The sequence below is a fragment of the Trabulsiella guamensis ATCC 49490 genome (assembly GCF_000734965.1).
GTDB classification, from domain to species: Bacteria; Pseudomonadota; Gammaproteobacteria; order Enterobacterales; family Enterobacteriaceae; genus Trabulsiella; species Trabulsiella guamensis.
Map to the genome: position 1 here is coordinate 1 of NZ_JMTB01000078.1, position 115,343 is coordinate 115,343.

At 55.6% G+C, this 115,343-nt stretch carries 103 protein-coding genes and 1 other RNA gene (1 of these 104 running past the window's edge); 43 read left to right on the top strand and 61 right to left on the bottom strand.

Annotated features, from left to right (window positions below; translation table 11 throughout):
* Positions 1-27: 27 nt before the first annotated feature.
* From GTGU_RS24610 to GTGU_RS11340, 3 genes are all read left to right on the top strand, one after another.
* A non-coding RNA gene (locus GTGU_RS24610) (RtT sRNA) lies at positions 28-153 on the top strand.
* 114 nt (positions 154-267) lie between these two features.
* A complete protein-coding gene (locus GTGU_RS11335) occupies positions 268-603 on the top strand; it encodes a FlxA-like family protein (RefSeq protein WP_038156890.1) in 336 nt (111 codons plus the stop codon).
* A 150-nt stretch (positions 604-753) separates the two neighbouring features.
* The gene (locus tag GTGU_RS11340) at positions 754-1,740 is read left to right on the top strand and encodes a bile acid:sodium symporter family protein (protein WP_038156892.1); all 987 of its coding nucleotides are present in this window, start codon (positions 754-756) and stop codon (positions 1,738-1,740) included.
* Here GTGU_RS11340 and GTGU_RS11345 read toward each other — a convergent pair.
* From GTGU_RS11345 to zipA, 3 genes are all read right to left on the bottom strand, one after another.
* Positions 1,737-1,955 carry a DUF3820 family protein gene (locus tag GTGU_RS11345; RefSeq protein WP_038156894.1) on the bottom strand — a complete coding sequence of 73 codons (219 nt, stop codon included), beginning with the start codon at positions 1,953-1,955 and terminating at the stop codon, positions 1,737-1,739. The two genes, GTGU_RS11340 and GTGU_RS11345, sit on opposite strands and share 4 nt — an antisense overlap.
* Before the next feature lies 1 nt (position 1,956).
* Positions 1,957-3,972: an NAD-dependent DNA ligase LigA gene (gene ligA, locus GTGU_RS11350; protein WP_038156896.1), complete on the bottom strand. Its 2,016-nt coding sequence runs from the start codon at positions 3,970-3,972 to the stop codon at positions 1,957-1,959.
* Between the two features lie 68 nt (positions 3,973-4,040).
* Positions 4,041-5,036 carry a cell division protein ZipA gene (gene zipA, locus GTGU_RS11355; protein WP_038156898.1) on the bottom strand — a complete coding sequence of 332 codons (996 nt, stop codon included), beginning with the start codon at positions 5,034-5,036 and terminating at the stop codon, positions 4,041-4,043.
* Between the two features lie 230 nt (positions 5,037-5,266).
* Here zipA and cysZ point away from each other — a divergent pair, with 230 nt between their 5' ends.
* The 5 genes from cysZ (at position 5,267) to crr (ending at position 10,111) form a co-directional block, all read left to right on the top strand.
* Entirely contained in the window at positions 5,267-6,028 is a 762-nt protein-coding gene (cysZ, locus tag GTGU_RS11360; RefSeq protein WP_038156901.1) for a sulfate transporter CysZ, read from the top strand.
* Between the two features lie 153 nt (positions 6,029-6,181).
* Positions 6,182-7,153 carry a cysteine synthase A gene (gene cysK / locus GTGU_RS11365; protein WP_038156904.1) on the top strand — a complete coding sequence of 324 codons (972 nt, stop codon included), beginning with the start codon at positions 6,182-6,184 and terminating at the stop codon, positions 7,151-7,153.
* A 377-nt stretch (positions 7,154-7,530) separates the two neighbouring features.
* Positions 7,531-7,788 carry a phosphocarrier protein Hpr gene (gene ptsH / locus GTGU_RS11370; protein WP_038156906.1) on the top strand — a complete coding sequence of 86 codons (258 nt, stop codon included), beginning with the start codon at positions 7,531-7,533 and terminating at the stop codon, positions 7,786-7,788.
* Positions 7,789-7,833: 45 nt separating this feature from the next.
* Positions 7,834-9,561, top strand: coding sequence for a phosphoenolpyruvate-protein phosphotransferase PtsI (ptsI, locus tag GTGU_RS11375; protein WP_038156909.1), 1,728 nt, complete (start codon positions 7,834-7,836; stop codon positions 9,559-9,561).
* 40 nt (positions 9,562-9,601) lie between these two features.
* Positions 9,602-10,111 carry a PTS glucose transporter subunit IIA gene (crr, locus tag GTGU_RS11380; protein ID WP_000522253.1) on the top strand — a complete coding sequence of 170 codons (510 nt, stop codon included), beginning with the start codon at positions 9,602-9,604 and terminating at the stop codon, positions 10,109-10,111.
* Positions 10,112-10,166: 55 nt separating this feature from the next.
* Here the strand turns inward: crr and pdxK are convergent, their stop codons facing one another.
* From pdxK to GTGU_RS11415, 7 genes are all read right to left on the bottom strand, one after another.
* Positions 10,167-11,006: a pyridoxine/pyridoxal/pyridoxamine kinase gene (gene pdxK / locus GTGU_RS11385; RefSeq protein ID WP_038156914.1), complete on the bottom strand. Its 840-nt coding sequence runs from the start codon at positions 11,004-11,006 to the stop codon at positions 10,167-10,169.
* A 4-nt stretch (positions 11,007-11,010) separates the two neighbouring features.
* Entirely contained in the window at positions 11,011-11,922 is a 912-nt protein-coding gene (gene cysM, locus GTGU_RS11390) for a cysteine synthase CysM (RefSeq protein WP_038156917.1), read from the bottom strand.
* Between the two features lie 113 nt (positions 11,923-12,035).
* A complete protein-coding gene (cysA, locus tag GTGU_RS11395) occupies positions 12,036-13,130 on the bottom strand; it encodes a sulfate/thiosulfate ABC transporter ATP-binding protein CysA (protein ID WP_038156919.1) in 1,095 nt (364 codons plus the stop codon).
* On the bottom strand, positions 13,120-13,995 hold the full coding sequence (cysW, locus tag GTGU_RS11400; protein ID WP_038156921.1) for a sulfate/thiosulfate ABC transporter permease CysW: 876 nt from the start codon (positions 13,993-13,995) through the stop codon (positions 13,120-13,122). Before cysW ends, cysA begins: the two co-directional genes overlap by 11 nt.
* On the bottom strand, positions 13,995-14,828 hold the full coding sequence (gene cysT / locus GTGU_RS11405; protein ID WP_038156924.1) for a sulfate/thiosulfate ABC transporter permease CysT: 834 nt from the start codon (positions 14,826-14,828) through the stop codon (positions 13,995-13,997). The genes cysW and cysT overlap by 1 nt, the downstream gene beginning before the upstream one ends.
* The gene (locus GTGU_RS11410; protein WP_038156927.1) at positions 14,828-15,847 is read right to left on the bottom strand and encodes a sulfate ABC transporter substrate-binding protein; all 1,020 of its coding nucleotides are present in this window, start codon (positions 15,845-15,847) and stop codon (positions 14,828-14,830) included. The genes cysT and GTGU_RS11410 overlap by 1 nt, the downstream gene beginning before the upstream one ends.
* A 125-nt stretch (positions 15,848-15,972) precedes the next feature.
* A complete protein-coding gene (locus GTGU_RS11415) occupies positions 15,973-16,512 on the bottom strand; it encodes an alpha/beta fold hydrolase (protein WP_038156929.1) in 540 nt (179 codons plus the stop codon).
* 63 nt (positions 16,513-16,575) lie between these two features.
* On the opposite strand from GTGU_RS11415, the gene nudI reads away from it, so the two are divergent.
* The gene (gene nudI / locus GTGU_RS11420) at positions 16,576-17,001 is read left to right on the top strand and encodes a nucleoside triphosphatase NudI (RefSeq protein WP_038156931.1); all 426 of its coding nucleotides are present in this window, start codon (positions 16,576-16,578) and stop codon (positions 16,999-17,001) included.
* A gap of 36 nt (positions 17,002-17,037) precedes the next feature.
* Here nudI and GTGU_RS11425 read toward each other — a convergent pair whose 3' ends face one another.
* The 4 genes from GTGU_RS11425 to GTGU_RS11440 form a co-directional block, all read right to left on the bottom strand.
* The gene (locus GTGU_RS11425; protein ID WP_038156933.1) at positions 17,038-17,937 is read right to left on the bottom strand and encodes a Dyp-type peroxidase; all 900 of its coding nucleotides are present in this window, start codon (positions 17,935-17,937) and stop codon (positions 17,038-17,040) included.
* A gap of 93 nt (positions 17,938-18,030) precedes the next feature.
* A complete protein-coding gene (locus GTGU_RS11430) occupies positions 18,031-18,606 on the bottom strand; it encodes an RpoE-regulated lipoprotein (RefSeq protein ID WP_038156934.1) in 576 nt (191 codons plus the stop codon).
* A 48-nt stretch (positions 18,607-18,654) separates the two neighbouring features.
* A complete protein-coding gene (locus GTGU_RS11435) occupies positions 18,655-19,107 on the bottom strand; it encodes a DUF2919 domain-containing protein (protein ID WP_038156936.1) in 453 nt (150 codons plus the stop codon).
* Positions 19,094-19,519, bottom strand: a complete 426-nt coding sequence (locus GTGU_RS11440; protein ID WP_038156938.1) for a GNAT family acetyltransferase — start codon at positions 19,517-19,519, stop codon at positions 19,094-19,096. The genes GTGU_RS11435 and GTGU_RS11440 overlap by 14 nt, the downstream gene beginning before the upstream one ends.
* Before the next feature lie 214 nt (positions 19,520-19,733).
* Here GTGU_RS11440 and amiA point away from each other — a divergent pair, with 214 nt between their 5' ends.
* Positions 19,734-20,606 carry an N-acetylmuramoyl-L-alanine amidase AmiA gene (gene amiA, locus GTGU_RS11445; protein ID WP_038156940.1) on the top strand — a complete coding sequence of 291 codons (873 nt, stop codon included), beginning with the start codon at positions 19,734-19,736 and terminating at the stop codon, positions 20,604-20,606.
* The gene (gene hemF, locus GTGU_RS11450) at positions 20,606-21,505 is read left to right on the top strand and encodes an oxygen-dependent coproporphyrinogen oxidase (RefSeq protein WP_038156942.1); all 900 of its coding nucleotides are present in this window, start codon (positions 20,606-20,608) and stop codon (positions 21,503-21,505) included. The genes amiA and hemF overlap by 1 nt, the downstream gene beginning before the upstream one ends.
* Before the next feature lie 9 nt (positions 21,506-21,514).
* On the opposite strand, the gene maeB is transcribed toward hemF, so the two are convergent.
* Entirely contained in the window at positions 21,515-23,794 is a 2,280-nt protein-coding gene (maeB, locus tag GTGU_RS11455) for an NADP-dependent oxaloacetate-decarboxylating malate dehydrogenase (RefSeq protein WP_038156944.1), read from the bottom strand.
* 247 nt (positions 23,795-24,041) lie between these two features.
* Here maeB and tkt point away from each other — a divergent pair, with 247 nt between their 5' ends.
* On the top strand, positions 24,042-26,036 hold the full coding sequence (gene tkt / locus GTGU_RS11460) for a transketolase (protein WP_038156946.1): 1,995 nt from the start codon (positions 24,042-24,044) through the stop codon (positions 26,034-26,036).
* Here the strand turns inward: tkt and GTGU_RS11465 are convergent.
* The 3 genes from GTGU_RS11465 to aegA form a co-directional block, all read right to left on the bottom strand.
* A complete protein-coding gene (locus GTGU_RS11465) occupies positions 26,026-27,069 on the bottom strand; it encodes a DUF1176 domain-containing protein (protein ID WP_038156948.1) in 1,044 nt (347 codons plus the stop codon). The genes tkt and GTGU_RS11465 overlap by 11 nt on opposite strands.
* A gap of 129 nt (positions 27,070-27,198) precedes the next feature.
* Positions 27,199-27,774, bottom strand: coding sequence for a GDP-mannose pyrophosphatase NudK (gene nudK / locus GTGU_RS11470; RefSeq protein ID WP_038156951.1), 576 nt, complete (start codon positions 27,772-27,774; stop codon positions 27,199-27,201).
* 57 nt (positions 27,775-27,831) lie between these two features.
* Positions 27,832-29,814 carry a formate-dependent uric acid utilization protein AegA gene (gene aegA / locus GTGU_RS11475; RefSeq protein WP_038156952.1) on the bottom strand — a complete coding sequence of 661 codons (1,983 nt, stop codon included), beginning with the start codon at positions 29,812-29,814 and terminating at the stop codon, positions 27,832-27,834.
* 330 nt (positions 29,815-30,144) lie between these two features.
* On the opposite strand from aegA, the gene acrD reads away from it, so the two are divergent.
* Positions 30,145-33,258 carry a multidrug efflux RND transporter permease AcrD gene (gene acrD / locus GTGU_RS11480; RefSeq protein WP_038156955.1) on the top strand — a complete coding sequence of 1,038 codons (3,114 nt, stop codon included), beginning with the start codon at positions 30,145-30,147 and terminating at the stop codon, positions 33,256-33,258.
* Positions 33,259-33,407: 149 nt separating this feature from the next.
* Here the strand turns inward: acrD and ypfM are convergent, their stop codons facing one another.
* Positions 33,408-33,467: a protein YpfM gene (ypfM, locus tag GTGU_RS25730; RefSeq protein WP_001386977.1), complete on the bottom strand. Its 60-nt coding sequence runs from the start codon at positions 33,465-33,467 to the stop codon at positions 33,408-33,410.
* 349 nt (positions 33,468-33,816) lie between these two features.
* On the opposite strand from ypfM, the gene GTGU_RS11485 reads away from it, so the two are divergent.
* The 3 genes from GTGU_RS11485 to GTGU_RS11495 are packed head-to-tail and all read left to right on the top strand — an operon-like array spanning position 33,817 to position 35,563.
* Positions 33,817-34,176: an ArsC family reductase gene (locus GTGU_RS11485; RefSeq protein WP_038156957.1), complete on the top strand. Its 360-nt coding sequence runs from the start codon at positions 33,817-33,819 to the stop codon at positions 34,174-34,176.
* Between the two features lie 32 nt (positions 34,177-34,208).
* Positions 34,209-35,336, top strand: coding sequence for a succinyl-diaminopimelate desuccinylase (gene dapE, locus GTGU_RS11490; RefSeq protein WP_038156959.1), 1,128 nt, complete (start codon positions 34,209-34,211; stop codon positions 35,334-35,336).
* 26 nt (positions 35,337-35,362) lie between these two features.
* Entirely contained in the window at positions 35,363-35,563 is a 201-nt protein-coding gene (locus tag GTGU_RS11495) for a YpfN family protein (RefSeq protein WP_038156962.1), read from the top strand.
* 38 nt (positions 35,564-35,601) lie between these two features.
* On the opposite strand, the gene ypfH is transcribed toward GTGU_RS11495, so the two are convergent.
* The 6 genes from ypfH to dapA form a co-directional block, all read right to left on the bottom strand.
* Complete coding sequence (gene ypfH, locus GTGU_RS11500; protein ID WP_038156966.1) at positions 35,602-36,300, bottom strand: esterase; 699 nt, start codon at positions 36,298-36,300, stop codon at positions 35,602-35,604.
* Between the two features lie 73 nt (positions 36,301-36,373).
* A complete protein-coding gene (locus GTGU_RS11505) occupies positions 36,374-38,389 on the bottom strand; it encodes a tRNA(Met) cytidine acetyltransferase TmcA (RefSeq protein ID WP_038156969.1) in 2,016 nt (671 codons plus the stop codon).
* 8 nt (positions 38,390-38,397) lie between these two features.
* Positions 38,398-39,261, bottom strand: a complete 864-nt coding sequence (ypfJ, locus tag GTGU_RS11510; protein ID WP_038156971.1) for a KPN_02809 family neutral zinc metallopeptidase — start codon at positions 39,259-39,261, stop codon at positions 38,398-38,400.
* 127 nt (positions 39,262-39,388) lie between these two features.
* Positions 39,389-40,102: a phosphoribosylaminoimidazolesuccinocarboxamide synthase gene (gene purC / locus GTGU_RS11515; protein WP_038156974.1), complete on the bottom strand. Its 714-nt coding sequence runs from the start codon at positions 40,100-40,102 to the stop codon at positions 39,389-39,391.
* Between the two features lie 109 nt (positions 40,103-40,211).
* Complete coding sequence (gene bamC / locus GTGU_RS11520) at positions 40,212-41,246, bottom strand: outer membrane protein assembly factor BamC (protein WP_038156976.1); 1,035 nt, start codon at positions 41,244-41,246, stop codon at positions 40,212-40,214.
* A 16-nt stretch (positions 41,247-41,262) separates the two neighbouring features.
* Positions 41,263-42,141 (bottom strand): 4-hydroxy-tetrahydrodipicolinate synthase, encoded by an 879-nt coding sequence (dapA, locus tag GTGU_RS11525; protein ID WP_038156978.1) that lies wholly within the window; start codon positions 42,139-42,141, stop codon positions 41,263-41,265.
* A gap of 153 nt (positions 42,142-42,294) precedes the next feature.
* Here dapA and GTGU_RS11530 point away from each other — a divergent pair, with 153 nt between their 5' ends.
* Both GTGU_RS11530 and bcp read left to right on the top strand, forming a co-directional pair.
* Positions 42,295-42,867 carry a glycine cleavage system transcriptional repressor gene (locus GTGU_RS11530; RefSeq protein ID WP_038156980.1) on the top strand — a complete coding sequence of 191 codons (573 nt, stop codon included), beginning with the start codon at positions 42,295-42,297 and terminating at the stop codon, positions 42,865-42,867.
* Entirely contained in the window at positions 42,867-43,337 is a 471-nt protein-coding gene (gene bcp / locus GTGU_RS11535; protein WP_038156982.1) for a thioredoxin-dependent thiol peroxidase, read from the top strand. Before GTGU_RS11530 ends, bcp begins: the two co-directional genes overlap by 1 nt.
* A 34-nt stretch (positions 43,338-43,371) precedes the next feature.
* Here the strand turns inward: bcp and GTGU_RS11540 are convergent, their stop codons facing one another.
* Positions 43,372-44,433, bottom strand: a complete 1,062-nt coding sequence (locus GTGU_RS11540; protein ID WP_038156984.1) for an AI-2E family transporter — start codon at positions 44,431-44,433, stop codon at positions 43,372-43,374.
* Between the two features lie 224 nt (positions 44,434-44,657).
* Here GTGU_RS11540 and bepA point away from each other — a divergent pair, with 224 nt between their 5' ends.
* Positions 44,658-46,121: a beta-barrel assembly-enhancing protease gene (gene bepA, locus GTGU_RS11545; protein WP_038156987.1), complete on the top strand. Its 1,464-nt coding sequence runs from the start codon at positions 44,658-44,660 to the stop codon at positions 46,119-46,121.
* 9 nt (positions 46,122-46,130) lie between these two features.
* The gene (gene arsC, locus GTGU_RS11550) at positions 46,131-46,490 is read left to right on the top strand and encodes an arsenate reductase (glutaredoxin) (RefSeq protein WP_038156990.1); all 360 of its coding nucleotides are present in this window, start codon (positions 46,131-46,133) and stop codon (positions 46,488-46,490) included.
* Here arsC and GTGU_RS11555 read toward each other — a convergent pair.
* Positions 46,487-47,311, bottom strand: coding sequence for a helix-turn-helix domain-containing protein (locus GTGU_RS11555; RefSeq protein WP_038156993.1), 825 nt, complete (start codon positions 47,309-47,311; stop codon positions 46,487-46,489). The two genes, arsC and GTGU_RS11555, sit on opposite strands and share 4 nt — an antisense overlap.
* Positions 47,312-47,465: 154 nt before the next feature.
* On the opposite strand from GTGU_RS11555, the gene GTGU_RS11560 reads away from it, so the two are divergent.
* The 3 genes from GTGU_RS11560 to GTGU_RS11570 are packed head-to-tail and all read left to right on the top strand — an operon-like array spanning position 47,466 to position 51,187.
* Positions 47,466-48,785, top strand: coding sequence for a PTS sugar transporter subunit IIC (locus tag GTGU_RS11560; RefSeq protein WP_038156994.1), 1,320 nt, complete (start codon positions 47,466-47,468; stop codon positions 48,783-48,785).
* Between the two features lie 3 nt (positions 48,786-48,788).
* Entirely contained in the window at positions 48,789-49,742 is a 954-nt protein-coding gene (locus GTGU_RS11565) for a glycosylasparaginase (protein ID WP_038156997.1), read from the top strand.
* Positions 49,743-49,744: 2 nt separating this feature from the next.
* Positions 49,745-51,187: a leucyl aminopeptidase family protein gene (locus GTGU_RS11570; RefSeq protein WP_038156999.1), complete on the top strand. Its 1,443-nt coding sequence runs from the start codon at positions 49,745-49,747 to the stop codon at positions 51,185-51,187.
* Positions 51,188-51,198: 11 nt separating this feature from the next.
* Here the strand turns inward: GTGU_RS11570 and GTGU_RS11575 are convergent, their stop codons facing one another.
* From GTGU_RS11575 to GTGU_RS11590, 4 genes are all read right to left on the bottom strand, one after another.
* Positions 51,199-51,900, bottom strand: a complete 702-nt coding sequence (locus tag GTGU_RS11575) for a DnaA inactivator Hda (protein ID WP_072011962.1) — start codon at positions 51,898-51,900, stop codon at positions 51,199-51,201.
* A gap of 95 nt (positions 51,901-51,995) precedes the next feature.
* A complete protein-coding gene (gene uraA / locus GTGU_RS11580) occupies positions 51,996-53,285 on the bottom strand; it encodes a uracil permease (protein WP_038157004.1) in 1,290 nt (429 codons plus the stop codon).
* Between the two features lie 90 nt (positions 53,286-53,375).
* On the bottom strand, positions 53,376-54,002 hold the full coding sequence (gene upp, locus GTGU_RS11585) for a uracil phosphoribosyltransferase (protein ID WP_038157007.1): 627 nt from the start codon (positions 54,000-54,002) through the stop codon (positions 53,376-53,378).
* A 185-nt stretch (positions 54,003-54,187) separates the two neighbouring features.
* Positions 54,188-55,618, bottom strand: a complete 1,431-nt coding sequence (locus GTGU_RS11590) for a 6-phospho-beta-glucosidase (protein ID WP_038157010.1) — start codon at positions 55,616-55,618, stop codon at positions 54,188-54,190.
* Between the two features lie 250 nt (positions 55,619-55,868).
* Between GTGU_RS11590 and purM the strand changes: the two genes are divergently transcribed.
* From purM to ppx, 4 genes are all read left to right on the top strand, one after another.
* Positions 55,869-56,906 carry a phosphoribosylformylglycinamidine cyclo-ligase gene (gene purM / locus GTGU_RS11595; protein WP_038157244.1) on the top strand — a complete coding sequence of 346 codons (1,038 nt, stop codon included), beginning with the start codon at positions 55,869-55,871 and terminating at the stop codon, positions 56,904-56,906.
* Positions 56,906-57,547 carry a phosphoribosylglycinamide formyltransferase gene (purN, locus tag GTGU_RS11600; protein ID WP_038157013.1) on the top strand — a complete coding sequence of 214 codons (642 nt, stop codon included), beginning with the start codon at positions 56,906-56,908 and terminating at the stop codon, positions 57,545-57,547. The genes purM and purN overlap by 1 nt, the downstream gene beginning before the upstream one ends.
* A gap of 209 nt (positions 57,548-57,756) precedes the next feature.
* Positions 57,757-59,817 carry a polyphosphate kinase 1 gene (gene ppk1, locus GTGU_RS11605; RefSeq protein WP_038157016.1) on the top strand — a complete coding sequence of 687 codons (2,061 nt, stop codon included), beginning with the start codon at positions 57,757-57,759 and terminating at the stop codon, positions 59,815-59,817.
* A 3-nt stretch (positions 59,818-59,820) separates the two neighbouring features.
* Positions 59,821-61,362, top strand: a complete 1,542-nt coding sequence (ppx, locus tag GTGU_RS11610; protein WP_038157018.1) for an exopolyphosphatase — start codon at positions 59,821-59,823, stop codon at positions 61,360-61,362.
* On the opposite strand, the gene GTGU_RS11615 is transcribed toward ppx, so the two are convergent.
* Positions 61,359-63,602, bottom strand: a complete 2,244-nt coding sequence (locus tag GTGU_RS11615) for a bifunctional diguanylate cyclase/phosphodiesterase (protein ID WP_038157021.1) — start codon at positions 63,600-63,602, stop codon at positions 61,359-61,361. The genes ppx and GTGU_RS11615 overlap by 4 nt on opposite strands.
* Positions 63,603-63,954: 352 nt before the next feature.
* On the opposite strand from GTGU_RS11615, the gene GTGU_RS11620 reads away from it, so the two are divergent.
* On the top strand, positions 63,955-64,152 hold the full coding sequence (locus GTGU_RS11620; RefSeq protein WP_038157023.1) for a YfgG family protein: 198 nt from the start codon (positions 63,955-63,957) through the stop codon (positions 64,150-64,152).
* Between the two features lie 76 nt (positions 64,153-64,228).
* Complete coding sequence (locus GTGU_RS11625; protein ID WP_038157026.1) at positions 64,229-64,582, top strand: VOC family protein; 354 nt, start codon at positions 64,229-64,231, stop codon at positions 64,580-64,582.
* A gap of 55 nt (positions 64,583-64,637) precedes the next feature.
* Here the strand turns inward: GTGU_RS11625 and guaA are convergent, their stop codons facing one another.
* Together guaA and guaB are read right to left on the bottom strand one after the other, a co-directional pair.
* A complete protein-coding gene (guaA, locus tag GTGU_RS11630; RefSeq protein WP_038157246.1) occupies positions 64,638-66,215 on the bottom strand; it encodes a glutamine-hydrolyzing GMP synthase in 1,578 nt (525 codons plus the stop codon).
* A 71-nt stretch (positions 66,216-66,286) separates the two neighbouring features.
* Positions 66,287-67,753, bottom strand: a complete 1,467-nt coding sequence (gene guaB, locus GTGU_RS11635) for an IMP dehydrogenase (protein WP_038157029.1) — start codon at positions 67,751-67,753, stop codon at positions 66,287-66,289.
* A gap of 160 nt (positions 67,754-67,913) precedes the next feature.
* Between guaB and xseA the strand changes: the two genes are divergently transcribed.
* The 3 genes from xseA (at position 67,914) to GTGU_RS11650 (ending at position 70,728) form a co-directional block, all read left to right on the top strand.
* Complete coding sequence (gene xseA, locus GTGU_RS11640; RefSeq protein ID WP_038157032.1) at positions 67,914-69,287, top strand: exodeoxyribonuclease VII large subunit; 1,374 nt, start codon at positions 67,914-67,916, stop codon at positions 69,285-69,287.
* Between the two features lie 64 nt (positions 69,288-69,351).
* Positions 69,352-70,377 carry a M4 family metallopeptidase gene (locus GTGU_RS11645; RefSeq protein WP_038157035.1) on the top strand — a complete coding sequence of 342 codons (1,026 nt, stop codon included), beginning with the start codon at positions 69,352-69,354 and terminating at the stop codon, positions 70,375-70,377.
* Complete coding sequence (locus GTGU_RS11650; protein WP_038157037.1) at positions 70,378-70,728, top strand: protealysin inhibitor emfourin; 351 nt, start codon at positions 70,378-70,380, stop codon at positions 70,726-70,728.
* Here the strand turns inward: GTGU_RS11650 and GTGU_RS11655 are convergent.
* From GTGU_RS11655 to GTGU_RS11705, 11 genes are all read right to left on the bottom strand, one after another.
* Complete coding sequence (locus tag GTGU_RS11655; protein WP_038157039.1) at positions 70,725-70,946, bottom strand: zinc ribbon domain-containing protein; 222 nt, start codon at positions 70,944-70,946, stop codon at positions 70,725-70,727. The two genes, GTGU_RS11650 and GTGU_RS11655, sit on opposite strands and share 4 nt — an antisense overlap.
* Positions 70,947-71,010: 64 nt before the next feature.
* A complete protein-coding gene (gene der / locus GTGU_RS11660; protein ID WP_038157041.1) occupies positions 71,011-72,489 on the bottom strand; it encodes a ribosome biogenesis GTPase Der in 1,479 nt (492 codons plus the stop codon).
* A gap of 83 nt (positions 72,490-72,572) precedes the next feature.
* Entirely contained in the window at positions 72,573-73,751 is a 1,179-nt protein-coding gene (gene bamB, locus GTGU_RS11665; protein WP_038157043.1) for an outer membrane protein assembly factor BamB, read from the bottom strand.
* Positions 73,752-73,761: 10 nt separating this feature from the next.
* Positions 73,762-74,382 carry a YfgM family protein gene (locus GTGU_RS11670; RefSeq protein ID WP_038157045.1) on the bottom strand — a complete coding sequence of 207 codons (621 nt, stop codon included), beginning with the start codon at positions 74,380-74,382 and terminating at the stop codon, positions 73,762-73,764.
* A 34-nt stretch (positions 74,383-74,416) separates the two neighbouring features.
* Positions 74,417-75,691 carry a histidine--tRNA ligase gene (gene hisS / locus GTGU_RS11675; RefSeq protein ID WP_038157048.1) on the bottom strand — a complete coding sequence of 425 codons (1,275 nt, stop codon included), beginning with the start codon at positions 75,689-75,691 and terminating at the stop codon, positions 74,417-74,419.
* Between the two features lie 96 nt (positions 75,692-75,787).
* Positions 75,788-76,909, bottom strand: a complete 1,122-nt coding sequence (gene ispG / locus GTGU_RS11680; RefSeq protein WP_038157051.1) for a flavodoxin-dependent (E)-4-hydroxy-3-methylbut-2-enyl-diphosphate synthase — start codon at positions 76,907-76,909, stop codon at positions 75,788-75,790.
* Positions 76,910-76,935: 26 nt separating this feature from the next.
* On the bottom strand, positions 76,936-77,943 hold the full coding sequence (rodZ, locus tag GTGU_RS11685; protein ID WP_038157053.1) for a cytoskeleton protein RodZ: 1,008 nt from the start codon (positions 77,941-77,943) through the stop codon (positions 76,936-76,938).
* A gap of 228 nt (positions 77,944-78,171) precedes the next feature.
* Positions 78,172-79,338, bottom strand: a complete 1,167-nt coding sequence (rlmN, locus tag GTGU_RS11690; RefSeq protein WP_038157055.1) for a dual-specificity RNA methyltransferase RlmN — start codon at positions 79,336-79,338, stop codon at positions 78,172-78,174.
* A 137-nt stretch (positions 79,339-79,475) separates the two neighbouring features.
* A complete protein-coding gene (ndk, locus tag GTGU_RS11695; protein ID WP_038157060.1) occupies positions 79,476-79,907 on the bottom strand; it encodes a nucleoside-diphosphate kinase in 432 nt (143 codons plus the stop codon).
* A 161-nt stretch (positions 79,908-80,068) separates the two neighbouring features.
* A complete protein-coding gene (gene pbpC, locus GTGU_RS11700) occupies positions 80,069-82,393 on the bottom strand; it encodes a peptidoglycan glycosyltransferase PbpC (RefSeq protein WP_038157062.1) in 2,325 nt (774 codons plus the stop codon).
* Position 82,394: 1 nt separating this feature from the next.
* A complete protein-coding gene (locus GTGU_RS11705; protein ID WP_038157065.1) occupies positions 82,395-87,374 on the bottom strand; it encodes an alpha-2-macroglobulin family protein in 4,980 nt (1,659 codons plus the stop codon).
* Between the two features lie 215 nt (positions 87,375-87,589).
* On the opposite strand from GTGU_RS11705, the gene sseA reads away from it, so the two are divergent.
* A complete protein-coding gene (sseA, locus tag GTGU_RS11710; protein WP_038157068.1) occupies positions 87,590-88,435 on the top strand; it encodes a 3-mercaptopyruvate sulfurtransferase in 846 nt (281 codons plus the stop codon).
* A 76-nt stretch (positions 88,436-88,511) separates the two neighbouring features.
* Here the strand turns inward: sseA and sseB are convergent, their stop codons facing one another.
* The 11 genes from sseB to trmJ form a co-directional block, all read right to left on the bottom strand.
* Entirely contained in the window at positions 88,512-89,288 is a 777-nt protein-coding gene (gene sseB / locus GTGU_RS11715) for an enhanced serine sensitivity protein SseB (protein WP_038157070.1), read from the bottom strand.
* An 8-nt stretch (positions 89,289-89,296) separates the two neighbouring features.
* Positions 89,297-90,583, bottom strand: coding sequence for an aminopeptidase PepB (pepB, locus tag GTGU_RS11720; RefSeq protein WP_038157072.1), 1,287 nt, complete (start codon positions 90,581-90,583; stop codon positions 89,297-89,299).
* 51 nt (positions 90,584-90,634) lie between these two features.
* Positions 90,635-90,835 (bottom strand): Fe-S cluster assembly protein IscX, encoded by a 201-nt coding sequence (gene iscX, locus GTGU_RS11725; RefSeq protein ID WP_003860650.1) that lies wholly within the window; start codon positions 90,833-90,835, stop codon positions 90,635-90,637.
* A gap of 1 nt (position 90,836) precedes the next feature.
* Positions 90,837-91,172 (bottom strand): ISC system 2Fe-2S type ferredoxin, encoded by a 336-nt coding sequence (fdx, locus tag GTGU_RS11730; RefSeq protein ID WP_038157075.1) that lies wholly within the window; start codon positions 91,170-91,172, stop codon positions 90,837-90,839.
* Position 91,173: 1 nt separating this feature from the next.
* Positions 91,174-93,024 (bottom strand): Fe-S protein assembly chaperone HscA, encoded by a 1,851-nt coding sequence (gene hscA, locus GTGU_RS11735; protein ID WP_038157077.1) that lies wholly within the window; start codon positions 93,022-93,024, stop codon positions 91,174-91,176.
* A 14-nt stretch (positions 93,025-93,038) separates the two neighbouring features.
* Complete coding sequence (gene hscB / locus GTGU_RS11740) at positions 93,039-93,554, bottom strand: co-chaperone HscB (RefSeq protein ID WP_038157080.1); 516 nt, start codon at positions 93,552-93,554, stop codon at positions 93,039-93,041.
* 72 nt (positions 93,555-93,626) lie between these two features.
* Positions 93,627-93,950: an iron-sulfur cluster assembly protein IscA gene (gene iscA / locus GTGU_RS11745; RefSeq protein ID WP_038157083.1), complete on the bottom strand. Its 324-nt coding sequence runs from the start codon at positions 93,948-93,950 to the stop codon at positions 93,627-93,629.
* 17 nt (positions 93,951-93,967) lie between these two features.
* Positions 93,968-94,354, bottom strand: a complete 387-nt coding sequence (gene iscU / locus GTGU_RS11750; protein WP_002913991.1) for a Fe-S cluster assembly scaffold IscU — start codon at positions 94,352-94,354, stop codon at positions 93,968-93,970.
* 26 nt (positions 94,355-94,380) lie between these two features.
* The gene (gene iscS / locus GTGU_RS11755) at positions 94,381-95,595 is read right to left on the bottom strand and encodes a cysteine desulfurase (RefSeq protein ID WP_038157086.1); all 1,215 of its coding nucleotides are present in this window, start codon (positions 95,593-95,595) and stop codon (positions 94,381-94,383) included.
* 118 nt (positions 95,596-95,713) lie between these two features.
* Positions 95,714-96,205 carry a Fe-S cluster assembly transcriptional regulator IscR gene (gene iscR / locus GTGU_RS11760; RefSeq protein ID WP_038157088.1) on the bottom strand — a complete coding sequence of 164 codons (492 nt, stop codon included), beginning with the start codon at positions 96,203-96,205 and terminating at the stop codon, positions 95,714-95,716.
* A gap of 128 nt (positions 96,206-96,333) precedes the next feature.
* Entirely contained in the window at positions 96,334-97,077 is a 744-nt protein-coding gene (gene trmJ / locus GTGU_RS11765; RefSeq protein ID WP_038157091.1) for a tRNA (cytosine(32)/uridine(32)-2'-O)-methyltransferase TrmJ, read from the bottom strand.
* A 118-nt stretch (positions 97,078-97,195) separates the two neighbouring features.
* On the opposite strand from trmJ, the gene suhB reads away from it, so the two are divergent.
* Positions 97,196-97,999, top strand: coding sequence for an inositol-1-monophosphatase (suhB, locus tag GTGU_RS11770; protein WP_038157094.1), 804 nt, complete (start codon positions 97,196-97,198; stop codon positions 97,997-97,999).
* 161 nt (positions 98,000-98,160) lie between these two features.
* Entirely contained in the window at positions 98,161-99,438 is a 1,278-nt protein-coding gene (gene csiE, locus GTGU_RS11775; protein ID WP_038157096.1) for a stationary phase inducible protein CsiE, read from the top strand.
* Here the strand turns inward: csiE and GTGU_RS11780 are convergent.
* From GTGU_RS11780 to GTGU_RS11795, 4 genes are read right to left on the bottom strand one after another with little or no spacing between them, the layout of a single operon-like run.
* The gene (locus GTGU_RS11780; RefSeq protein WP_038157099.1) at positions 99,435-100,568 is read right to left on the bottom strand and encodes a 3-phenylpropionate MFS transporter; all 1,134 of its coding nucleotides are present in this window, start codon (positions 100,566-100,568) and stop codon (positions 99,435-99,437) included. The two genes, csiE and GTGU_RS11780, sit on opposite strands and share 4 nt — an antisense overlap.
* A gap of 54 nt (positions 100,569-100,622) precedes the next feature.
* Positions 100,623-101,489 (bottom strand): aldose 1-epimerase, encoded by an 867-nt coding sequence (locus GTGU_RS11785; RefSeq protein WP_038157102.1) that lies wholly within the window; start codon positions 101,487-101,489, stop codon positions 100,623-100,625.
* Positions 101,489-102,928: a sugar porter family MFS transporter gene (locus GTGU_RS11790; protein ID WP_038157104.1), complete on the bottom strand. Its 1,440-nt coding sequence runs from the start codon at positions 102,926-102,928 to the stop codon at positions 101,489-101,491. The genes GTGU_RS11785 and GTGU_RS11790 overlap by 1 nt, the downstream gene beginning before the upstream one ends.
* Complete coding sequence (locus GTGU_RS11795) at positions 102,925-106,224, bottom strand: DUF5107 domain-containing protein (protein ID WP_038157106.1); 3,300 nt, start codon at positions 106,222-106,224, stop codon at positions 102,925-102,927. Before GTGU_RS11795 ends, GTGU_RS11790 begins: the two co-directional genes overlap by 4 nt.
* 104 nt (positions 106,225-106,328) lie before the next feature.
* On the opposite strand from GTGU_RS11795, the gene GTGU_RS11800 reads away from it, so the two are divergent.
* The 8 genes from GTGU_RS11800 to GTGU_RS11835 all read left to right on the top strand — a co-directional run bounded on the left by GTGU_RS11800 (position 106,329) and on the right by GTGU_RS11835 (position 115,130).
* The gene (locus GTGU_RS11800; protein ID WP_038157109.1) at positions 106,329-107,528 is read left to right on the top strand and encodes an ROK family transcriptional regulator; all 1,200 of its coding nucleotides are present in this window, start codon (positions 106,329-106,331) and stop codon (positions 107,526-107,528) included.
* A 327-nt stretch (positions 107,529-107,855) separates the two neighbouring features.
* Positions 107,856-108,839, top strand: coding sequence for an autoinducer 2 ABC transporter substrate-binding protein (locus GTGU_RS11805; protein ID WP_038157112.1), 984 nt, complete (start codon positions 107,856-107,858; stop codon positions 108,837-108,839).
* A gap of 103 nt (positions 108,840-108,942) precedes the next feature.
* Positions 108,943-110,442: a sugar ABC transporter ATP-binding protein gene (locus GTGU_RS11810; protein WP_038157114.1), complete on the top strand. Its 1,500-nt coding sequence runs from the start codon at positions 108,943-108,945 to the stop codon at positions 110,440-110,442.
* Positions 110,435-111,424: an ABC transporter permease gene (locus tag GTGU_RS11815; protein WP_038157116.1), complete on the top strand. Its 990-nt coding sequence runs from the start codon at positions 110,435-110,437 to the stop codon at positions 111,422-111,424. The genes GTGU_RS11810 and GTGU_RS11815 overlap by 8 nt, the downstream gene beginning before the upstream one ends.
* Before the next feature lies 1 nt (position 111,425).
* Positions 111,426-112,379, top strand: coding sequence for an ABC transporter permease (locus tag GTGU_RS11820; protein ID WP_038157119.1), 954 nt, complete (start codon positions 111,426-111,428; stop codon positions 112,377-112,379).
* 16 nt (positions 112,380-112,395) lie between these two features.
* Positions 112,396-114,033, top strand: coding sequence for an FGGY-family carbohydrate kinase (locus tag GTGU_RS11825; RefSeq protein WP_038157122.1), 1,638 nt, complete (start codon positions 112,396-112,398; stop codon positions 114,031-114,033).
* Positions 114,030-114,629, top strand: coding sequence for a KpsF/GutQ family sugar-phosphate isomerase (locus GTGU_RS11830; RefSeq protein WP_038157124.1), 600 nt, complete (start codon positions 114,030-114,032; stop codon positions 114,627-114,629). Before GTGU_RS11825 ends, GTGU_RS11830 begins: the two co-directional genes overlap by 4 nt.
* Positions 114,630-114,707: 78 nt before the next feature.
* Positions 114,708-115,130 (top strand): DoxX family protein, encoded by a 423-nt coding sequence (locus GTGU_RS11835; protein ID WP_038157127.1) that lies wholly within the window; start codon positions 114,708-114,710, stop codon positions 115,128-115,130.
* A 44-nt stretch (positions 115,131-115,174) separates the two neighbouring features.
* Here GTGU_RS11835 and glyA read toward each other — a convergent pair whose 3' ends face one another.
* Positions 115,175-115,343, bottom strand: the end of a protein-coding gene (gene glyA / locus GTGU_RS11840; protein ID WP_038157130.1) for a serine hydroxymethyltransferase. The gene runs 1,085 nt beyond the window's last position; only the last 169 of its 1,254 coding nucleotides appear in the window; its start codon lies off the right edge, out of view; it ends in the stop codon at positions 115,175-115,177.

A 115,343-nucleotide genomic window follows, 5' to 3' on the forward strand; every position in this document is an offset into this window, starting at 1 on the left:
GTAAAAAGGCGCCCTAAAGGCGCCTTTTTGCTGTCTGCAATCTCAACGATTCGAACCTGCCGCAGGTTCGGGTCGAACGTAGTGAGACAACGGAGCCGCCAGCGGCGACGATCCGAAGGGCGAGCGAAGCGAGTCATCCTGCACGACCCACCAATGTAAAAAGGCGCCCTAAAGGCGCCTTTTTGCTATCTCCAATAACAACAAATCCTTCAAGTTCCTGAACAAACTGCCGATATTGCCATTTTAGGGCGAGAAAAGGAGTTTGCTATGACGACCATTCTGACTTCAACACCATCAATACAAAGCAGTACGCCGAGCGCGCCGCAGGGTGACGATACGGCAGCGCAAATCTCGCGCATCATGAAAAAGATTAGCGAGCTGACACAGCAGCTGAAAGATATCCCTAACTCCAGTGCCAGTGTCGAAGAGAAGAAAAAACAGCAGGAGCTGATTCAGGCGCAAATCAAAGTGCTGCAGGCGCAGCTTGCCCAGTTACAACGTAAGCAGGCCGAGGAAGCGCAGCAAAAACAGCAGTCTCAAGAGGTCAAAGCCACTGGCGGTACTAGCGCAGCCAGTCAGTATCAGATCGATATTTACATCTGATACCGCCGCTATCAATGCGAGCAGTCGACACCCTTTTTACCTGCTCGCCCTCTGCCTCCCCTGCTCTCCTGGCATGAAGAAGACAAGAATACCGTTTTATTTCTCAAACCAGACAACGCACAATAGTGTTATCGAATTTGAGGAGTGTTTATGAAACTGTTTCGTATTCTGGATCCCTTTACGCTCACATTGATTGTCACCGTCCTGCTGGCTTCATTTTTCCCCGCTCAGGGCAGTTTTGTTCCCTTTTTCGAAGGTCTGACGACGGCGGCTATCGCCCTGTTGTTCTTTATGCACGGGGCAAAGCTGTCACGGGCTGCCATTATTGCCGGGGGAAGTCACTGGCGGCTGCATCTGTGGGTAATGTGCAGCACGTTTGTGCTGTTTCCTGTCTTAGGGGTGCTGTTTGCGAAATGGGCGCCGGTGGATGTCGATCCGGCGTTGTATACCGGGTTTTTGTATCTGTGTATCCTGCCCGCGACGGTGCAGTCTGCGATTGCTTTTACCTCGCTGGCAGGGGGTAACGTCGCGGCGGCCGTTTGTTCCGCGTCCGCGTCTAGCCTGTTAGGGATATTCCTGTCGCCATTGCTGGTTGGGCTGGTGATGAACATTCATGGCGCGGAAGGCAGCCTGGAGCAGGTCGGTAAAATCATGCTGCAACTGCTGCTGCCCTTCGTACTCGGTCACCTGTCTCGCCCGTGGATTGGCGAGTGGGTCAACCGGAATAAAAAGTGGATTGCCAAAACCGATCAAACGTCGATTCTGTTTGTCGTTTACTCCGCCTTTAGCGAAGCGGTGGTGAATGGTATCTGGCATAAAGTCGGTATGGGTTCGCTGCTGTTTATCGTGGTCGTCAGCCTGGTATTGCTGGCGCTGGTTATTGTGGTCAACGTGGTGGTGGCGCGCAAATTCGGCTTCAGCAAAGCAGACGAAATCACGATTGTTTTTTGCGGTTCGAAAAAGAGCCTGGCCAACGGCATCCCGATGGCCAATATTCTCTTCCCGACATCGATGATTGGGATGATGGTGCTGCCGCTGATGATCTTCCATCAGATCCAGTTGATGGTCTGCGCTGTGCTGGCGCGTCGTTACAAACGCACCACCGAAAAACTACAGCAGAAACAGGCCAGCGCTTAACGCGGCTTTTTCAGGGGCTGAACCAGATGTGTCAGCCCTTCAGTTTTGATAAGCAGTGTAAACTCCATCAACTGACCAAGATGCCCGGCCGGAAACTCATCCTTACGGGCAAACCACAGCAGATATTCTTCCGGCAAATCAATCAATCTGCGGCCTTTGTATTTGCCGAACGGCATTTCTGTGTTGGCTATCTCGACAAGTTGTTCGCGGTCCACATTACGCCCCCAGCAGCCGCAGCATTTCGGCTTCGTCGATGACCTCAATCCCCAGTTCCTGCGCTTTGGCAAGTTTAGAACCCGCTGCTTCACCGGCAATTACCAGATCGGTTTTCTTCGACACGCTGCCCGCCACTTTTGCGCCCAGCTCAGTGAGTCGCGCTTTCGCCTCATCACGAGAGAGCTGGCTCAGGCTGCCGGTCAGCACGATGGTTTTCCCGGCAAACGGGCTGTCTATCTCTTCGGCGTTAATAACCACCGGCGCAGGCCAGTGCACGCCCTGATCGCGAAGCTGCTGAATGACGTCGCGGTTGCTCTCTTCGGCAAAGAAGTTGAAAACATGCGTGGCAACCACAATGCCGACATCCTGCACTTTTTGCAGTTCTTCAATCGATGCCGCCGCCAGTGCCTCAATAGTGCCGAAATGCGCGGCTAACCCGGCTGCTGTCGCCTCACCCACTTCGCGGATGCCAAGCGCATACAGGAAACGGGCAAAGGTGGTTTCTTTCGCCTTTTCCAGCGCATCCACCACGTTTTGTGCCGACTTCGGCCCCATGCGATCCAGACCTGTCAGCACACCCGCCGTCAGTTTGAACAAATCTGCCGGCGTATGGACATACTCTTTTTCCACCAGTTGGTCGATGATTTTATCGCCCATGCCATCGACATCCATCGCCCGGCGTGAAACAAAATGCTTCAACGACTCTTTGCGCTGAGCGCCGCAGATCAATCCACCAGTGCAACGCGTTACCGCTTCACCTTCAACGCGCTCCACATCAGAACCACACACCGGACAGTGGGTCGGGAATTCTACAGGACGAGTATCCTCAGGGCGCTCTGAAAGGATAACGTTGACCACCTGCGGGATAACATCACCGGCGCGACGGATCACTACCCGATCGCCAATCCGCAGCCCCAGACGCTCGATTTCATCCGCATTATGCAGGGTCGCGTTGCTGACCAGCACGCCCGCCACCTGCACCGGCTCAAGGCGCGCCACGGGGGTAATGGCGCCAGTGCGCCCGACCTGAAATTCGACATCCCGCACGACAGTCATCTGCTCCTGCGCCGGGAATTTAAAGGCCACCGCCCAGCGTGGCGCGCGCGCCACAAAGCCCAGCTGTTCCTGCAGCGCCAGCGAGTTGACTTTAATCACCACACCGTCGATATCAAACCCAAGCGTGGGCCTGTCCGCTTCCACTTTATGGTAAAACGCCAGCACAGCCTCGGGGGAATCACACAACGTTACCCGGTCGCTGACCGGCAATCCCCATTCTTTAAACTGCAGCAAACGGCCCAGATGGGTATCCGGCAATTCGCCCCCTTCCAGGATGCCAATGCCGTAGCAAAAGAAAGTGAGCGGTCGCTTCGCTGTAATGCGCGGGTCGAGCTGGCGCAGAGAGCCTGCCGCAGCATTACGCGGGTTAGCAAATACCTTGCCGCCAGTACGGCGGGCCTCTTCGTTGATCTTCTCGAACCCGGCCTGCGGCAGAAATACTTCGCCGCGCACTTCAAGGCGTGAGGGGATATTATCGCCGCGAAGCTTAAGCGGAATAGCGCGGATAGTCCGCACATTAGTGGTGATGTCCTCACCGGTTGTGCCATCGCCACGCGTTGCCGCCTGCATCAGCACGCCGTTTTCATACAAAATGCTTACTGCCAGCCCGTCCAGTTTCAGTTCACAGCAGTAGGTCAATGCGTCAGTGCTTTTCAGGCGATCCTGTACGCGTTTGTTGAAGGCGAGAAAGCTCTCTTCATCAAATACGTTATCCAGCGACAGCATGGGAATTTCATGGCGGATCTGGCTGAAGGACGTTAGTGGCGCGGCACCAACACGCTGCGTGGGGGAATCGGGGGTGATTAGCTCAGGATGCTGAGCTTCCAGTTCGCGCAATTCGCGCATCAGGCGGTCATATTCTGCATCCGGGATTTCCGGGGCATCCATCACGTGATAGAGATATTCATGATGGCGAAGCGTGGTTCGCAGTTCTGTTAGTTGTTGTTCAATAGAGTCCATATCACACCATCAATGATAAAAAACCCCCGACAGGCGGGGGTTCAGGAGATATTGCGACACACCAGCGATCAGGCGTTGGCGTCTCTGACTTCGCGAATGCGATCCTGATACTCGCGCAGTTTTTGCGGGGTCATCATCCGGCGCTGATCATCCAGCACCACACCACCGACTTCGTCCGCAATGTACTGTGCGGATTGCAGCATCAATTTAAAGTTTTGCAGTTCGTCGCCATAAGACGGCACCTGCATAAATATGGTGATCCCCGGCGTTGCCATATCGACCATGCTTTCCGGATCAAATGTCCCCGGTTTGACCATGTTCGCCAGGCTGAAGAGTGCCGGGCCGCTACCATCCGGGCTGAGATGACGATGGAAAATATTCATGTCGCCAAATTTAAAGCCGGCCTGTTGAATACTGTTAAGTAGCAATTCGCCGTTGATCTGCGAGCCCTGATGCGCCGCGACGTTCATCACGATCACAGCTTCTTTGCGCTCTTTTTTCTCAGGCGCAGGCGCGGCTTCCGCTACCTGAGGTTCAGGCGCAGGCGCTGGCTGCTCGGGTTCAACCGGCGCTGGTTCTGGTTGCTGCTGTGCGGGCTGTGGCGGCGGTGGAGCAACAGGCTCAAACTGCAGTTGCTGCTGCGCAGGCTGATGCGGTTGTTGCACATGCGGCTGCTGAACAGACTGCGGTTGAGAACGCGCGGCAGAGGGTGATTGCGTTGGCTGATGCGCCGGAGGCTCCTGGCGAATCGGCTGCTGAACCTGACGCTCATAAGGCGGCTGGTACTGGTGTTGCGGTGACTGGCGAGAGGCATCTTGCTCCCCGCGAGGTGCATTCTGGGCAGGGGTCACCCGGTGAACACGTACTTCACCCACACCTTCGTCATCAAAGCCGTCATCGTCAGACTCATCGTCGTCATCACGCTGCGACTTCATGCGCTTCAGCGGGCGATCGCGGAACATGGAAGAACGTTCTTTGCGACTGGTCCAGAAACCGTGAACCAGCAGTGCAAGTATGGCGATCGCGCCAACTATGATTAATATCAGACGCAAATCCTGCATCATTATATTCTCTGTTGTTCTAACACCTTGCCACCACGGCAAACATTTACTCACTAAGAGTATTTGCCGTTGACCTCAAGTGCAAGTGTGTGGGTGGATTTCACCCCATAAAGATGAACTAAATCGTGCTTTTTGCTGCTTTTTCGAACATTTCTGAACTGGTTATTCACAGACAACCCGATAAGATAGATGGGCATTTCATCAGGCTGTTATAAAAGGAGCATCACCTGATCATGGTTTCATCTTCTGCAACTGCCCCGCGTAGCGGTGTCTATTACTTTTCCCAGGGCTGGAAACTGATCCGTTTACCGGGTATTCGCCGTTTCGTGATCCTGCCGTTGCTGGTCAATATTGTGCTGATGGGAAGCGCATTCTGGTGGCTGTTTACGCAACTCGACAACTGGATCCCCTCGCTGATGAGCCGTGTCCCTGACTGGCTGCAGTGGCTGAGCTATCTGCTGTGGCCTGTCGCCATCATTTCCGTGTTGCTGGTGTTCGGCTATTTCTTCTCGACGCTTGCCAACTGGATTGCCGCCCCTTTCAGCGGCCTGCTGGCCGAACAGCTTGAAGCAAGACTGACCGGCGCGACGCCGCCCGATGTCGGCATCTTCGGCATCATGAAAGATATTCCGCGCATTCTGAAACGCGAATGGCAGAAGCTGGCGTGGTATCTGCCGCGTGCTGTGGTGCTGCTGATCCTCTACTTCATTCCTGGTATCGGTCAGACCGTGGCGCCAGTGCTGTGGTTCCTGTTCAGCGCCTGGATGATGGCAATTCAGTATTGCGACTATCCGTTCGATAACCATAAAGTGCCTTTCGCCACCATGCGCGAATCGCTGCGCACCCGCAAATCCATCAACATGCAGTTTGGCGCGCTGACCAGCCTGTTCACCATGATCCCGGTGCTTAATCTGGTGATCCTGCCGGTCGCAATCTGCGGCGCCACTGCCATGTGGGTCGACTGCTACCGCGACAAACACGCGACGTGGAAATAATCTGAAAAAACGGGTGGCTTATGCCACCCTTATTCCATACCGATCATCTTTATTTCACATCAGCATATAGATATGCGAAATCCGTACTTCCGCATATTCCCTGAGCAGGTATGCTGAGGGCGGTTCCCAATTTCAAACAGTTAAGGACGGGCTATGAGCAAGATTTTTGAAGATAATTCGCTGACAATCGGTCATACGCCGCTGGTTCGACTGAACCGAATCGGTAACGGACGCATTCTCGCAAAGGTAGAATCCCGTAACCCAAGCTTCAGCGTCAAATGCCGTATCGGTGCCAATATGATTTGGGATGCCGAAAAGCGTGGCGTACTTAAGCCTGGCGTTGAGCTGGTTGAGCCGACAAGCGGTAACACCGGGATTGCGCTGGCCTATGTTGCCGCCGCTCGTGGTTACAAGCTGACGCTGACCATGCCGGAAACCATGAGTATTGAACGCCGCAAGCTGCTGAAAGCGCTGGGTGCCAATCTGGTGTTGACGGAGGGCGCGAAAGGGATGAAAGGCGCTATTCAGAAAGCAGAGGAAATTGTTGCCAGCGATCCGGAAAAATACCTGCTGCTGCAGCAGTTCAGCAACCCGGCTAACCCGGAAATTCACGAGAAAACCACCGGCCCGGAAATCTGGGAAGACACTGACGGCCAGGTTGATGTGTTTATCTCGGGCGTGGGTACCGGTGGTACGCTGACCGGCGTCACCCGCTACATCAAAGGCACCAAAGGCAAAACTGACCTCATCACCGTGGCGGTTGAACCGGCTGACTCACCAGTCATCGCGCAGGCGCTGGCGGGTGAAGAAATCAAACCCGGCCCGCATAAAATCCAGGGTATTGGCGCAGGCTTCATACCGGGCAACCTTGATCTGAAGCTTATCGACAAAGTGGTTCCCATCACCAACGAAGAGGCTATTTCTACGGCGCGTCTTCTGATGGAAGAAGAAGGAATTCTGGCGGGGATCTCCTCCGGAGCAGCCGTTGCTGCGGCGCTGAAGCTTCAGGAAGATGAAACCTTTACCAACAAGAATATTGTGGTTATCCTACCGTCGTCGGGTGAGCGCTATCTGAGCACCGCACTGTTCGCCGATCTCTTCACTGAGAAAGAACTGCAACAGTGATGCCAGGTTGAGGATATTGCGTAAAAAAGCACCCAACCGGGTGCTTTTTTGTGGTGTACTTCAAATTTTCACCCCCCCTGCCATTGCTTCACCTCGTCGGGTCTGGTATTTAACCATCACATTTATTTTGAAGCGCGAAATTATTCATTACACCTTTTCCGCATGCTGAATCGATTTTATGATTTGGTTCAAGTCTTGCTTTCGCGGCATAATGTTTAATGACGAGCTAAACGTCAGTGGCCAGAAGTGCCCGTCAGGATTGCGTATAATGTCTGAGTCGCGATCATAAACGCCGGCGCTAACTATACAGGCTAAAGTCCAGCCGCCAGGCTAGACTTTAGTTCCACAACACTAAACCTATAAGTTGGGGAAATATAATGTTCCAGCAAGAAGTTACTATTACCGCTCCGAACGGTCTGCACACCCGCCCTGCTGCTCAGTTTGTTAAAGAAGCGAAAGGCTTCACCTCTGAGATCACTGTGACCTCCAACGGCAAAAGCGCCAGCGCAAAAAGCCTGTTCAAACTACAAACTCTGGGTCTGACCCAGGGCACTGTTGTTACTATCGCCGCAGAAGGTGATGATGAGCAAAAAGCTGTACAGCATCTGGTAAAACTGATGGCGGAACTCGAGTAAGTTCTGGAGTTCTTTTAAATATCAGTCACAAGTAAAGGTAGGGTTATGATTTCAGGCATTTTAGCATCCCCGGGTATCGCTTTCGGCAAAGCACTTCTGCTGAAAGAAGACGAAATCGTCATTGACCGGAAAAAGATTTCTGCCGATAAGGCTGACCAGGAAGTTGAGCGTTTTCTTAACGGGCGTGCTAAGGCATCTGCGCAACTGGAAGCGATCAAGACAAAAGCTGGTGAGACTTTCGGTGAAGAAAAAGAAGCCATCTTCGAAGGGCATATCATGCTGCTCGAAGATGAGGAGCTGGAGCAGGAAATCATAGCCCTGATTAAAGATAAACACATGACTGCTGACGCAGCGGCTCATGAAGTTATTGAAGGTCAGGCCACTGCGCTGGAAGAACTTGATGACGAATACCTTAAAGAACGTGCGGCTGACGTACGTGATATCGGTAAACGTCTGCTGCGCAATATTCTCGGTCTGGCTATCATCGACCTGAGCGCGATTCAGGATGAAGTCATCCTGGTTGCTGCTGACCTGACCCCATCTGAAACCGCACAGCTTAACCTGAAAAAGGTGCTGGGTTTCATCACTGACGCCGGTGGTCGCACCTCTCATACCTCTATCATGGCGCGTTCTCTGGAACTGCCTGCCATCGTAGGTACTGGCAGCGTCACCGCTCAGGTGAAAAACGACGATTATCTGATTCTGGATGCCGTAAACAACAAGGTTTACGTCAACCCAACCAACGACGAAATCGAAAAACTGCGTGCCGTTCAGGAACAGGTTGCGACTGAAAAAGCCGAACTGGCGAAACTGAAAGATCTGCCGGCCATTACGCTGGACGGTCACCAGGTGGAAGTCTGCGCCAACATCGGTACTGTGCGTGACGTCGAAGGTGCAGAGCGCAACGGCGCAGAAGGTGTTGGTCTGTATCGTACTGAATTCCTGTTCATGGACCGTGACGCGCTGCCGACGGAAGAAGAGCAGTTTGCGGCCTACAAAGCGGTAGCTGAAGCCTGTGGCTCTCAGGCCGTGATCGTCCGCACCATGGACATCGGCGGTGATAAAGAACTGCCGTACATGAATTTCCCGAAAGAAGAGAACCCCTTCCTGGGCTGGCGCGCTGTGCGTATCGCCATGGATCGTAAAGAGATCCTGCGTGACCAGGTTCGCGCTATTCTTCGCGCGTCCGCTTTCGGAAAACTGCGCATTATGTTCCCGATGATCATCTCTGTTGAAGAAGTGCGCGCACTGAAGAAAGAGATTGAGATTTACAAGCAGGAACTGCGCGATGAAGGCAAAGCCTTTGACGAAAGCATTGAGATCGGCGTAATGGTGGAAACACCGGCTGCGGCGACCATTGCGCGCCATCTGGCCAAAGAAGTTGACTTCTTTAGTATTGGTACCAATGATTTAACACAGTACACTCTGGCAGTTGACCGTGGTAATGATATGATTTCACATCTCTACCAGCCGATGTCACCGTCCGTACTGAACTTGATCAAGCAAGTTATTGATGCTTCTCATGCAGAAGGTAAGTGGACCGGCATGTGTGGTGAGCTTGCAGGCGACGAACGTGCTACACTTCTGTTGCTGGGTATGGGTCTGGACGAATTCTCTATGAGCGCCATTTCCATCCCGCGCATTAAGAAGATTATTCGGAACACGAACTTCGAAGATGCGAAGGTGTTAGCAGAGCAGGCTCTTGCTCAACCGACAACGGACGAGTTAATGACGCTGGTTAACAAGTTCATTGAAGAAAAAACAATCTGCTAATCCACGAGATGCGGCCCAATTTACTGCTTAGGAGAAGATCATGGGTTTGTTCGATAAACTGAAATCTCTGGTTTCTGATGACAAGAAAGACACCGGAACCATTGAGATTGTTGCACCGCTCTCTGGCGAAATCGTCAACATCGAAGATGTGCCGGATGTTGTTTTTGCTGAGAAAATCGTTGGTGATGGCATTGCTATCAAACCAACTGGCAACAAGATGGTTGCGCCTGTAGACGGCACCATCGGCAAAATTTTTGAAACCAACCATGCGTTTTCTATTGAATCTGATAGCGGCATTGAGCTGTTCGTCCACTTCGGTATCGACACCGTTGAACTGAAAGGCGAAGGCTTTAAACGTATTGCTGAAGAAGGTCAGCGCGTGAAAGTTGGTGATCCGGTTATCGAATTCGATCTGCCGTTACTGGAAGAAAAAGCCAAATCAACCCTGACGCCGGTTGTGATCTCTAACATGGACGAGATCAAAGAACTGATCAAACTGTCCGGTAGCGTAACCGTGGGCGAAACGCCGGTTATCCGCATCAAGAAATAAGTTATTCTCTTGCTGCACAGCAATAAAAATGGCGCCTCCGGGCGCCATTTTCGTTTCAGAGAGCCGGTAAAATCAACTCGTCGTAGCCTTTTTCGAGCGTGTAGCGCATCACATCCACCACTCTGTCGCCCGCGGCCTGTACGGCTTCTGCCAGCGGTTTGCCCTGTACGATGTTACTCACCAGTTCCGAACAAAATAGATCGCCCGTACCTTTCAGTTCAGCTGCCACGCGCGGGTAATGACTCATCGCAACGCCACTGGCTGATACCATCACCACATGGACGCGATCACTGCCATCATTGACTGGCGCACTGGTGATGGCAACCCATTTCAGCGTGTCAGACAACAGCCCTTTGGCTGCCGCAATCGCGGAATCGAGATCCCGGCACGACTTACCGGTTAACACTTCCAGTTCAAACACGTTTGGCGTAATGCCTTGCGCCAGTGGCAATAGCAACTGGCGATAGGCGTCCGGCAATTCAGGTTTAACGTAAATCCCGCTGTCGGTATCGCCAATCACCGGGTCGACCATAATCAACAGATGCGGGTGTTTCTCCCGCTGCGCTGCCAGCCACTTCGCCAGAATCGCTATCTGGCTGGCGGTGCCCATATAACCGGTCGTGACCGCCTGCAGATGACGTAACGCATCGCGCTCGTCCAGCGCCGCCAGATAGCCACTGAACCACTCATCCGGGATCACGCCGCCATAAAACGTATCGTAATGCGGCGTATTGCTGAACAGCACCGTCGGCACCGCCAGCACATTCAACTGATGCAACTTAATGTTCGGTACGGCGACGCTGTTACCGACACTGCCATAAACCACCTGAGACTGCACGGCGACGATATCTGCCTGCTGTGCGCGGGTCTTGTCGCGAAATAAAATCATTTCCATGAGTCTAAATACCTGCCCCCTGGCTGTAGCTTTCTTCTCCGAATACGCCGGTGGAAAGGTAGCGATCGCCACGATCGCAAATAATCGCTACTACCACCGCACCGGGATGTGCTGTCGCTACTCTCAGCCCCCCGGCGACCGCGCCGCCTGAACTGACGCCGCAGAAGATCCCTTCGCGTACCGCCAGCTCGCGCATGGTATTTTCTGCTTCCTGCTGGTGAATATCCAGTACCTGGTCCACAAGTGCGGCATTGAAAATGCCTGGCATGTAAGCTTGTGGCCAGCGACGGATACCCGGAATGCTGCTCCCCTCTTCCGGTTGCAGGCCAACGATCGTGACCGGTTTTTCTTGCTCGCGCAGAAAACGTGAGACGCCGGTAATGGTGCCGGTGGTGCCCATGCTGGAAACAAAATGGCTGATCCGCCCCTGCGTCTGCTGCCAGATTTCCGGCCCGGTGGTGGTGTAATGCGCGTAAGGATTATCAGGGTTGTTGAACTGATCGAGCAGCCTGCCTTCACCGCGTTCGGCCATCGCCTGCGCCAGATCGCGGGCGCCTTCCATGCCCTGCTCTTTAGATACCAGAATCAGCTCGGCGCCGTAGGCGCGCATTGCGGCACGACGTTCCTGACTCATGTTGTCCGGCATCAGCAGCTTCATGCGGTAGCCTTTCAGGGCGGCAATCATAGCCAGCGCAATGCCAGTATTCCCGCTGGTCGCTTCGATCAGCACGTCGCCGGGCTTAATCTCGCCGCGTTTTTCCGCTTCAACGATCATCGACAACGCAGCGCGGTCCTTTACTGATCCGGCCGGATTGTTGCCCTCCAGTTTGACCCAAATTTCGCTGCCGTTGTCCGGCCCCATTCGCTGCAATCTGACCAGCGGAGTATTGCCGATGGTGTGTTCTAATGTATTCAAAAGTGCTATCCAATAAAAAGCCCGGTAGCGCTTCGCTTACCGGGCCTACAGAGATCATATTGCAGGCCGGGTAAGCGCAGCGCCACCCGGCAAAACCACGTAGACCTAACCTATCAGGCAGATTCAGCCAGAGCAAGATCCGCGCGATTTTCGATACGTTCATTGCCGTTATACAAACGGGCATTTTGCAGACCGACGAACAGGCGATCACCGCGCTGCGGGACCTCATCGTCCTGCATCACCACCGTCAACGGATCCGGATACCAGCCGAGCGGCTGCACCACCAGCTGGATGTAATGCCCTTTTGGACTGGCTTCCAGCACATGAACCGGCAGCGGCGAATCGAGATTCGTTCGGCGGCTGATGTCGATCTCCCAGGGACGCAGGAACAGATCCACCGGCCCCTGATACGCGGGCGTATAACCCAGCGGCCAGCGGTGCGCGCCGACGTGGAACTGCCCGCCGCGCACGATGCCTTTCAGGCGATTGACCTCACCCATAAACTCCAGTACAAAACGGGTCGCCGGTTCGCGCCAGACCTGATCCGGCACGTCAACCTGTTCGATATTCCCCTGGCTCATTACCACAACCTGGTTAGCCACTTCCAGCGCCTCTTCCTGATCGTGGGTTACGAATACACTCGTGAATTTCAGCTCTTCGTGCAACTGACGCAGCCAGCGCCGCAACTCTTTACGTACCTGTGCATCCAGCGCGCCAAAAGGCTCGTCGAGCAGCAGGATTTGTGGCTCCACTGCCAGCGCGCGGGCCAGCGCCACACGCTGCTTTTGCCCGCCGGAAAGCTGGGCCGGATAACGATCTGCCAGATGTGACAGTTGCACCATTTCCAGCAGTTTGCTCACTTTGGCTTTGATCGTCGCCGCATTCGGGCGTTCGCGACGCGGCAGTACCGTCAGACCGAATGCGATATTGTCGAATACCGTCATGTGACGGAACAGTGCGTAATGCTGGAAAACAAACCCCACTTTACGATCACGGGCATGCAGGCGGCTCACATCCGTGCCATGAAAACGGATATGCCCGCTGGTCTGGTGTTCCAGACCGGCAATAATGCGCAGCAGTGTTGTTTTGCCGGAACCAGATGGCCCGAGCAGCGCCACCATCTGACCCGACGGAATATCGAGGGAGATATCATTCAGCACCTGGGTGCGACCAAACGATTTTTTAATGCTGGCAATCTCAATGCTCATGATGTTTCTCCTGTTGCGCGCGCTTTTCCTGATTTTCCAGGCGCCACTGCAACATACTCTTCAAAAACAGGGTCAAAATAGCCATCAATGTCAGCAGGGCCGCGGCGGTAAACGAGCCAACGGTATTGTAGTCCTGCTCAAGAAGCTCAATCTGTAGTGGCAGCGACAGCGTTTCACCGCGAATCGAGCCGGAAACCACCGACACCGCACCAAACTCGCCGATGGCGCGCGCATTGGTCAGCACCACGCCATACAGCAGCGCCCAGCGGATGTTCGGCAGCGTCACGCGGCGGAACATTTGCCAGCCGGACGCGCCCAGCAACACAGCCGCTTCGTCTTCATTACTGCCCTGGCTCAGCATTACCGGCACCAGCTCGCGTACCACAAACGGACAAGTGACGAAAATGGTCGCCAGCGCCATGCCCGGCCAGGCAAACATGATTTGCAGATTATGTTCGTCGAGCCAGCCGCCCAGCGGGCCATTGGAGCCGTAAAACAGCAGGTAGATCAGCCCCGCCACCACTGGCGACACAGCAAACGGAATATCCAGCAGTGTCAGCAGCAACTGGCGGCCCGGAAAGTTAAAGCGTGTTACCAGCCAGGCGAGCAGCGTGCCAAACACCAGGTTGACCGGTACGGTAATCAGTGCGATCAGCACTGTCAGCCAGATGGCATGCAGCATGTCCGGATCAGCCAGATTCTGCAGCACCGGCATCAGCCCTTTGCTGAACGCCTGCACGAAGATATAGATCATCGGCACCAGCAGAATGAAGGCCGAAACCAGCACGCCGGTACCAATCAGGAACCATTTTCCCCAGTTGATGCGGGGAGTGTCATAGCGTTTCAATTGCGTAACTTCCGCCATTAGTGACCTACCACGCGTTGACCAAAACGACTTTGCAGGGTGTTGATGGAAAACAGCAGCAGCAGCGAGGCACCGAGGATCACCGACGCAATCGCGCTCGCCGCCGGATAGTCAAACTCCTGTAAACGGACAAAAATCATCAGCGAGGTGACTTCTGTCTTCCATGCGATATTCCCGGCAATAAAAATCACCGCACCAAACTCGCCGAGGCTGCGGGTAAATGACAGCGCCACACCCGCCAGCAACGCCGGTGAAAGCTCCGGCAACACCACTTTGCGAAAACTCTGCAGACGCGTGGCGCCCAGCGTTTCTGCCGCTTCTTCGTATTCTGGGCCCAGCTCTTCCAGCACCGGCTGGACGGTACGCACCACAAAGGGAATGCTGGTAAAGGCCATCGCTACCGCAATACCGAGCCAGGTGTAGGTCACTTTGATATCAAATTTCGCCAGCCATTCGCCGTAAAAACCGTTAACAGAGAACAGCGAGGCCAGCGTCAGACCCGCCACAGCTGTCGGAAGTGCAAACGGCAGATCCATCAGCGCATCCAGCAGCGTACGCCCCGGGAAGCGATAACGGGTTAAAATCCATGCCATCAGCAGACCAAACACACCATTAAACAGCGAAGCGACAAACGCCGACAGCAACGTGACCTTATAGGCCGCGACCACCTGCGGGTTGCTGATGACCTCCCAGTACTGCGCCCAGCTCATCTGCGCCAGTTGCATCGCCAGTGCGCTCAGCGGCAACAGCAGGATCAGGCAGACATACAGCAGACTGGTGCCGAGGCTTAAGGTAAAGCCCGGCAACACACGCCGGGAAGAGACTGCAAACATTACTTACGCCCCGCCGCCAGCAGCTTGTCCAGCTCGCCGCCGCTGGCAAAATGGGTTTTCATCACCTCAGGCCAGGCACCAAACTGGTCTTCCACGCGGAACAACTCGGTCTGCGGGAATTTATCTTTCAGTTTGCTCATTACCTCCGGGTTGTTCACGCGGTAGTAATAGTCGGTGATGATAGTCTGCGCCTGCGGACTGTAGAGCCAGTTCAGATACGCTTTCGCCGCTTTCTCAGTACCGTTGGCTTTGACGTTTTTATCCACCCATGCCACCGGGAACTCGGCCAGAATATTCACTTTCGGCACCACGACCTCGAAGCCCTGCGCTTCATACTGCTTACGGATGTTGTTCACTTCTGACTCGAAAGTGATCAGCACATCGCCCAGCCCACGCTCAACGAACGTAGTGGTCGCGCCACGTCCGCCGGTATCAAACACTTCTACGTTTTTCAGAAACTGGGTCATGAACTGTTCGGTTTTGGCGTTATCGCCGCCGTCCGCTTTATTCGCCGCGCCCCACGCGGCCAGATACGTATAACGCGCATTCCCGGAGGTTTTCGGGTTCGGGAAAATCAGCTTCACGTCCGGGCGGACCAGATCGTTCCAGTCATGGATGTTCTTCGGGTTGCCTTTGCGGACCAGGAACGCCATGGTGGAGTAAAACGGCGAGCTGTTGTTCGGCAAACGGGTCTGCCAGTCAGCCGGGATCAGCTTGCCTTTATCGTGCAGGATCTGCACATCGGTAACCTGGTTATAAGTTACAACGTCTGCTTTTAAGCCCTGCAGAATCGCCAGCGCCTGCTTCGAAGAACCGGCATGGGATTGTTTGATAGTCAGCTTGTCGCCACCATTGTCTTTCGCCCATTGCTGTTCAAACGGCGGGTTGAGGGCCGCAAACAGCTCGCGTGAAACATCGTAGGAGCTGTTGAGCAACTCCGTCGCCTGCGCCTGTGCTGCCATCAGCACCAACGCGCCCAGCGCCAGATATCCTTTTTTCAGTGATTTAACAACGACCATTGCGCACCCTTATCGAAATGTGACGACTCTATGATCATCATATTTATAACCAGGGTTAAAGCTGTAACGGTTTTATATACCGTTTGGTGATTTAGAAGTTGAAAAGAGAATAAGGACCTTAAATTTTAATTACAAAACGCAGTCAGCGCCGCTGCAAGCGCTGTCGGGTTTTCCCATGACATCAAATGCCCGCAGCCCGGCAATACCACCGTGGGGATGCCGAGTGCGTCAAGGCGCGAAAAATCATCATCCGGAAGAGAATGTTCGCCGAAAATCAGCTGTTTTGGTTTTGGCAAATCGACAAAGCGGGTGAACCAGTCGTTGCCCGCTACGAGGCTCGCCGCACCGCGCCATACCGCCCAGGGAGCATCGACCGCCAGACTTCCGGCCCAGGGGCTGTCATCCTGCGCCACCAGTTCAGCCACCACGATGGCCTGCTCAGAAATTGAATAACTGTAATCCCGCGGTTTTTCACTGTACCCGCACCCCGGCAAATCAAGCAGGATAGCCCGTTTGCCGCCAAATGCCTTGTCCACCACCACACGAGGGTATTCGCATGACGAGGCACAACCCAGACCATGAACAAAAATCAGCGGAACGCCGCTACCGGGGAGATCCTGCCAGCGAACACGACATTTTGCGGTCGGAGAAAAGAAAGAATCCATTATTTGTATCCTGCCTGGTGGTATAACAAGAGATAACTCAACAAGATGACATACGAGGAAAGTATGCGCCAACGAATTATTGTTTGTCCGATTATCGAAAATAACGGTGAGTATTTGCTGTGCCAGATGGCGGCTAATCGCGGTGTGTTTCCCGGTCAGTGGGCGCTGTCAGGCGGAGGGACGGAACCGGGCGAGACAATAGAAGAAGCGCTGCGCCGCGAGATCCGCGAAGAGCTGGGCGACGCGCTGGAGATTACCCACATCACACCGTGGACTTTCCGTGATGACGTGCGAATCAAAACTTACGCCGACGGCACGAAAGAAGAAGTCTACATGGTGTATCTGATGTTTGACTGCGTCAGCAGCAATCGAGAGGTGACATTCAATGAAGAATTTCAGGCGATTGCGTGGGTGAAACCGGAAGCGCTGGGTCACTACGATCTTAATGTCGCCACACGACAGACGTTTCAGGATAAAGGATGGCTATGACAAAAAGGGCTGCCAGACCGGCAACCCTTTACTGATTTACAACGCCAGCAGCCGGTCTAACGACGGAGCGAAATAGTAGCCGCCCGTCACCGGTCTGGTGAAACGCAGCATCGCATCGCGCTTGCCGTCGGTGTCGCCAAACATGCTCAACAGTTGCTGTTCGATGTTATACAGGCGCGCGCAGTAGGCGCAGAAGTACAGGCCATGCGTACCGCTGGCGGTGCCATATGGCAGGCTCTGACGAACAATTTTCAGCCCTTTGCCATCTTCTTTGAGATCCACACGGGTCAGGTGCGACGTCACCGGGCGGTCATCGCCGTCAATCTCTTCATTGGCTTCTTTAGTACGGCCAATCATCATTTCCTGATCATGAAGACTCATGCGATTGAGCTGGTTGAGGTTATGCTCCCAGCGCTGAACAAACACGTAGCTGCCACCCGCATCAATGCCATCTTTTATGACGGCCACGTCACGGCGCGTCTCTTCGCCTGCCGGGTTTTCCGTTCCGTCGACAAAACCGCTCAGATCACGCTCTTCCACCCAACGGAAACCGTGGATTTCTTCTTTTACGTCGATGGCGTCGCCAAACGCCGCGACAGCGGCCTGCGCAACGGAGAAGTTCACATCATGACGCAGGGAAAGGATGTGGATCAGCAGGTCATATTGCGTCGCCGGTGCCAGCCCTTTGCCGTAAGGGATGAAATCTTTCAGCTCTTCTGCACCAACGCCGCCACTGAGCGTACGCCAGGTATCATGACCAAACGCGACAACCGCGCCGAGATGTGCATCTGGAAATTTGGCCTGAAAGGTCGCCAGTTGATCTGCAAACCGTTTGCTGCTTTCGCGCAGGGCGTTGACATCCCCTTTTACGTTGGCTTCAATCCAAATCGCCGCGCGGCAATGTTCCGGCAAAATGCCGCTCTGAACCTGAGACATCGCTCCTCCTGAAATAAAGATGCCACGACAGAGTGGCATTGTTGGCGGCTATTGTACCCGTTTTTACCGGTTAAGCGGATCGATCAGATCAATTTAGCGACGCCAGATTATTTTACTGACTTTCCAGTTTTTCAGCGTGTCGTCAGGCGGCATTAATTCTTCCGGGCCGCTCCACTCGCCATTAAAGAGGTAGCTGATATGCAGACTACCTTTGGCTTTACATTCGACGCCCGCGCTGTCGTCGCCGGTCGCTTTTTGGCAGTTGCCGTAGGCTTTATCAAATACATCGCCAAATGAGGTGCCGACCATGACGCCTTCTGCCGACGCGATGTTGCTGTCAAGGACGTCGATGCGGCTGACAGTGCCGGAGTCGCCATTGATCACCAGCGCCAGCTTGTCATCATTCAGCGCTTCGAAATAACGCACGATGCCGCCGTTGGCGGTTTTCATGCCGCTACGTACGCGGTAATCGCCATCCAGCGCCTCGCTGACGGCGTTTTCATCCAGCGGCGTCGCCGCCGTCAGTTTCCCAACGCCCTGCTCCGTCACGACCGTTGAAGAACCGAACCAGTTCCACGGGTAAGCTGCCGACCAGTTCACGGAACCAAGCGTGGAACAACCGGTCAGCGCCAGGGGAAATACACAGAGCAGTAAACGTAATGATTTCATTCACAAATCCTTTCTTGTCAGTTCAACGTCTGTTGGAGTCCGTAAACGTTAAAAAGTGCCGTTAGCCGCAAAACAGGCGCGTAAACGATGACTGGAAAGCAGCCACCACAGCGCAAAACCATCGAGGATCACCAGTGTCAGGCCAATGCCGGACAACGCGTCACCCTGCCACCACAGCAGCGGTTGCCAGAGCAGCAGCGCCAGTTGCGCGATAATCAACAGCCAGCGAATCCCCTGCCATACTCGTGGAAACTGATGGCGGCGACCGCTAAGCAGAAAGGCGATCACCGCAGGAATGCCGGGCAGAAGCCCCAGCCAGAAATTGTTATGGTCAGGATAGAACAGGTTCAGCAGGGTATCGCCCTGCTGGCGCGACGCCCCGGCCATCACGAACAGCACCCAGGTGCGCGCCTGGAGAAGCAGAATGCCCAAGAACAACACCGGCAGCCGCAGACGACCGTGGCTGTCGTAATCGGAGGGCAGAAAATCAATACTCTTCATCTTCAATCAGGCGCTTGCCCAGAACCTCCACGTCGCCGTGTTCGTACCCGAGACGTTCATACATTCCCAGCACCATGTCGTTATCGTCGCGGACCATGATCTGAATTTTCGGGCAACCGCGGGCAATGAGTTTTTTCTCAAGGCGATTCAGCAACGCGTTGGCGATACCGCGACCACGGTATTCCGGGTGCACGCCGAGATAGTAGGCCGAACCACGATGACCGTCATAGCCGCCCATAATACTGCCCACCACTTCGCCGTTTACCTCGGCGACCAGAAACAGGCTGACGTCGTGATTCACTTTACGTTCGATATCCATTTCAGGATCGTTCCACGGACGCAGGAGATCGCAGCGCTCCCACAGGGTGATGACCTCTTCGAAATCTTCCTGGCGAAAAACCCGTATCTCCATGGTTTTACCTGCCCTTTTATGGTCTAAAAACTGTGATTATGGCGCGAACAGCTTAAACAGCCAATATCCAGCGCCAGCCGCGTAAAAAAATGGCATAATAGGCCGTTTGTCACGTATTGAAATGAAAAGTAAAACAATTCTTATTATGAACAGTCGTAACGGAAAACGCGATACGATATAACATCAGGACTGTAATTTTCACAACTCAGGCAGCATGAGCACTTTTAAACCTTTAAAAACACTCGCTTCGCGCCGCCAGGTGCTGAAAGCCGGGCTGGCCGCATTAACGTTATCAGGGATCGCCAACGCCGTCGCCGCAAAAGAAGCGCCACTGAAAACCAGCAACAGTCACAGTAAACCCGCCACCAAAAAAGCCGGTGCAAAGCGCGTTGTCATGCTTGATCCCGGTCACGGCGGCATTGATACCGGCGCTATCGGGCATAATGGATCAAAAGAGAAGCATGTCGTACTGGCGATTGCCAAAAACGTGCGTTCCATCCTGCTCAAAAATGGCATTGACGCCCGCTTAACGCGTACCGGCGACACGTTCATCCCGCTCTACGATCGCGTTGAGATCGCGCATAAGCACGGCGCGGATCTGTTTATGTCGATTCATGCCGATGGCTTCACCAACCCCAGCGCCGCCGGAGCGTCGGTTTTCGCCCTTTCCAACCGTGGCGCCAGTAGCGCAATGGCGAAATACCTTTCCGAGCGTGAGAACGCCGTTGACCAGCTGGCGGGCAAAAAAGCGCTTGATAAGGATCACCTGTTGCAGCAAGTGCTGTTCGATCTGGTGCAAACCGATACGATTAAAAACAGCCTGACGCTCGGCTCGCATATACTGAAGAAGATTAAGCCAGTACACCGGTTGCACAGCCGCAACACGGAGCAGGCGGCCTTTGTGGTGCTGAAATCCCCCTCTGTGCCGTCAGTGCTGGTAGAAACCTCGTTCATCACCAATCCGAATGAAGAAAAGTTACTGGGCACCACGGCGTTTCGCCAGAAAATTGCCAATGCCATCGCGTCAGGCATCATCAGCTATTTTCACTGGTTTGATAACCAGAAAGCCCATGTGAAGAGACGATAATGAAACCAGACGCCCAACAGGTTAAAACCGTTCTGCTGACGTTGCAGGACACGCTCTGTCAGCAGCTTTCAGCCACAGACGGCAGCGGATTTACAGAAGACCTCTGGCAGCGCGCGGCAGGCGGCGGCGGGCGTAGCCGCGTGTTGCGTAACGGCGGCGTGTTCGAACAGGCTGGCGTTAATTTCTCTCATGTTCACGGCGACGCGATGCCCGCTTCCGCCACCGCGCATCGTCCTGAGCTTGTGGGGCGCAGCTTTGAAGCGATGGGCGTGTCGCTGGTTATACATCCGCATAATCCGTACGTCCCCACCAGCCACGCCAACGTGCGCTTTTTTATCGCCGAGAAACCGGGTGCCGATCCGGTCTGGTGGTTCGGCGGCGGGTTCGATCTGACCCCGTTTTACGGTTTCAACGAAGACGCCGTTCACTGGCACACTACCGCCCGCGATCTGTGCCTGCCGTTTGGCGATGAGGTCTATCCGCGCTACAAAAAATGGTGTGATGACTATTTCTGGCTGAAGCATCGCAATGAACAACGTGGTATCGGCGGGCTGTTTTTTGACGATCTCAACACGCCGGATTTCGATCACTGCTTCGCATTTATGCAGGCGGTGGGTAACGGATTTACTGACGCCTATCTACCCATCGTTGAACGGCGCAAAATGATGCCTTTTGGCGAGCGTGAGCGCGAGTTTCAGCTCTACCGCCGTGGGCGCTATGTTGAATTTAATCTGGTGTGGGACCGTGGCACATTGTTCGGACTACAGACCGGTGGCCGCACGGAATCGATTTTAATGTCGATGCCGCCGCTGGTGCGCTGGGAGTATAACTATGAGCCGGAAAAAGGCAGCCCGGAGGCTGCCTTAAGCGAGTTTCTGCAAGTTCGCGACTGGATCTGACGCCGCGAATTACAGCGGCTGGGTCTGCGCTTCAACCACCGCCAGCGCCACCATATTCACGATACGGCGAACCGAGGCAATCGGCGTCAGCACATGCACCGGTTTCGACACGCCCATGAGTACCGGCCCGACGGTCACCCCTTCTGAACTGGAGACGCGTAACAGGTTATAACTGATACGCGCCGCTTCCATGTTTGGCATCACCAGAATATTGGCTGAGCCTTTCAGGGGACTGTCCGGCATACGTTCGTTGCGGATGCTCTCCACCAGCGCCGCATCGCCATGCATTTCACCGTCGATCATCAGATCCGGCGCGCGTTCACGAACCAGCGCCAGCGTTTTACGCATTTTCAGCGATGCCGGGCAATCTGAGGTACCGAAATTCGAGTGCGACAACAGCGCCACACGCGGCTCAATACCAAAGCGACGTACGGTTTCCGCTGCCATCAGCGCGATTTCCGCCAGTTGTTCCGGCGTCGGATCGTCGTTGACGTAGGTATCCGCAATGAAGGTGTTACCGCTTGGCAGCAGCAGCGCGTTCATCGCACCTGCGGTATGGATACCATCACGATAGCCAAACAGCTGTTGGATCACGCTGAAATGCTCGTGATACTCCCCGATGGTTCCGCAGATCAGCGCATCAGCTTCGCCACGCAGGACCATTAACGCGCCGATCACCGTGGTGTTGCTGATAACCACTCGCTGCGCCTGTTCCTGCGAAACGCCGCGGCGCTTCATGAGCTGGTAATACTCGCTCCAGTACTCTTTGAAGCGCGGATCAGACTCGTTGTTAACAATCTCAAAATCAACGCCCGGTTTGATCTGCAAACCGAGTTTCTGGATGCGCATCTCGATGACACTCGGACGGCCGATCAGAATCGGTTTCGCCAGACCAAGGGTAATCAGTTCCTGCGTGGCATGCAGCACGCGACTGTCTTCCCCTTCTGCCAGCACCACACGCTTCGGATCTTTACGCGCCAGCGAGAAAATCGGCTTCATGAACAGGTTAGTTTTGTAGACGAACTCACTGAGCTTATCGATATAAACGTCGAAGTCCTCAATCGGACGTGTTGCCACGCCGGAATCCATCGCCGCTTTCGCCACCGCCGGTGCGATTTTGACAATCAGGCGCGGGTCGAACGGTTTCGGGATCAGATATTCCGGGCCGAAGCTCAGATCCTGATCGGCATACGCTGACGCCACGACTTCGCTCTGCTCAGCATGAGCCAGATCGGCGATAGCATGTACCGCCGCCAGCTTCATCTCTTCGTTGATCGCCGTTGCGCCAACGTCCAGCGCGCCGCGGAAGATGAACGGGAAGCACAGCACGTTGTTGACCTGGTTCGGATAGTCAGAACGACCGGTGCAGATAATGGCGTCAGGACGGACTTCTTTCGCCAGATGCGGCAGGATTTCCGGCTCCGGGTTTGCCAGCGCCAGAATCAGCGGCGCACGGGCCATCTTCTTGACCATTTCCGGTGTCAGCACGCGCGGGCCTGAGCAGCCGAGGAAAATATCGGCGTTTTCGATAACGTCGTCCAGCGTACGCTTGCCGTTATCTTCCACCGCGTAAGCCGCTTTGGTTTCAGCCATATTCGGTTCGCGGTTTTTGTAGATCACGCCTTTGGAGTCGCAGACCACAATGTTGTGTTTCTGCATGCCGAGCGCTACCAGCAGGTTCATACAGGCGATCGCCGCCGCGCCTGCGCCGGACACGACCATACGAACGTCGGAGATTTTTTTCTCAATCACGCGCAGGCCATTAAGAATGGCGGCGGTGCTGATGATCGCGGTCCCGTGCTGATCGTCATGGAACACCGGAATATTCATGCGCTCGCGCAGCTTCTGCTCGATGTAAAAACATTCTGGCGCTTTGATATCTTCGAGGTTAATCCCGCCGAAGGTCGGTTCGAGGGCGGCAACAACGTTAATAAACTTGTCAGGATCCAGCTCATCAACTTCGATATCGAAGACGTCGATACCGGCAAATTTCTTGAACAGGACACCCTTTCCTTCCATGACCGGCTTGCCCGCGAGCGCACCGATGTTACCGAGTCCCAGGACGGCCGTGCCGTTGGACACGACCGCAACAAGATTGCCGCGCGCTGTATATTTGTAGGCCTTCAGCGGATCTTTTTCGATTTCCAGACACGGTGCCGCCACACCCGGCGAATAAGCCAGCGCCAGATCGCGCTGCGTGGCGAGGGGTTTGGTCGGCGAGACCTGAATTTTCCCCGGAACCGGAAACTCGTGGAAATCAAGGGCACTTTGTTTCAACTGGTCATCCATTAGATTTTCCTTTCACGTATCGTTTTCTTGGTTAGAAATGCGCTGTTTCGTCTCCTCAACTGACGCCCGAGTATCTCTCCTGCCGGATTCGTAAACTTTGATGGCCGCCATACTTGTTGAAAGAAACGTTTGCTTGTTATTAATTTTGATTATCTATGTTACCGGGTCTTCGCCGCATTGCCAGCCCCGTCTGCTATGCTTTTTGTCTGGTTTACCGCCAATTTAAACCAAAGCGACGGAGTGAATTATGTCCCGAAGAGAGCTTGCAAACGCGATTCGCGCCTTAAGTATGGATGCTGTCCAGAAGGCCAATTCCGGCCATCCGGGCGCACCGATGGGCATGGCGGATATCGCCGAAGTGCTGTGGAATGACTTTCTCAAACACAATCCCACGGATCCTCACTGGTACGACCGTGACCGCTTTATTCTTTCCAACGGCCACGCCTCGATGCTGCTGTACAGCCTGCTGCATCTGACCGGTTACGACCTGCCGATGGAAGAGCTGAAAAATTTCCGCCAGTTGCATTCAAAAACGCCGGGTCACCCGGAACTGGGCTATACACCAGGTGTGGAAACCACCACCGGCCCGCTCGGACAAGGGCTGGCGAATGCTGTCGGGCTGGCTATCGCCGAACGCACGCTGGCGGCGCAGTTTAACCGTCCGGGTCATGACATTGTCGATCACTACACCTGGGTCTTTATGGGCGATGGTTGCCTGATGGAAGGCATTTCCCATGAAGTCAGTTCCCTCGCCGGTACGCTGGAGTTGGGTAAGCTCATCGGCTTTTATGACAGTAATGGCATTTCGATCGATGGCGAAACTAAAGGCTGGTTTACCGACGACACAGCCAAACGTTTTGAGGCCTATCACTGGCATGTGGTCAACGACGTCGATGGTCACGATCCGGAGGCCGTGAAGAAAGCGATTCTGGAAGCGCAGAGCGTGAAAGATAAGCCTTCGCTGATCATCTGCCGTACCGTCATCGGATTTGGCGCGCCGAATAAAGCCGGTAAGGAAGAAGCGCACGGCGCGGCGCTCGGTGAGGAAGAGGTCGCACTGGCGCGGCAGAAACTGGGCTGGAAATACCCGGCGTTTGAAATTCCAAAAGAGATTTATCAGGGCTGGAACGCGCAGGAAAAAGGCGAAAAAGCCCAGCAGGCGTGGAAAGATAAACTGGCGGCCTACGAAAAAGCGCATCCGGAACTGGCTGCGGAATTTACACGTCGCATGAGCGGCGGCCTGCCTGATAACTGGTCGCAAACGGTGCAGGCGTATATTGAGAAGATGCAATCGGAACCGGCGAAAATCGCCAGCCGTAAAGCATCGCAAAACGCCCTCAATACTTATGGTCCGCTGTTGCCGGAACTGCTTGGCGGTTCGGCGGATCTGGCGCCCAGCAACCTGACCATCTGGAAAAATTCCGTCTCGCTGAAAGACGATCCCGCGGGTAACTATATTCACTACGGCGTGCGAGAATTCGGGATGACCGCTATCGCCAACGGCATCGCCCATCATGGCGGTTTTGTCCCTTATACCGCGACGTTTCTGATGTTTGTGGAATATGCCCGTAACGCTGCCCGCATGGCGGCACTGATGAAAGCGCGGCAGATCATGGTCTATACCCATGACTCCATTGGACTCGGTGAAGATGGCCCGACACACCAGGCCGTTGAACAGCTCGCCAGCCTGCGCCTGACACCGAATTTCAGCACCTGGCGTCCCTGCGATCAGGTTGAAACGGCAGTGGCGTGGAAAGCAGCAGTGGAACGGCACGACGGCCCCACGGCGCTGATCCTGTCGCGTCAGAACCTCACCCAAATGGAACGCACGCCGGAACAGGTGCAGGAGATTGCCCGGGGCGGCTATGTGCTGAAAGACGCCGGCGGCAAGCCAGACATCATTTTGATTGCCACCGGTTCGGAAGTGGAGATCACCGTACTGGCAGCCGAAAAACTGCGTGCTGAAGGGGTGAACGTGCGCGTGGTGTCACTCCCCTCAACCGACGTTTTCGATGCACAGGACGAGGCGTACCGTGAATCGGTGCTGCCATCAAACGTCACGGCACGCGTTGCGGTTGAGGCGGGTATTGTCGATTACTGGTACAAATATGTCGGTCTGAAAGGCGCGATTGTCGGTATGACGGGTTACGGCGAATCGGCACCAGCCGATAAGCTCTTCCCCTTCTTCGGCTTTACCGTTGAAAACGTAGTCGCGAAAGCGAAAAAAGTGCTTAACGGGTGATCCACAGCGTGGGCCAGGCATCTGGCCCCTGCCACTCATCACACTCGGGCTGTCCGGCATAGCGGACCAGACGAAAACGCTGACCATCATAACGCCAGCGTGTCGTTACGCCGCAGTCGCCCAGCCCGCGTGCTTTATCCAGCGTCACCAGCTCACGGCTTTTGATATCAAACGAGGCGTTGACCAGTTCAACGTCGCGCGTCTCACTGGCAGGCTGGAACGGCAGTCGCAGCCGGACCGGTTGTGCCGCAAAGGGTTTCTGGCGGGAGACGAACCACGCGCGGTAGATGGTGTTATAAGCGCCGGATTCGCAGCTAAGCATCATCAGCGCTTTGTCATCCGTCAGCGCCGTCACCCACACTTCGCGTCGCATCGGATCAAGCGAACACTGGCTGTTGTTCATCCGCCAGCTACCGTAATCCATCAGATCGTTACTCTCTTCGCGAGTGAGCGGCGTCGGCGTGGGGTTGACTATCGCCACGCTTTTCAGCGCGGGCGCAGGAGGGACGCTGAGCGGCGGATCATCACCTTTGCGGATCCAGGCGGTTTTGCTGCCCACGCGTTTTTGTTGACTGTCGATAAACAGCAGCGCGGCTTTCAGCCCCTGCAGGGAAATGGCCTGCAGGCCTTTGTCTAACGTGATCGCCTGCCCGTCCTGCACATGCTGCAGAAAGGCGTTAATGGTGGCGCTATCACTGGTGGTGAGCTGCCAGGGCACCATTTTCCAGTGTTCACCGCCCGGTTTGAGTGGCTGACCGTCCAGCATGAGTCGGGAGGCAATGGCTGAAACGCTGGCGGTCGGTTCGTCAAGCCCGCCCATTTCGATGCGCAACATGGCGTCCGTACGCGCCCCTGCGCTGCGGCTCAGGGACATAACCAGCCCGTGGTGTAAACCGACATTGCGCGCCACGCAGAAATTCTGGTTATTGCAGGTCACCAGCCAGTCAGTAAATACCTGCTGTGCTGGCGCCGCCCACGTCAATGACGTCGGCAGCAAACCGAAAAACAAAAAGAGGATAACGCGATAGCGCATGGACGGTACTACCCCAGGAGAAAAAAGCATCAACATACTGAGACGGTATCTTCACTGGCGAAGCGGTAGCACTCAATCAGATTTATCGGATAGATCCATGCAACAAAAAGGTTGTTTTATGTATAAAAATCAAAGCATTAAAGATGAATTTTGCAAATATTGCAGCAAGATCACCGCCTTACCATCGCGGATCTCGCCGCTCCTGACCATCTGTAATGCCTGGACAAACGGGATTTCCAGCACCTCAATAGCTTCGTCTTCAACACCGCCACCTGCATTCGCCCGCTGGCCTTCGTGATATTCTGCAATATAGAAATGGATGAGCTCCGTCACACCGCCGGGCGACATATATAATTCAAACAGTTTCTGTACTTCGCCCACTGCAAAACCGGTCTCTTCGATGGCCTCTTTGCGAATACACACCTCCGGCTCGTCATCATCAAGCAGACCCGCGCAGGTCTCAATCAGCATGCCGTCTTCGTTGCCGTTTACCCAGGTGGCGACACGAAACTGACGCACCAGTACCACAGTTTGCTTTTCACGGTTATAAAGCAGGATGGTCGCACCGTTGCCGCGATCATACACCTCACGCTTATGGCGTACGGTTTCACCATGTGTCGGGGTCAGGTCGTAAGTGATATTGCGTAAAATGAAGTAGTTTTCGGAAAGGATTTTATCTTTGATGACGTTAATCGTGAGCGACATGACGGTTCCACAGCAGTAACAGGTATCACCATACTACGCCGTGGAACCCCGTTGTCGTCAATGCACCTGAGAGAATTTCACCTCCAGCCAGTCGAGGATGCCGCGTGCCGCATGTCGCCCTTCCGCCATGGCTGTCACGACCAGATCAGCGCCGCGAACCGCATCGCCACCAGCGAAGATTTTCGGATTAGTCGTTTGATAGGGATAACGACTTTCGACGTTTGCCGCAATGCGCCCCCAGTCATCAACCTGTACGCCCTGCCGTTCCAGCCACGGCATACCGTGAGGATGAAAACCAAACGCCATGATCACCGCATCAGCGGGCATCACAAACTCACTGCCTTCGACAGGCACCGGTCGACGACGCCCTTTGGCATCCGGCTCGCCCATGCGGGTACGCAGCAGTTTAACGCCGCATACCTGTCCGTCATCACCCAATTCAAGCGTCACTGGCTGTACGTTGAATTCAAATTCCGCTCCCTCTTCGCGGGCGTTTTTCACCTCTTTTTTCGAGCCAGGCATATTGGCTTCGTCACGGCGGTAGGCGCAGGTCACTTTACTGGCGCCATGACGCAATGCGGTGCGCACGCAGTCCATCGCCGTGTCGCCCCCGCCGAGCACCACCACGTTTAACCCGGCAGTGTTGATATACGGTTCGTCCGGCAGCGCCTCAAGCCCCATCACCCGTTTGGTGTTGGCGATGAGGAACGGCAGCGCGTCATACACGCCTGGCGCGTCTTCGTTCGGCAGATCCGCTTTCATTGAGCGATACGTGCCGGCACCGACGAATACCGCGTCGTAGTCATCCAGCAGCGTCTGTAGCGGGATGTCACGACCGATTTCACAGTTCAGCTCAAAGCGCACGCCCATCTGGCTGAAAATCTCGCGGCGGCGTGCAAGCAGGGATTTATCCAGTTTGAACGCCGGAATACCAAAGGTCAGCAGCCCGCCAATTTCCGGGTGGCGGTCGAACACTACCGGCTCAACGCCGTGGCGAACCAGCAAATCGGCACAGGCCAGCCCCGCCGGTCCAGCGCCGATAATCGCCACCCGCTTGCCAGTCGCGGTCACGTGCGAAAGATCGGGCCGCCAGCCTTTCGCCAGTGCCTGATCGGAAATGTAACGCTCGATGTTGCCGACCGATACCGCGCCATGCGTATCGCGCAGCGTACAGGCTCCTTCACAGAGCCGATCCTGCGGGCAGACGCGCCCGGTAATCTCCGGCAGACAGTTGGTCTGGTGAGAGAGCGCTACCGCACCATCGATGTCGCCCGCCTTTACACGTTCAACCCACTGGGGAATATGGTTATGCAACGGGCAGGTCCATTCACAAACGCTGTGCTCGCCGCATTTCAGGCAGCGCTGCGCCGCCTGCCGGGCCTGTTCCGCGCGAAACGGCAGGAAGATTTCGGAAAAACCGGTTTTACGTGACGCGAGGTCGAGCTTGTCCGGTTCAAAACGGGTGACGGTTTTCGCCATTTTTTCAGCGAGGGTGACGTAAGCAACTGCGGGCGTTACGGGAGCATCGGCATGCCAGGCCTGCGTTTCCTGACGCGCCGTGCGCAAACGACGCTGACGGGAGAGCGTGGTCAGTGCGTCTTCGCTGAATACCTGCAGGGCATTCGCCGGGCAATTCTCGACGCAGGCAGGACCCTTTTCGCGATCAAGACAAAGATCGCACTTGTGCGCGCTGGCTTTCACTTTGCCGGTAGAAACCGGCGTCACCACCATTTGCATCGTGCCGAACGGGCAGGCCACCACGCAGGATTTGCAACCAATGCACTTTTCCTGATTCACCTGAACGCTGTCATTTCGCAGGCTGATAGCGCCGTTCGGGCAGCTTCGTGCACAGGGCGCGTCTTCACAATGATGACAGGTCACCGCACTGCGCTGCGTTTCATTTTTTACCACAGTGATCCGCGGCCGGAAGCGCGCGGGTGTCAATACATGCGCTTCACCGTTATGCGCCATGACGCAGGCCACTTCACATGCACGGCATCCAATGCATTTTTGGCTGTCCGCCACAATAAATCGGTTCATAGTATCCCTGACATTTACCCTTCACCTGATAAGGCTATTGTATTAACCGACGATGGCAGGACCGACAATGTTCATTTGCCCATAAAAGGGCATTAATTCCCGGTTACCTGTGGCAGATCAAAAAATTCACGCTGCAATGAAACTACGTTTCATTCACCATGCTACAAGGGGTAGCCATGGAGAAGATCAGTTTTGTATGGACACGGGGTAAAGACGCATGATTATTTACACTATCTCCTTTTTTTCTCCACGATTGCTTCAGCCCTTGCGGCTACAGTGTGACGACTAACGTGATAACTATAAAACACGCATTATGAGGTCCTGATTGCAATGGCGAATTTCTTTATTGATCGCCCCATTTTTGCCTGGGTACTGGCCATCCTGTTGTGCTTAACCGGCACGCTGGCCATTTTGTCGTTACCGGTGGAACAATATCCCGACCTTGCGCCACCAAACGTACGCATTAACGCCAACTACCCGGGCGCTTCCGCACAGACACTGGAAAACACCGTTACGCAGGTGATCGAGCAGAACATGACCGGTCTCGATAACCTGATGTATATGTCGTCACAGAGCAGCTCAACGGGTCAGGCGAGCATTACGCTGAACTTCGCCGCAGGGACCGATCCGGATGAGGCCGTACAGCAGGTGCAAAACCAGTTGCAGTCGGCGATGCGTAAGCTGCCTCAGGCGGTACAGACGCAAGGGGTGACGGTGCGTAAAACCGGTGACACCAACATCCTGACCATCGCCTTCGTGTCAACGGACGGCAGCATGGATAAGCAGGATATCGCTGACTATGTCGCCAGTAATATTCAGGATCCGCTGAGCCGCGTTAACGGCGTCGGCGACATCGACGCTTACGGCTCGCAATACTCCATGCGCATCTGGCTCGATCCGACCAAACTCAACAGTGTGCAGATGACGACAAAGGACGTCACCGACGCTATCTCTTCTCAGAATGCGCAGATCGCCGTCGGTCAGTTAGGTGGTACGCCGTCGGTTGACAAACAAGCGCTAAACGCGACGATCAACTCGCAGTCACTGTTGCAGACGCCACAACAGTTCCGGGACATTACCCTGCGCGTGAATCAGGACGGCTCTGTCGTAACACTCGGCGATGTTGCTACCGTCGAGATGGGGGCGGAGAAATATGACTACCTGAGCCGCTATAACCGCAACGCGGCGTCCGGTCTGGGGGTCAAGCTCGCTTCCGGCGCCAACGAAATGGCGACGGCGGAACGCGTTATCTCGCGGCTTAACGAACTGTCAGAGTATTTTCCCCACGGTCTGGAATACAAAATCGCCTATGAAACCACCTCGTTCGTCAAAGCGTCGATTACCGATGTGGTGAAAACCCTGCTGGAAGCGATTTTGCTGGTCTTCCTGGTGATGTACCTGTTCCTGCAAAATTTCCGCGCCACGCTTATCCCGACAATTGCGGTGCCAGTGGTGTTGTTGGGGACGTTTGCCATCCTCTATGCCTTCGGTTACAGCATCAACACCCTCACTATGTTTGCGACGGTGCTCGCCATCGGTCTGCTGGTGGACGATGCGATCGTGGTGGTGGAAAACGTGGAGCGTATTATGAGTGAGGAAGGCCTGTCGCCACGCGATGCCACGCGCAAATCGATGGGCCAGATCCAGGGCGCGCTGGTGGGGATTGCGATGGTGCTGTCGGCAGTCTTTATTCCGATGGCCTTCTTTGGCGGCACCACCGGGGCCATTTACCGTCAGTTCTCGGTCACTATTGTTTCCGCGATGGTACTGTCGGTACTGGTGGCGATGATCCTGACGCCCGCGCTCTGCGCCACACTACTCAAACCGCTTCACAAAGGCGAGCATCACGGTCAACGCGGTTTCTTCGGCTGGTTCAACCGCCATTTCAATGCTAACGCGCGCCGCTACGAAACGTATGTCGGCAAAATTCTGCACCGCAGCCTGCGGTGGATGCTGATTTACGTCCTGTTGCTGGTCGCCATGGTGGTGCTGTTCCTGCGCCTGCCGACCTCCTTCCTGCCGCAGGAAGACCGCGGCATGTTCCTCACCTCTGTCCAGTTACCAAGCGGTTCGACGCAGCAGCAGACGCTGAAAGTGGTTGAAAAGGTCGAAGACTATTTCTTTAGCCATGAAAAAGACAATGTGACCTCGATTTTCGCCACCGTCGGTTCCGGGCCTGGCGGCAACGGGCAGAACGTCGCACGTATGTTTATCCGCCTGAAAGACTGGGACGAGCGTGACAGCAAAACCGGCACCTCATTTGCCATTATCGAGCGGGCGACGAAAGCCTTCGCGAAAATTAACGAAGCGCGGGTCTTTGCCAATAACCCACCGGCGATCAGCGGTCTTGGCAGCTCTGCGGGCTTTGATATGGAACTTCAGGATCACGCCGGCGCCGGGCATGATGCGTTGATGGCGGCGCGTGACCAGCTTCTGGAACTGGCGGCGAAAGATGATCGCCTGACACGTGTGCGTCACAACGGTCTGGATGACAGCCCGCAATTACAGATCGATATCGATCAGCGCAAAGCGCAGGCGCTCGGCGTATCCATTGATGATATCAACGACACGCTGCAAACCGCGTGGGGTTCTAGCTACGTGAACGACTTTATGGATCGCGGTCGCGTGAAGAAAGTCTACGTGCAGTCTGCCGCCAAATACCGCATGCTGCCTGACGACATTGGTCGCTGGTATGTACGTAACACCAGCGGCACCATGGTGCCCTTCTCTGCCTTCGCCTCGTCACACTGGGAAACCGGCTCACCCCGGCTTGAGCGTTACAACGGGTATTCAGCAGTAGAAGTGGTGGGTGAAGCGGCAACAGGCGTCAGTACCGGCACCGCGATGGATATCATGGAAAACCTGGTTCGTCAGCTTCCGGGCGGTTTCGGTCTCGAATGGACGGCGATGTCCTACCAGGAACGTTTGTCAGGCGCGCAGGCGCCGGCACTGTATGCCGTTTCGCTGCTGGTGGTGTTCCTCTGTCTGGCGGCGTTGTATGAGAGCTGGTCAGTACCGTTCTCCGTGATGCTGGTGGTACCGCTGGGGGTTATCGGCGCGCTACTGGCAACCTGGATGCGCGGGCTGGAAAACGACGTCTATTTCCAGGTCGGGTTATTGACAGTTATCGGCCTGTCGGCGAAGAACGCCATTCTGATTGTGGAATTCGCCAATGAAAGGAATGAAAAAGGGGAAGATCTGTTGACCGCGACGCTGGAGGCCTGTCGTCAGCGTCTGCGTCCAATTCTGATGACCTCGCTGGCCTTTATCTTCGGCGTATTGCCGATGGCCACCAGTTCCGGTGCTGGTTCCGGCAGCCAGCATGCGGTGGGTACCGGCGTCATGGGTGGGATGATTTCCGCGACTATTCTGGCGATCTTCTTCGTGCCTCTGTTTTTCGTGCTGGTACGGCGACGTTTCCCGCTACGTGAACGGCAAAAATAAATATAAGGCGACTTTCGGGTCGCCTTTTTAGTTTGCTCAGAATATATATCGAAAAAGGCGACCGTTAGCGGGTCGCCTTTTATCTGATTCGATTTAAGTCAGAATTTTTTACATATTCTGTACTTTTAGTTTTCTTTTTGTTTCCGGAATCACTTACGAAGCATAACTTCAATAAAGTCTTTCCAGTTCCCCAGTTCACGTTCAATCATAACGACCTCTCTTATAATTCTCAGTAGTCTACGTAAATTGATTGTGAATGTGAAGATCATTGAACCAATCACTGTGATTACCGAAGCCAGCGGACGGGTGCTGGCGTGAGTTAAATATGAACCGACCGGGTTAAATTTATTGTGACTTACAGCAATATTTTGAAATACCGCCACGGCGGATTATCCGAGTTTTTTTCAGCGTACACTTGTACCTATTTTAAATGCTGCATTATCATGCATTGCACAATGAGAAATTATGCCCCGATAATACTTTCGTGTATTATTCTTCGCCTCCTTACTATTCGAATAATCTGACAAATTCGCCTGCTTAAAAACAAAAGGATTAACCATGATCGTTATGTATGGCATTAAAAACTGCGACACTATAAAAAAAGCCCGCTGCTGGCTGGAAGCGCATCAGATAGACTATCGCTTCCACGACTACCGCGTTGACGGGCTGGATGATGCATTATTACGCAGTTTTATTGCAGAATCAGGCTGGAAAGCCCTGCTCAACACCCGCGGTACGACCTGGCGAAAACTGGACGAGTCCGTGCGTGCCGGGATTGACAACGCCGATGCGGCCGTCGCGTTAATGCTCGAAATGCCAGCGATTATCAAACGCCCATTGCTCTGCGCGCCCGGTCAGCCTATGCTGCTGGGTTTCAGTGATGCCAGTTACCAGACCTGTTTTCAGAATCATTCCTGAGGGATGATGACTTTTTATGTGAGGTGTAGTCTATGTCGTGCCCGGTCATCGAGCTGGCCCAACAGCTTATTCGCCGCCCCTCTCTGAGCCCCGATGATGCGGGGTGTCAGGCGCTAATGATTGAACGCCTGCGAAATATTGGCTTTACCGTCGAGCATCTCGACTTTGGCGATACCCAGAACTTCTGGGCCTGGCGTGGAAAAGGCGAAACGCTGGCGTTTGCCGGCCATACCGATGTGGTCCCGGCGGGTGATGCCGACCGTTGGATCAACCCGCCATTTGAACCGACGATCCGCGACGGTATGCTGTTTGGCCGTGGCGCTGCCGATATGAAAGGCTCCCTTGCCGCGATGGTGGTTGCCGCCGAACGTTTCGTCGCACAGCATCCGAACCATAACGGTCGTCTGGCGTTTCTCATCACCTCTGATGAAGAAGCCTCGGCGAAAAACGGTACGGTGAAAGTAGTTGAAGCGCTGATGGAGCGTCGTGAGCGTCTTGACTATTGCCTGGTGGGTGAACCGTCGAGTACCGCAGTCGTCGGCGATGTGGTCAAAAATGGCCGTCGCGGCTCCCTGACCTGCAACCTGACCATTCATGGCGTACAGGGTCATGTGGCCTATCCGCATCTCGCCGATAACCCGGTACACCGCGCTGCGCCGTGGCTGAACGAGCTGGTGAGCATCGAATGGGATCACGGCAATGAATTTTTCCCGCCGACCAGTATGCAGATTGCCAACGTTCAGGCCGGGACCGGCAGCAACAACGTGATCCCGGGCGATCTGTTCGTCCAGTTTAACTTCCGTTTCAGCACCGAGTTGACCGATGAGATGATCAAAGCGCAGGTCGTTGCGCTGCTGGAAAAATATCAGTTGCGTTACACCGTAGACTGGTGGCTTTCCGGTCAGCCGTTCCTGACTGAACGCGGGAAACTGGTGGATGCAGTCGTTAATGCCATCGAGCACTATAATGAAATTAAGCCACAGTTGCTGACCACGGGCGGAACATCCGACGGACGTTTCATCGCACGGATGGGCGCACAGGTGGTTGAGCTTGGGCCAGTGAACGCGACCATTCATAAAATCAATGAATGCGTTAATGCGGCTGATCTTCAGCTCCTTGCCCGCATGTATCAGCGCATCATGGAACAGCTCGTCGCTTAATAATTTTGACTTAAGAGGTAACGCGCATGGAATGGCTGGCAAAATACTGGTGGATACTGGTGCTGGTGTTTTTGGTAGGGGTCATCATTAACGTGATTAAGGATCTCAGCCGGGTCGACCACAAGAAGTTTCTTGCCAACAAACCGGAACTTCCCCCGCATCGCGACTTTAACGATAAGTGGGATGATGAAGACGACTGGCCGAACAAAGACCAGCCGAAGAAGTGAATATTGCCCGGCAGGCAAAACGCCGCCGGGCAAAACGATCATAACAGTTCAATGATATCGTCATCGTTGGGCTTACCGCCACTCAGCGCTTCATCGAAATAGTGCTTTGGTACGGTATAACGCAAATGATCAAGCGCCAGTTGCATACTGCGCTCGTCAATGGCGTGACCGAGGTTGTCCACTATATCCAGCGTGACGTCGCCGCCGGCGCTCAACAGCGCATCCTGAGCAGCAACCGCATGCGCCAGTTCTATGACCCGATCTTCGCCGCCATGGATCAAATGCACCGTCGTGGCGGTGGTAGCCGTCGTCGGCAAAGTCGCAAACCGGCCATTAAAAGCAATGACCCGCGAGGCCAGATTCGGCTCGGCTTTCACCCCTTCCAGCGACATGATCGCCCCTTGCGAGAAGCCAATCAGCGCCGTCGCCAGCGGCCCGACGCCGCTCTGCGTCTGCCAGTAACGGACGATGTCGATAAAGGTTGGCATGATGGCGTCGACGCGCGCCTGACGGCTCTCTTCCGTCACGCCCTGCACTGAAAACCACTGACGTCCCGGCGCTACGCCGCTCGACTCCGCGCCACCGATACTGACGATCAGCGCATCCGGGAATAGCGGTGCAAACCAGCTGCCAATCTCGCCCATAGCCACCGGGTTGTCACCCACGCCATGAAACAACAGCAGCAGTTGTTGCGCGGGTTTAGCAGGACTCTGGACGACAAAATGTTCGTGTTTCATGACGGTCTCCTTAGTGCCTGCCATTGTAGAACTCAGCCAAAAAATGACCATGTCATTTAACTGAAGGAGTTCGTTAAAAAAATTGCAGTTGCTCCATCTGACGTCGTAACTGCGCGGCCCGCTGCGCATCGAGCACGACCAGCGCCTGCGCCGTTTCATGACGCAACTGCACTAACAGCGCTTTACGCCCCCTCAGTCCGGCAACAGAACACAGTTGCTCTTCGCTCTGCTGTCGCACCCGCCCCCTCAACAGCGGAAGCGTTAAATCGACGGTCAGCAACAGACGATTCAGACTGCCGACGGCAGAGATGAAGGGCCGGTGCGCCCAGGCAAAACTCGCCAGCTCATCCCAGTCATTATCAGTAAGCGCATTATTACTAAGCATAGTGTCGGATGATGCAGGCAGTGGCAGCTTTTCATCGATCCACGGGGCAAGCCATTGCTCGTCGCGGCACAAACGCTGATGTTCATGCGCGGTGAGCCGTTCGCCTGCCCCGGTCAATGGCAGGAGCGCCATTGCCGTGTAACAACCGCTGCTCGCCTCACGGTATGCGCCCATGCGGACCAGCGTAAAACCACAGCGCTGCCAGAACCGCCACAACTCCGCCGTGTAACCAAAGCTGACGGAGAGATAATCGCAGCCCTGCGCTGCCGCTCTGGCGCGAGTAATCAGCGACTGACCGATACCTTCACGCTGGCGGGACGGATGCACCGCGATACGTGTAATGCGTCGTCCGATGAGCGTCGCAGCCAACGGGCTTCCGCCATGCGCCGCCAGCGACTGTGCCACCAGATTACCGCGCGGGCGACGATACCCGGCCCAGACAGCACGACTGAGATCATCGCTCAGCCCACCTTCATCAACCAGCCACAATGCGCCCGCCAGCCCCGCGTCACTACGGGCGCAGGCAAAATGTTGCCCTGGGGCGTCCATCATGCGGCGTAAATCCAGCGGTGAGGTCCGGTAATGAGCGCTGGAAAGCAGTTGATACATAGCGATGGGAAGCGCCGGTTGCGTCTGCCAGGTATCGGACTCCACGCTTTCATAACGAAGCTTACCCGCCGGAAGAGGCGTGATACTGTCATCAATGAACAACAGCGCATTGCTGATGATCTCCTCCAGCGGACAGCCCGGCGCCCAGCGAATCGGTCGGGAGAGCGTCAACTGGCGAAGGTCGGGAAAGCGCGCGCAGAATTTCAGCAGAAAACCCCGGCCGGTGCCCTCGTACCCCTGCACCGTCGTTGTCAGCAGTGTGCGAGGGAAACGCGCTACCAGCTTTTGCAGTACCGGGGAAGGGATAGCCGCCGCTTCATCGACGATCAGCCAGTCAGCGTGCTCCTGTGACGCCAGCAGCGCATCTGGCGCGACAAAGCGAAAGCGCTCACCGGCGAAAGCGGCCATGACATCGGTCGCACCACGCGCCGGAGCGGTGACGATGGCTGTCCCCGTGAGCTGGCGAATGTGCATCCCCGCCAGCGCCGATTTTCCCCGCCCACGTTCTGCGGTCACTGCCACGACCCCCGGCGGGCAGTCTGCCAGTTGTGCCAGGATCGCCGCTTGTTCGGCTTCCGGCTCACCGTTTGCCGGGTGCCACGTTGCTCTCGCCGGGTATTCCGCAACGGGTAACGGCTGCGGCTGACGCCAGATAAGCGTCTGCGGATCGCGCGACAGGGTACGGCAGAAATGGTGAACAAAGTGGGGAGCAGGAAGCGGCTGCGGGGATTCGCTCCAGCGACGCGCGTCTTCATCGGGCTGTTGCGGCCAGGTGTCGAGCGGCGGCGTTAACAGCACCAGCCAGCTTCCCGCCTGCAGCGTCCCGGCGAGCGCGGCAAAGGCCGCGACGTCAAAGCCGCGGCGGGCATCAAAGATGGCATGGTGGAATTCGCGCCCGAGCAGTTTCGCCAGCGCGTCTGGTGGACACCAGGGCTCAGGCAGCACCTGCGGCCCGACCTTCAGCCAGTCACCGGGCAGTTGCTGTTGCAGCGCCGTCGCCTGTTGCAGACTCCACGCCGCCTCGCCGCTGATGACTAACAGGCGACGGATACCTTCCCGTTTCATGCGCGCGGTCAGTGCGCAAAATGCCTCCATCAGCAGGATCAGAACCCTTTGCCGAAGGTATTACATTGCGCCGGGTCGCCGCCATCATAGCCGCGTTTAAACCAGGTGTAGCGTTGTTGCGAGGTTCCGTGAGTAAAGCTGTCCGGCACAACACGCCCCTGGCTCTGCTGTTGCAGTCGGTCATCGCCGATGGCTTCAGCCGCGTTCAGCGCCTCTTCCAGATCACCCGCTTCCAGCACACCCTGCTGCTGCATGGTGTGGCCCCAGACGCCAGCGAAGCAGTCCGCCTGCAGTTCCATTCTCACCGACAACTGGTTTACCTGCGCCTGCGAGGCGCCCTGTTGCATCTGCCGTACTTTCGGCTCAATGCCGAGCAGTTTCTGCACGTGGTGCCCCACTTCATGGGCAATGACATAGCCCTGAGCGAAATCACCATCGGCGCCCAGTTTCTTTTTCATGTCATCGTAGAAGGAAAGATCGATATAAACGGTGCTGTCCGCAGGGCAATAAAACGGCCCCATGACCGATTGACCTGTACCACAACCGGTACGGGTCGCGCCGCGATACATGACCAGACGCGGCTGCTGATACTGTTTGCCAGACTGCTCGAAGATCTGACCCCAGGTATCTTCCGTGGTTGCCAGGATCACCGAGGTAAATTTAGCCGCTTCATCGTCATTCGGGCTGATAGAGGGTTGCGTTGACTGCTGTGAAATCGGTTGCCCGGTCAGCAGTCCGGTGAGATCCACGCCGTAATAACCGGCGACGAGTACCACCACCAGCAGGATAATCCCGCCCTTACCGGTGGGCACGCGAAACCCGCGCCCGCCCATCATTGATGGACCAGAATCGCTTCTTCTGTCTTCAACATTGTCGCTTTCGCGACGACCTTGCCAGCGCATAACAACCTCAAACTCTTTATTGATAATAGATAAGATCGTAGGCGGTTCGGCGGCGGATTACCATAGGAAACGAAGCGACAAAACTCAGAGGACGGATTAATCTCCTCTGAGTTTCGGGCAGGAACAGTTAGTCCAGCTTCACACCAAGACGATGTGCTACCTCTTCATAGGCTTCAATCAGCCCACCGAGGCTCTGGCGGAAACGGTCCTTGTCCATTTTATCCAGCGTTTCTTTGTCCCACAGACGGCTGCCATCCGGTGAGAATTCGTCGCCCAGCACCACTTTCCCTTTAAACAGGCCAAACTCCAGTTTGAAGTCGACCAGGATAAGACCCGCGTCATCGAACAATTTTTTCAGCACATCGTTGGCTTTATAAGTCAGCGCTTTCATCTGTGCCAGATTCTCTTTGCTGACCCAACCGAAGGTCTCGCAGTAGGACTCGTTGACCATCGGGTCATGCATGGCGTCATTCTTCAGGAACATATCGAACAACGGCGGGTTCAGTTCGATGCCCTCTTCAATGCCCAGACGCTTCACCAGCGAGCCTGCGGCGCGGTTACGCACCACGCACTCCACCGGAACCATCTCGAGTTTTTTCACCAGACATTCGGTATCAGACAGCAGCGCTTCCATCTGAGTCGGGATGCCCGCCTCTTCGAGTTTAGTCATAATGAAATGGTTGAACTTGTTATTCACCATCCCTTTGCGATCAAACTGCTCAATGCGCGCGCCATCCCCTGCTGACGTATCGTTACGGAATTCGAGCACCAACAGATCCGGATTTTCCGTGCTGTAAACGGTTTTCGCTTTGCCGCGATACAACTCAGCTTTCTTTTGCATCTTTTGTTACTCCACTCAAATTAAGTGATAAAAATGGCGTTTTTCTGCCGACGCACACGTTTGCGTCACTATACAGAAAAAAGGGCCGGATTACTCCAGCCCTGTTGTTTTACTTGCTGAATGCGGCCTGGAATACGGAGACCAGGGCGTCATTCTGAGATTGCGTTAACGTATGACCTTTCGGGTCGATGAACTGCAGGCTGCTGCGGTTATCGAGGTCGCCAACCTGCAACTTATAGTCGCCGGAGACGAGGCCAGGATCGCGGGTACCCAGTTCCTGCCAGTTGCTGTCCGAAAGCGGTTTGTAGGTCACCGCAATGTCACCCTGAGAACGGGTGCGGTCGGTCACTTCCATGCCCACTTTCTTAAGCGTTGCCGGGAGGCGATCCCACACCTGGTTAAACGGCGCGCGAACGACCAGCATCGGCAAGCCGGTGTCATCGGCAGCGCTCTGTACGTCAAAGGTGGCGCCATCACGGCCCTGCGCGGCGTTCTGCGCGTTAGTCGCATTCTGGTCGAGACCGGCAGAGATCACGTTCAGCATTTCGGTGCTGTAACGCTGCATAGAAGCGGCGTCGGCAACCGGTTTGCCACCCTGCTCAAGGTTGATCAGCTTGACGACAACCGCCTGCTGATAACCCTGCGGTTTGACAGAGATCTGATAGCGACCACGGTACTGTTCGTCTTCATCGAGACGGTTCCAGTCAACCCAGTCAGTGCTCAATGTCTGTGAGGCGTCATCACGTTTGGTGATGGTGTAATTCTTCGCCTGAAGAATGCTCACCACCTGCGGCCACAGAGACCCGCTACGACCGCTTTCTACTAACAGCGTGGCCGTATCGCCAGTGAACTGGGTCCGGGCACCGCTGACCAGCGCCAGCGGCTGTGCCGGCGGACGGATGTCCAGCGCTTTACCCACTGCGCCATTACTGCTTGCAACAGGAATGTTATAGTCGCCGTTCTGAAGCGGCAGGATCATACCGGCAGGCGCATGAAGTTCAGCAAGCGGTGTCGCTTCCAGATAGGATTCATCACCACTAACCTGACGCTTGTAGCGCGAATCAGAGCTGCAGGCCGCGAGGAGCATAACAAGCGAAATACCCGCAACCTTCGCCAGGCGCGACTTCTGTACTGAGTAAGCCATCAAATCTCCCTAAACTTTACAGCAGACCGGCGTGCTTAAGCGCACTGGCGACGATATGACGACCGTTATCGGTGATCGGCGTCATCGGCAGGCGCAGCGTGTCGGTTGCTACAAGTCCCAATTCCTTACAGGCCCATTTCACCGGGATCGGATTGGGTTCGACAAATAATTTATTGTGTAGTGGCATCAGACGCTGATTGATGACACGCGCTTCGGCAAACTGTCCTTCGGCGGCCAGTTTACACATTTCCGCCATATCGCGCGCTGCGACGTTGGCCGTTACCGAGATAACGCCCTGACCGCCTAACTGCATGAAATCCAGCGCCGTGGCGTCATCACCACTCAGCAGGATAAAGTCATCTGAAACCAGCTCTTTGATCTGGTGAACACGACTTAAGTTCCCTGTGGCTTCCTTAATACCGACAATATTTTTCACTTTTGCCAGGCGCCCCACGGTCTCAGGCAGCATATCGCAGCCGGTACGCGAAGGCACATTATACAGAATTTGCGGCAGGTCAGTATGTTCAGCGATGGTTTTGAAGTGCTGGAACAGCCCTTCCTGCGTCGGACGGTTATAGTACGGCGTGACCGTCAGGCAGCCCACAATGCCGCTATTATTGAAACGCTGAGTCAGGCTGATCGCCTCTGCGGTTGCATTAGCGCCTGTGCCGGCAATCACGGGGATACGCCCGTCTGCCAGATCCAGCGTCATCATGACCACATCGCCATGTTCATCGTGGCTTAATGTGGCGGACTCTCCGGTGGTACCCACCGAAACGATCGCCGAGGTTCCATTGGCGACATGGTAATCAATCAGTTTTTTCAGGCTGAGCCGATCGACATTACCTTTTTCATCCATCGGCGTGATAACCGCTACTATACTTCCCGTGAACATGGGCCATCCTCTGAGCAGACGTGCAGACAAGAGCTTCAATGGTACGTTTGGTCCTGTAATAAAAGCAAGAGACCAGAGCCGTTCTGAATGTTGTATGCCGGTTTTTTTTATGCTTTCCTTATGATTACCGCACCTTTTACAGGAAGAACAGGTTTGACAGCCTCATCACAACACTATCTTGTGATTACCGCCCTGGGCGCCGACCGCCCAGGCATCGTGAACACAATCACCCGTCATGTCAGCAGCTGCGGCTGTAATATTGAAGACAGCCGTCTGGCGATGCTTGGCGATGAGTTTACTTTTATCATGCTGCTTTCCGGCAGCTGGAATGCCATTACGCTGATCGAATCGACGTTACCATTGAAGGGCGCGGAACTGGATCTGCTGATCGTGATGAAACGTACTACCGCAAGTCCGCGTCAGGCAATGCCATCCACCGTCTGGGTGCAGGTAGAGGTGCCGGATTCGCCACACATCATCGAGCGTTTTACGGCATTATTCGATACGTACAACACCAATATTGCGGAACTGGTTTCCCGAACCCAACCGGGCGAGAACGCCAGCGCCGCACAGTTATTCATTCAAATCACAGCACACAGCCCTGCGTCGCAGGAAGTCTCAAATATCGAGCAAGCGTTTAAAGCACTATGTACAGAACTGAATGCACAAGGCAGTATAAGCATCGTCAATTATTCACAGCATGATGAACAGGATGGAGTTGAGTAATGAACCCACTGAAAGCCGGTGACATCGCACCGAAATTTAGCTTGCCCGATCAGGATGGTGAGCAAGTAAATTTGACCGACTTCCAGGGACAGCGTGTTCTGGTCTATTTTTACCCCAAAGCAATGACCCCGGGTTGTACGGTCCAGGCGTGTGGTTTGCGCGATAATATGGATGATTTGAAAAAGTCGGGCGTTGAAGTGCTGGGCATCAGCACCGATAAACCTGAGAAACTCTCCCGCTTTGCAGAAAAAGAGCTGCTGAACTTTACGCTGCTCTCCGATGAAGACCATCAGGTCTGCGAACAATTTGGCGTGTGGGGAGAAAAGTCCTTCATGGGGAAAACCTATGACGGCATCCACCGCATCAGTTTTCTGATTGATGCAGACGGCAAAATTGAGCACGTTTTCGATGACTTCAAAACCAGTAACCACCACGACGTTGTGCTGAACTGGCTGAAAGAGAACGCGTGATAAAAGGCCCGGTAACCGTACCGGGCCTTTTACTTTATTCCTCAACCACCGGGCCATCCGGCCAGGCGTGGACCACGGCTTTAATCAGCGTCGCCAGCGGAATCGCAAAGAATACGCCCCAGAATCCCCATAACCCGCCAAAAATCACCACGGACAGAATAATCACCAACGGATGCAGGTTAACAGCTTCCGAAAACAGCACCGGCACCAGCAGGTTGCCGTCCAGCGCCTGAATAATCAGATATACCGCGAACACGCTCCAGAATTCGGTACTCAGACCAAACTGGAACAACGCCACGCCCACGACCGGAAAGGTCACGACAAAAATACCGATGTACGGAATGAGTACCGAAAAACCGACCAGTACCGCCAGCAACAACGAGTAATTAAGTCCGAACAGCACAAAACCAATCCAGGTCGCGATGCTGACGACAATCATCTCAAACACTTTGCCACGGATGTAGTTAGTGATCTGTTGGTTCATCTCTTTCCACACCTGGCCGGCCAGCCCACGATTACGCGGCAGCACACGGCGAACGGCATTGAGCATCTGTTCTTTATCCTTGACGAGGAAAAAGACCATCAGCGGCACCAGCACCAGGTAAACGGAGAGCGTGAGTAATCCGACCAGCGACGCCAGCGAGTATTTCACTACCGAATCGCCGAGCGTCAGCATGCGGCTGCGCATGTTCTCGGCCACCACGTCGACAATCCCGACGTCCATCAGCGCAGGGAAACGGCGCGGCAGCGTCGCAGCATAGCTCATCAGTTGATTCAGCATGCCTGGCATATCACGGATCAGGTTAATACCCTGCTGCCAGGCGATCGGCATCACCACCAGCGCAAGCAGGAGCAGAATGCCGACAAACAGCACCAGGACGATGGACGTCGCCCAGCGCCGCGAGCAACCGATACGCTCAAGCCGGATCGTGGGCCATTCCAGCAGATACGCCAGTACAATGGCGACCAGCAGCGGCGCTAAAAGACCGTTAAAGAAGAACAGGATCACAAACCCTGCCAGCAGAATGACCAGCAGCGCTATCGCCTCCGGATCGCTGAAGCGGCGGCGGTACCACTGCATTAACAACTCAAGCATAAAATCCTTCTTAGGACGCGTTGCGGGATTGCAGATTGTGAATTGTATCGAAATGTCACAAAAAAGACTCCGCTTTTTAATGCCGTTCCCATAAACAATAAAAGTCACAGAAAGTTGATTTTCAACCGTCTTACAGACGGCTACACTCCCATTACGAACAACGGTGGAACATTCATGCTTCGCACCGGTCAAACAGGCACATCCCACATTACAGGACTGAGGTTATGTTCACGCAGTTGAGAAGGACGCTGGTGGCGACGCTGATAGCGTCTCTGACGCTGGGTCAATGTCTGCCCGCTTTTGCAGATTCTGCAGATACGTTGCCGGACATGGGCACCTCCGCAGGAAGCACGCTCTCCATTGGTCAGGAGATGCAGATGGGAGATTATTATGTGCGACAGTTGCGCGGCAGTGCGCCGCTGATCAACGACCCTCTGTTAACGCAATACATCAATAACCTCGGCGCACGTCTGGTGTCGCACGCGTATTCCGTGCGCACACCGTTCCATTTTTTTCTGATTAACAACGACGAACTGAACGCTTTCGCTTTCTTCGGCGGTAATGTGGTACTGCATTCCGCTTTGTTCCGCTATGCTGATACCGAAAGTGAACTGGCGTCGGTCATGGCGCACGAAATCTCCCACGTTACGCAGCGCCACCTTGCGCGTGCCATGGAAGACCAAAAGCGTAACGCGCCGCTGACCTGGGTCGGTGCGCTGGGCTCTATTTTACTGGCGATGGCCAACCCGCAGGCTGGAATGGCGGCGCTGACCGGGACGCTGGCGGGCACCCAACAGGGGATGATCAGCTTCACCCGCCAGAACGAAGAAGAAGCGGATCGCATCGGCATCCAGGTGCTGCAACGCTCCGGGTTCGATCCCCAGGCGATGCCAGGGTTCATGGAAAAACTACTCGATCAGTCCCGTTATTCGACACGTCCGCCGGAAATGCTGCTGACGCACCCTTTGCCGGAAAGCCGTCTCGCCGATGCGCGTAACCGTGCCAACCAGATGCGCCCAGTCGTTGTGCAGTCCTCTGAAGATTTCTACATGGCGAAGGCGAGAACCCTCGGCATGTACAATTCCGGTAAAAACCAGCTGACCAGTGATCTCCTCGACAACTGGGCGAAAGGTAACGTACGCGAACAGCGCGCCGCCCGGTATGGCCGGGCGTTGCAGGCGATGGGCGCCAGTAATTACGCCGAAGCAAGCAAACTGCTGCAGCCACTGCTGAGCGCGGACGGGCAAAACCCCTGGTATCTCGATCTGGCAACTGATATCGATCTCGGGCAGAAAAAAACCAGCGAAGCCATTAACCGCCTGAAAAACGCGCACGACCTGCGCAACAACCCGGTATTACAGCTGAACCTTGCCAACGCGTATATGGAAGGTGGCCAGCCAGCTCAGGCCGTGACCCTTCTCAACCGCTATACTTTTAACAACAAAGACGATACCAACGGCTGGGATTTACTGGCGCAGGCGGAAGCGGCGCTAGGCAATCGCGATCAGGAACTGGCCGCGCGCGCTGAAAATATGGCGCTGGTGGGTCGTCTTGATCAAGCCATTTCCCTGCTGAGCAGCGCCAGCTCGCAGGTGAAACTTGGAAGTCTGCAACAAGCGCGCTACGACGCACGTATCGATCAATTCCGCCAGTTGCAGGAACGCTTCCGTCCGTACAGCAAAATGTAAGGAGTAATGATGTCTGACGCCGTCACGATTTATCACAACCCGCGTTGTTCCAAAAGCCGTGAGACGCTGAATCTGCTGAAGGAGAAAGGCGTGGAGCCGCAGGTGGTGCTCTATCTTGAAAACCCGCCAGATGCGGCGACGCTGCGTAACCTGGTGAAAATGCTCGGAATGCGCAGCGCCCGTGAACTGCTTCGCCAGAAAGAAGATCTCTATACCTCACTGGCGCTGATGGATCCTGACCTGCCAGAAGAAGCGCTGATTCTGGCGATGGTAGAACATCCCAAACTGATCGAGCGTCCGATTGTGGTACATAACGGCAAGGCGCGTATCGGCCGTCCACCGGAACAGATCCTGGAAATTCTCGATTAATCCTTCTGCCGCAGCGCTTCAAGAAAAGCCTGCGGCGTTTTCTCTCCCAGCTTTTTCTGCGCCCTGCCCGTATTCCATAACTGACACAAGCGCTGCACCGTGCTGTCAGGTTCATCCAGCGCGGGGATCAATTCCACCAGCGGAACACTAATCTGGATGGCCTGCGGTTCAGCCTGTTCACTGGTTTTGCACAGCACATCGTTTCGCTCCAGCGTGAAGCACTTCGCGAGATTTGTCTCAACACATTGAATCTGTGCAGGACACGCTGTTAATACTTCATCCAGCCAGTGATTTACCAGCGCCGGAGAGATCCCCGAAAACAGCCGCGCGTAGCACCAGCCGCTGACCGGCTCCTGCGCCCATAGCAGGTGATGATCGCCGCCATCGTCCATCGGTAGCGCCAGCAGGCGGTAATGCAGCGTCAGCGTATCCGGCTTCACGCCCGCTTTCAGCGCTTTTTTTCCTTGCAGTCCGCCCTCTTTTCGCCCTTCATGCGCCGGGCGCAGATAGCGGTTTAGCGTCGCCCTGGAGACCGGTATGCCCAGACCCTCGTTAACAATAAACAGCAGTTCATCCAGCGGCGCACGCAGCGCATCCCGTAGCACATTGATCAGTGCCTCCTGCTCCTGTCTCAGTACTTTGTGTATCACATGCGGCGTGGTGTGATTATCGGTAATCTGGGTGCGGTTACGCCAGCGGCGCACGGTAGTGACAGAAATGCCCAGTTCACGCGCCAGTTCACGGTCGCTTTTATCTGATTCCTGCAGATATTTGCGTATGCGGGGTGTGGTAGTAGCGTTGGCGTGCAGTTTAATTTCCATTAGCGTTTCCTGCCAAAAATATAACTAATCATATGAGATTTATATAAATCACGCGTACGCAATGTGAGCAGTTTCACCTTTCCGCGCGCCGCTTTCTTTGATAATCCCTTTACATAACACACACAACGTCTCTTGATCTTGTACGGAGTTCACAATGAACAATGTTCTGGGATTTCTTGAAGCAAAGCTGATGCCGCTGGCGGCAAAAACGGCGCAACAGCGTCATCTTGGTGCCATCCGCGGCGCCTACGTTTCCTTTATGCCGTTTATTATTGTCGGTTCTATCCTGTTGGTTATCTCCTCGTTCCCCAATCAGACCTATCAGCAGTTTATGTCTCAGGCCTTCGGTGAGAGCTGGAGCGCGATTATCGAGATCCCGTTTAACGCGGTATTCTCAACGATGTCGTTGTTTATTGGTTTTCTGGTCGCCTTCCGTCTGGCGGAGTATTACAACGAAGACCGCATCTCGTGCGGTATTCTGGGGCTGGTCTGTTTCCTGATCCTGACACCATTTATCAAAGTGGCGGAAAACGGCGGTATCACCGTGATCCCGGTGGAGTGGATCGGCACTAAAGGGCTGTTCGTGGCAATGATCGGTTCGCTTATCTGGACCGAGCTGTTCTGCTGGCTGAAACGGAAAAAACTGGTCATTAAGATGCCGGACGGCGTCCCGCCTGCGGTGCAGGAATCCTTCGCGGCGCTAATTCCGGCGCTGGTGGTAATGATTCTGGTGTTGATCATCCGTATCGCGTTTGAAAACACCCACTACACCACTATTCACCAGTTCATTTATGACGTGGTCGCCACACCGGTGCGCCATTACGGCACCTCTTATTTCGGCGCGCTGATGACGGTTTTCAGTATTACCATTCTGTGGTCAGTGGGCATCAACTCCGGCTCGATGATCAACGGGATTATCCGCCCGCTGTGGATGGAAAACCAGACTGACAATATTGCCGCAATCCAGGCGGGCGTCACTCCACCGCATATCATCACGGAGCAGTTTTTCGACATGATCTGGATGGGCGGCGCCGGAGCGACGCTGTCGCTGGTCATCGCCATGCTGATTTTTGCCCGCAGCAAAAACATGCGCGAAGTAGCGCGGCTCGGCGCGGGTGCTTCCATCTTTAACATCAACGAGCCAATTCTGTTTGGCCTGCCGGTGATCATGAACCCTGTCATGTTGATCCCGTTTAACCTCGTGCCACTGGTGCTGGTCACCATCCAGTACGCAGCGATGAAAATTGGCGCAGTGGCGGTCACCACCGGGGTGTTTATCCCCTGGACGCTGCCGCCGGTGATCAGCGGTTTTATCGTCACCGGGCATCTGAGCGGTAGCGTGATGCAGATTCTTAATCTGTTGATCGGTGCCATGCTTTATCTGCCGTTCATGCGTATTGTCGACAAGCAGTATCGCGCCGCAGAAATCACAGCATCCGCAGATGCGGACAGCGCACTGGCAAAACAGGAGTAAACGATGTGGGGAATTATCGCCACCTGGCGAATGGCACTGGAAGGCGTGGCCGCCTCGGCGACCGCGCTGGCAGCAGGGAAAGCGGCCGCGGGTGCCGTTGTTGACGCCGTTGCGGCGGTGGAAGATTTTCCGTTTTACAAATCGGTGGGCTACGGCGGGTTGCCCACTGAAAACGGTGAGGTGGAGCTGGACGCCGCCTTCATGGATGGCGACACCCTGGCGTTTGGCGCGGTGGGTAATCTGGTGGATATCGCCAACCCGGTTCGGGTCGCCCATGCCCTGAGCCGCCAGCGCTATAACAGCGTACTGGTCGGCCAGGGGGCGCGCGAATGGGCGCTCAGCCAGGGTTTTGCGGCAAAAGCGATGCTCACTGAGCGTGCCATGCAGCATTACCGCAAACGCTGCCGGGAAACGCTCGATAAAGGATTAAGCCCTTATGACGGCCACGACACCGTCGGCATCATCGGCCTGGACTGCCACCACTCGATGAGTGTCGCCACCTCAACCAGCGGCCTGTTTATGAAAAAACGCGGGCGACTTGGCGATTCGCCGATCATCGGGTCAGGGTTTTACTGCGACAGCGAAACCGGCGCAGCGACGGCTACTGGCGTTGGCGAAGATCTGATGAAAGGCTGCACCAGCTACGAAATTGTCCGCCGCATGGCACAGGGCATGACGCCGCAACAGGCCGCAGATTCGGTAGTGTGTGAACTTGAAGATAAGCTGATGTCGCGCTTTGGTCGCGCCGGCGATCTGTCGGTGGTGTGTATGAACCGCAACGGCGAATTCGGCGCCGCGACCAACATCAAAACGTTCTCTTTTGTGGTCGCTACCGCCAGCCAGCCGCTGACGGTCTTTCGCGCCGAACGTATACGTGAAAAGACGCATTATCAACCGGTGGACGACGAATGGATGCAGGCCTATGCCGCGCGCATTCGCGCCCCCATCGAGGAGTAATCATGCTGGATTACCGTATCATCAATCATCCGGATAACCACGCCGTGGGCTGCCATCTGGTGACCTGGCCCGGCAGTCCGCTACTCGCCGATCCGCTTTTTGAGGCCTGCCCTGTGGTGAGTGAAATGTTGGCACGCGCGGAAAACGCCATCGCAGACACCTGCTTTGGCTGCGCGCCGTTTGCCCGTATCACGCTGATCCCGCTGAACGTCTGGCAGGATGCACAACACGATGCGCTGACGCAGGCACTGCGCCCGCTGTTCATCGCACCTGCCAGCACACGCGTATTGCTGGATGCGTCGGTAAACGCGCCGGGATTATCTTCAGCGCTGCGTTACCTGTTTAATCTTGAACATACCCTGACGGATCTGGGCCTGCGCAAACCGCAGCCGGGTGCTGTTCGCCTGCGTCAGATCGACATCTGGTGCCAGCCGGAACAAACCGCCGCGCTGAAAGCGCAGCTTCGCCAGCAGCAGGCCATTGCGCACGGCATGGTGGTCGCCCGCAGACTGGCTGACCTGCCTTCTGAACAGTGTACGCCGCAGTTTGTGGTGGAAGAGGCGCAACGCCTGTGCGCTAACATCCCTGCCCTGCGCTGTGAAGTGCTGGATGAACACGCCATCGTTGAACAGGGGTTGGGGCTGTTGCATGCCGTCGGTAAAGGCTCGGCACGCCCGCCCCGCCTGCTGGCGATCCATTATGACGGTGTGGAAATCGGCCCGGTGCGCAGTTATGTCGGCAAAGGTATTACTTTTGATACCGGCGGGTTGTGGCTGAAAGAAGGCGCGGGCATGTACACCATGAAATATGACATGTGTGGCGCGGCAAACGTGCTGGGGTTGATGCTGAGCATCGCGGCGCTGGCATTACCGGTCAGAGTGATGGGCGTGCTGGCGCTGGCGGAAAACGCCATTGGTCCTGACGCCATGCAACCGGGCAGCGTGGTGCGCGCCTGTAACGGCCTGACTGTCGAGATTAACAATACCGATGCCGAAGGTCGTCTGGTGCTGGCAGACGCCATCGCCTGGGCCAGCCAGCGTCATCCGCATGCGCGCTATATCATCGATATGGCAACATTGACGGGCGCAGTGGTGAAAGCGCTGGGTTATGAGTTAAGCGGTCTGATGACTCAGGATGAACCATTGCGCGCGGCGCTGACAGCGGCCGGGAAACAGTCCGGTGATGAAGTCTGGTCGCTGCCGCTCGACGCACGGCTGAAAAAGCAGGCTGAAAGCGCGATTGCCGATCTGTGTAATACCCCCACCAATAACGCAGCGATAAGCGCTTCAGCAGCATGGCTGTTGCATCACTTCTGCCCGCCAGAAATACCATGGGCGCATCTGGATGTTAGCGGTACCGCGTTGTGGCGTGAAGGGGGAAAAAGCGTGGCATCGGGAAGGCCGATCCCGCTGCTGATACAGCATTTACTGAATGACCTGCAATAACGCCTCGCGGATTACAGCTTCAGGATCTCTTTGACGAAAGGAATGGTCAGCTTGCGCTGCGCGGTGATCGACGCGCGGTCAAGCTGATCCAGCGTCATAAACAGCGTGCGCATTTCGCGATCCAACCGCTTAAGCAGAAAACGGCACACGTCTTCCGGCAGTTCAAAGCCGCGCAGGCGGGCGCGAAGCTGTAGGGCCTGCAGTTTGTCTTCATCAGACAATGGCTGCAGTTTATAGATTTGCCCCCAGTCAAGGCGGGAGGCGAGATCCGGCAGACCCAGATTCAACTGGCGCGGCGGGCGATCGCCGGTAATCAGTAACCGCGTTTTGCCGGATTCAAGAATGCGATTGTAGAGGTTAAAGATTGCCATCTCCCAGGGCTCATCCCCGGCAGCGCACTCGATGTTGTCGATGCATACCAGCGACAAATGCTCCATACCCTCCAGCACTTCCGGCACAAACCAGGTACGCTTATCCAGCGGCACATAGCCAACCGCTTCGCCGCGCTGGGAGAGCTCCGCACAGGCAGCATGCAGCAAATGGCTACGTCCCGCGCCTTCGCGTGACCAGAAATAAAGATATCCGCTGTGATCCTGGCGCAAAACGTTCTGCAACGCTGCGAGAAAAGAAGGGTTATCACCCGGCCAGAAACTCGCAAAAGTTTCATCGTCAGGAAGATAGAGTGGCAAAGAGAGCTGTGCCGGTGCGTTCAGAGAGACCTCAACAAAATACTACCTAAAATCGGTAACGAGTTTAGCACGTAACCGGAACGGAGAGAACCGGGCGGATCCTCCGCCCGGTAACAGGATCACGATTTCACGTCTTCGCTGTCTGCGGCATCCAGAACAACCTCTTCCGGGCGCAGTACGCTGATAAGCTTGAAGATCAGGCTCAGACAGATACCCACGATCGTCGCCAGCGCCATCCCTTTCAGCTCAGCCGCGCCAATATGCACTTTCGCGCCGCTGACGCCGATGATCAGAATGACGGAGGTCAGGATCAGGTTCTGCGCTTTGCTGTAATCCACTTTCGATTCGATCAGCACACGAATACCGGAAGCGCCGATCACCCCGTACAGCAGTAACGACACACCGCCCATCACCGGCACAGGGATAATCTGGATTGCCGCTGCCAGCTTGCCAACACAGGAGAGCAGGATTGCAATCACCGCCGCGCCACCGATAACCCAGGTACTGTATACGCGGGTTATCGCCATCACGCCGATGTTTTCGCCGTACGTGGTGTTTGGCGTTGAACCGAAGAAACCGGAAATCACCGTCGACAGACCGTTGGCAAACATCGAACGATGCAGACCCGGATCGCGGATCAGATCGCGCTTAACAATGTTCGCCGTCACTACCAGGTGACCGACGTGTTCGGCAATGACCACCAGCGCCGCAGGCAGAATGGTGAAAATCGCGAACCACTCGAAACGCGGCGTATAGAATGTTGGCAGCGCGAACCAGTGTGCCTGCGCAATCGGGGTCGTATCCACCACGCCCATCGCGAAAGAGAGCGCGTAGCCCGCCAGCACACCGATGAGGATCGGGATAATAGCCAGGAAACCACGGAACAGCACCGAACCAAATACCGTGACCGCCAGCGTTACCAGCGAAATAATAATGGTTGTTGAATCCGGCGCTTGCCCTTCTGCAGGTAGCAGCCCGGCCATGTTCGCCGCAACACCCGCCAGCTCCAGACCGATAACCGCGACAATCGCACCCATCGCTGCAGGCGGGAACATCACATCCAGCCAGCCGGTACCGGCTTTTTTAACGATAAAAGAGACGATGCAGAACAACACGCCGCACATAATGAAGCCGCCCAGCGCCACTTCGTAGCCCAGCGGCAACAGCAGCAGAACCGGTGAAATAAACGCAAAGCTCGAGCCCAGGTAGGCCGGAATTTTGCCTTTACAGATAAAGAGATACAGTAGCGTCCCGATACCGTTAAACAGCAGCACGGTAGCCGGGTTGATGTGGAACAGGATTGGCACCAGCACAGTTGCGCCAAACATCGCGAACAAGTGCTGCAAACTAAGCGGGATGGTCTGCAAAAGCGGTGGTCTTTCACTAACCCCGATAGCACGGCGCGTCATAGTGTTTTCCTCGAGTGTTGTTATAGGTCATGTGTTGTTGTATTCAAAAAAAAGCCGACTATCAAAGTCGGCTTTTTTATCGCTATCTCATCATTTCGTACCAAAAATCTTATCGCCGGCATCGCCGAGCCCCGGAATAATGTATCCGTGCTCGTTCAATCCATTGTCAATCGATGCGGTGTACAGCTCCACGTCCGGGTGCGCTTTTTCCAGCGCGGCCAGACCTTCCGGGGCCGCCACCAGAACCAGCACCTTGATGCTGGTGCAACCTGCTTTTTTCAGCAGGTCGATGGTGGCTATCATCGAGCCGCCGGTTGCCAGCATCGGGTCAACCACCAGCGCCATGCGCTCGTTGATGTTGGAGACCAGCTTCTGGAAGTACGGTACCGGCTCCAGCGTCTCTTCGTTACGGTAGATACCCACCACGCTGATGCGCGCGCTCGGAACATGTTCCAGAACGCCTTCCATCATGCCCAGACCCGCACGCAGGATAGGCACAACAGTAATTTTCTTACCTTTGATCTGCTCAATTTCTACCGGGCCGTTCCAGCCTTCGATAGTGACTTTTTCGGTTGCCAGATCGGAGGTCGCTTCATAAGTCAGTAAGCTGCCGACTTCAGAGGCCAGTTCACGAAAGCGTTTAGTGCTGATGTCATGCTCTCGCATCAGGCCCAGCTTGTGTTTGACGAGTGGATGTTTCACTTCCACGATCTTCATTCTCATTCTCCTCTGAAGTGGCAGCCGCAAAAAAAATCGCGGGATTATAACGCTTTTTGCCGTTAATGCCATACCCACAATGCTTGACGACGATCAAGCAAAGGGTTTAACCGTCCGTTACTGATTATAAATTAAAGGAAAAAATAAGCCCCGCAATTGCGGGGCCCGAAAGATGAACGATGAGGTCAGAGGGTTTCGCCGTTGCTGGCGATCACCTTCTGATACCAGTCGAAGGATTTTTTCTTACTGCGTTTTAGCGTGCCCTTCCCTTCGTTGTCTTTATCGACGTAGATAAAGCCGTAGCGTTTTTTCATCTCGCCAGTGCCCGCAGAGACCAGGTCGATGCAGCCCCACGGGGTATAGCCCATCAGATCCACGCCATCTTCTTCCACCGCCTTTTTCATTTCACGGATATGGGCAGCCAGATAATCAATGCGGTACTGGTCATTCACTGAGCCGTCGCTTTCCTGGACATCAATGGCACCGAAGCCGTTTTCAACAATAAATAGCGGCAGTTGATAGTGATCCCAGAACCAGTTCAGCGAGTAGCGCAGGCCCACCGGGTCAATCTGCCAGCCCCAGTCGGACTTCTGCACATACGGGTTGGAGACCAGACTGGTGGTTTCGTCATAGTCGAAACGCGGGTTATCTGCCGTGGCTTTCGTCGCGAAGGACATGTAATAGCTGAAGCCGATGTAATCCACGCAACCCTGCGCCAGCGCCGTGCGATCAGCGTCGGTAATATCCAGCGCAAAACCACGACGGGCAAAGTAGTTCAGCAGATGCTGCGGGTATTTTCCGCGCACGTGCACATCGGTAAACCAGTATCGGCGATGCATGGCATTCATTGCCATCATCATGTCATCCGGCGCGCAGGTCAGCGGATAAACCGGGCACATGGCGATCATGCAGCCAACCTGCAATGAGGGGTTAATTTCCCGTGCCGCTTTCACCGCCAGCGCACTGGCGACCAGCTCGTAATGCGCGGCCTGATACATGACCGGCTCGCGATCTTCACCCGGCTGGTACTTAAGCCCGGAGTTGGTGAACGGGGCGAAATCTTCGTGGAAGTTGGCCTGATTATTAATTTCGTTGAACGTCATCCAGTACTTCACTTTGTGCTGGTAACGCTCGAACGCCACTTTCGCAAACCGCACAAAGAAGTCGATCAGTTTACGGTTGCGCCAGCCGCCGTACCCTGTGACCAGATGATATGGCATTTCGAAGTGCGATAACGTCACGACCGGCTCGATGCCATATTTCAGGCATTCATCGAACAGATCGTCATAAAACTGCAGGCCCGCTTCATTCGGCGTCTGCTCGTCACCGTTGGGGAAAATACGCGTCCAGGCGATGGAGGTGCGGAAGCATTTGAAGCCCAGTTCCGCGAAGAGTTTGATGTCGTCTTTATAGCGATGATAAAAGTCGATCGCCTCATGGTTCGGGTAATTTTTGCCGGGTAATACGCCATCGGTGATTTCACGCGGCACGCCATGCGCCCCTGCGGTCATGACGTCGGCAACACTGACCCCTTTACCGCCTTCCTGCCAGCCCCCTTCCAGCTGATGCGCCGCAACCGCGCCACCCCATAAGAATCCTGCTTTGAATCCAGACATTCGCTTCCCCTCTTTTTACATCACAGAAACCGGTTTCAGTGATGATGTGCAAGCCGCTATGTTGTTGCAAGAATAAGAATGTACCCGGTTTCATTTTCGTGAACGGTATCAAGTTAAGCCACCGTAACGGTTGAAATTTCGCCTGAGTAAAAATGAACGTAAAGCAGGCTCGCAAACGTTTGCTTTGGCTGATAGAATGGCGCCGTTTTTTACTTCTATCTATCGCAAGCAAACGCGCGGAGATTTCGCTGTGACCGACAAAACCTCTCTTAGCTACAAAGATGCCGGTGTTGATATTGACGCAGGTAACGCACTGGTCGACCGAATTAAGGGCACGGTAAAGAAAACCCGCCGCCCGGAGGTCATGGGAGGGCTCGGCGGCTTTGGCGCGCTTTGTGCGCTGCCGCAGAAATACCGTGAACCGGTACTGGTTTCCGGCACTGATGGCGTGGGCACCAAACTGCGTCTGGCGATGGATCTGAAACGTCATGACACTATCGGCATCGATCTGGTCGCCATGTGCGTGAATGACCTCGTTGTGCAGGGCGCAGAACCGTTGTTTTTCCTCGACTACTACGCCACAGGCAAACTGGACGTCGACACCGCCGCCAGCGTGATTAACGGCATCGCCGAAGGTTGTCTGCAATCCGGTTGTGCGCTGGTAGGCGGCGAAACCGCTGAAATGCCGGGCATGTATCATGGAGATGATTACGACGTGGCCGGTTTCTGCGTCGGGGTGGTGGAAAAATCAGAAATCATTGATGGCTCAAAAGTCGCCGATGGCGATGTGTTAGTGGCGCTGGCCTCCAGTGGGCCACACTCTAATGGCTATTCGCTGGTGCGTAAGATTCTGGAAGTGAGCGACAGCAACCCACAGACCACGCAACTCGACGGCAAACCGCTTGCCGATCATCTGCTGGCGCCGACCCGCATTTACGTTAAACCGGTACTGGAACTGATCGAGAAAATCGATGTTCATGCTATCGCCCACCTGACTGGCGGCGGTTTCTGGGAGAACATTCCACGCGTCCTGCCGGATAACACCCAGGCAGTGATTGACGAATCCTCATGGCAGTGGCCAGCGGTGTTCCACTGGTTGCAGGCGAATGGCAACGTCAGCCGCCACGAAATGTACCGCACCTTTAACTGCGGCGTGGGCATGGTGATTGCGCTGCCTGAAGATCAGGCCGATAACGCCGTGACGCTGTTAAACGCGAAAGGTGAAAACGCGTGGAAGATCGGGTATATCAAAAAGTCCGATTCTGAACAGCGTGTGGTCATTGAGTAATGAAGAACATAGTTGTACTTATTTCCGGCAACGGAAGTAATTTGCAGGCGATAATCGACGGTTGTCAGCAGGGAAAAATCAACGGCACTCTCCGTGCCGTGTTCAGTAATAAGGCCGACGCGTTCGGCCTTGAACGCGCCCGTGAAGCTGACATTCCTGCCCACGCGCTGGAAGCCAGCCAGTTCGCCAGCCGGGAAGCGTTCGATCGCGAACTCATCCGCGAAATCGATATCTACACACCGGATGTCGTTGTGCTGGCCGGGTATATGCGCATTCTTAGCCCGGAATTTGTTGCCCACTACCAGGGCCGCTTGCTCAATATTCACCCGTCCCTTCTGCCGAAATATCCCGGGTTATATACTCACCGTCAGGTACTGGAAAACGGCGATGAAGAGCATGGTACCTCCGTGCATTTTGTCACCGATGAACTGGATGGCGGCCCGGTTATTTTGCAGGCCAAAGTACCGGTGTTTGAAGGCGATGATGAAGCGGATGTAACGGCGCGCGTTCAGGCCCAGGAGCACGCCATCTACCCGCTGGTGGTGAGCTGGTTTGTTGATGGCCGCCTGCAGATGCATGACAACGCCGCCTGGCTGGATGGCGCTAAGCTGCCTCAGCAGGGCTACGCCGCCGACGAATAAGCGTGGCATTGCCTCTTGTGCGGGTGCGGCAAGAGGCGTTTTCTGTTATTACCTTCCTGAATACCTTCTCTTTTTTGACCGCGCCATCACGTCCCGCCGGAAAACTGTCATACTTATCTGGCACATTGGACATCCTACAGTAAAGCTAGCAATATACGCGTTGAGACGGATTTGCCGCGTCCCGTGAATGAACCGGAGTGTGAGTAGTAATGGGCCAGGAAAAGCTATATATCGAGAAAGAATTAAGTTGGTTATCCTTCAACGAACGTGTACTCCAGGAAGCGGCTGATAAAAACAATCCGCTGATCGAGCGCATGCGCTTTCTGGGTATCTATTCCAATAACCTTGATGAATTCTACAAAGTCCGCTTTGCGGAACTCAAACGTCGCATCATCATCAGCGAAGAACAAGGTATTACCGCCCATTCACGCCATTTGCTGGGCAAAATCCAGGCCCGTGTACTGAAAGACGACCAGGAGTTCGATGGTCTGTACAATGAACTGCTGCTGGAAATGGCGCGTAATCAGATCTTCCTGATTAACGAGCGACAGCTCTCTGTTAACCAGCAGGAATGGCTGCGTCACTACTTTAAGCAGTACCTGCGCCAGCATATCTCCCCGATTCTGATTAACCGCGAAACCAATCTGGTGCAGTTCCTGAAAGATGACTACACCTATCTGGCCGTGGAGATCATTCGTGGCGACACTATTCGCTACGCGCTGCTGGAAATTCCGTCTGATAAGGTTCCGCGTTTCGTCAACCTGCCGCCGGAAACGCCGCGCCGCCGCAAGCCAATGATCCTGCTTGATAACATCCTGCGCTACTGCCTGGATGACATTTTCAAAGGCTTCTTCGATTATGATGCGCTGAATGCCTACTCGATGAAAATGACCCGCGACGCTGAGTACGATCTGGTGCATGAGATGGAATCCAGCCTGATGGAGTTGATGTCCTCAAGCTTGAAGCAACGTCTGACTGCTGAACCGGTGCGCTTTGTCTATCAGCGCGACATGCCGGACGCGATGGTGGATATGCTGCGCGAAAAACTCTCCATCTCCCGCTACGACTCCATCGTCCCGGGTGGCCGCTACCACAACTTTAAAGACTTTATTGGCTTCCCGAACGTCGGCAAGGCCAATCTGGTCAACCGACCGCTGCCGCGCCTGCGCCATCTCTGGTTCGACAAATTCCGCAACGGTTTTGACGCCATCCGCGAGCGTGACGTCCTGCTCTACTATCCGTACCATACTTTTGAGCATGTTCTTGAACTGCTGCGCCAGGCCTCGTTTGACCCGAGCGTACTGGCGATCAAAATCAACATCTACCGTGTGGCAAAAGATTCGCGCATCATTGATGCAATGATCCACGCCGCGCACAACGGTAAGAAAGTGACCGTGGTGGTGGAATTGCAGGCGCGCTTCGATGAAGAAGCTAACATTATCTGGGCGAAGCGTCTGACTGCTGCCGGCGTTCACGTTATCTTCTCCGCACCCGGGCTAAAAATTCACGCCAAACTGTTTCTGGTCTCCCGTAAAGAGGGAGAAGACGTAGTGCGCTATGCACATATCGGTACCGGTAACTTTAACGAGAAAACAGCCCGAATATATACCGACTATTCGCTGCTGACCGCCGACGCGCGCATTACCAACGAAGTGCGCCGGGTCTTCAACTTTATTGAAAACCCCTATCGCCCCGTCAACTTTGATTATCTGCTGGTATCACCGCAAAACTCGCGCCGCCTGTTGTATGAGATGATCGACAAAGAAATCGCTAACGCGCAGAACGGTCTGCCGTCAGGTATCACGCTGAAACTCAATAACCTCGTTGACAAAGGGCTGGTCGACAGGCTCTACGCAGCCTCCAGCTCAGGTGTACCGGTTAATTTGCTGATCCGCGGGATGTGCTCGCTGATACCGGAACTGGAAGGCATCAGTGACAACATTCGCGTGATCAGTATCGTTGACCGCTATCTGGAGCATGATCGCATTTATATTTTTGAAAACGGCGGCGACAAAAACGTGTATCTTTCTTCCGCCGACTGGATGACGCGCAACATCGATTACCGCATTGAAGTTGCCGCGCCGCTTCTCGACTCGCGACTGAAACAGCGTATTCTGGATATTATTGATATTCTGTTCAGCGATACGGTGAAGGCGCGGTATATTGATAAAGAACTGAGTAATCGCTATGTGCCGCGCGGCAATCGTCGTAAGGTGCGCGCGCAACTGGCGATCTATGATTATCTCAAATCCCTTGAACAACCCGATTAACCTATGCCCATACAAGATCACTCTCCGCGACCGCAGGAATTTGCTGCGGTCGACCTTGGCTCAAACAGTTTTCATATGGTCATCGCCCGCGTTGTCGATGGCGCGATGCAGATTATCGGTCGCCTGAAGCAGCGCGTACACCTGGCTGACGGCCTTGATGAAAATAACATGCTCAGCGAAGAAGCGATGGAGCGCGGGCTGAACTGCCTGTCGCTGTTTGCGGAGCGCCTGCAGGGTTTTTCCCCTTCCAGCGTCTGTATTGTGGGTACACATACGCTGCGTCAGGCACAGAACGCGGCAGAGTTCCTGAAACGCGCAGAAAAAGTGATCCCCTACCCGATCGAAATCATCCCAGGTAACGAAGAGGCCCGCCTGATTTTTATGGGCGTTGAGCACACGCAACCGGAAAAAGGCCGCAAGCTGGTCATTGATATCGGCGGTGGCTCGACGGAGCTGGTGATTGGCGAAGACTTTGAACCCAGGCTGGTGGAAAGTCGCCGTATGGGTTGCGTCAGCTTCGCACAGATGTACTTCCCTGGCGGCGTGATCAGCAAAGAGAATTTCCAGCGCGCACGCCTCTCCGCCATTCAGAAGCTGGAAACACTCTCCTGGCAATACCGCATTCATGGCTGGAACGTTGCGCTGGGCGCATCCGGTACCATCAAAGCCGCGCATGAAGTATTGGTGGAGATGGGCGAAAAAGACGGTTTCATCACCCCGGACCGTCTGGATATGCTGGTGAACGAGTTACTGAAGTACAAGAGCTTCGATACGCTCAGCCTGCCGGGACTCTCCGACGAACGTAAAGCGGTATTTGTACCGGGGCTGGCTATCCTTTGTGGCGTGTTCGATTCGCTGGCAATCAAAGAGCTTCGCCTGTCTGACGGCGCCCTGCGTGAAGGCGTGCTGTATGAAATGGAAGGCCGCTTCCGTCACCAGGACATTCGCAGCCGTACGGCGCAAAGTCTGGCGAATCAGTACAATATCGACCGCGACCAGGTAGGGCGTGTGCTGGATACCACAATGCAGATGTACGATCAGTGGCAAGCGCAGAACCCGAAGCTTGCGAATCCACAACTGGCGGCGCTGTTGAAGTGGGCAGTGATGCTCCATGAAGTGGGGCTGAACATCAACCACAGCGGCATGCACCGCCACTCGGCCTACATCTTGCAAAACAGCGATCTGCCTGGCTTTAACCAGGAACAGCAGACGCTGATGGCGACGCTGGTACGTTGCTGCCGCAAAGCCATTAAGCTTGATGATCTCCCGCGCTTTACGCTGTTTAAAAAGAAACAATTCCTGCCGATGATCCAGTTGCTGCGTCTTGGCGTACTGCTGAATAATCAGCGTCAGGCGACGACCACGCCGCCGGTGCTGACGCTGAAAACGGAAGCCCATCACTGGACATTATGCTTCCCGCACGACTGGTTCAGCCAGAACGCGCTGGTGCTGCTCGACCTCGAAAAAGAGCAGCAATACTGGGAAGCGGTTACCGGCTGGGTGCTGAAAATCACTGAGGAAAAGTCACCGGAGATCGCGGCTTAAGCGACCTCCGCCTGTTCCTGCGCACTGGCAACCAGATTTTCCAGCCGATCTGGTTTGCCAATGCTGTACCCTTGCAGATAATCAATCCCCAGCGAGATCGCCGCGTCGCGAATGTCGTCGGTCTCAACAAATTCAGCCACCACCTGCATTTTCTTCATCCGCGCAAGCTGACAAATCGACGCCACTATCTGGTAGTCCAGGCTGCTGGAAACGATATTGCGAATAAAGCTGCCATCAATTTTGAGCATGTCGGCATCAACATCTTTTAACCGCGTGTAGCTGGCATAGCCGGTGCCGAAATCATCAATCGCCACCCGACAGCCCATCTGTTGCAGATAGCGCATGGTCTGCCGCGCCTGCTCAGGGTGCGGAATGGACTGACTCTCCGATAGTTCAAATATCAGCTGCCACGGCTCGATGGTGTATTTTTTCAATAGATTAAGCACGGTGTTGTGAAAATCAGCACCGCAGGCAGTGGATGGCGTAATATTCAGAGAAAAGCGCAGGCCTGGCAACGACATACGGTTGCAGTTCATAAAATCGAGCGCTTTCTCCAGTACCCATAAATCAATACGCGACGACAGCCCGAACTCCTGTGCTACCGGCAGGAAAGCATCAGGGGTAATCAACTGGCCGTCAGCGTTCTCCATACGTAACAGGATCTCGTAGTAGTTATCACCACGCACGCCGACAATCGGCTGCGCCATCAGCCGGAAAAGATTACGCTCAAGCGCATGCTGGATCTGATTCATCATAATGACTTTGTCTTTCAGCCCCTGCTGCAGATGCATCGCACCACGGCGTTGCAGGCTTTCAGGGTGCGAGGTGCTCAGCGACAGATCAGCAATCGTACTTAACTCACCTAACAGTAAAGAGAGGTGCGTTACCGGCGAACGAACATAGCAGTAGCTGATGCCAATCGGCGGCTGGAGTGGAATACCGTCCCAGTTGAAACGGAACTGTTTTGCCCGCTCGTCCAGCGTTTCGATACGCCGCTGGTAGCCTTCGGTATTGAGACGGATCACGAGATCGTGCCCTGAGAGCTGATATACATCTTCATCGATAAGCAGAACATCCTTCAGCCACTCGGCAAGTTTTTGCTTGTACTGGATCCGCATCATCACGCCATAGTGACGTCCAAGCACCTCCAGCTCAGGTACCCGCAAAAAACAGAGCACAGACCAGGGCGTCTCCGTCAACGCACGACTCAGGGCGCGAAGATTCGGCATATGAACCACCGGATCAAGATAAGCCATCCGACGGGCGCGCTGATGAACCAACCGCTGGCGCGTGGAGAGCATCGCCATATAGACGACGATAAACGAGAAGACGAGATAACTCGATGAGGTAATCGCTAACTGATTGCTGTAGCCCGGATAGACCGGCAAATAACGATAATGAAAATGGATGGCGACGATCAGGACAGGCGTCCAGATGAGCGACATGAAGCGGTAGCCGAAACGCATCGAACCCCAGAGCATCACCGGCAACAATAACGACAGTGTATAGTTGGTGCTGAATATCGTGCTGTTGTCATTCATCGGTCGTAACAGCATCAGCAACAACACCACAAGCGCAACCCACCACACGATACCTTCCGGCCATCTGATTTTTGGATCAATTTGACGACGTAACTGTGAAACATAGCTATGTATATGGCGTGGGTGACGGATAAGCCGAATAAGGAGATAACACAGCGGCACGCCGGTAAAACAGCCCACCAGTAGCGCCTGATAGTTAATGATTGTCCGCAAACTCAGCGGGCTGACGCCTTCCATCTCAAGCCGACTTGTTTGCAGGCCGAGGTAAACGGAAAATTGAAACAGCACCAGAAAGAGGGTCGCCGGAAAAAACATCTGCCAGAAAACCCGTTGCGCCATCAGCCGCACCGTGCCATGTGAGACCATATAACGCCGGGGAACACAGGCGCGATATCCGCCCCAGCTCAGGATTATCGGGATCAGAAAGTTGAAAATTACCCCTATGGCCTCGACAGGCGGCATGTTCCTCGCGATATGCAACCAGAGCGCGACAATCATGCCTGGCAAGGCAGCCCAGCCGAAAAACAGCATCAGGCTTAACATTAGCGCCAGCGGCAGGTAATAAAGTGCGACGTCGCGACCATCCAGCGAAGCAAATGTATTAGCGATATTAATGACTGGAAGTAACAGGACGGGGATAAACAGCGGCAGCGCCCACCATTTATCTCTGTATTTTTTGTAGCGTGTATACAAGCTCATTGATGCTCGAGAGAGTACCCTGGTTCCTGAAGGGATATTCAGACAGGCATCCAACCTGGCCATACCTACCGCGCAACGACTGTCAGCGCGGGACCGAGGGAAGAGTTTAGTGAGCTGCCGGGCATGGTGGTTGACTTAAATCAAATAATCATCGACAGGGAACCACTATTAGACTTTTTCTTGCGGTAGCCCCGGCTTCATTATAGAGGGCATGAACACATTCTTATTTTATATAACACTGGTTAATGTTTAAGCTGACGCAAGTTTACACTTCCCTTGATTGACCCTCGCGCCGCGCTGTGCCTTAATATATTCACCGCCCCAATTGTGGGTATATCTGAAGGAACCCTTTGTGAGCCAGGCCACCAGTATGCGAAAACGACATCGATTTAACGGTCGAATGACGCGGATCGTACTCCTTATCAGTTTCCTCTTCTTTTTTGGCCGCTTCGTCTACTCCTCCATCGGCGCCTGGTACCATCATCAGGACAAAAAAGAAGCGCAGCAAACCAGCCTGACCTCCGAAGCCCCTGTCCAGCAACAGCGCTAATTGCCGCCCCTTTGTTACCGATGCACTAAAATCACAAATACCCCCGTTTTCATCATCCTCAACAAAAGGAAAGAAGATGGCTGTATTACGCATTGTCGCCAACCTTGCCACGGCAGATCCCCAGATTGCGCGATCGTTCTATGAACGGTTGCTGGGAATGGACATTGTTATGGATCATGGCTGGCTCCTGACGTTTGCCAGCGACGCAAAGGCGCGGACGCAGGTCAGCGTGGCGTGCGAAGGCGGTTCGGGAACCCCGGTTCCTGAAATATCCGTTGAAGTCGATAACGTGGATGAACTCTACGAACGCGCTCAGGCGGAAGGTTTTGAGATTGTGTATCCCATCACTAACGAACCCTGGAATGTGCGTCGCTTCTTTGTGCGCGATCCGCTGGGCAAGGTGGTGAACATTCTGTCGCATAAGGCATGAAAAGAAAAAGCCCGCAATAATGCGAGCTTTGTATTTCAGGCAATTAATAGCGGGCTTATTCCCACTCAATCGTCGCTGGCGGCTTACCGCTGATATCATAAACGACACGTGAAATACCATTCACTTCGTTGATGATTCGGTTGGACACGCGGCCAAGGAAATCGTACGGCAGGTGCGCCCAGTGGGCGGTCATGAAGTCGATGGTTTCGACCGCACGCAGTGAGACGACCCAGTCGTATTTACGGCCATCACCCATCACGCCAACGGAACGAACTGGCAGGAAGACGGTGAACGCCTGGCTGACTTTGTCATACAGATCCGCTTTGCGAAGCTCTTCAATGAAGATAGCATCCGCACGACGCAGCAGGTCGCAGAATTCTTTCTTCACTTCGCCCAGCACGCGAACGCCGAGACCCGGCCCCGGGAACGGGTGACGGTACAGCATGTCATACGGCAGCCCCAGCTCCAGCCCAATTTTGCGCACTTCGTCTTTGAACAGCTCTTTCAGCGGTTCGACGAGGCCCATCTTCATCTCTTTCGGCAGACCGCCGACGTTGTGGTGAGACTTAATGACGTGCGCTTTACCGGTGGCAGACGCGGCGGATTCAATCACGTCAGGGTAGATTGTGCCCTGCGCCAGCCATTTAACGTCTTCCAGTTTAAAGGCTTCTTCATCGAAGACTTCAACAAAGACACGGCCGATGGTTTTACGTTTCGCTTCCGGATCATCAATGCCCGCCAGCGCGCTCAGGAAACGCTCTTCCGCCGGAACGTGAACGATGTTGAGACCAAAACGATCGCCAAACATGTCCATCACCTGCTCGGCTTCGTTCAGACGCAGCAGACCGTTATCAACGAAAACACAGGTCAGGTTTTTACCGATGGCGCGATGCAGCAGCATGGCGGTCACGGAGGAGTCCACGCCACCAGACAGGCCGAGGATCACTTTATCGTCACCCACCTGCTGACGGATGCGTTCTACCGCGTCGTCGATGATTTTTGCTGGTGTCCACAGGGCTTCACACTGGCAGATATCGCGAACAAAACGCTCCAGCATGCGCAGCCCCTGACGGGTGTGGGTCACTTCCGGGTGGAACTGTACGCCATAGAAGCGTTTTTCTTCGTTAGCCATAATGGCAAACGGGCAGGTTTCGGTGCTGGCAACAGTCACGAAATCTGACGGAATGGCGGTGACTTTATCACCGTGGCTCATCCATACATCCAGCAGCGGTCGGCCTTCGGCGGTCAGTGAATCTTCGATGCCGTGGATAAACGCGCTGTCCGTTTTTACTTCAACCTGCGCGTAACCAAACTCACGCTCGTTGGAAGCTTCAACATGGCCGCCCAGTTGCATTGCCATGGTCTGCATGCCATAGCATACGCCGAGAACCGGGACGCCTGCATTGAATACGTATTCCGGCGCGCGCGGGCTGTTATGTTCGGTGGTGCTTTCCGGGCCGCCGGAAAGAATGATGCCGCTGGGGTTGAAGTCGCGGATTTGCGCTTCGGTGACATCCCATGCCCACAGTTCGCAGTAGACGCCTAATTCGCGTACGCGGCGGGCAACCAGCTGAGTGTATTGAGAGCCAAAGTCGAGGATAAGAATGCGATGTTTATGAATATTGTCGGTCATTGACGGTTGTTCCGGGCAAATGGCAATGAGTGAAAGTAAGCGCCCGGTGAAAGCACCGGGCGCAGAAATCATTAAGAACCGAGGCGGTAATTCGGGGATTCCTTGGTGATGGTCACGTCGTGAACGTGGCTTTCCTGGATACCCGCTCCGCTGATGCGTACAAATTCCGCTTTGGTACGCAGCGCGTCGATAGTACCACAACCGGTCAGCCCCATACAGGAGCGCAGGCCGCCCATCTGCTGGTGAATAATCTCTTTCAGGCGACCTTTATAAGCCACGCGTCCTTCGATACCTTCCGGGACCAGTTTGTCAGCTGCGTTGTCGCTCTGGAAGTAACGGTCGGAAGAGCCTTTGGACATCGCACCGAGTGAGCCCATCCCGCGGTAGGATTTGTAAGAACGGCCCTGATACAGTTCGATCTCACCCGGGGATTCTTCCGTACCCGCCAGCATGGAACCGACCATCACTGCGGCAGCGCCAGCAGCAATCGCTTTGGCAATGTCGCCGGAGAAGCGAATACCGCCATCGGCGATAACCGGAATGCCGGTGCCTTCCAGCGCTTCCACCGCGTCGGAAACGGCGGTGATTTGCGGAACACCTACACCAGTAACGATACGGGTAGTACAGATGGAGCCCGGGCCGATACCGACTTTCACAGCGCTCACGCCAGCTTCCGCCAGCGCACGTGCGCCTGCACCGGTGGCAACGTTGCCGCCGATGATTTGCAAATCAGGATATTTCGCGCGGGTTTCGCGGATGCGCTGCAGAACACCTTCAGAGTGACCGTGTGAAGAGTCGATGAGCAGCACGTCAACGCCTGCCGCCACCAGCGCGTCAACACGCTCTTCGTTACCGGCACCAGCACCGACCGCCGCGCCAACGCGCAGACGACCATGCTCGTCTTTACAGGCGTTAGGTTTACGTTCTGCTTTCTGGAAATCTTTTACCGTGATCATGCCGAGCAGATGGAAGTTATCATCAACCACCAGCGCTTTTTCGATGCGGCGCTCGTGCATTTTCGCCAGTACCACTTCACGGGTCTCGCCTTCACGCACAGTCACCAGACGCTCTTTCGGCGTCATGTAGACACTGACAGGCTGCGTCAGGTCGGTCACGAAACGCACGTCACGGCCAGTGATGATGCCGACCAGTTCGTTGTCTTCGGTGACAACCGGGTAGCCTGCAAAGCCGTTAATCTCGGTCAGCTCTTTCACTTCACGCAATGTGGTGGTTGGCAGAACCGTTTGCGGATCGGTGACGATGCCAGATTCATGTTTCTTCACCCGGCGAACTTCTTCCGCCTGGCGTTCGATGGACATGTTTTTGTGGATAAAGCCAATGCCGCCTTCCTGCGCCAGCGCAATAGCCAGGCGCGCTTCCGTGACGGTATCCATCGCGGCGGAAAGCATAGGGATGTTCAGACGAATTGTCTTCGTCAGCTGCGTGCTGAGGTCGGCAGTATTCGGCAAAACAGTGGAGTGAGCGGGAACGAGGAGGACGTCGTCAAACGTCAGTGCTTCTTTGGCGATACGTAGCATGGGCAATATCTCTACCTGGGTGATATTAAATATTGCCGTGGCATTATACAGAGCGTAACCGATTGCATCCACACTTTTTTGCAAATAAAGCTTGCGCTCCCCTGCCAGCGGGTTACTATCGACTGAATAACCTGCTGATTTAGAATTTGATCTCGCTCACATGTTACCCTCTCAATCCCCCTCCATTTATACCGTCAGCCGCCTGAATCAATCGGTGAGGATGCTGCTGGAAAAAGAGATGGGGCAAGTGTGGATCAGCGGCGAAATCTCCAATTTTACTCAGCCCGCCTCCGGTCACTGGTATTTCACGCTAAAAGATGACAACGCCCAGGTGCGCTGTGCGATGTTCCGCAACAGCAACCGCCGGGTGACGTTTCGCCCTCAGCATGGCCAGCAGGTGCTGGTGCGCGCGAATATTACGCTGTACGAGCCTCGCGGCGATTACCAAATCATTGTTGAAAGCATGCAGCCCGCCGGGGAAGGTTTGCTTCAGCAGAAATACGAACAGTTGAAAGCGGCGCTCAGTGCCGAAGGGCTGTTCGATCAACATTTCAAAAAAGCACTGCCCTCACCCGCTCACTGCGTCGGGGTGATCACCTCCAGAACCGGCGCGGCGTTGCATGATATTTTACACGTTCTCCAGCGCCGCGACCCGTCACTGCCGGTCATCATCTACCCGACTGCGGTACAGGGAGACGACGCGCCCGCGCAAATCGTCCGCGCCATTGAACTGGCGAATCGCCGTCAGGAGTGCGACGTGCTGATTGTCGGGCGCGGGGGCGGTTCGCTGGAAGATTTGTGGAGCTTCAACGACGAACGCGTGGCGCGCGCCATTTTCGCCAGCCTGATCCCGGTCGTCAGCGCCGTCGGCCATGAAACCGACGTCACCATCGCCGATTTTGTCGCTGACCTGCGTGCACCCACACCGTCTGCGGCGGCGGAACTCGTCAGCCGTAATCAGCAGGAACTGCTGCGCCAGATCCAGTCTGGTCAGCAACGGCTGGAAATGGCGATGGACTACTACCTCGCACACCGTCATCGCCGTTTCACACAACTGCACCATCGCCTGCAACAGCAACATCCACAGCTGCGCCTTGCACGCCAGCAGACGGTACTGGATCGCATGCGTCAGCGCATGCGTTTTGCCCTGGAAACGCAGCTTAAACGCGCCACTCAGCGGCAACAGCGCATGGTCCAACGGCTGACTCAGCAGGATCCGCAGCCGCGTATTTTCCGCGCGCAGGCACGTGTCCAGCAACTGGAATACCGGCTGGCGGAAAACATCCGCGCTCGCCTTAGTACCACGCGTGAACGCTTTGGCAATGCGGTCACGCATCTCGAAGCGGTCAGCCCACTCTCCACGCTGGCGCGCGGTTACAGCGTGACCACCGCACCGGATGGCAAAGCCGTCAAACAGACGAAACAAGTCAAAGCGGGCGATCAACTGACTACCCGCGTGTCTGATGGCTGGGTGAAAAGTGAAGTCATCACCGTTGAGACGGCGCCAAAACCACGTCAGCGGAAGAAAGGGTAAATCTCGCATACACTGAACACTGTTTCTTTTTTTATTCGGCTTTGCCAGAACAAAGGAGAGCAGCATGAAAGCAACCCACTTCTACAGTGTTATTCCCCCCTACATTCTGCGCCGTATTATTGATCATGGTTCCGCCCCGCAGCAGCAGTGCGCTCGTCAGACCCTGACGCACGTCCAGACGTTAATGGCGCATATGCCAGGAAAACCTGTCGCGCCACACGTCAGCAAGGCGGGTCAACTTGAGCGCGATATTTACGATGCTAAAAACACCCAGGATCTGCCCGGCACACCGGTGCGCAGCGAAGGGCATCCGTCTAATGGCGATGTTGCCGTTGATGAGGCATACGATTACCTCGGCATCACCCATGAATTTTTCTGGCAACACTACAAACGCGATTCACTCGACAACAAAGGACTCATTCTGACCGGTACGGTCCATTACGGGCGTGAATATCAGAACGCATTCTGGAACGGACAACAGATGGTCTTTGGCGATGGTGACGGCGAGATCTTTAACCGCTTTACCATCGCGATTGATGTGGTGGCGCATGAACTCAGTCATGGCGTGACGGAAACCGAAGCCGGGCTCATTTATTTCGAACAATCCGGCGCACTGAACGAATCGCTGTCCGACGTGTTTGGTTCGCTGGTGAAACAATACCATCTTAAACAACGTGCCGATGAGGCTGACTGGATCATCGGTGAAGGGCTGCTGGCGAAAGGCATCAACGGCAAAGGGCTGCGCTCGATGTCGGCGCCGGGCACAGCGTATGATGACCCGCTGTTAGGCAAAGATCCGCAGCCTGCCCATATGAAAGACTTTATTAAAACCCGCGAAGATAACGGCGGCGTGCATCTTAATTCCGGTATTCCTAACCGGGCCTTTTACCTGGCAGCTACCGCACTGGGCGGTTATGCATGGGAAAAAGCGGGATACGCCTGGTACGACACTGTCTGTGATCGCGCCCTCGCCCAGGATGCGGATTTCATCGATTTCGCGAAGCTGACCATCAGCCACGGCGAGAAGCGCTCCGGAAAAGAGACAGCCGCCGCGATCGAACAGGCGTGGAAAACCGTGGGGGTAATGTAAATGCAGATACCGGATCTGACCGATGATGCGGTCATTGAACTGGCGCGTGAAGGTGGCGTGGCGTTTATTCCCAGGCTCAGCGGTCAGCGCCGGATCACCCTCGCCTCACTGGCGCCTGCTCAGCGGCAGCGGGTGATTGATATTCTTCAGCAATCAGCACCACGCGGTATAGCGCCGGGGCAACCCGAATCGCCGGGACGCGGCGATCAGCGCTATTTCCGCATTCAGATAATCTGGACGCAGCATAATCAGGCGCAATACGCCGATATTATTATTCTGGTGCCGGAACAGGAGGCCCCGCCATCACTGGTGGACCTCTGGCAAAAGGGGGAAGATTGCGTCTGCGATTAAGCGCTCAGCGGCACGAATTCAACGCGTTTTTTTGAAATGAGACCGTGACCGTTCTGGCAGAAGTAATCGACCGCGCCACAGGCTTTCAGCACGTCCAGCGGCTTGTGGCACTCCGGGCAGCGCGCTTCGACTGGGATGTCTTTATCGCAGGTAACGCAGTGCGCCACGCCGTTGTTCAACTCAAGCAGGTTGTGGCAGGTCGGGCAGTTGAGTTCCATTGTTACTCCTCACTTTTCCCTGGTCACCAGCCCTCTCCTGATTGAGAAGGCTGGCAGGGGATGGTTACTTACTTTTCTTGATGTGCTTAATCAGACGCTTACGCTTACGCATCTGATTCGGCGTCAGCGTGTTGCGCTTGTTGGCAAACGGGTTATCCCCTTCCTTGAACTGAATGCGGATAGGCGTGCCCATCACGTCCAGCGATTTACGGAAGTAGTTCATCAGATAGCGCTTGTAAGAGTCCGGCAGGTCTTTGACCTGGTTACCGTGGATCACCACAATCGGCGGGTTGTAACCGCCCGCGTGTGCGTATTTCAGCTTCACGCGACGACCGCGTACCAGCGGCGGTTGATGATCGTCTGCCGCCATGTTCATAATGCGGGTCAACATGGCTGTGCTGACGCGACGCGTGGAGCTGTCATAGGCTTCACGCACTGACTCAAACAGGTTACCCACGCCGCTGCCATGCAGAGCGGAGATAAAGTGAACGCGGGCGAAATCAATAAAGCCCAGACGGAAATCAAGCGTCTCTTTGACCTGCTCTTTCACTTCCTGGCTCAGACCATCCCACTTGTTAACGACAATCACCAGTGAGCGCCCACTATTGAGGATAAAGCCCAGCAGCGAGAGATCCTGATCAGAAATGCCTTCACGGGCGTCAATCACCAGCATCACCACGTTGGCGTCTTCAATTGCCTGGAGTGTTTTGATTACCGAGAATTTCTCGACCGCATCAGTGATTTTGCCACGCTTGCGCACGCCGGCGGTGTCGATAAGCACATATTCGCGCTCATCCCGTTCCATCGGGATATAGATGCTGTCGCGTGTGGTGCCCGGCATGTCGAAAACCACCACGCGTTCTTCACCAAGAATGCGGTTAGTTAGTGTTGACTTACCGACGTTCGGACGGCCCACAATCGCCAGCTTAATTGGCAGATCCTGTGGGTTGAAATCGTCTTCCGGCTCTTCTGCTTCTTCGCCGCTTTGTTCTGCTTCGAACTGCGCCCAGTAAGCGGCGTCTTCGTCGACTTCTTCCGCAGGCTCGACATCTTCCATCCACGGCAGCAGCACATGCTCCAGCAGGCTGGCGACGCCACGACCGTGAGACGCGGCAATCGGGTGGATTTCACCAAGCCCCAGCGACCAGAAGTCCGCCACGGCCTGATCCGGGTCGATACCGTCGGTTTTGTTCGCCACGAGGAAGGTCGGTTTTTCACGGGAGCGCAGATGTTTAGCAATGGCTTCATCCGCTGGCATCAGGCCAGCGCGGGCATCGACCATAAACAGCACCACATCAGCTTCTTCAATCGCCAGCAGCGACTGTTCCGCCATGCGGGTTTCCACGCCCTCTTCGTTGCCGTCAATACCGCCTGTATCGATACAGATAAACTCACGGCCTTCCACTTCAGCACGACCGTATTTACGGTCACGAGTCAGACCCGGAAAATCCGCAACCAGCGCGTCACGGGTACGCGTCAGGCGGTTGAAAAGCGTGGATTTTCCTACGTTAGGGCGCCCGACAAGCGCGACCACAGGTACCATGTTAAATGCCTCTTCAATTCTAAAAACAGTAAAACGGCCCCTGACTGAACAGGAGCCGTTTATTACATATCACTACGACTGACTTAACGCGTAATCGCGTACAGCGTGCCGTCTTTCGCCTGGATTAGCAGTTTGCCGTCTGCCACAACAGGATCGGTCAGGAAGCCGGAGCTGTCGACCTTCTGCTGCGCCACAAAGCGGCCATCCTGCGGGTTGATCCAGTGCATATAGCCTTCGCTGTCGCCGACAACCAGGCTGCCGTTATACAGCACCGGCGCGGTCAGCAGACGGTGCAGCAGATCGCTCTGCGTCCACAGCGTCACGCCACCGTCAGTGGTCAGCGTCAGCAGGCGGTCGTTCTGATCGACCATATAAATACGGTCGCCATCGACGATAAAGTCATTTACCGAGCCCAGTTCACGTTTCCACATGATCTGGCCGCTGCGCAGATCCAGCGCAGTCAGGTTGCCGTTGTAGGCCAGCGTATAGACCACGCCTTCAACCACAATCGGGGTGGTGTCGACGTCGCTCAGGCGATCGATTTCCGTCGCCCCAGTCGCCTGGGAAATACGTTGTTGCCAGATGATCTGACCCTGTTGCATCAGCACGGCGCTGACGCGGCCGTTATCACCGCCAACAATCGCGGCGCCGTAGGCGGTCGCAGGCGCGGATTCACCACGCAGGGACAGAGACGGCATATCAAGGTTAACGGTCCATTTCACGGCACCGTCGCTTTCGTTCAGTGCCTGCAACTGACCGTTGCTGGTGTGTACCAGTACCAGGCCATCGCTGACGACCGGACGAGAGAGCGCTTCACCCGCGACCACCGTTTCCCATGCTACGGTGCCATCGCTGGTATTCAGGGCATACACTTTCGCTTTTTCACTGCCCACATACACATGGCCACCGGAAACGGTCAGCCCGCCAGAAAGCAGTGCCGGCGCATGCGAGAACCAGCCATCTTTTTCTGCCAGATTCACTGACCAGACTTCACGCCCATCATCTATGTTCACCGCTTTCACGGTACCTTTGCGATCAGCGGCATAAACCACGCTGTCCGCATAAGCCGGATGGAGGTTAGAGTAGAAGTCACCAATCCCGCTACCCACCGAGGTGTCCCACGCGGTGGACGGGGTAAACTGGTTTTCAACCGTTGGCAGCGGAGACATTTTGACAACGTCTTCTTCGCTGTTAAATAACGAGCAACCACTCAGCAGAGTCACTGAAAGCAGTCCTGGCAAAAGTAATTTACGCAATTGCATCGCGTCCCTCTCAGATGGACAAATTATTTATTTTCATGCGCATCATCTCGCTAAGCGCGGGTGAAGCATCGCTCTTAACGCCCGCTTCCCACGCGGTACGCGCTCCTTGCTTATCGCCTTTGCTCAGCAGAATTTCACCGCGCAGATCCGCGACGATAGCCGTCCAGCCTTCGCCTTTGATGCCATCAAGGGTTTTCAGCGCGGCATCCGGCTGTTTCAGCTGAAGCTGAAGACGAGCAAGACGCATGTTAATAACCGATTTAAGGTTATCATCAGCGGCGGCAGCCAGACCCTGCTGTAACTGTTTTCCTGCTTTATCGAGCTGGTTTGCATCGACATACTGTTGCGCCAGCTCCAGAGAAGCAAACGCGCCGTAAGTATTTTTCGTTTCAGCCGCAAATTTTTCCGCTGACGCGATAGCTTCCGGCTTACCAGAATTCAGCGAAGAGACCGCATTTTCATAGGCCAGCGATGCGCCTCTGGCCGTTTCGATCTGATGGGAGGTCCAGTAGCGCCAGCCAACCAGCGCGCCTACCCCGAGTATCACTCCAACCGCCAGTGCCTTACCGTTCTCCGCAAAGAACCGTTTAAGTGCATCAACCTGGTCGTTTTCGTTATTGTAAATTTCCACGCAGTCCTTCTCCTGAATGATATTTCCCGGGAGATTAGCCCAGTAGTGTCCGCAAATATTCCGCAACGCTATCCTGCGCAACAGTCGTTTGCTCACCTGAGCGTAAATCTTTCACCACAACGGTATGTTCTGCAATCTCAGATTCACCCAGCACCAGTGCGACGCGAGCGCCCCACTTGTCTGCACGGGCAAACTGCTTCTTGAAGTTGCCGCCGCCATGGTTAGTCATCAGTTTAACGCCTTTGTTCGCATCGCGGATCTGTTCTGCCAGACGCATAGCGGCTGACTGAGTATTTTCTCCGGAGGCGATCAGGTATATATCGACAACAGGATCAGCTTTAAATTCCGGGTTAACAGCCTGAACCAGTAAAACTAATCGCTCAAGGCCCATCGCAAAGCCAACGCCCGGGGTGGCGCGACCACCTAACTGCTCAACCAGACCATCATAACGCCCACCGGCGCAAACCGTGCCCTGCGAACCCAGGCTATTGGTGACCCACTCAAAAACCGTACGGTTGTAGTAATCCAGACCGCGCACCAGACGCTGATTCACGGTATAGGTAATACCGGCATCGTCGAGGAATTTACACAGCCCGGCAAAGTGTTCTTTAGATTCGTCGTCCAGGTAATCGCCCAGCGCAGGCGCGTCGTTCAGCAGCGCCTGGACGTCCGGGTTTTTCGAATCCAGCACGCGCAACGGGTTGCTGTACATGCGGCGTTTACTGTCTTCGTCAAGCTTCTCGGTGTGCTGTTCCAGATATGCCACCAGCGCGTCACGGTAATTCGCGCGTGCTTCCAGTGAGCCGATGGAATTCAGCTCGAGGCTGACATCACGGGAGATCCCCAGCGCGCGCCACCAGCGTGCGGTCAGCATGATCAGTTCGGCGTCGATATCCGGGCCCTGCAGGCCAAACACTTCGCAACCGATCTGATGGAACTGGCGATAGCGCCCTTTCTGCGGACGCTCGTGGCGAAACATCGGCCCGATGTACCACAAACGTTGTTCCTGATTGTACAGAAGACCATGTTCGATGCCGGCGCGTACACAGCCCGCAGTACCTTCCGGACGCAACGTCAGGCTGTCGCCATTACGATCTTCGAAGGTATACATCTCTTTTTCGACGACGTCGGTCACTTCACCAATCGCGCGTTTGAATAACGGGGTCTGCTCTACAATCGGCAAACGGATTTCACTGTAACCGTAGCTGCCGAGCACCTCTTTCAGTGTGCCTTCAATGCGCTGCCAGATGGCGGTTTCGCCCGGCAGGTAATCGTTCATGCCGCGAATGGCTTGAATGTTCTTTGCCACGTTTATTCTCTTTCTATATACAAAAATGAACCCTTAGCGCTGCTGCGCCCGCGGGTTCAATCATACACGGGAAGCGCGCCGCTTCCCATCACGTTATTATTTTACGTCGACCTGCTGGACGTCGATGCGTTGGGCTTCGTCGAGCATACTGGCTTTAGCACGGATCCGCGCTTCAAGCTGCGCAATCATGTCGTCATTGTCCAGACGATCTTTGCGCACACCATCTTCGTACAGACCGCTTTTGCGGTTACCACCGGTAACACCGAGTGTAGACACCAGCGCTTCGCCAGGGCCGTTCACCACGCAACCGATAATGGACACGTCCATCGGCGTGATGATGTCTTCCAGACGCTGCTCCAGCGCGTTGACGGTGCCAATCACGTCAAACTCCTGACGCGAGCAGGTCGGGCAGGCGATGAAGTTAATGCCGCGCGAACGGATACGCAGCGATTTCAGGATATCGAAACCGACTTTAATCTCTTCAACAGGATCGGCCGCCAGCGACACGCGCAGGGTATCGCCAATCCCTTCGGAGAGCAGCAGGCCGAGGCCGATGGCTGATTTCACCGCGCCGCTGCGTGCGCCGCCCGCTTCGGTAATTCCCAGGTGCAGGGGTTGGTCGATTTGCTTCGCCAGCAGACGATAGGATTCCACCGCGAGGAACACGTCAGAAGCTTTCACGCTGACTTTGAATTGATCGAAATTGAGACGATCGAGGTGATCAACGTGGCGCATCGCGGATTCGAGCAGCGCCTGCGGCGTTGGCTCACCGTATTTTTCCTGGAGGTCTTTTTCCAGCGAACCGGCGTTAACGCCGATACGGATCGGGATGTTCTTATCCCGCGCGCAGTCCACCACCTGGCGGATGCGCTCTTCGTTACCAATGTTGCCCGGATTGATGCGCAGGCAGTCAACGCCATACTCGGCGACTTTCAGCGCAATGCGGTAATCGAAGTGGATATCAGCCACCAGCGGAACGCTGACCTGCTGTTTGATGAGTTTAAAGGCTTCTGCGGCATCCATGGTCGGAACTGAGACGCGGACGATGTCCGCGCCAACGCGCTCCAGCGCTTTGATTTGATTGACCGTCGCCTCGACATCCGTCGTACGCGTGTTGGTCATTGACTGCACGGCGATGGGGGCTCCATCGCCGATCGGCACGTTACCAACGTAAATGCGTGTAGACTTCCTACGTTGAATTGGAGCCTGGTTATGCATGAAAAATCTCCCGCATTGCCCGTCTGTTACTGTGCCGGTGATTGTTCGGCATTGAGGGTCAAACGCGCAACCTGGTTAGTTCTGATAAAGCGGCTGAGATCGACAGGTTTTCCCTGATACTGGATCTGTACCGCTGCCGGAGCGCCGATTTTAAGCTTATAAGGCGCCTGCCCGGTTAAGTTAAGCGTGCCATCTTTGCGTTGCAGGCCGCTGAACAGTTTTTTGCCCGTCGCGTCAGAGACTTCCAGCCAGCAATCGGCATTGAAATTCATCACGATGGCATCCGCGCTGGCGGCCGGCGCGGCAGTCCCCGCCGGATCGGTCGGCAGCGGCGCTGCATCAGTGGTAGCCGGTGCGGTATTGTTGGCCGTGCTATCGACGTTCGCCTGCGATGGCGGCACCACAGCATTCGTCTGGGCGTTATCCGCCGGAGCGGTGGTGGTCGGCGCCGGCATGGCCGGAGCAGAAGTCGTCGGAGCTGGCGATTCCACCGGCGTATTTTGCGCGGTAGCATCCGGCGTTTGCGCAGCACCAGTATCCAGTGGAATACTCTGCTGCGAACTGGTGTCGCTGGCATTCAGCTCGGCAGAAGATTGATCGGCCATACTGGAGATCTCTTCCTGCTGAGCTTTGTGGTTCTGCCACCACCAGGCGCCTGTCAGGCCGATTACCACGAACAGCACCAGCCAGGTAAAGCTCATCAGCCAGCCGTCGCGTCTTTTACGGCGCTTACCTATCGTCATGCCCTGCATCGGCGCGACTTTCGTCATTCGGACTGGCGTCTCTTTGACCGGAAGCAGTTCTTCTTCCGGGATATGCACCAGTCGGGCATAGGAACGGATGTACCCACGCAGGAAAGTTGAAGCCAGATCGGCAGGAGCCTTATCGTCTTCAAGATCGCGAACCGTGGAAACCTTCAGACACAAGCGTTCTGCGACAGCTTGTTGACTGAGTCCGAGTTGTTCACGGGCGTTGCGCAGACGTGCACCCGTGGTTTGTGCTTCATGTTGGTCGTGAGTGGCTTCAGTATTCATTCGCTACAACTGCTGGTACGTGAAATTTAAGAGTCAGGTGCCGGTAAACCCGCACCGCGAAATATCTACCCGATTACTAAACAAGCCTAAGCTGTTGTTGAACCGCTACATACTGCCTCAATCCCGACGGAAACGCACCGTAATTATTAATGCTATTGATGCAATTTACCTAATTCGTCACCTTAAAGAATACCGCGCGCGTCATCCTGAAACACGCGGTTCAGGATCTCAGACGGCTTTCACCGCAATAGGTTCACCTTGCATACGTTTTCGCAGCGTACGTTTGGTACGGTCGATAACGTCTCCGGCCAGCTGGCCACAGGCGGCATCAATGTCATCGCCACGTGTTTTACGCACGATGGTGGTAAAGCCATACTCCATCAATACTTTCGAGAAACGGTCGATACGGCTGTTGGAACTGCGGCCATACGGTGCGCCAGGGAACGGGTTCCACGGGATCAGGTTGATTTTGCACGGCGTATCTTTCAGCAGTTCCGCCAACTGGTGCGCATGCTCAGTGCCGTCATTCACATGGTCGAGCATCACATATTCGATAGTCACGCGACCCTGATTGGCGTTGGATTTCTCCAGGTAACGACGCACGGCCGCCAGGAACGTCTCAATGTTGTACTTTCTGTTGATCGGGACAATTTCGTCACGGATCTCATCGTTCGGTGCATGCAGGGAGATAGCCAGCGCAACGTCAATCATATCGCCAAGCTTGTCCAGCGCCGGAACCACGCCAGAGGTGGAGAGCGTAACGCGGCGTTTGGACAAGCCAAAGCCGAAATCGTCGAGCATGATTTCCATTGCTGGTACAACGTTCGTCAGATTAAGCAGCGGTTCGCCCATCCCCATCATTACCACGTTGGTAATTGGACGTGTCCCCGTCACTTTGGCGGCACCGATGATTTTCGCTGCACGCCATACCTGACCAATAATTTCGGAAACGCGCAGGTTACGGTTAAAGCCCTGCTGTGCCGTTGAGCAGAATTTACACTCCAGCGCACAACCAACCTGTGAAGAAACGCACAGGGTGGCGCGATCATCTTCAGGAATATAAACCGTTTCAACGCGTTGATCGCCTACCGCGATGGCCCATTTAATGGTGCCATCAGAAGAACGCTGTTCTTCGACGACCTCCGGGGCGCGAATTTCCGCGACCTCTTTTAATTTGCTGCGCAGCACTTTGTTGATGTCAGTCATCTCATCAAAATTATCGCAGCAATAATGGTAAATCCATTTCATCACCTGATCGGCACGGAAAGGTTTTTCACCTAAGTTTTTGAAAAACTCGCGCATTTCCTGGCGGTTTAAATCCAGCAGGTTGATTTTGGCGTCCTGGGAAGGCACCGTCAGAGCGGCAGTATCAGGCGTGACAATTTGTTCAGACATAATCTATTCCGGCCTCGTTATTACACGTTATGGCCCCTGGAGGGTTAAAAAGAAACGCCCCGCAAAATTCGGGGCGCTGTATTGTACAAATTATGGCGCATGAATGCCACGTCTGCACGCGGCATTCATGAAAATCATTAGCGAGTGCGCGGGCACACTTCGCCTTCGCCGAAGAAGAAGGCGATTTCGCGCGCAGCGGATTCAACAGAATCAGAACCGTGAGTGCCGTTTTCAGTGAAGCTGTCTGCGTAGTCCGCGCGTAGGGTACCTGCCAGCGCGTTAGCCGGGTTGGTTGCGCCCATCAGGTCACGGTGACGCTGTACCGCGTTTTCGCTTTCCAGTACGGAAACCACGATCGGGCCGGAGGTCATGAACTCAACCAGACCGTCGAAGAACGGCTTACCGTCGTGTTCGGCGTAGAAACCGCGAGCCTGTTCAACGGTCAGGTGCAGCATTTTGGTGCCAACGATTTTAAAGCCCGCGGCTTCAAAGCGAGAGAAGATATTACCAATTACGTTTTTTGCTACCGCGTTTGGTTTGATGATGGAAAAAGTACGTTCAATAGCCATTGATAACCTCTGGTGATGTTCTGTTGTTTTACGCATGACGCGGTATAAATCTGGCGCGAATTATAAAGAGCAAAAATGCCCTTGCCTATGGATTAAGGTAACATTTTTTTAAAATAAGACGAGTTTCAGCAACAGATCACATCGCAAGGGCAAAAAATAGTCTATTGCAGCGTGAAAGTGGCGGTAACAGTTTGCCCCGTCTCGTCCATCACCAGCAATTGATAATCGCCCGGTTGTTCAAGCGATAATGTCGTGCTGGCTCCTGTTTCTTCCAGCGATTCACCATTGACAAACCACCAGCGTCGCCCCTCGCCGCCGCTGGTCTGCAGGACCAGCGACACGCGATGTGCGCCCGGCAGACGTTTAATGACTGTGCCATTACGCACACCAGACAGTACCAGCGGTGCGGCGTTCTGCTGCTGCAGCGGTGGACAATCCGCTGATGGCGCTGGCAATCGCGCCGCCCGTCGTTCACCCGCAGGCAGCCATGGCTCTAACGGCAACGGCCAGACCTGCAACATTTTTTCTTTCGCGTCCGGGCAATCTGCCGCCACCCGCTCACCTTTCGCATTGACCCATACCGGGAAACGGATACCGCGCACCCCCTCCTGCCCAGGCAATAACAGTGTCGGCGGCTGGCTGTTATCCACCAGCCAGGTGGATAACCGACGCCGGCAGTTACTGTCGCCATCCGGCAGCGTTTGTCCACCAGGCCAGCATACCGTCGCCGCACTGACGGTCGACGGGCGCGGATCTTCCGGTAATCCGCCTTTGATAACTGACGCACGGGAAAGCAGCAGGTTATTGACCTGATTCAGCAGCGGTACCGCGCTGACGAAACCAAACTGTCCGACAACAGGCGTCCCATCCGGGCGCCCGGTCCAGATGCCAATCACATAGCGCGCATTGACACCAATCGCCCATGCATCACGGTAGCCGTAGCTGGTACCGGTTTTCCACGCCAGCGGAACCGTTTTTGGTAGCGAGGCATCCGGCAGTGGCTGTTCTTCCCCGGCGAGAATGCGGCGAATGATCCACGCGGAACCGGGGGACAATAGCGGGCGCTCACGCAGCGGATCGCTGGCGAGCAGGCGTAGCTGTCCCGCTTTTCCGTGCCGGGCAAAGGCGCTGTAGGCGGCGACAATATTCTCCAGACGTGCGCCCGCGCCGCCCAGAATCAGCGACAGATTCGGCTCCGCCCCGGCAGGCAGGATCAGCGGCAGGCCTGCGTTGCGCAGACGACCAGCAAACTGTTTCGGGCCGTAGGCTTCCAGCACCTGCACGGCTGGCAAATTCAGGGAGCGCACCAGCGCGTCGCTCATGCTCACCGGGCCATGAAAGCCACTGTCAAAATTACCGGGGCGATAGTCGCTGAAACGGCGCGGCACATCCTGCAATAATGAAGCCGGGTGGATCAGCCCGTCATCCAACGCCAGCCCGTAAATAAAAGGTTTCAACACCGACCCGGGCGAACGCACCGCCGATACCATGTCGATATGACCAAAGCGGCTGTTGTCAGTGATATCTACAGAGCCCACCCAGCCCCTGACTTTCATACTGGTATGATCAACGACGACAATTGCCAGAGAGCTACGTGGCGGTAAACGGCTTTCCTGATTCAGCGCGATCTCTTCCAACTGGCGTTGCAGGCTGGCATCCAGGGTGGTGTCGATTTTTGTGCCCTGGCTTTTCGCCAGCACGCGGCGGGAAAACAGCGGCGCCAGTTGCGGCATCTGCCGGGGCGCGAGCCATACCGGCTCCTCACGCGCTTCTTTAACCACAGTGGCTGACCACACGCCCTGCGCCAGCATGCGGTCGAGCACTTTATTACGCGCCGCCTGTGCGCGTTGCGGCCAGCGGTCAGGACGCAAGCGGCTGGGCGCCTGCGGCAGAACCGCCAGCAGCGCCGCATCGGAATAGCTGAGCTGCGATGGCGGTTTGCCCAGATAGGACCAACTGGCGGCGCCGATCCCCTGTAATGTGCCGCCGAACGGCGCACGGTTGAGATACAGAGTGAGGATTTGTTGTTTCGACAGATGCCATTCGAGTTGCAAAGCGCGCCACAGCTGGCGGAACTTACCTCCGAAAGTGCGGGGATGCGGGTCAAGCAACCGCGCCACCTGCATGGTCAGCGTACTGCCGCCGGAGATCACCCGCCGGGCGGAGAGATCCTGCCAGGCTGCGCGGGCGATCGAGAAAGGATTGACGCCGGGATGCTCCCAGAACCAGCGATCTTCATACTGGATCAGCGCTTCAAGATAATGCGGAGAGACATCGTTGAGGGTGACCGGATAACGCCAGATGCCGTCGGTATCAGCAAAACGCCACAACGGCGTACCGTCTTCCGCCACCACCACACGCGCGGGCGCCACTTCGTTGAGCGGCAGCGGCCACAAGCGATCGGCGGCAACGATCAGCAGCCATGCCAGCAACAAAAATCCCGCCAGCCAAAGCCAGCGGGTCTTTTTAACGGGCAAAAAGCGCATATTACGGTGCGACGATCAACGGTCCACTGCCCTGACCGTTCGCCCGCCACTGTGGAACATACATCGACTCCACCTGCGGAACCGGCACCTGATATGTCCCCGGCGTAACGGCGCGCGCCAGATACACCAGTGTGACGGGTTGCCCTTCATTCACCGCAACGGCCGCGACAAAACGGTCATCACGGAACTCGATATGCTGGATGTCCGCCTGCTGCATCTGATTAAGCAGATTCTGCACCTCGGTGCCGTTATCCTGCAGGCTGGCGCTGCTGTTCGCCAGATTCTGGTTTTCCAGCTCCAGCCCGGCAGGTAGTAAATCCACGACCAGCGCATCCGGCACATTCTGGTTCGCCGTCACCTGCAGATGCACCAGCACCAGATCGCCACTACGTAACGACGTCAGGGCTTTCGGCTGCCCGTCGGTTCCCAGGAACTGACGTTCAATCTGCAGGACATTGCTGTAGGGTTGCGGCGCGTTTTCCGGATAACCGGTACTGTCGAGGCGCACCCACAGTGGCTGTGTTCCGATGTTAGACACCTGCAGTGCCGCCAGTTGATCGCTGGTCAGATTACGGTTCTGCGCTTTCTCACCGGTCAGCGGCTGCGCATCCAGTGACGTTTTCGCCTGCCAGTGGCCAGGGAAGTCCTGCAGCCCTTTCGCTGCCATGAACAGGGCGTTCATCTCCTGCGTTGAGAGCCAGCGTTGACCGAAGGCCTGTTCAGAGAGTGTCACGAGTAACGCATTTTGTGCGTCAGGCCGTACCTTGTTTTCTTCCAGCAGATTCAGCATCAGCGCATTATCACGCAGCGCGCTGCCGTAATCGGCTATCCAGCGCTGCTTGCCCTGCCGCGAGGTGGTTAATGCCAGTGCAATCGCCTCTTCGCTGCGCGGCCCGTCCCCCATCGCTTTCAGCGCGAGACCGAGTTGCATCAGCGGAAGACCTGCACGCGCCCTATCGTGACGTTCCCATATTTCACGCAATGCGCCCAGCGGCGCCTTCTGCTGACGTGCCAGCACCAGTGCCGCATAGGCCTGAACAGCAAAGCGGCTGGCCTGGATATCATCGCTGTAGCGAATGGTCATCAGACCCGGCTCCTGCAGATAACGCAGCAGGCGGTTATTCCCCTGCGTCAGTGCCTCAGCAGGCACGCTGTAACCCTGCTCGCCAGCGCGCACCAGGAAATCCATTACATACGCGGTCAGCCAGTATTCCTCCGGGCCTTCTTTGTCCCACAATGCAAACCCGCCGTCGTCACGTTGCATTTGCAGCAGACGCGAGATGCCGACATCTACCGCCGCACGGCGTTTTTCGTCACTGTCACCGGCAATGCCGAGATTTTTCAGTTGTGCCGCATTGGTGTACAGCGACGGGAACAGCCCGCTGGTGGTCTGCTCCAGACAACCGTAGGGATACGCCTTCAGTTCACGAATGTAGCGCGCAATGTTGAGTGGCGGTTTACCGCTCAACAATAACTGGCCTTCAAGCGTCGCAGGTGAAAAGCCACCGAGATGGTTAGCCGGTGCAGTCCAGCTTTCACCCGGTTGCAGCGCGCCCCACGAACTGACGGTTTCCGCCGGGAATGCCGGACGCACGCCCAGTTTCCACGTTTTGTTGACTGGCACCAGCGTTTCGCCTGGCAGCTTCAGCCCGGTAATCACCGCACTCAGTACGCCATCACCAAAGCCCTCTTTCGCCCGTACTGGCACAAACAGAGTCGTGCGCACGCCTGGCGCCAGATTGACAGGCTGTGGTTGCGCGCCTTCCATGTCGATAAGCCCCGAGGCGGTAAGCTGCACGCTGAGCATTTGCGGTGCATCGGTAAGGTTGGTGATATCAAGCACCAGCCGCGTCGTATCGCCACTGGCGATGAAACGCGGCATGCTGGCTTCAGCAATCACCGGCGCGGCAACCACCACTTTGCTTTCGGTACTGCCAAAATCATCGTCATTCCACGCCTGCGCCATGACGCGCAGTTCACCGTTGAAATCGCCGATCGGTAGTGTCACGGTACCTTCGCCGTTGTCGTCAAGCATTACCGGCTGTGCCTGTTGCGCGACAATATTCACGTGGTTCACCGGCGGTTTACCACCACGTTTTAATTCGTCGCCGTCCCCACCAAAGCGCAGGCTGGCAAGACGCCCTTGTCCTTCGATGACCTGACCGTAGATATCGTAGATATCAGCGCCATAACGTTTCTGCCCAAAGAAGGCGTTCCATGGATCAGGCGTAACGTAGTCGGTAATATTCAGCACACCGCTATCCACGGCGGAAAGCAGAACGTTGACCTGCTTCGGCGTGACGCCATCTTTCGTTGTGGCTTTCACTTTCACCGTCAGCGGTTGATTCGGACGCATTTTGGCCGGACTTTCCAGCGCGATATTCAGGCGACGGTTTTCATCACCCAATGGCAGGTGCAGCAGCCCCACCGCGCGTTTTGGCGTCGCCGATTTTGACTTGTCGCCCGGGCGGATCACCAGCGTGCTGAGGTATATGTCGTGGCGATTCCAGCGTTTATCGACCGGAATGGAAAGATCCATGCCTCCCTGCGGGACGTCAATCTCCTTCCACCACAGCGGACCTTCGCTCGACTCCACCATCGCGTAGCCCTTACCAGCAGCCGGTGCCGCAATGTTCAGCCTGATGGTATCGCCGGGTTTATAGGCGGGTTTGTCGAGCTTCATGGTCACGCGGTCCGGGCGGGCGGCGCCAGTCCCGTCGCTGTTATCCTGCCAGCTGTATCCGGCCCAGAAACGAACGCTACTGACAGTATCGTCCGGCGCTTTCACTTCCAGACGGTAAGAACCCCATTCCACCGGGAACGAGACTTTGCCGGTTTCATCGGCTTGCAGATCCAGCGCCTGCTCACCTTCCACCAGATCTTTTTGATCAAACTGCGACTGCCAGCCATCACTGTCAGACCAGTTCCAGTAGTAATCACGACGCTCACGAATCAGGCGTACCTGCAAACCCGAAACCGCCAGCTTTTTCCCCTGCGCATCAACATAAACAATGTCGAACGCGGCATTGCTGTCTTCATCCACAATGGGCTGATTCACGGTGGTGTCGGTGCGATAGTCATAGACCGCTTTGGCCGCAAATGCAGGGCGGATCCCCGGCAGCGCCGTTGCCGGCCAGATGGGCTGTTCTGCGCGTCGCGTAACCGGACGCCCGCCAGACTCCAGCAGGCTCGCCTGCAGTACCACCTGCAACGGCGAATGGCTCTCTTTCCACTGGCTTTCAGTGCTGACTTCACCATGCCCGGTGTCATCCAGCTTCAGTTGAATTTCATCCAGCGTACGGGAGAGGTTTTCCTCGGCGATGTCACCAAACTGGAACCCTGGCAGCGCAGGCACCGCCTCACGCAGCGGACGCAGGAACAGTTTGCCCTGCAATGCGTTACCGTTGGCCGGCGCACCATAGAGATAGTAACCGGCGACCTCAAATTTCACCTCGTCAGCAGGCGACAGTGGGGTTTTCTGCGGCGTCAGGTTGAGCGCCATCCGCTCCGGCATAAAGTCTTCGACGTGGAAATCCCATACTCTGGCCTGGTTATCGCCGGTGTTAGCGCGAATCTGCCACATACCGGTGGCCGCGCCGCTGTCGAGAGGATACGTAAACTGATAAAGACCATTAACCGGTTTGCTGATCACTGTGCGGATCACCTGGCCGTCCGGCTTCACCACCTCCAGTTTAACTGGTTGTTCCATCAGCGGTTTGCCGTCGCTGTCACGCAGTAACCCATTAAGGATGACTGTCTCACCGGGGCGGTAGAGATCGCGCGGGCCAAACATGAAGAATTGCTTGCTGTAGCCCGGTGCGCCTGCAATGGAAAACTCGGCGAGATCCAGTGCCGGCAGTTTAAGATCGAGCATCGTGGTCTGGCCGTCTTTGCGGGCCAGCAGTATCGCCACGTCCTGATCGACCTTCAGCGTAACATGGCCCTGCGCATCGCTGGTGGCCTGCGATATCGTCTGACCGCGAGAATTCAGGAGTTGCACATCAATACCGGGCTGGGCTGCGCCATTTTCCAGGCTCTGAGTAAACACATCAAGGCGGTCATGATAACGGTGCGCCGACACGCCAAGATCGCTCAGCGTAAACAACGTCGCGGCATTACTGTAGTTGTAATGCCCTGCCTGATTCATCACCGCGACATACACGCCAGGCTGTTGCAGCGGCTTGATGTCACGCAGCGGCAGGAGCAGTTTTTCCCGCGTATTGCGCTGTGGGTTGAGATCAAAACGGCCGGTATAAACCAGGTCCGCCATTTTCAGAAGCTCATCAGACTCCCAGTTGGTCAGTGCGTTGCGGTATTCCCACTGGCTGATAAACGAAGAAAGCAGTTCCGGTTTGATGCGGAAGAAATTCACATCAACGTTATTGACGTTGAGCGCCATGACCGGCAACCCGTCCACTACTTTCCCCGGCAGTAGCGAGCCGCGGCTGGCAAAACCCACGCTCGGTTGCACATCCCGGGTATTGATGGTTTTTTCGATACTGGTGCCGAGCGTGGCGTTGTTCAGCGCCACCAGCCCGGGATCGACGGTCAATAACAGCTTACGTTTCGGCTCAAGGTGACGCAGACGCAGTTCTTTCAGATTCGGCGACAGTTCCCATGCGCCATCCACCTTACCGCTGGTTTTGTCGACCAGATGCACACTGCGGGAGAAATCCTGCTCCGGCTGTAGCGGCACCGAGAAGGTCAGCACCAGCGTCGCGGCGCCATCCATCTGCACTTCGGAGGCGTCCAGCATGGTGAGCGATTTCCCCTGACTTTGCGCGGTCAGTTTCGCCAGCGTCGCGCTGTCGGGTTTCGCGGGCGTTTGCGCTGCGGGTTTTTCCGCTGCCGGGGCTGGCGTGGCGGCAGGCGTGTCCGAAGACGATGGTGTCGCTTTCGGCGTATCATCGTTGTCACACCCGGAAAGAGAGAATGCGGCGATCAGCGCCAGCGAGAGCGCTGCTAAACGTAACGGTTTCATCCTGTAACCTCGGGTTATTGAGCCGGTTTGATCTTTTAACTCAGTATTATGCGGGAATCTCGCTTTTACCAGTAGCAGCAAACCTGTCAGATTTCAGTCTTTTTCAGACCGGAGATGCCTTCTGTGTGACCGCATAGCGAATTAGCGGGTTGCAGGCTTGTCGATATTCAGAAAAACATCGACAATTCGGGGGTGATATTTTGCGGGAGGCAACCATGACGACTTCATACTTTGTCGCAGCCGACTGGCTGGCCGAGCATATTAACGATTCAGATATTCAGATCCTTGACGCCCGTCTGGCCCCTCCGGGCCAGGAGCACCGTGACATGGCCGCAGAGTACCGGGCGGGTCATCTTCCGGGGGCGGTTTTTTTTAATATCGAAGCCCTTTCTGATCGAACCAATCCCCTTCCTCATATGCTGCCGCGCCCGGAGGCGTTTGCCGTCGCCATGCGCGAGCTGGGCATCAGCAACGACAAACATCTGGTGGTGTATGACGAAGGCAATCTCTTCTCTGCGCCGCGCGCGTGGTGGATGCTGCGCACTTTTGGCGTTGAGCGCGTGTCAATTCTGGCAGGCGGGCTCGCGGGCTGGCAGCGCGATGATCTGCTGCTCGATAAAGGCGACGTTACCCTGCCGGAAGGTGATTTTGAAGTCGCCTTTACCGGCGATGAAGTGATGCGGTTGACCGATGTGTTGCTGGCAAGCCACGAAGGCTCTGCGCAGATTGTTGATGCGCGACCGGCGCCCCGTTTCAACGGGCAGGCGGATGAGCCTCGTCCAGGGCTGCGTCGCGGGCACGTCCCTGGCGCGAAAAACGTGCCGTGGGGCGATCTGGTGATTAACGGTGAACTGAAAACGACTGATGAGCTGGAAGCGATTTTCGCCCGTCAGGGCGTGGATTTGCACCGCCCAATCATTACCAGTTGTGGTTCCGGTGTGACCGCCGCCGTGGTGGCGCTGGCGCTGGCAACACTGGAAGCGGATGAAGTCGCGCTGTATGACGGCTCCTGGTGCGAATGGGGTGCGCGGGCGGATCTCCCGGTCGAACCAGCGAAATAATTTGTCCGGCGGCGCTGCGCTTGCACGGCCTACGATCTGTAGGTCGGGTAAGCGCAACGCCATCCGGCAAACCACATCAGATAATGCGATTGGTTTTGAAATCGCGCAGGAAGCCGCCCCAGCGGCGTTCATAGAACGGTGTGATGTGTTCGGTAATAAAGTGACTGATGCCCTTCTCACCTTTCACCACCTGGCAGATATCAATCGGCTCATCACCCGGCAATGTGTCAGTTGCCACGCTGCCTGCGGCATGAATGATCTCTTCGATATCGCCATCCGCTTCAATGCCAATCAGCAGCACCGGCTGCTCGTCCGCGGTCTCTTTGATGGAGCACAGAAACGCGCGTTTCACCGGTTTGATGGTTTTAAACAGCGTCGTCAGGGAGTCGATCATCTGCGCAGGTGGCTCCGCCACTTCCGACAACAGTAACGACGCCCCGCCTTCCCGCACTTCCTGCGTGTGCAGCGGATGCCCTTCGTCGCCAATTAACAGGCTGATTTCCCGCGGCGTGAACTCTTTCCCGGTTGGCAGTTTAGCGTTGAGAAACAGGGTTTCGCCGAGCGTCATTTCAAACAGAGTACGCACCGGCATGACGACAAAAGCCTGTTCCTCTTCTACTGCCTGTTGTAAGGCTTCAAGCGAAGTGAAGAACGGGATCACCGTCGCACCATCTTCTTTTTCCCAGTGCTGTAAATCCAGTGCGCTGTCTTCCACCACCGCGTCGCCTTCTGCCGCGGTACCAGGCACCCAGACAGTAGACTCCAGCAGGGTGCGGAAAAACGCCGGACGATGTGCCGGCTCTGTGGCAGCCTGTTCCAGCAGCGTTTCTAATTCGTTTTTGGTTTCAGCCATAACAACGATTACTCTGCGGTTAACAAATTGGCAATGGTGCGCACACCAAGACCGGTCGCGCCCGCGGCCCACTGCTCCACCGCCGCTTTACGATAGGTCGCTGAACAGTCAATGTGCAGCCAGCCTTGCTGATAGTTTTCCACGAAGTGCGACAGGAAACCGGCGGCAGTGCTGGCTCCGGCCGGGAACGCCGCGCTGGCGGTGTTGTTCAGTTCAGCAAAATTGGACGGCAGTTGATTGCGGTGGAACTCCGCCAGCGGCAGGCGCCAGAACGGTTCGTTCTCTTGCGCCGCGCTCGCCATCAGGCGGTTCGCCAGCACATCGTCGAAACTGAACAGAGCGTGATAATCATTGCCCAATGCGGTTTTCGCCGCACCTGTCAGCGTCGCGGCGTCAATCAGCAGTTCCGGTTTCTGCGCTGAGGCGTCAATGAGCCCGTCAGCCAGTACCAGACGACCTTCAGCATCAGTGTTCATCACTTCAACATTTTTACCGTTACGGTAGTGAATGATGTCGCCAAGTTTGAAGGCGTTGCCACTGACCATGTTGTCTGCGCAGCAGAGGTAGAGTTTGACGCGTTTGTTAAGACCGCGGGTAATGGCGAACGCCAGCGCGCCTGTCACCAGCGCCGCGCCGCCCATATCGGATTTCATTGAATCCATGAACGCGCTTTGTTTGAGGCTGTAACCACCGGAATCAAAGGTGATGCCTTTACCCACGAGGCAGGCAAACACCGGGGCGTTTTCATCGCCAGTCGGGTTGTAATCAAGCGCCAGCAATACCGGAGCACGCTCAGAACCGCGTCCGACGGTGTGGATCCCCATGTATTTCTGCTCGCGCAGATCTTCGCCTTTGGTGATGCGGTAATGAACGTTGTCACAGGCCACGTTGCACAGCAGATCCACCGCGCGCTGCGCCAGCTGCGATGGCCCTAACTCTTCGGCGGGTGCGTTAATGGTGTCGCGGACCCAGTCGATAATCAGCAGGCGGTTGTCCAGCTCCTGACGCTGCGCGTCGTCGAGATCGGCCCAGTCAATCTGGCGGGTGCCTTTCGGCCCTTTGTAACCGGCCCAGAACGCCCAGCTGCGGTCGGTGTCCCAGCCTTCGCCGGTCAACGCGACATGTTTGATGCCCATGCCGTCGATTTTGCGCGCCGCGCGCTGGATCAAGCCTAAATCATCTTTGCCATTCAGGTGCAGGGTAATGCCATCGTTATTCACGCTGTAACTGGCTTTGTCACCCCAGCGCGCATCGGCAGGCTGGGTGGACAGTGTAATCTTCATCGCTTCTGTCATTATTTTTATCCTTCTTAACAAACGGGCTGCCAGTGGCAGCCCGCATATGAATCATTCGGCTTCGTCTAACCAGACTAACAGAATCGCTTCCAGAATTTTTTCATTGGATGCGTTGGGATCGTCGTCGAAATCTTCCAAATCGCAAATCCACTGATGCATATCGGTGAAGCGAACGGTTTTCGGGTCGAGATCCGGGTTTGCGTCGTACAGCGCCTCGCCGATTTCACGGCTGTCGGTCCATTTCAGTCCCATATTAATGCTCGCGTGCGTGGTTGATAGTATAACGCGGGATTTCAACCACCAGGTCTTCATCGGCAACGCGCGCCTGGCAGCCTAAGCGGCTTTCCGGCTCCAGACCCCAGGCTTTATCCAGCATGTCGTCTTCGTCTTCGGTACTTTCCGCCAGTGAGTCAAAACCTTCACGAACAACGCAGTGACAGGTTGTGCAGGCGCAGGATTTTTCGCAGGCGTGTTCAATCTCGATGCCGCTACGCAGGGCCGCATCAAGAATAGATTCACCGGTCTCAGCTTCCACAACTGCGCCATCCGGACAGAGGTCCTGATGAGGCAGAAAAACAATCTTTGGCATATTAAACCTCGTCCACAGAATGGCCTTTCAGCGCGGTACGAACAGATTTGTCCATCCGGCGAGCGGCGAATTCCTGGGTTTGTTTGTCTACGTTTTTAATGGCTTGTTCGATAGCGTCAGTGTCATCGCTCTCTGCCACGGCGCGCAGGTGCGCGGCGGCATCGTCGATCACCTGACGTTCTGCGGCGCTTAACAGCGCGGCATCAGCGGCAAGCGCGCTATGCAGGCTTTCAAGCACGCGAGCAGCCTCCACTTTTTGCTCAACCAGCATGCGTGCTTTCACGTCCTGCCCGGCAAAGCTCATGGAATCCTGAATCATTGTGGCGATTTCGCTGTCGGTCAGACCGTAAGACGGTTTCACCTGAATTGAGGCTTCAACACCCGTGGATTTTTCCATCGCCGAGACGCTCAGCAGACCGTCAGCGTCCACCTGGAAGGTGACGCGAATATGTGCGCCGCCTGCCGGTAACGCCGGGATCCCACGCAGCGCAAAACGCGCCAGCGATCGGCAATCCTGCACCAGTTCGCGCTCGCCCTGCATCACGTGAATAGACATCGCTGTCTGCCCGTCTTTGAAGGTGGTGAATTCCTGCGCGCGCGCCACCGGAATGGTGGTGTTTCGCGGGATCACTTTCTCCACCAGACCGCCCATGGTTTCAAGACCAAGGGAGAGCGGGATGACATCCAGCAGCAGCATTTCACTGTCTGGCTTGTTGCCCACCAGAATATCCGCCTGAATCGCCGCGCCAATGGCGACCACTTTGTCCGGGTCAATGGCGGTTAACGGCTGGCGACCAAAGAATTCGCCCACTTGCTCGCGCACCAACGGCACGCGGGTGGAGCCGCCCACCATCACCACCTCCAGCACCTCGTCAGCCTCAACACCGGCATCTTTCAGAGCGCGGCGACAGGCCAGCAACGTACGTTTGACAAGGGAAGCAATAAGCGCATCGAACTGTTCGCGGGTGACCGTGCCCGTCCAGCCCGCCACTGCAACGCTGGTTTCGTCGGCATCACTGAGGGCGATTTTCGCGGCGGTTGCCGCATCAAGAAATTCACGCTCAACGCGGGCATTGCTGCGATCGCTGATCCCCGCCTGCTCACGCAGGTGATCCGCCAGCAGATGGTCGAAATCGTCGCCGCCGAGCGCGGAGTCACCGCCGGTCGCCAGTACTTCGAACACACCGCGGCTCAGGCGCAGAATCGAGATATCAAAGGTGCCGCCGCCGAGATCGTAAACCGCAATCACCCCTTCCTGACCGGAATCGAGGCCGTAGGCAATCGCTGCAGCGGTGGGTTCGTTGAGCAGACGCAACACGTGCAGCCCGGCCAGACGCGCGGCGTCTTTGGTGCCCTGACGCTGCGCATCGTCAAAATAGGCCGGAACGGTGATGACCACGCCGTCCAGCTCGCCCTCAAGCGTGGCGGTCGCGCGAGCCGCCAGCGCTTTAAGAATATCGGCGGAGACGCGAATCGGGTTAACGATCCCCGACGCGGTGTGGATCATCGGCAGGCCGTTTTCGCTTGCCTGCAACTGGTACGGCAAGTGCGGGTAACGTGCCTGAATGTCGGCAAGGGAGCGGCCCATCATGCGTTTGACGGAGCTTATGGTGTTAGCGGGATCCTGCGCGGCAGTAGCGCGGGCATCGTAGCCAACACGGTGCCCGTCCGGCTGGTACTGGACCACCGACGGCAGTAAATGGCGACCGTTATCGTCAGCCAGCGTTTCTGCCTGACCACTACGTACGGTGGCCACCAGGGAATTGGTGGTGCCTAAATCAATACCTGCCGCCAGACGACGCTGGTGCGGCGCAGCACTCAGACCAGGCTCACTAATTTGTAATAAGGCCATAATTGCTTCCGAAATTAAAAATCGAGCAGCTTTTCTTCGAGTTGTTCAGCACTGCTTCGCAGTTTATCGAGAAAGCGGAGTTTGCGCACGGTATCCGCCGCCGCGTCCCACGTCTCGCTATCCAGTTGTTCCACCATCAGCTGATGGCGGGTATCAAACATGCCTTTCACTCGCGTTATAAATGCCGCAAGGCGACGTTCGTCTTTCGCCTGCTCAATCTCGTCAAGCTCTTCGCGCAGTTCGAGTTGTTCCATCAGAAACGCCGTGTCACGTACGGTATGCTGCTCACTCGCCAGATCGAAGCCATGCAGTGAGAGCAGATATTCGGCACGCGTCAGCGGATGGCGCAGCGTCTGCCAGGCCTGGTTAATAGTGGCGGATTGCTGTACAGCGGCAAGCTGTTCAGACTGAGAGTGGCTGGCGAATTTGTCCGGGTGGAACTGGCGTTGCAAATCCTGGAACCGGGTGGAGAGCTGTTGCGCGTCGAGCTGGTAGCGGGCTGGCAACCCAAAGAGGGTGAAATAATCCATAACAATCTCAGGGTTAACGTGGTAAAGCAAACCCCACTCACGCAGGCGCGGTGGGGTTATCGGGACATACTGTCAAACGTTGAAGCTTTCGCCGCAACCGCACTCATCTTTCACGTTCGGGTTGGTGAATTTAAACCCTTCGTTGAGGCCTTCTTTGACGAAGTCCAGCTGAGTGCCGTTGAGGAATTGCAGGCTTTTGCCATCGATAACAACCTTCACGCCTTTGTCTTCGAACACAGTGTCTTCCGCCGTAGGCTCGTCAACAAACTCCAGCACATAGGCCATGCCTGAACAGCCGGAAGTACGCACGCCTAGACGCAGGCCAAAGCCTTTGCCTCGGTTGGCCAGGAAGGAATTTACTCGTGCTGCAGCACTGTCGCTAAGGGTAATCGACATACAACGACCTCAACTAATTATTTGGCTTCACGTTTGCTTTTGTAATCCGCAATCGCGGCTTTAATCGCGTCTTCTGCCAGGATAGAGCAGTGAATTTTCACCGGCGGCAGTTCCAGTTCGTCTGCGATATCGGTGTTTTTAATCGCCTGCGCTTCGTCCAGCGATTTCCCTTTCACCCACTCGGTCACGAGGGAGCTGGACGCGATGGCGGAACCGCAGCCATAGGTCTTGAAGCGCGCGTCTTCAATAATACCTTCATTGTTGACTTTGATCTGCAACTTCATCACATCGCCACAGGCCGGTGCACCCACCATACCGCTGCCGACATTCTCGTCGCTGTTGTCGAAAGACCCCACGTTACGTGGATTCTCGTAATGATCGATGACTTTTTCGCTGTATGCCATGATGAATTCTCCTTATCAGATACCGATTAGTGATGTGACCATTCGATGGTGTTCAGATCCACGCCCTGCTTAAACATGTCCCACAGCGGAGACAGTTCGCGCAGACGACCGATAGATTTGCGAACCAGTTCGATGGTGTAGTCAATCTCTTCTTCGGTAGTAAAACGACCTAAAGAGAAACGGATAGAGCTATGCGCCAGCTCGTCATTCATGCCCAGCGCGCGCAGCACGTAGGACGGTTCCAGACTTGCGGAAGTACACGCAGAACCGGAAGAGACAGCCAGGTCTTTCAGCGCCATGATCAACGACTCGCCTTCAACGTAGTTAAAGCTGACGTTGAGAATGTTTGGCGCGCCCTGCTCAAGGTCACCGTTGAGGTACACTTCTTCGATATCGTTGATGCCGTTCCACAGACGGTTACGCAGACCGCGCAGACGCGCCATTTCGGTTTCCATCTCTTCTTTGGCGATACGGTATGCTTCACCCATGCCAACAATCTGGTGCACCGGCAACGTCCCGGAACGCATGCCGCGCTCGTGACCGCCGCCATGCATTTGCGCTTCGATGCGGATACGCGGTTTACGACGCACGTACAGCGCGCCAATGCCTTTCGGGCCATAAATTTTGTGACCCGAGAAGGACATCAGGTCAACTTTCAGTTGGCTGAGGTCGATAGGCAGTTTGCCGACGCTCTGGGTCGCATCAACGTGGTAGATGATGCCACGCGCACGGCACATTTCGCCGATGGTCGCGATATCCTGCACCACGCCGATTTCGTTGTTCACGTGCATGATGGAGACGAGGATGGTGTCGTCACGCATGGCCGCTTCGAGTTCTTTCAGGTCAATGATCCCGTTGCGCTGCGGCGCCAGGTAAGTCACTTCGAAACCTTCGCGCTCCAGCTGGCGACAGGTGTCCAGCACGGCCTTGTGTTCGGTTTTGCTGGTGATAATGTGCTTGCCTTTTTTCTGATAGAAGTTGGCAGCGCCTTTGATCGCCAGGTTATCGGATTCGGTCGCGCCGGAGGTGAAAACAATTTCACGCGGGTCAGCGCCGACCAGCTCAGCAATCTGATTACGGGCGATATCTACCGCCTCCTCAGCCTGCCAGCCAAAACGGTGAGAACGAGAAGCGGGGTTACCAAAAGTCCCGTCCAGGGTCAAAAACTGCATCATTTTCTCGGCAACACGCGGGTCCACCGGCGTGGTTGCGGAGTAGTCGAGATAAATCGGTAATTTCATTGCTCTTAAACTCCGTACATCACTCAATGCAAGGAACCAGGCAACCGGCTGGATGTACGACCGAGTACACGGGACGAGTTAACGCCCCGGCCTGATTCTGAAATACTTATCTTTTTATTTACGCGCGCAGTTTAACGTCGATGGAATCCTGCGTGCGGTTGCTGCGTTGGGTTTCTTGCGTCTGCTGGCGGCCAGAGACATCCAGGATTTCCTGGTTGTTAACCAACTCGCCAAGAGTAATATTGTTCAGGAAGCCGGTCAGGCGATCGCTCAGATCGCGCCACAGTGCGTGGGTCAGGCATTTATCGCCACCCTGGCAGCCGCCTTTACCCTGACAACGAGTGGCGTCCACAGATTCATCAACGGCGCTGATCACTTCACCGACAGCGATGCTGCCCGCGTCTTTACCGAGCAGATAGCCACCGCCGGGTCCACGTACGCTGGACACCAGACCATTTTTACGTAAACGGGAGAACAGCTGCTCCAGATAGGAAAGTGAAATTCCTTGTCGTTCTGAAATATCTGCCAACGGAACCGGGCCCGCTTCGGAGTTGAGCGCAACGTCCAGCATCGCGGTCACGGCATAACGCCCTTTAGATGTCAGTCTCATGTCTTACTTCACCTCAAACTCGCCCCTGCCCGGGGTTTTATTAATATGGGGATAGTGCATAGCAGGGCCAAGTCTGACATTCCCGAGTAAAATGGTCAACTATTTACTTGACTAATTTAGTCAGGTATTTAGCGTTCCGTGCGCTCTTTCTGCGTCTGTTCAATCGACGCCAGAATCCCGCGCAGGATGTTCAGTTCCTGGCTTTCAGGACGTGCGCGCGTAAACAGGCGGCGCAGTTTATTCATGACCTGCCCTGGATGGCTTTCGCGGATAAACCCGGTCGCCAGCAAGGTTTTTTCAAGATGCCCATAAAAACGTTCGAGATCGTCCACCAGGGGATACGGCGTCTCGTCATGAGACTGCTCAGGCTCGCCACGTTCTTGTGTCGCCAGCCACGCCATCCGGACTTCATAGGCAATCACCTGCACCGCCATCGCCAGATTGAGCGAGCTGTATTCCGGGTTCGCGGCGATAGCGACATGATAATGACACTTCTGCAGCTCGTCGTTGGTCAGGCCAACGCGTTCGCGACCAAATACCAGCGCCACTGGTGCATGCGTTGCTTCACTGATGCTTTTCAGCCCACATTCGCGCGGGTCAAGCATCGGCCACGGCAGCGTACGTGAACGCGCGCTGGTGCCGACGACCAGACTACAACCTGCGAGCGCCTCGTCAAGCGTATCGACGATTTGTGCGTTGCCAATCACATCACTGGCCCCTGCCGCCAGGGCGATAGCCTGGGAATCGGGTTTTACAAGGGGATTGACCAGCCAGAGATTGGTGAGGCCCATCGTCTTCATAGCACGGGCGACGGAGCCCATATTGCCGGTGTGGGAGGTTTCTACCAGCACGATTCGAATATTTTGCAGCATTGGTTTTCTTCGATAAAAGATTATTCGTCCATATTATCATAAAGCGGAGACAGATTCCGAATTCGCTGCTATGATATGCGCCGTTTTTCCGTTCTTTAACATCCAGTGAGAGTAACCGATGCATCCGATGCTGAACATCGCCGTACGCGCTGCGCGCAAGGCGGGTAATTTAATTGCCAAAAACTATGAAACCCCGGACGCTGTAGAAGCGAGCCAGAAAGGCAGCAACGATTTCGTGACCAACGTTGATAAATCCGCTGAAGCGGTCATTATCGAGACGATCCGCAAATCCTACCCGCAACACACCATTATCACCGAAGAAAGCGGTGAGCACGCAGGCGAAGATCAGGATGTGCAATGGGTTATTGATCCACTGGATGGCACCACCAACTTCATCAAACGTCTGCCGCACTTCTCGGTGTCCATCGCTGTACGCATTAAAGGTCGTACCGAAGTCGCGGTGGTTTACGATCCAATGCGTAACGAACTGTTCACGGCCACCCGCGGTCAGGGCGCACAGCTGAACGGTTACCGTCTGCGCGGCAGCACTGCCCGCGACCTGGATGGCACGATTCTGGCGACCGGTTTCCCGTTCAAAGCCAAACAGCACGCCCCCGCTTACATCAACATCGTCGGTAAACTGTTCACTGAATGCGCGGATTTCCGTCGCACCGGTTCTGCCGCGCTGGATCTGGCCTATGTGGCTGCCGGTCGTGTTGACGGTTTCTTTGAAATCGGTCTGCGCCCGTGGGATTTCGCCGCAGGCGAACTACTGGTGCGTGAAGCGGGCGGTATCGTCAGCGATTTCACTGGCGGCCACAATTACATGACCACCGGCAACATCGTCGCTGGCAACCCGCGTGTGGTGAAAGCGATGCTGGCAAATATGCGTGAAGAATTAAGCGAGGCGCTGAAGCGCTAATCGCTCTGCCCGGCGACGTTCTGCTCGCCGGGCTTCCCCTCCTGGTACGGCAAAAATTCTGTGAACTGTGCCTGCAATCCTTGCGCAAACCCCGGCGGCTGCGCTTTCGTCTGTCAATCCTTTAGCTATTCTTATCCAAAACCCTAACTGGAATCTGACAGATGATGACAGAGATTGCTACACCATCTGCGCTTTCCAGTCCGCAGCGCCGCTGCCAGACGCTGCTGATGTTATCTCTTCCGGGGCAGGAAATTACCCATCAATACATCAGCAATGTGAATCATGTAGATGACGACACCGCCAGACTGGATATCGCTGACATTAACGATGAGTTACAGCGCTACCATCGGCTCACCATCGCCACACAGGATGACGGCTGCTACCGGATTGAAGGCACTCCACTCGACCAGCGCCTGTGTCTGCTGCACTGGCTGCGCCGTGCGCTGCGTTTATGCCCGGCGTTTATCAGCCATCACTACACGCCAGCACTGAAAACGCAACTGAAGCAGGCAGGCATTGCCCGGACGTTATATGATGACACCAATTTGCAGGCGCTCATCAACCGCTGTGCACGCGGTCTGCACCGACAGTTTGAATGCCGCGATCTGCATTTCCTGCGACTGTTTCTGCAATACTGTCTGCTGCAACATCATCATGGGCTGACGCCCTCGTTCAGCGCCGTACAGCAGAACTGGACTGAGGCGCGCATTGAACATCAGGTGGCGGAAGAGATCGTTCGCCACTGGCAGCGCCGCATTCATCAGCTTCCCCATGAAGATGAGCATCGTTTCCTGACGCTACTTTTTATGATGCTACGCACCCCGGATCCGGTGCACGACGGGCATTTGCACGACCGCCGTCTGCAACTGGCGATCTCACGGTTGATCGAACGGTTTCAGGGGATGGCTGGTCGTGAATTCAGCGATGAGCAGGGGCTGCGCGATCAGCTCTATATTCATCTCTCTCAGGCGCTGAACCGCTCGATTTTCAGCATTGGCATTGATAACAGCCTGCCGGAAGAGATTCACCATCTTTATCCACGGCTGATGCGTACCACGCGAATTGCGTTGCACGACTTTGAAGAAGATTTCGGTATTCGCTTTACCGATGAGGAGTCGGGGCTGGTGGCGGTGATTTTCGGCGCCTGGTTGATGCAGGAGAGCGAGCTGCATGAAAAACAGGTACTGCTGCTCACCGGTGATAATCCGTATCTGGAAAGTGAATTAGAGCGGCAGCTTCGCGAGTTAACCCTGCTGCCGATCAACATCAAAAACCAGACCATCGGGGATTTCCAGACCGAGGGGGCGCCCAAAGGCGTGGCGCTGGTGGTTACGCCATACGCCGTGACGTTGCCGCTGTTTTCACCGCCGCTGATCCATGCCCGCGATCTGCTGAGTGAACATCAGCGGCAGCAAATCTGCAAAATGCTCGAGGCTTAATTCACTGCCTTCGGACGGACAAACAGTGCCGGTACGGCGACCAGCGCCATCACCCAGAATACGCCCTGATGCAGATGCTGATAGAGGAACCCGGCGAAAACGGTCATTACCGCGATGCTGCCGCCCATCGCAACGGCGGAGTACACCGCCTGCAGGCGGATAACTTCACTGCCCTGCCGCGCGGCGATATAGCGCATGGCTGCCAGATGGCAGACAGTGAAAGTGCCGCAGTGGAGGATTTGCGCGACGATAAGCCACGGCAGCGCCGTCGTCCAGCCCATCAGGCTCCAGCGCACAATACCGCACACTGCCGAAAGCAGCAGCAGATCCCGCGCGCTGAAACGGCGAAACACTTTTTTGCTCAACGCGAAGATGATCACTTCAGCCACGACGCCCAGCGACCAGAGATACCCCACCGCAGAAGCAGAATAGCCCGCCCCCTGCCAGTAAATGGCACTGAAGCCATAGTAGGCCGCGTGCGCGCCCTGTAGCAGACAAACGCAGGCGAGGAACCGCCAGCTCTGCGCCATCAGCGCGCGCCAGGCCGGCCAGCCCGCGGCTTCCTGATGGCGGGCTTCGCCCTGTGGCAGCACTGACGGGCGCAGCAACATGCCGAGCAGCATCGAGGCGATGCCGAGACTGATCAGCACCAGAATCGCCCGGTAATCAAACAGACTCACCAGTTTACCGGTCAGCGCCGAGCCAATGACAAAGGCGACCGATCCCCACAACCGCACCCGGCCATAATCCATGGTGATCTGCTTTTGCCAGGTATTGGCCAGCGCATCGGTAAGCGGCACCAGTGGCGAGAAAAAGAGGTTAAAGCCGATCATAACGACCATCAGCCATGCCACGTTTTGCCCGGCCCAAAACGCCAGCACAAACAGCAGGGCAAGCAGAGCCAGCATGCGCAGGGCAGTGATAAGCCGTGAGGGATCGCTGACGCGGGGTGCAATCAGCAGGCTGCCGAGAAAACGGGCGACCAGTCCTGCCCCCAGCAAAATACCAATGGTTTCTGGTGTCAGACCCGTTCCCTTGAGCCAGACGCTCCAGAAAGGCAGAAAAATACCGTAGCTGAAAAAGTAGGTGAAATAGCTGAGCGCCAGCCAGCGCGTGGAGTGCAAGACCATGATCCCTCCCGAAATGGTGGCGATAGTCTGGCGATAAACGATGGCGGGTGCAAGCTACTGTTTAAGGGCGGCTTCCTCTCCTTCTGGCGAAGCGCTGACCACAATTGAGATGGCGAAGCGGGTTTCATCCCCTTCCTGTAACAGTACCAGTCCGGGCTGACCCGGCTGACGATGGGCGTTGACCGGGTGGCTCTGGGGTTCAAGGCAAAGGAATGACTGACCCGACATCCTGAACAGCATCAACCACGGAGTTTGCGCGAGAAGCGTGACGCACATCACGTCGTCAGTAATCTGCGCCTGCCCGTTCCAGCCGGAATAGCAGACATTCAGCCATTCATCGCGCCCATACGTCGGGTGGCCGAAATCAGCGGCATCCGGCAGTTGTGGCTGCCACGCTTGTGGCAGATGCTTGTCCCCTTCCGGCCAGTATCCGCTGGCGCTGAACTGCACACGGCTATGAGCAGCAAAATGAAACCAGGGATGAAACCCCAGCCCGTAAAGCATCGGCGTTGCGCCGCAATGGGTCAGGTGTAACGTCGCGTGCAGCGCGTTGCCATGGAGCTGATAACGCAGACGCGCCAGATAATCAAAACCACAGGGGTGCTGGCTGCGCAGTTGCAGTTCGCAATCGCTGTCAGACTGCGTCAACACCTGCCAGCGTTTTAGCCAGCCGTCGCCATGAAGATAAAAATCGGCATCCACCGGGCTCTGCGGCAGCACTATCTCCCTGCCCTGCAACCAGAACTGGTTTTCTGCTACCCGGTTCGCCAGCGGCAACATCGGGAACAGCGCCGCGGGTTCTGCGGCGTCGTACAATACCGGACGCTGAAATGTCAGGGAAAAGAGCTGTTTCAGCGCGCCGCCCTGCGGATCAACGCGCATCCGCAGATGCGCGTTTTCCAGTTGCAGAACCCCGTCCATTAACGCATTGACTCCGGGTTCGCGCCTGCAGGGTGTTTCTGGTGCAGTTGTGCCAGTTGTGCTTCCAGCGCCTCCAGCGTCACACCTTTCGTTTCCGGAACATTACGCAGAATGTAGAGATACCCCGCCGCACAAATCACACCGTAAAGCAGGAAACTACCCGCCGCGCCGAGGCTGGCGTTCAGCAGCGGGAAAGTGTAGGTCAGCAGGAAGCAGGCAATCCACAGCGCCAGGGTGCCAAGCGACATCGCCAGACCGCGCACACGGGTCGGGAAGATTTCCGACAGCAGCACCCAGGTCACCGGTGCCAGGGTCAGTGCGTAGATGGCTATCGCCGCGAGAACCAGCACCAATACCGGCCAACCCATCACGCCCATGGCGTAAGCACCGGCAATCAGTACATAGATGACTGTCAGACCGGCGGCACCAAGCAGCATCAGCTTGCGGCGGCCCAGTTTATCCACCAGCGGCAGCGCGGCGATGGTAAAGACAAGGTTGATGATCCCGGTCGCCACAATGGATTTCAGCGTGCCGTTGATATCAAACCCGGCGGAGGCAAAAATCTCCTGCGCATAGTTAAAGATGACGTTAATTCCGCACCACTGCTGGAACACCGCCAGCACCATGCCGATAATGACGATGGGTTTGATTTGCGGCTGCAACAGGGTGGAATACGAGACTTTATGATTGTCCTGTTGCAGGGTCTGTGCGATATCCTGCAATGTCTGCGCCGCGTAGCCTTTCGAGCCGATACGCTCCAGCATCGTTCTTGCGCGCTCTGGTTTTCCGGCTTTCACCAGCCAGCGCGGCGATTCCGGGACAAAAAACATTAACACCAGAAACGCCAGCGCCGGGATCAGCTCCGCGCCGAACATCCAGCGCCAGCCCATCTGACCGTTCCAGGTATCGACCAGCATCTGCTGCGTCGCACCGCCAGGTACCGGATCAGCGATGATCAGGTTGATAAGCTGCGCCGCCAGCACGCCAATCACAATAGTCAACTGGTTAACGGCGACAAAGCGTCCACGTTTCTCCGCCGGACTCACTTCCGCGATATACAGCGGACTGAGGGCAGACGCGAGACCGATGCCGACACCGCCAACAATGCGGTAGATAACGAACATGTCGAAACTGGTGGCGAGCGCCGTTCCCAGCGCCGAGGCGCTGAACAGGATAGCCGACAGGATCAGCGGCAGGCGACGCCCCAGTTTGTCGGCACACCAGCCGGAAATCAGCGCGCCAAAGATGCAACCGGCCAGCGCGGAGCTCATCGCCCAGCCCGACTGCGCAGGGTCAGTGATGGAGAACCACGCCTCGTAGAACGGCTTCGCCCCGCCAATCACCACCCAGTCATAACCAAACAGCAATCCACCGCAGGCCGCGACCAGACAGATCGTCCAGACATAGCCCATATTCAGTTGTGTCTGCGTATTGTTCATAAAAGTGCCTCTGTTGAGAGTGACGCAAAAATGCCGCACGCCAGCGCATGGCGCAGCAGATGCGCTTTGTCATGAGCCGGGTTGAGTGTTAACAGACTTGCTATCGTCGCGTCGCAGGCCGCGACATTCCCTTCGCCCAGTTGCCCGAGTGCTGTGATGAACAGACAATGCTCGCGATGGCGGTGAGATGGCGGCGTGTCCAGCACTACCAGATCCGGCAACGACACGGCGAAGAAATCGGCTTCCGGGATGGTGTTCTCATGTACAGCGACCCACTCCGCGAAGGCACGGAAATGGCGAGCTGCCTCTGCCGTGCGGCCGAGCGCCCGCATCGCCATCCCTTGCCAGAAGAGATAATCGGCAGGCTGATCGTTGTAGTAACGACCGGCATCGAGGCAGGAATCGCCCCGCGACGCCTGGCGGAAATGCCCCTGTGCCTGTTCATGGTTGCCAAGCTGTGCCGCGCAATAGCCGAGCAGATACCAGATGTCGTTGTCGGTCTGACCTGGCAAACGCCCTTCACCCAGGTTGTACGGGTAACGCAATGCCGCGGTTAACAACCCCTGCGCCTCGCTGTACTCCCCGGCTGCGATAGCCGCCAGCGCCCGGTGCTGCTGGTTGAGCAGATACTGGCCGGTGATTTTGCCTTCGCCCCCTTCCCACGGGTGAAATTCGCGCTCCTGCAATACCTGCGCCGCCGCGTCGTAGTGACCACTGATGTTCCACAGGCTCAGCAACTCAGCAGTGAGATCATCGCGCCGCAGCACCACCGCCTGCCACGCTTCGAGACGGCAAAGCCGTTGCTCCACCGCTTCGCCCAGTTGTTTGTTAAGGAAATCAAGTTCGAACAGGAAACGGGCATTTTCCGGCTCCAGTTCAACCGCCCGCTGCAATGCGGCCAGCGCTTGCTGCGCATCCTGTTGCTTATTCCAGGCGTAGATCCCCAGCAGGCGATGCGCCGGAGCAAAATCCGGCCGCTGTTGTAGCGTCGTCTGCCAGCAGGCCACTGCCGGGGCATAGCGCCGTTTGCTGTACCAGAAACAGCCCAGCAGATAACTGGCGAAAGGGGTGTCGCCGAGGACTTGCAGCATCTGCACTTCGTCGAGGGTGTTGGGGAAACGAACATGGCGCGCATGCTGCGCTTCGGCAGCAGCGATAAGCTGCTGGCGTATGACCGGGTCGTCTGTCAGCGAGGCCAGCCACAGCAGCGGCAGCGCTTCCTGGCAGTCGAGGTTTTCCAGCATCTCGCGGGCGGCATCGGTCTGCCCCAACGAAGTTAACCATCCCGCCAGCAGACAGACATTCGCGCCACGCGACCCGGTGACCTGACGCAATTCACGCAACGACGGCGCATCACGCAGCAAAGACCAACGGACGTAATGAAGCGGATAATTCAGTGGGTAGCGTTTCAGGCACTCACTGATGTACGCCAGCGCGGCGGTATTGTCCCGAACATGAGATAACGCCAGCGCTTTCAGTCCCATCGCCAACAGGTTGCTACCGTTGAACTGGAGACTGAGATCGACATGCGCCAACGCATCCTGCCAGTTGCCCGTTTTCGCCGCCAGGCGCGCCAGCGACCACCAGGCCGCATCGCGGCAGTTACCACTCCAGCTTGCTTTGAAATAGTGCTCACGGGCTTCAGCCTCTTCGCCCTGTCGTTCCAGCGCGCTGCCGAGCAGCATGCTGGCTTCGCCATCGCGCGGATTTTTGTTCAGCCGGTGCGCTCTTGCCAGTGCGGCGCGGGCGCACAGCTCCGCCTGCGGCCAGTCGGCGCTGTTAAGCGCCAGCGTGCCGAGCGCGACGTTGTTGCGATAGTCCTGCGGATCCAGTTCCAGCGCCCGGCGGTAATAATCTGCGGCAAAACGGCTGGCGTGGTTGTACTGCTCCAGATGCTGGCCGATAAAGTACAGCTCGTCACTGTTGGTAAGATCCTGTGGCTGCGCGGGGGCGCGGGCCGGATCCGGCAGCGGGGTTTCTTCGGCGATATGCTCCTGATAGCTGAGCAGCGTCTGGCCAGTGGCCGAACGAACCGTCAGGGTTAAACGTTGCGAAAAACGATCGGCCATTGTTTCCAGCCAGCTGTTTCCCGGTTGCAGCGACAGCGTGGTTTCCCACAGAGGCACACCGTCGGCGCTCAGTTCAACAACGACATTCTCCAGCGGCGCAACGGCGTACATTCCCAACACCAGTTGACCATTCTCCCTTTCCAGCTTCAGCGCCAGCGAGGTGCTGGCGTTCTGCACTGTCGCCAGTTCGCTGTATGGCAGGAAGTTCTGCACAAACACTTTTTCTTCGTAAGGGGCAAGCCAGGTGAAATCAGGCTGGTTGTCGGTGAACACCCCCGTCATCAGTTCGATATACGGGCCGTTGCGATCGGTGAGATTACGATCCCACGCCTGGCCGAAATCGTCATAACCCCACGTCCACTGCTTTTTACCAGGCGAAATATGGTGATCAGCAACATGCAGCAGACCGCCGCGCTCGCCGTGATGATACGCGCCGACAAAATCATAATCCGATTTTTCCGCCATGTAGGAAGTGGGCACCGGGACGTTTTTGTAGCGGGAGATATCGACGCCTGCCGAATAATCCACTTTGTAATAAGTGCCGGTGGCAATCGGGAACGCCGAGACGTCGCGCTTGCCGTGATCAAACACCGCTGTGACGTCCGGGGGAAAGACGCTCTGGTGATCGTCGCCGCCCTTCACCGCCGGATTCGCCCACCACAAAAAATGGCGCGGCGTGGCGTTGCCGTTAAACACTTTGCCGGTAATCTCGATCAGTGCCCGATCGGGATACAGCGTGAAGCCGGTCATCACCTGCAAACCGCGCATCGGTTCCGCTTCGCCCATCCAGACCGTTTGTGCGCCATCGTTTGATGCCTGAATAATAAAATCGACCGGCATGAAAGTGGTCGGACGGTGATGCTGCGGCCAGTTAAATTCGATACCGCCGGAAATCCATGGCCCCAGCAGCCCCACCAGCGCCGGTTTCACCACTTCGTTGTAATAGACAAAATCGCGCTGTTTGACCTTATCAAAGGCGCGGTGGATACGCCCGCCCAGTTCCGGCAACAGCAGCACACGGATGAAGTCGTTTTCCATCCACACTGCCTGGTAGTCGCGCATTTCGCGCTGACCGGTCAGCGTATCGATTACGCCATATGGGTATACCGCTCCCGATGACCCCTGATAAACGCGCTTTTCAAGAAACATCGGGTTGGTGTCTTCCGCCCCGGTGGTCCATGTGGGAAGTGAAAGCGTCTCCTGCCACACTTTTACTGAACCGTACATGCTGTTCTCCACTAAATGCAGTAAAGTAAAATCAGGAGTGTAGTGGGCGATATCGTACATAAAGCAATCAACGCTCACGCATTACAGTTAAGGGAGTTAAGTGTATGTTGCGATCTGGTTTCAACAATGCACGCGTTCGCGAGGCTAATAAGGCCATTTTCCTGGCGCATCTGTGGCGGGAAAAACAGCTCAGCAAGTCACGGCTGGCGCAGCTCACCGGGCTGTCGATTCCGGCGGTGAGCAACATTTTGCAGGAGCTGCTGGACGAAGGAAAAATCAGCCATTCAGCGGAAAAAATGAGTGCCCGCGGTCTTAATAGCGGCAGCTATCAAATCCCGCAGAGTGGAGCGTGGACGCTGTGCATGAACATCACCCCCACCGGTATTGACAGCCAGCTGGCCGATGCCCGTTTGCTGCCCGTTGGCGAACCGGGGCATCAGTCGTTCGACGCGCAAACTCCGCAAATACTGCTCAACCACATTGCTGAACACTGGCGTCAGTACCGGCTGCGCTTCCCGGAACAGCGCATCAACCTGGCGCTGGGGGTTCACGGGCAGGTCGATCCGGTCACCGGGGTGTCGCAAACCATGCCGCAGGCGCGCTGGAAAACGCCGGTGGAGATGAAATATCTGCTGGAAGAGCGGCTTGGGGTGCAGGTGCGTATGGACAACGACTGCGCCATGCTGGCACTCGCGGAAAAATGGCAGAATCCGTCAGCATTGCAGGATTTCTGCGTCATCAACGTCGATTATGGGATCGGCTCCTCGTTCGTGATAGGTGATAAAATCTGGCGCGGCAGCCTGTACGGCAGCGGTCAGATCGGCCACACCATTGTCAATCCCGATGGTTCCGCCTGCGATTGTGGCCGCTACGGCTGTCTGGAAACTATCGCCTCCCTCAGCGCACTGAAAAAGCAGGCGCGGATATGGCTGAAAACCCAGCCTGACAGCACACTCAACCCGGACGCGCTCACCACCGCAGCGCTGATTGAGGCCTGGCGCAACGGCGATGTGCGTATTCAGGCATGGGTGGAACATGCCGCCAGCGCCATTGGTCTGAGCCTGTATAACTTCCTCAACATCCTTAATATCAATCAGATCTGGCTGTATGGTCGCAGCTGCGCGTTCGGCGAACGCTGGCTGAACACCATCGTCAGGCAGACCGGGTTCAACCCGTTTGATCACGGTGACAATCCGCAGGCGAAAGCGACGCAAATCAGCTTCGGCAGGCTGAGTCGCGCCCAACAAATTCTTGGTATTGGCTATTTGTACGTGGAATCACAACTGAATGACGAGGGGGGATAACGGCGTTTTTCCTGTCTCGATTCAGTTCACAAACCTGAAACATTTTTTGCGGACGATTTGACGCGAATGACGGGAAAAGCGTCTCTCCGTGAATATAATTGATACTAATTTGTTAATTTTAAGTTTAAATACGAGGATTATTTAACATTTAAAACCTTACAATTCATGAGATAAATGTTAAAAATAACCAAATATTAACTTTGTATTATCCATGCATTTACAATTCTGGGCATTAATCACATTCCTGAAAACTATGATTCATTCCCTCTTCCCTTCGTTGATAACCTCCTGTCCGTGACATGCCTCTGTCTCCCAAAAGGTACAACTATGAAATTCAAACTCGCATTACTCAGTGCAACTCTGGTTTCTGCTTGCATGTTGTCCGGTCCTTCCTTTGCGGCGGAAAAATATGAAATCGCGGTAGTGGCGAAAGTCACCGGCATTCCGTGGTTCAACCGCATGGAAACAGGTGTTAGCGAAGCGGCTAAAAAATTGGATGTCAACGCGTATCAGACTGGCCCGTCAACGCCCGACCCTGCGCAGCAGGTGAAGGTGATTGAAGATCTGATCGCCAAAAACGTGAACGCCATTATCGTGGTGCCTAACGACGCTAAGGTGCTGGAGCCGGTGCTGAAAAAAGCCCGCGACAAAGGCATTGTCGTGCTGACCCATGAATCGCCTGACCAGCAGATCGGTCAGTGGGATATTGAAACCATCGATAGCGAGAAATACGCGCAGGCCAACATCGATGAGCTGGCGAAGGATATGGGTGGCAAAGGCGGGTACGCCATTTACGTGGGCTCCTTAACCGTGCCACTGCATAACGCATGGGCCGATTCCGCCATCAAATATCAGAAAGAAAAATACCCGGATATGTTTGAAGTCACCTCGCGTCTGCCGGTGGCGGAAAGCATCGATAAGTCTTACGCCACCACGCTTGACCTGATGAAAACCTATCCGCAAATGAAAGGGATCATCGGTTTCGGTTCGCTCGGCCCGATTGGTGCAGGCCAGGCGGTACAGAAAAAACGCGCGAAAGATAAAGTAGCGGTGGTGGGTATTGCCATGCCAGGTCAGGCCGCGCCTTACCTGATGCGCGGCGATATCAAAAAAGCGCTGCTGTGGGATCCGCGTGATGCCGGTTATGCGCTGGTGACAGTGGCTGATCAGCTGTTGCAGGGCAAAGCCGTCACCCAGGATCTGACCATTGATGGCTTAGGGAAAGCCGACGTCGACATGGAGAAGAAAGTGATCCGCTTTAACAAGATCCTCGAAGTCACCAAAGACAACGCGCAATCGCTCGGTTTCTGAGGCACTCTGCCCGCACCAGGGAACCCCAACGCCGGCCGTCTGGCCGGCAATTATCACCCGGATTTACACTAGCGCCCTGCGGGGCGCTTGCAGGGGCATTGTCATGACAGACACCACCGCATTTATCACTCTTGAGAATATCAGCAAGCAATTCCCGGGCGTGCTGGCGCTGGATAACGTGAGCCTGACGCTGAATAAAGGTGAAGTTCACTGTCTGGCAGGACAGAACGGCTGTGGTAAAAGCACGATCATCAAAGTGATTTCCGGTGTATATCATCCGGAAAAAGGGGCGCAGATTTTACTCGACGGCAAACTGTTTCATCAGCTGACGCCGTCGCTGTCCGCCCATTATGGTATTCAGGTCATCTATCAGGACCTGTCGTTATTCCCCAATTTCAGCGTGGCGGAAAATATCGCCGTCAATCGGTATCTGCCGGGTGGTGATATCTGGGTCCGCCGCGGTGCGATGAAAAAACAGGCGCTGGCCGCGATGCAGCGCATCGGCGTACGTATCGATCCTGATAAAAAAGTCGAAAAACTGTCGATTGCCGACCGCCAGCTGGTGGCTATCTGCCGCGCTATCGCCGCCGATGCCCGACTGGTGATTATGGATGAACCCACCGCCTCCCTTACCCGCCAGGAAGTCAACGGCCTGCTGCGGGTGGTCAGTGAACTGAAAGCCGCCGGGATTTGCGTGGTGTTTGTCAGCCATCGTCTGGATGAGGTGATGGAAGTGGCAGACCGCATCAGTGTGATGCGCGACGGCAAGTTAGTCGGTACGTTTCCGGCACAGGAACTCGACAGCCACGAGCTGGCCTTCCTGATGACCGGGCAGCGTTTCCATTACAGCCCGCTGCCTGAGAAACCCCCGGTCGAACAGGAGCCGATGCTGGAACTGCGTGGGCTGAGCCGCAAAGGTAAATACCGCAATATTAATCTCTCGCTGCGTAGCGGCGAAATTGTGTCGATTGTCGGCCTGCTTGGCGCCGGGCGCACCGAACTGTGCCTGAGTCTCTTTGGTATGACCCACCCGGAAAGCGGCGAGATCCGCATTAACGGCAAACCTGTCCGGCTGCGCAATAACCATGACGCGATAAAACACGGCATCGGCTACGTGTCGGAAGACAGGCTGACGCAGGGTCTTATCATGGAGCAGTCGATCTACGACAACACCATCGTCACGGTATTTGACAAGCTGCACACCCGCAGCGGTCTGCTCGATCATCAGAAAGCGCAGACGCTGGTCAGCGATTTGATACGCGAGCTGAATATAAAAGTCTCTGATCCGCAACTGCCAGTGAAAACCCTCTCAGGCGGTAACGCGCAGCGCATTGCCATCGCCAAATGGGTGGCGACCAACCCGCGGATCCTCATTCTCGACTCCCCCACCGTCGGCGTGGATATCGCCAATAAAGAGGGGATCTATCAGATAGCCCGTGACCTTGCCGAACAAGGGATGGCGGTGCTGATGATTTGTGACGAGATCCCGGAAGCGTATTACAACAGCCACCGCGTGCTGGTGATGCGCCGCGGTGAACTGGTCGCGGAATTTAATCCTCATCGTTGCCGCGAAGAGGAGATTGCTGAGGTGGTCAATGAATAACGCACGTCTTTCGCACCTTTTAGGACAACACGAATTCTGGCTTGGCCTGCTGGTAGTAGCGCTGGCGGTGGGGCTGAGCATCAGTACCGATGAGTTTCTGTCGCTGGGCAATCTGACGGACGTCGCCACCAGCTACGCCATTCTCGGCATTCTGGCCTGCGGGTTGTTCGTGGTGCTGATTTCCGGCGGCATCGACATCTCGTTCCCGGCGATGACCGCCATTGCTCAGTATGTGATGGCCAGTTGGGTGATCGCTCATGGCGGCAACTTCGCGCTGGCGCTGTTAATTTCTGTCGCCGTCGGCCTGCTGCTGGGGTTGATCAACGGTTTCCTGGTCTACTGGTTGCGCGTGCCGGCAATCATCATCACCATTGCCACCCTGAACGTCTATTACGGGCTGCTGGTTTATGCCACCAAAGGCACCTGGCTGTACGGCTTCCCGGACTGGTTCATGAACGGCATCAACTGGTTTTCCTTCACCGCCGCGGATGGCTATGACTACGGTCTGACGCTGCCATTGTTATGCCTGGCGGGCGTCATCCTGTTTACCGCCGTGCTGATGAATTACACCCGTCTCGGACGGCAGATTTACGCCATGGGCGGCAACCGTGACGCCGCATCGCGCCTGGGGTTGAACCTGTTGAGACTGCATTTTTACGTGTATGGCTATATGGGGATCCTCGCCGGGATCGCCGCCGTAGTGCAGGCGCAAATCACCCAGTCGGTCGCCCCCAACTCACTGCTCGGTTTTGAGCTGACGGTACTGGCGGCGGTAGTGCTGGGCGGTACCAGCATGAGCGGCGGACGCGGCACACTTATCGGCACACTGCTCGGGGTGATCCTGCTGGCTTTTTTGCAGAACGGTCTGACGCTGCTTGGCGTCTCCTCTTACTGGCACACCGTCTTTAGCGGCGCCATTATTCTGGTCAGCATCAGCGCTACGGCCTGGAATGAAAAACGCAAACTCGCAAGGGAGCTTTGAGATGAAAGCATTCGCAAGACGCTTACCCGGTGATGCCATCATCCGCCTGCAGTGCGTGATCATTATTGTCGTGGCGGTGGTCTTTTCTCTGCTGCTCGGCGGTCGCTTTTTCAGCATCGCCAATTTCCAGTCCATCAGTTCGCAATTGCCGATTCTCGGCATGCTGGCGCTGGGGATGGGCATCACCATGCTGACCGGGGGCATTAACCTGTCGATCATTGCCAGCGCTAACGCCTGTTCACTGGCGATGGCGGCGGTGATTGTCAGCCACCCGGATAACCCGCTGTTTGTTGGGCTGGCGCTGCTGGCGGGTCTGCTGGTGGCGGTGGCCATCGGCACGCTGAACGGCGCGCTCATCGCCTGGGTTGGCGTCTCGCCGATCCTCGCCACCCTCGGCACCATGACGCTGATTTCCGGGCTTAATATTTTGCTCTCCAACGGGACGGTGATTTCCGGCTTCCCGGAGGTGATTCAGTTTTTTGGCAACGCTATGGTGCTGGGCATTCCTGTAGCACTGCTGCTGTTTATTCTGGTCGCGGTGCTGTTGTGGGTGCTGCTTGAGCATACCACCCTCGGGCGCAGCCTGTACCTCGTAGGGTCAAATGAGCAGGCCACCCGCTACAGCGGCGTGAACACCATCCGGGTACAGATTTCCGTGTATATCATCTCTGCATTGCTGGGCTGGGCGGCCGCCATTCTGATGATGGCGAAGTTTAACTCTGCCAAAGCGGGTTACGGCGAATCTTACCTGCTGGTCACCATTCTGGCGTCCGTACTGGGCGGCATTAACCCGGATGGGGGTTTTGGCCGGGTGATTGGTCTGGTACTGGCGCTGGTGGTGCTGCAAATGCTGGAAAGCGGCTTCAATTTGCTGGGGATCAGCAGCTATCTGACGATGGCGCTCTGGGGCGCGGTGCTGATCCTCTTTATCGCATTACAGAATCGTAAAGCCTGATTTCAGGAGAAGAATTATGGCGAGTTACTTCATTGGTGTGGATGTAGGTACCGGAAGCGCCCGCGCAGGCGTGTTTGACCTGAACGGCAGGATGGTGGGACAAGCGAGCCGGGCCATTGAGATTTATCGCCCGCAGGCTGATTTCGTTGAACAATCCTCGGACAATATCTGGCAGGCGGTCTGTAACGCGGTACGCGATGCGGTCAATCAGGCTGACATCAATCCGATTCAGGTCAAAGGATTAGGCTTTGACGCTACCTGTTCACTGGTGGTACTGGATAAAGAAGGCAAACCGCTGACCATCAGCCCTTCCGGGCGCAGTGAGCAGAATATCATCGTGTGGATGGATCACCGCGCCATCTCCCAGGCTGACCGCATCAACGCCCTGCACCACCGGGTGCTGGACTACGTCGGCGGGATTATCTCCCCGGAAATGCAGACGCCAAAACTGCTGTGGCTGAAACAGCATATGCCGAACACCTGGGCGAATGCCGGGTACTATTTTGACCTGCCAGATTTCCTCACCTGGCGCGCCACTAACGACGACACGCGCTCGTTGTGCTCGACCGTCTGTAAGTGGACCTATATGGGCCACGAAGATAAATGGGACGCCAGCTACTTCCGCGAGATTGGACTGGAAGATTTGCTGGAGCATGATGCGGAAAAAATTGGTCGTTATGTGAAAACCATGGGCGAGCCGCTCGGCCACGGCCTGACGCAGCGCGCCGCCAGCGAGATGGGGCTTATCCCCGGCACGGCGGTCAGCGTGTCGATTATTGATGCGCACGCCGGCACGCTTGGCACGCTGGGCGCCAGCGGCGTATCGGGCGATGTGGCGGATTTCGACCGCCGTATTGCACTGATTGGCGGCACCTCAACGGGGCATATGGCTATTTCCCGGCAGCCGCGATTTATTGGCGGCGTCTGGGGTCCCTACTATTCTGCCGTGTTGCCAGACTACTGGCTCAACGAAGGCGGGCAGTCGGCAACCGGCGCGCTAATCGACCATATTATTCAGTCACACCCCTGCTATGAGACGCTACTGGCGCAGGCCAAAACCCAGGGACACACCATTTATGAAGCGCTGAATACGCTGTTGCGGAAGATGGCCGGCGAGCCGGAGAATATCGCGTTCCTTACCCGCGATATCCACATCCTGCCCTATTTCCACGGTAATCGCTCTCCGCGAGCCAACCCGACGCTGACCGGCACAATGACTGGCCTTAAGCTGTCACGCACCCCGGAAGATATGGCGCTGCACTACCTGGCGACCATTCAGGCTATCGCTCTTGGCACGCGGCATATCATCGAAACCATGAATCAGAGCGGTTACGCCATTGATACCATTATGGCGAGCGGCGGTGGCACCAAGAACCCCATTTTCGTGCAGGAGCATGCAAATGCGACCGGCTGCGCCATGTTGTTACCGGAAGAGAGCGAAGCCATGCTGCTCGGCGGCGCAATGATGGGCACGGTGGCGGCGGGTGTCTTCGATACCTTCCCGGAAGCGATGTCAGCCATGAGTCGTATCGGTAAAACGGTGACGCCGCAGACCAATCGCATCAAACAGTATTACGATCGTAAATATCAGGTATTCCATGAGATGTATCAGGACCACATGAAATACCGCCAGCTGATGCAGGAGGGCGCATGACCAGCCCATGGCAACAGGCCACCGATACGTGGAAACTCTACAGTAATGCGCTGGCCGGGTTGGGTCAGCACCTGAACGAGACTGTCTGGCAGCAACTGATGGCGGAGCTGCGTGGCTGCAAAGGCAAAATTGTGGTCACCGGCGTCGGCACCTCTGGCATTGCGGCGCGCAAAATTGCCCATATGTTCGCTTGTGTCGAGCGCCCGGCCATCTACCTGAGCGCTACCGATGCCGCCCATGGCGATCTCGGTTTTCTGCGAGCCGACGATTTAGTGATCCTGCTTTCCCGTGGCGGCAATTCCGACGAGTTGACTCGCCTGCTGCCGGGGCTGGCGAGCCGTAACGTACCGGTGATTAGCGTGACGGAAAACCCGGCGTCAGCGATAGCGCAGGCCTCACGGTTGGTGATCTCCACTGGCGTGCAACGCGAAGCCGATCCCCTCGACATGCTGGCGACCACCTCGATTGTGCTGGTGCTGGCGATTTTCGACGCCGCCTGCGTCTGCCTGATGAACGAGAGTGGCTATTCGAAAGAGACCCTGCTGGGGGTTCATCCGGGGGGCGATGTGGGGTTAACGTTGCGCCAGGAGCAGTAGTCTTCACCCGTGAGCGGCATGGCAGAGCAGGAAAATGTGTATTACGTTTAAATCACACCTGTTTAAGAGGGAACTGTCATGCAATCGCTTCGCTATTTTGAGTTTGGTCAGTCACGTCATCTGTTGCTGTTGATTGCCCGCATCGCCATCGTGCTGCTGTTCATCATTTTCGGCTATCCGAAAATGCTCGGTTTCAGCGGTACCGTGCAGTATATGGCGAGCTCCGGTGCGCCGTTGCCTACGCTGTCGGCGATTATCGCGATCATTATGGAAGTCCCGGCGGCGATCCTTATCGTGCTCGGTTTTTTCACTCGTCCACTGGCGGTAATTTTTATCTTCTACACGCTGGGAACGGCAGTGATTGGTCACCACTACTGGGATATGAGCGGTGACGCCGTGGTGCCAAATATGATTAATTTCTACAAAAATGTGAGCATCGCCGGCGCGTTTATCCTGCTGGCGATCACCGGGCCGGGGGCGATTTCCCTCGACCGACGCTAGAAACAGAAAAGGCCGCTGACGCGGCCTTTTTTACGGACATCTGATTATGCGTAAACCGGGAAGCGGGCGCAGATATCCAGCACTTTGCCTTTGATGCGCTCGATGGTCGCTTCGTCGTTGATGTTGTCCAGCACATCACACATCCAGCCTGCCAGCTCTTTCACTTCCGCTTCTTTAAAACCGCGGCGGGTGACAGCCGGGGAACCGATACGA

Bases quoted from the DNA above. Each gene is read 5' to 3' on its own strand.
- GTGU_RS11335 (WP_038156890.1), top strand. From the start codon at position 268: ATGACGACCATTCTGACTTCAACACCATCAATACAAAGCAGTACGCCG.
- GTGU_RS11340 (WP_038156892.1), top strand. From the start codon at position 754: ATGAAACTGTTTCGTATTCTGGATCCCTTTACGCTCACATTGATTGTC.
- ligA (WP_038156896.1), bottom strand. From the start codon at position 3,972: ATGGACTCTATTGAACAACAACTAACAGAACTGCGAACCACGCTTCGC.
- zipA (WP_038156898.1), bottom strand. From the start codon at position 5,036: ATGATGCAGGATTTGCGTCTGATATTAATCATAGTTGGCGCGATCGCC.
- cysZ (WP_038156901.1), top strand. From the start codon at position 5,267: ATGGTTTCATCTTCTGCAACTGCCCCGCGTAGCGGTGTCTATTACTTT.
- cysK (WP_038156904.1), top strand. From the start codon at position 6,182: ATGAGCAAGATTTTTGAAGATAATTCGCTGACAATCGGTCATACGCCG.
- ptsH (WP_038156906.1), top strand. From the start codon at position 7,531: ATGTTCCAGCAAGAAGTTACTATTACCGCTCCGAACGGTCTGCACACC.
- ptsI (WP_038156909.1), top strand. From the start codon at position 7,834: ATGATTTCAGGCATTTTAGCATCCCCGGGTATCGCTTTCGGCAAAGCA.
- crr (WP_000522253.1), top strand. From the start codon at position 9,602: ATGGGTTTGTTCGATAAACTGAAATCTCTGGTTTCTGATGACAAGAAA.
- pdxK (WP_038156914.1), bottom strand. From the start codon at position 11,006: ATGGAAATGATTTTATTTCGCGACAAGACCCGCGCACAGCAGGCAGAT.
- cysA (WP_038156919.1), bottom strand. From the start codon at position 13,130: ATGAGCATTGAGATTGCCAGCATTAAAAAATCGTTTGGTCGCACCCAG.
- cysW (WP_038156921.1), bottom strand. From the start codon at position 13,995: ATGGCGGAAGTTACGCAATTGAAACGCTATGACACTCCCCGCATCAAC.
- cysT (WP_038156924.1), bottom strand. From the start codon at position 14,828: ATGTTTGCAGTCTCTTCCCGGCGTGTGTTGCCGGGCTTTACCTTAAGC.
- GTGU_RS11410 (WP_038156927.1), bottom strand. From the start codon at position 15,847: ATGGTCGTTGTTAAATCACTGAAAAAAGGATATCTGGCGCTGGGCGCG.
- GTGU_RS11415 (WP_038156929.1), bottom strand. From the start codon at position 16,512: ATGGATTCTTTCTTTTCTCCGACCGCAAAATGTCGTGTTCGCTGGCAG.
- nudI (WP_038156931.1), top strand. From the start codon at position 16,576: ATGCGCCAACGAATTATTGTTTGTCCGATTATCGAAAATAACGGTGAG.
- GTGU_RS11425 (WP_038156933.1), bottom strand. From the start codon at position 17,937: ATGTCTCAGGTTCAGAGCGGCATTTTGCCGGAACATTGCCGCGCGGCG.
- GTGU_RS11430 (WP_038156934.1), bottom strand. From the start codon at position 18,606: ATGAAATCATTACGTTTACTGCTCTGTGTATTTCCCCTGGCGCTGACC.
- GTGU_RS11435 (WP_038156936.1), bottom strand. From the start codon at position 19,107: ATGAAGAGTATTGATTTTCTGCCCTCCGATTACGACAGCCACGGTCGT.
- GTGU_RS11440 (WP_038156938.1), bottom strand. From the start codon at position 19,519: ATGGAGATACGGGTTTTTCGCCAGGAAGATTTCGAAGAGGTCATCACC.
- amiA (WP_038156940.1), top strand. From the start codon at position 19,734: ATGAGCACTTTTAAACCTTTAAAAACACTCGCTTCGCGCCGCCAGGTG.
- hemF (WP_038156942.1), top strand. From the start codon at position 20,606: ATGAAACCAGACGCCCAACAGGTTAAAACCGTTCTGCTGACGTTGCAG.
- maeB (WP_038156944.1), bottom strand. From the start codon at position 23,794: ATGGATGACCAGTTGAAACAAAGTGCCCTTGATTTCCACGAGTTTCCG.
- tkt (WP_038156946.1), top strand. From the start codon at position 24,042: ATGTCCCGAAGAGAGCTTGCAAACGCGATTCGCGCCTTAAGTATGGAT.
- GTGU_RS11465 (WP_038156948.1), bottom strand. From the start codon at position 27,069: ATGCGCTATCGCGTTATCCTCTTTTTGTTTTTCGGTTTGCTGCCGACG.
- nudK (WP_038156951.1), bottom strand. From the start codon at position 27,774: ATGTCGCTCACGATTAACGTCATCAAAGATAAAATCCTTTCCGAAAAC.
- aegA (WP_038156952.1), bottom strand. From the start codon at position 29,814: ATGAACCGATTTATTGTGGCGGACAGCCAAAAATGCATTGGATGCCGT.
- acrD (WP_038156955.1), top strand. From the start codon at position 30,145: ATGGCGAATTTCTTTATTGATCGCCCCATTTTTGCCTGGGTACTGGCC.
- GTGU_RS11485 (WP_038156957.1), top strand. From the start codon at position 33,817: ATGATCGTTATGTATGGCATTAAAAACTGCGACACTATAAAAAAAGCC.
- dapE (WP_038156959.1), top strand. From the start codon at position 34,209: ATGTCGTGCCCGGTCATCGAGCTGGCCCAACAGCTTATTCGCCGCCCC.
- GTGU_RS11495 (WP_038156962.1), top strand. From the start codon at position 35,363: ATGGAATGGCTGGCAAAATACTGGTGGATACTGGTGCTGGTGTTTTTG.
- ypfH (WP_038156966.1), bottom strand. From the start codon at position 36,300: ATGAAACACGAACATTTTGTCGTCCAGAGTCCTGCTAAACCCGCGCAA.
- GTGU_RS11505 (WP_038156969.1), bottom strand. From the start codon at position 38,389: ATGGAGGCATTTTGCGCACTGACCGCGCGCATGAAACGGGAAGGTATC.
- ypfJ (WP_038156971.1), bottom strand. From the start codon at position 39,261: ATGCGCTGGCAAGGTCGTCGCGAAAGCGACAATGTTGAAGACAGAAGA.
- purC (WP_038156974.1), bottom strand. From the start codon at position 40,102: ATGCAAAAGAAAGCTGAGTTGTATCGCGGCAAAGCGAAAACCGTTTAC.
- bamC (WP_038156976.1), bottom strand. From the start codon at position 41,246: ATGGCTTACTCAGTACAGAAGTCGCGCCTGGCGAAGGTTGCGGGTATT.
- dapA (WP_038156978.1), bottom strand. From the start codon at position 42,141: ATGTTCACGGGAAGTATAGTAGCGGTTATCACGCCGATGGATGAAAAA.
- bcp (WP_038156982.1), top strand. From the start codon at position 42,867: ATGAACCCACTGAAAGCCGGTGACATCGCACCGAAATTTAGCTTGCCC.
- GTGU_RS11540 (WP_038156984.1), bottom strand. From the start codon at position 44,433: ATGCTTGAGTTGTTAATGCAGTGGTACCGCCGCCGCTTCAGCGATCCG.
- bepA (WP_038156987.1), top strand. From the start codon at position 44,658: ATGTTCACGCAGTTGAGAAGGACGCTGGTGGCGACGCTGATAGCGTCT.
- arsC (WP_038156990.1), top strand. From the start codon at position 46,131: ATGTCTGACGCCGTCACGATTTATCACAACCCGCGTTGTTCCAAAAGC.
- GTGU_RS11555 (WP_038156993.1), bottom strand. From the start codon at position 47,311: ATGGAAATTAAACTGCACGCCAACGCTACTACCACACCCCGCATACGC.
- GTGU_RS11560 (WP_038156994.1), top strand. From the start codon at position 47,466: ATGAACAATGTTCTGGGATTTCTTGAAGCAAAGCTGATGCCGCTGGCG.
- GTGU_RS11565 (WP_038156997.1), top strand. From the start codon at position 48,789: ATGTGGGGAATTATCGCCACCTGGCGAATGGCACTGGAAGGCGTGGCC.
- GTGU_RS11570 (WP_038156999.1), top strand. From the start codon at position 49,745: ATGCTGGATTACCGTATCATCAATCATCCGGATAACCACGCCGTGGGC.
- uraA (WP_038157004.1), bottom strand. From the start codon at position 53,285: ATGACGCGCCGTGCTATCGGGGTTAGTGAAAGACCACCGCTTTTGCAG.
- upp (WP_038157007.1), bottom strand. From the start codon at position 54,002: ATGAAGATCGTGGAAGTGAAACATCCACTCGTCAAACACAAGCTGGGC.
- GTGU_RS11590 (WP_038157010.1), bottom strand. From the start codon at position 55,618: ATGTCTGGATTCAAAGCAGGATTCTTATGGGGTGGCGCGGTTGCGGCG.
- purN (WP_038157013.1), top strand. From the start codon at position 56,906: ATGAAGAACATAGTTGTACTTATTTCCGGCAACGGAAGTAATTTGCAG.
- ppk1 (WP_038157016.1), top strand. From the start codon at position 57,757: ATGGGCCAGGAAAAGCTATATATCGAGAAAGAATTAAGTTGGTTATCC.
- ppx (WP_038157018.1), top strand. From the start codon at position 59,821: ATGCCCATACAAGATCACTCTCCGCGACCGCAGGAATTTGCTGCGGTC.
- GTGU_RS11615 (WP_038157021.1), bottom strand. From the start codon at position 63,602: ATGAGCTTGTATACACGCTACAAAAAATACAGAGATAAATGGTGGGCG.
- GTGU_RS11625 (WP_038157026.1), top strand. From the start codon at position 64,229: ATGGCTGTATTACGCATTGTCGCCAACCTTGCCACGGCAGATCCCCAG.
- guaA (WP_038157246.1), bottom strand. From the start codon at position 66,215: ATGACCGACAATATTCATAAACATCGCATTCTTATCCTCGACTTTGGC.
- guaB (WP_038157029.1), bottom strand. From the start codon at position 67,753: ATGCTACGTATCGCCAAAGAAGCACTGACGTTTGACGACGTCCTCCTC.
- xseA (WP_038157032.1), top strand. From the start codon at position 67,914: ATGTTACCCTCTCAATCCCCCTCCATTTATACCGTCAGCCGCCTGAAT.
- GTGU_RS11645 (WP_038157035.1), top strand. From the start codon at position 69,352: ATGAAAGCAACCCACTTCTACAGTGTTATTCCCCCCTACATTCTGCGC.
- GTGU_RS11650 (WP_038157037.1), top strand. From the start codon at position 70,378: ATGCAGATACCGGATCTGACCGATGATGCGGTCATTGAACTGGCGCGT.
- GTGU_RS11655 (WP_038157039.1), bottom strand. From the start codon at position 70,946: ATGGAACTCAACTGCCCGACCTGCCACAACCTGCTTGAGTTGAACAAC.
- der (WP_038157041.1), bottom strand. From the start codon at position 72,489: ATGGTACCTGTGGTCGCGCTTGTCGGGCGCCCTAACGTAGGAAAATCC.
- bamB (WP_038157043.1), bottom strand. From the start codon at position 73,751: ATGCAATTGCGTAAATTACTTTTGCCAGGACTGCTTTCAGTGACTCTG.
- ispG (WP_038157051.1), bottom strand. From the start codon at position 76,909: ATGCATAACCAGGCTCCAATTCAACGTAGGAAGTCTACACGCATTTAC.
- rodZ (WP_038157053.1), bottom strand. From the start codon at position 77,943: ATGAATACTGAAGCCACTCACGACCAACATGAAGCACAAACCACGGGT.
- rlmN (WP_038157055.1), bottom strand. From the start codon at position 79,338: ATGTCTGAACAAATTGTCACGCCTGATACTGCCGCTCTGACGGTGCCT.
- ndk (WP_038157060.1), bottom strand. From the start codon at position 79,907: ATGGCTATTGAACGTACTTTTTCCATCATCAAACCAAACGCGGTAGCA.
- pbpC (WP_038157062.1), bottom strand. From the start codon at position 82,393: ATGCGCTTTTTGCCCGTTAAAAAGACCCGCTGGCTTTGGCTGGCGGGA.
- GTGU_RS11705 (WP_038157065.1), bottom strand. From the start codon at position 87,374: ATGAAACCGTTACGTTTAGCAGCGCTCTCGCTGGCGCTGATCGCCGCA.
- sseA (WP_038157068.1), top strand. From the start codon at position 87,590: ATGACGACTTCATACTTTGTCGCAGCCGACTGGCTGGCCGAGCATATT.
- sseB (WP_038157070.1), bottom strand. From the start codon at position 89,288: ATGGCTGAAACCAAAAACGAATTAGAAACGCTGCTGGAACAGGCTGCC.
- pepB (WP_038157072.1), bottom strand. From the start codon at position 90,583: ATGACAGAAGCGATGAAGATTACACTGTCCACCCAGCCTGCCGATGCG.
- iscX (WP_003860650.1), bottom strand. From the start codon at position 90,835: ATGGGACTGAAATGGACCGACAGCCGTGAAATCGGCGAGGCGCTGTAC.
- fdx (WP_038157075.1), bottom strand. From the start codon at position 91,172: ATGCCAAAGATTGTTTTTCTGCCTCATCAGGACCTCTGTCCGGATGGC.
- hscA (WP_038157077.1), bottom strand. From the start codon at position 93,024: ATGGCCTTATTACAAATTAGTGAGCCTGGTCTGAGTGCTGCGCCGCAC.
- hscB (WP_038157080.1), bottom strand. From the start codon at position 93,554: ATGGATTATTTCACCCTCTTTGGGTTGCCAGCCCGCTACCAGCTCGAC.
- iscA (WP_038157083.1), bottom strand. From the start codon at position 93,950: ATGTCGATTACCCTTAGCGACAGTGCTGCAGCACGAGTAAATTCCTTC.
- iscU (WP_002913991.1), bottom strand. From the start codon at position 94,354: ATGGCATACAGCGAAAAAGTCATCGATCATTACGAGAATCCACGTAAC.
- iscS (WP_038157086.1), bottom strand. From the start codon at position 95,595: ATGAAATTACCGATTTATCTCGACTACTCCGCAACCACGCCGGTGGAC.
- iscR (WP_038157088.1), bottom strand. From the start codon at position 96,205: ATGAGACTGACATCTAAAGGGCGTTATGCCGTGACCGCGATGCTGGAC.
- trmJ (WP_038157091.1), bottom strand. From the start codon at position 97,077: ATGCTGCAAAATATTCGAATCGTGCTGGTAGAAACCTCCCACACCGGC.
- suhB (WP_038157094.1), top strand. From the start codon at position 97,196: ATGCATCCGATGCTGAACATCGCCGTACGCGCTGCGCGCAAGGCGGGT.
- csiE (WP_038157096.1), top strand. From the start codon at position 98,161: ATGATGACAGAGATTGCTACACCATCTGCGCTTTCCAGTCCGCAGCGC.
- GTGU_RS11780 (WP_038157099.1), bottom strand. From the start codon at position 100,568: ATGGTCTTGCACTCCACGCGCTGGCTGGCGCTCAGCTATTTCACCTAC.
- GTGU_RS11785 (WP_038157102.1), bottom strand. From the start codon at position 101,489: ATGGACGGGGTTCTGCAACTGGAAAACGCGCATCTGCGGATGCGCGTT.
- GTGU_RS11790 (WP_038157104.1), bottom strand. From the start codon at position 102,928: ATGAACAATACGCAGACACAACTGAATATGGGCTATGTCTGGACGATC.
- GTGU_RS11795 (WP_038157106.1), bottom strand. From the start codon at position 106,224: ATGTACGGTTCAGTAAAAGTGTGGCAGGAGACGCTTTCACTTCCCACA.
- GTGU_RS11800 (WP_038157109.1), top strand. From the start codon at position 106,329: ATGTTGCGATCTGGTTTCAACAATGCACGCGTTCGCGAGGCTAATAAG.
- GTGU_RS11805 (WP_038157112.1), top strand. From the start codon at position 107,856: ATGAAATTCAAACTCGCATTACTCAGTGCAACTCTGGTTTCTGCTTGC.
- GTGU_RS11810 (WP_038157114.1), top strand. From the start codon at position 108,943: ATGACAGACACCACCGCATTTATCACTCTTGAGAATATCAGCAAGCAA.
- GTGU_RS11815 (WP_038157116.1), top strand. From the start codon at position 110,435: ATGAATAACGCACGTCTTTCGCACCTTTTAGGACAACACGAATTCTGG.
- GTGU_RS11820 (WP_038157119.1), top strand. From the start codon at position 111,426: ATGAAAGCATTCGCAAGACGCTTACCCGGTGATGCCATCATCCGCCTG.
- GTGU_RS11825 (WP_038157122.1), top strand. From the start codon at position 112,396: ATGGCGAGTTACTTCATTGGTGTGGATGTAGGTACCGGAAGCGCCCGC.
- GTGU_RS11830 (WP_038157124.1), top strand. From the start codon at position 114,030: ATGACCAGCCCATGGCAACAGGCCACCGATACGTGGAAACTCTACAGT.
- GTGU_RS11835 (WP_038157127.1), top strand. From the start codon at position 114,708: ATGCAATCGCTTCGCTATTTTGAGTTTGGTCAGTCACGTCATCTGTTG.